The organism is Streptomyces sp. NBC_00016, from assembly GCF_045040885.1.
GTDB lineage: Bacteria > Actinomycetota > Actinomycetes > Streptomycetales > Streptomycetaceae > Streptomyces > Streptomyces coriariae.
In genome coordinates, this window is sequence record NZ_CP108304.1 from 7,610,533 (window position 1) to 7,723,554 (window position 113,022).

General features: G+C 72.0%; 103 protein-coding genes and 2 pseudogenes (2 of these 105 cut by a window edge). 60 read left to right on the forward strand and 45 right to left on the reverse strand.

Annotation, left to right across the window (positions count from 1 at the left end; genetic code table 11):
* A protein-coding gene (locus tag OG933_RS33655; RefSeq protein ID WP_405630609.1) for an FAD-binding oxidoreductase crosses the window boundary here: on the reverse strand, positions 1-62 show its beginning. 1,321 nt of this gene lie to the left of the window's left edge; only the first 62 of its 1,383 coding nucleotides appear in the window; its start codon is at positions 60-62; its stop codon lies off the left edge, out of view.
* A gap of 111 nt (positions 63-173) precedes the next feature.
* Positions 174-1,976 (reverse strand): glycoside hydrolase family 15 protein, encoded by a 1,803-nt coding sequence (locus OG933_RS33660; RefSeq protein ID WP_020128156.1) that lies wholly within the window; start codon positions 1,974-1,976, stop codon positions 174-176.
* Between the two features lie 469 nt (positions 1,977-2,445).
* Here OG933_RS33660 and OG933_RS33665 point away from each other — a divergent pair, with 469 nt between their 5' ends.
* From OG933_RS33665 to OG933_RS33715, 11 genes are all read left to right on the forward strand, one after another.
* Positions 2,446-4,110 carry a CTP synthase gene (locus tag OG933_RS33665; protein ID WP_020128157.1) on the forward strand — a complete coding sequence of 555 codons (1,665 nt, stop codon included), beginning with the start codon at positions 2,446-2,448 and terminating at the stop codon, positions 4,108-4,110.
* Between the two features lie 92 nt (positions 4,111-4,202).
* Positions 4,203-4,829, forward strand: a complete 627-nt coding sequence (locus tag OG933_RS33670; protein ID WP_142269604.1) for an NUDIX hydrolase — start codon at positions 4,203-4,205, stop codon at positions 4,827-4,829.
* Between the two features lie 310 nt (positions 4,830-5,139).
* Positions 5,140-7,344, forward strand: a complete 2,205-nt coding sequence (locus tag OG933_RS33675; protein WP_405630611.1) for a tetratricopeptide repeat protein — start codon at positions 5,140-5,142, stop codon at positions 7,342-7,344.
* A 136-nt stretch (positions 7,345-7,480) separates the two neighbouring features.
* The gene (gene ald, locus OG933_RS33680; RefSeq protein WP_020128160.1) at positions 7,481-8,605 is read left to right on the forward strand and encodes an alanine dehydrogenase; all 1,125 of its coding nucleotides are present in this window, start codon (positions 7,481-7,483) and stop codon (positions 8,603-8,605) included.
* Between the two features lie 415 nt (positions 8,606-9,020).
* Positions 9,021-10,157 (forward strand): ParA family protein, encoded by a 1,137-nt coding sequence (locus OG933_RS33685; RefSeq protein WP_028806581.1) that lies wholly within the window; start codon positions 9,021-9,023, stop codon positions 10,155-10,157.
* Positions 10,142-10,723, forward strand: coding sequence for a hypothetical protein (locus tag OG933_RS33690; RefSeq protein WP_362528238.1), 582 nt, complete (start codon positions 10,142-10,144; stop codon positions 10,721-10,723). The genes OG933_RS33685 and OG933_RS33690 overlap by 16 nt, the downstream gene beginning before the upstream one ends.
* Before the next feature lie 18 nt (positions 10,724-10,741).
* Positions 10,742-11,947: a segregation/condensation protein A gene (locus OG933_RS33695; RefSeq protein WP_405630614.1), complete on the forward strand. Its 1,206-nt coding sequence runs from the start codon at positions 10,742-10,744 to the stop codon at positions 11,945-11,947.
* Positions 11,948-12,000: 53 nt separating this feature from the next.
* Positions 12,001-12,573, forward strand: coding sequence for an SMC-Scp complex subunit ScpB (gene scpB, locus OG933_RS33700; protein ID WP_323178983.1), 573 nt, complete (start codon positions 12,001-12,003; stop codon positions 12,571-12,573).
* On the forward strand, positions 12,570-13,763 hold the full coding sequence (locus OG933_RS33705; RefSeq protein ID WP_405630616.1) for a pseudouridine synthase: 1,194 nt from the start codon (positions 12,570-12,572) through the stop codon (positions 13,761-13,763). The genes scpB and OG933_RS33705 overlap by 4 nt, the downstream gene beginning before the upstream one ends.
* 73 nt (positions 13,764-13,836) lie before the next feature.
* Positions 13,837-14,565, forward strand: coding sequence for an NUDIX hydrolase (locus OG933_RS33710; RefSeq protein WP_405630618.1), 729 nt, complete (start codon positions 13,837-13,839; stop codon positions 14,563-14,565).
* The gene (locus OG933_RS33715; protein WP_405630619.1) at positions 14,562-15,584 is read left to right on the forward strand and encodes an ADP-ribosylglycohydrolase family protein; all 1,023 of its coding nucleotides are present in this window, start codon (positions 14,562-14,564) and stop codon (positions 15,582-15,584) included. The genes OG933_RS33710 and OG933_RS33715 overlap by 4 nt, the downstream gene beginning before the upstream one ends.
* 12 nt (positions 15,585-15,596) lie before the next feature.
* Here the strand turns inward: OG933_RS33715 and OG933_RS33720 are convergent, their stop codons facing one another.
* Genes OG933_RS33720 through OG933_RS33730 form a run of 3 tightly spaced genes read right to left on the reverse strand, consistent with a single transcriptional unit; the run spans position 15,597 to position 17,279 of the window.
* Entirely contained in the window at positions 15,597-16,016 is a 420-nt protein-coding gene (locus OG933_RS33720) for a Rieske (2Fe-2S) protein (RefSeq protein WP_362272233.1), read from the reverse strand.
* Positions 16,013-16,597: a DUF6529 family protein gene (locus OG933_RS33725; protein WP_405630622.1), complete on the reverse strand. Its 585-nt coding sequence runs from the start codon at positions 16,595-16,597 to the stop codon at positions 16,013-16,015. The genes OG933_RS33720 and OG933_RS33725 overlap by 4 nt, the downstream gene beginning before the upstream one ends.
* Positions 16,598-16,619: 22 nt before the next feature.
* Positions 16,620-17,279, reverse strand: a complete 660-nt coding sequence (locus tag OG933_RS33730; protein ID WP_405630624.1) for a hypothetical protein — start codon at positions 17,277-17,279, stop codon at positions 16,620-16,622.
* 194 nt (positions 17,280-17,473) lie between these two features.
* Here OG933_RS33730 and aroH point away from each other — a divergent pair, with 194 nt between their 5' ends.
* The 5 genes from aroH to der all read left to right on the forward strand — a co-directional run bounded on the left by aroH (position 17,474) and on the right by der (position 21,954).
* Positions 17,474-17,836 (forward strand): chorismate mutase, encoded by a 363-nt coding sequence (gene aroH, locus OG933_RS33735; protein WP_362528258.1) that lies wholly within the window; start codon positions 17,474-17,476, stop codon positions 17,834-17,836.
* Complete coding sequence (locus OG933_RS33740) at positions 17,833-18,918, forward strand: prephenate dehydrogenase (protein ID WP_362528261.1); 1,086 nt, start codon at positions 17,833-17,835, stop codon at positions 18,916-18,918. The genes aroH and OG933_RS33740 overlap by 4 nt, the downstream gene beginning before the upstream one ends.
* A 130-nt stretch (positions 18,919-19,048) precedes the next feature.
* Entirely contained in the window at positions 19,049-19,735 is a 687-nt protein-coding gene (gene cmk, locus OG933_RS33745) for a (d)CMP kinase (protein WP_405630627.1), read from the forward strand.
* Positions 19,732-20,385, forward strand: coding sequence for a 1-acyl-sn-glycerol-3-phosphate acyltransferase (locus OG933_RS33750; RefSeq protein WP_267020665.1), 654 nt, complete (start codon positions 19,732-19,734; stop codon positions 20,383-20,385). Before cmk ends, OG933_RS33750 begins: the two co-directional genes overlap by 4 nt.
* 87 nt (positions 20,386-20,472) lie before the next feature.
* Positions 20,473-21,954, forward strand: a complete 1,482-nt coding sequence (gene der / locus OG933_RS33755; protein WP_362528268.1) for a ribosome biogenesis GTPase Der — start codon at positions 20,473-20,475, stop codon at positions 21,952-21,954.
* Between the two features lie 61 nt (positions 21,955-22,015).
* Here the strand turns inward: der and OG933_RS33760 are convergent, their stop codons facing one another.
* Entirely contained in the window at positions 22,016-22,417 is a 402-nt protein-coding gene (locus OG933_RS33760; protein WP_362528271.1) for a hypothetical protein, read from the reverse strand.
* Positions 22,418-22,544: 127 nt separating this feature from the next.
* The gene (locus OG933_RS33765) at positions 22,545-23,327 is read right to left on the reverse strand and encodes a hypothetical protein (RefSeq protein ID WP_020128177.1); all 783 of its coding nucleotides are present in this window, start codon (positions 23,325-23,327) and stop codon (positions 22,545-22,547) included.
* A 538-nt stretch (positions 23,328-23,865) separates the two neighbouring features.
* Between OG933_RS33765 and OG933_RS33770 the strand changes: the two genes are divergently transcribed.
* Both OG933_RS33770 and OG933_RS33775 read left to right on the forward strand, forming a co-directional pair.
* Complete coding sequence (locus tag OG933_RS33770) at positions 23,866-24,558, forward strand: transglycosylase family protein (RefSeq protein ID WP_405630630.1); 693 nt, start codon at positions 23,866-23,868, stop codon at positions 24,556-24,558.
* Positions 24,559-24,642: 84 nt separating this feature from the next.
* Positions 24,643-25,683, forward strand: a complete 1,041-nt coding sequence (locus OG933_RS33775) for a YafY family protein (protein ID WP_362528276.1) — start codon at positions 24,643-24,645, stop codon at positions 25,681-25,683.
* 40 nt (positions 25,684-25,723) lie between these two features.
* On the opposite strand, the pseudogene ctaD reads toward OG933_RS33775, so the two are convergent.
* A pseudogene (gene ctaD / locus OG933_RS33780) lies at positions 25,724-27,256 on the reverse strand (cytochrome c oxidase subunit I); the annotation flags it as partial.
* 363 nt (positions 27,257-27,619) lie between these two features.
* On the opposite strand from ctaD, the gene OG933_RS33785 reads away from it, so the two are divergent.
* The gene (locus OG933_RS33785; protein ID WP_142269589.1) at positions 27,620-27,835 is read left to right on the forward strand and encodes an I78 family peptidase inhibitor; all 216 of its coding nucleotides are present in this window, start codon (positions 27,620-27,622) and stop codon (positions 27,833-27,835) included.
* A 115-nt stretch (positions 27,836-27,950) separates the two neighbouring features.
* Here OG933_RS33785 and OG933_RS33790 read toward each other — a convergent pair whose 3' ends face one another.
* Both OG933_RS33790 and OG933_RS33795 read right to left on the reverse strand, forming a co-directional pair.
* The gene (locus OG933_RS33790; protein ID WP_362528279.1) at positions 27,951-28,997 is read right to left on the reverse strand and encodes a phosphatase PAP2 family protein; all 1,047 of its coding nucleotides are present in this window, start codon (positions 28,995-28,997) and stop codon (positions 27,951-27,953) included.
* Positions 28,998-29,202: 205 nt separating this feature from the next.
* A complete protein-coding gene (locus OG933_RS33795) occupies positions 29,203-30,399 on the reverse strand; it encodes a mannosyltransferase family protein (RefSeq protein WP_405630633.1) in 1,197 nt (398 codons plus the stop codon).
* A gap of 316 nt (positions 30,400-30,715) precedes the next feature.
* Between OG933_RS33795 and OG933_RS33800 the strand changes: the two genes are divergently transcribed.
* The gene (locus tag OG933_RS33800; protein ID WP_362528284.1) at positions 30,716-32,317 is read left to right on the forward strand and encodes an MFS transporter; all 1,602 of its coding nucleotides are present in this window, start codon (positions 30,716-30,718) and stop codon (positions 32,315-32,317) included.
* Positions 32,318-32,516: 199 nt separating this feature from the next.
* The gene (locus OG933_RS33805; protein WP_362272208.1) at positions 32,517-33,707 is read left to right on the forward strand and encodes an acyl-CoA dehydrogenase family protein; all 1,191 of its coding nucleotides are present in this window, start codon (positions 32,517-32,519) and stop codon (positions 33,705-33,707) included.
* Positions 33,708-33,749: 42 nt separating this feature from the next.
* Here OG933_RS33805 and OG933_RS33810 read toward each other — a convergent pair whose 3' ends face one another.
* Complete coding sequence (locus OG933_RS33810) at positions 33,750-34,187, reverse strand: cell division protein SepF (protein ID WP_020128186.1); 438 nt, start codon at positions 34,185-34,187, stop codon at positions 33,750-33,752.
* Between the two features lie 312 nt (positions 34,188-34,499).
* Here OG933_RS33810 and OG933_RS33815 point away from each other — a divergent pair, with 312 nt between their 5' ends.
* From OG933_RS33815 to OG933_RS33855, 9 genes are all read left to right on the forward strand, one after another.
* Positions 34,500-35,702 carry a DUF5685 family protein gene (locus OG933_RS33815; protein ID WP_362528287.1) on the forward strand — a complete coding sequence of 401 codons (1,203 nt, stop codon included), beginning with the start codon at positions 34,500-34,502 and terminating at the stop codon, positions 35,700-35,702.
* A 182-nt stretch (positions 35,703-35,884) separates the two neighbouring features.
* A complete protein-coding gene (locus OG933_RS33820) occupies positions 35,885-36,487 on the forward strand; it encodes a GTP-binding protein (RefSeq protein ID WP_405630635.1) in 603 nt (200 codons plus the stop codon).
* A gap of 427 nt (positions 36,488-36,914) precedes the next feature.
* Positions 36,915-38,699, forward strand: coding sequence for an FAD/NAD(P)-binding protein (locus OG933_RS33825; protein ID WP_405630638.1), 1,785 nt, complete (start codon positions 36,915-36,917; stop codon positions 38,697-38,699).
* 43 nt (positions 38,700-38,742) lie between these two features.
* Positions 38,743-39,816 carry an LLM class flavin-dependent oxidoreductase gene (locus tag OG933_RS33830; protein WP_362528297.1) on the forward strand — a complete coding sequence of 358 codons (1,074 nt, stop codon included), beginning with the start codon at positions 38,743-38,745 and terminating at the stop codon, positions 39,814-39,816.
* Entirely contained in the window at positions 39,813-41,171 is a 1,359-nt protein-coding gene (locus tag OG933_RS33835; protein WP_405630639.1) for an NtaA/DmoA family FMN-dependent monooxygenase, read from the forward strand. Before OG933_RS33830 ends, OG933_RS33835 begins: the two co-directional genes overlap by 4 nt.
* Positions 41,172-41,187: 16 nt before the next feature.
* Positions 41,188-41,991, forward strand: coding sequence for a DUF1684 domain-containing protein (locus OG933_RS33840; RefSeq protein WP_405633587.1), 804 nt, complete (start codon positions 41,188-41,190; stop codon positions 41,989-41,991).
* Between the two features lie 226 nt (positions 41,992-42,217).
* Complete coding sequence (locus OG933_RS33845; RefSeq protein ID WP_362528303.1) at positions 42,218-43,129, forward strand: S1 family peptidase; 912 nt, start codon at positions 42,218-42,220, stop codon at positions 43,127-43,129.
* Between the two features lie 284 nt (positions 43,130-43,413).
* Positions 43,414-44,262 carry a slipin family protein gene (locus OG933_RS33850; protein WP_362528306.1) on the forward strand — a complete coding sequence of 283 codons (849 nt, stop codon included), beginning with the start codon at positions 43,414-43,416 and terminating at the stop codon, positions 44,260-44,262.
* 246 nt (positions 44,263-44,508) lie between these two features.
* A complete protein-coding gene (locus tag OG933_RS33855; RefSeq protein WP_405630641.1) occupies positions 44,509-45,591 on the forward strand; it encodes a S1 family peptidase in 1,083 nt (360 codons plus the stop codon).
* Positions 45,592-45,705: 114 nt separating this feature from the next.
* On the opposite strand, the pseudogene OG933_RS33860 reads toward OG933_RS33855, so the two are convergent.
* A pseudogene (locus OG933_RS33860) lies at positions 45,706-46,255 on the reverse strand (DUF3533 domain-containing protein); the annotation flags it as partial.
* Positions 46,256-46,456: 201 nt separating this feature from the next.
* On the opposite strand from OG933_RS33860, the gene OG933_RS33865 reads away from it, so the two are divergent.
* Positions 46,457-50,062: a DNA polymerase III subunit alpha gene (locus tag OG933_RS33865; protein WP_405630643.1), complete on the forward strand. Its 3,606-nt coding sequence runs from the start codon at positions 46,457-46,459 to the stop codon at positions 50,060-50,062.
* Positions 50,059-51,027, forward strand: coding sequence for a DNA polymerase thumb domain-containing protein (locus OG933_RS33870; protein WP_405630646.1), 969 nt, complete (start codon positions 50,059-50,061; stop codon positions 51,025-51,027). The genes OG933_RS33865 and OG933_RS33870 overlap by 4 nt, the downstream gene beginning before the upstream one ends.
* A gap of 22 nt (positions 51,028-51,049) precedes the next feature.
* On the opposite strand, the gene OG933_RS33875 is transcribed toward OG933_RS33870, so the two are convergent.
* Positions 51,050-51,424 (reverse strand): cupin domain-containing protein, encoded by a 375-nt coding sequence (locus OG933_RS33875; RefSeq protein ID WP_020128199.1) that lies wholly within the window; start codon positions 51,422-51,424, stop codon positions 51,050-51,052.
* A 137-nt stretch (positions 51,425-51,561) separates the two neighbouring features.
* Between OG933_RS33875 and OG933_RS33880 the strand changes: the two genes are divergently transcribed.
* Positions 51,562-52,005: a MarR family winged helix-turn-helix transcriptional regulator gene (locus OG933_RS33880; RefSeq protein ID WP_362528316.1), complete on the forward strand. Its 444-nt coding sequence runs from the start codon at positions 51,562-51,564 to the stop codon at positions 52,003-52,005.
* 174 nt (positions 52,006-52,179) lie between these two features.
* Positions 52,180-53,049, forward strand: a complete 870-nt coding sequence (locus OG933_RS33885; protein ID WP_362528319.1) for an alpha/beta fold hydrolase — start codon at positions 52,180-52,182, stop codon at positions 53,047-53,049.
* Positions 53,050-53,124: 75 nt separating this feature from the next.
* Here the strand turns inward: OG933_RS33885 and OG933_RS33890 are convergent, their stop codons facing one another.
* Positions 53,125-54,183, reverse strand: a complete 1,059-nt coding sequence (locus tag OG933_RS33890; protein ID WP_405630648.1) for a lytic polysaccharide monooxygenase — start codon at positions 54,181-54,183, stop codon at positions 53,125-53,127.
* Between the two features lie 152 nt (positions 54,184-54,335).
* Between OG933_RS33890 and OG933_RS33895 the strand changes: the two genes are divergently transcribed.
* Positions 54,336-54,797 (forward strand): GNAT family N-acetyltransferase, encoded by a 462-nt coding sequence (locus OG933_RS33895; protein WP_362528323.1) that lies wholly within the window; start codon positions 54,336-54,338, stop codon positions 54,795-54,797.
* A 12-nt stretch (positions 54,798-54,809) separates the two neighbouring features.
* Here OG933_RS33895 and OG933_RS33900 read toward each other — a convergent pair whose 3' ends face one another.
* Complete coding sequence (locus OG933_RS33900) at positions 54,810-54,944, reverse strand: hypothetical protein (protein ID WP_020128204.1); 135 nt, start codon at positions 54,942-54,944, stop codon at positions 54,810-54,812.
* Between the two features lie 140 nt (positions 54,945-55,084).
* Here OG933_RS33900 and OG933_RS33905 point away from each other — a divergent pair, with 140 nt between their 5' ends.
* On the forward strand, positions 55,085-55,699 hold the full coding sequence (locus tag OG933_RS33905; RefSeq protein WP_405630652.1) for a class I SAM-dependent methyltransferase: 615 nt from the start codon (positions 55,085-55,087) through the stop codon (positions 55,697-55,699).
* Between the two features lie 82 nt (positions 55,700-55,781).
* Here the strand turns inward: OG933_RS33905 and OG933_RS33910 are convergent, their stop codons facing one another.
* Both OG933_RS33910 and OG933_RS33915 read right to left on the reverse strand, forming a co-directional pair.
* Positions 55,782-56,285 carry a DUF402 domain-containing protein gene (locus OG933_RS33910; RefSeq protein ID WP_020128206.1) on the reverse strand — a complete coding sequence of 168 codons (504 nt, stop codon included), beginning with the start codon at positions 56,283-56,285 and terminating at the stop codon, positions 55,782-55,784.
* Positions 56,266-57,192 (reverse strand): GNAT family N-acetyltransferase, encoded by a 927-nt coding sequence (locus OG933_RS33915; protein WP_405630655.1) that lies wholly within the window; start codon positions 57,190-57,192, stop codon positions 56,266-56,268. The genes OG933_RS33910 and OG933_RS33915 overlap by 20 nt, the downstream gene beginning before the upstream one ends.
* A gap of 95 nt (positions 57,193-57,287) precedes the next feature.
* Between OG933_RS33915 and OG933_RS33920 the strand changes: the two genes are divergently transcribed.
* Positions 57,288-57,656 carry a GntR family transcriptional regulator gene (locus OG933_RS33920; RefSeq protein ID WP_020128208.1) on the forward strand — a complete coding sequence of 123 codons (369 nt, stop codon included), beginning with the start codon at positions 57,288-57,290 and terminating at the stop codon, positions 57,654-57,656.
* 10 nt (positions 57,657-57,666) lie between these two features.
* On the opposite strand, the gene OG933_RS33925 is transcribed toward OG933_RS33920, so the two are convergent.
* The 6 genes from OG933_RS33925 to OG933_RS33950 all read right to left on the reverse strand — a co-directional run bounded on the left by OG933_RS33925 (position 57,667) and on the right by OG933_RS33950 (position 64,019).
* Positions 57,667-58,446: a DUF72 domain-containing protein gene (locus tag OG933_RS33925; protein ID WP_362528334.1), complete on the reverse strand. Its 780-nt coding sequence runs from the start codon at positions 58,444-58,446 to the stop codon at positions 57,667-57,669.
* A gap of 16 nt (positions 58,447-58,462) precedes the next feature.
* On the reverse strand, positions 58,463-59,557 hold the full coding sequence (locus tag OG933_RS33930; protein WP_362528337.1) for a DUF5925 domain-containing protein: 1,095 nt from the start codon (positions 59,555-59,557) through the stop codon (positions 58,463-58,465).
* Positions 59,558-59,701: 144 nt separating this feature from the next.
* Positions 59,702-60,487, reverse strand: a complete 786-nt coding sequence (locus OG933_RS33935) for a polysaccharide deacetylase family protein (RefSeq protein ID WP_362528340.1) — start codon at positions 60,485-60,487, stop codon at positions 59,702-59,704.
* A complete protein-coding gene (locus tag OG933_RS33940; RefSeq protein WP_405630659.1) occupies positions 60,484-61,482 on the reverse strand; it encodes a glycosyltransferase family 2 protein in 999 nt (332 codons plus the stop codon). The genes OG933_RS33935 and OG933_RS33940 overlap by 4 nt, the downstream gene beginning before the upstream one ends.
* Complete coding sequence (locus OG933_RS33945) at positions 61,479-62,309, reverse strand: glycosyltransferase family 2 protein (RefSeq protein WP_327182206.1); 831 nt, start codon at positions 62,307-62,309, stop codon at positions 61,479-61,481. Before OG933_RS33945 ends, OG933_RS33940 begins: the two co-directional genes overlap by 4 nt.
* 501 nt (positions 62,310-62,810) lie before the next feature.
* A complete protein-coding gene (locus OG933_RS33950; RefSeq protein ID WP_020128214.1) occupies positions 62,811-64,019 on the reverse strand; it encodes a S8 family peptidase in 1,209 nt (402 codons plus the stop codon).
* A 312-nt stretch (positions 64,020-64,331) separates the two neighbouring features.
* On the opposite strand from OG933_RS33950, the gene OG933_RS33955 reads away from it, so the two are divergent.
* Positions 64,332-65,138, forward strand: a complete 807-nt coding sequence (locus OG933_RS33955; protein ID WP_362528345.1) for an SGNH/GDSL hydrolase family protein — start codon at positions 64,332-64,334, stop codon at positions 65,136-65,138.
* Positions 65,139-65,202: 64 nt separating this feature from the next.
* Here the strand turns inward: OG933_RS33955 and OG933_RS33960 are convergent, their stop codons facing one another.
* The 4 genes from OG933_RS33960 to OG933_RS33975 form a co-directional block, all read right to left on the reverse strand.
* Complete coding sequence (locus OG933_RS33960; RefSeq protein WP_405630662.1) at positions 65,203-66,828, reverse strand: serine/threonine-protein kinase; 1,626 nt, start codon at positions 66,826-66,828, stop codon at positions 65,203-65,205.
* Positions 66,829-66,888: 60 nt separating this feature from the next.
* Positions 66,889-68,583 carry a nickel transporter gene (locus OG933_RS33965; RefSeq protein ID WP_405630665.1) on the reverse strand — a complete coding sequence of 565 codons (1,695 nt, stop codon included), beginning with the start codon at positions 68,581-68,583 and terminating at the stop codon, positions 66,889-66,891.
* Positions 68,580-70,475, reverse strand: coding sequence for a tetratricopeptide repeat protein (locus tag OG933_RS33970; protein ID WP_405630668.1), 1,896 nt, complete (start codon positions 70,473-70,475; stop codon positions 68,580-68,582). The genes OG933_RS33965 and OG933_RS33970 overlap by 4 nt, the downstream gene beginning before the upstream one ends.
* Positions 70,476-70,650: 175 nt before the next feature.
* Positions 70,651-72,159 carry a DUF4331 domain-containing protein gene (locus OG933_RS33975; RefSeq protein WP_362528355.1) on the reverse strand — a complete coding sequence of 503 codons (1,509 nt, stop codon included), beginning with the start codon at positions 72,157-72,159 and terminating at the stop codon, positions 70,651-70,653.
* Between the two features lie 210 nt (positions 72,160-72,369).
* On the opposite strand from OG933_RS33975, the gene OG933_RS33980 reads away from it, so the two are divergent.
* From OG933_RS33980 to OG933_RS33990, 3 genes are all read left to right on the forward strand, one after another.
* The gene (locus tag OG933_RS33980; RefSeq protein ID WP_054239311.1) at positions 72,370-72,912 is read left to right on the forward strand and encodes a sigma-70 family RNA polymerase sigma factor; all 543 of its coding nucleotides are present in this window, start codon (positions 72,370-72,372) and stop codon (positions 72,910-72,912) included.
* A complete protein-coding gene (locus OG933_RS33985; RefSeq protein ID WP_362528357.1) occupies positions 72,909-73,727 on the forward strand; it encodes an anti-sigma factor in 819 nt (272 codons plus the stop codon). Before OG933_RS33980 ends, OG933_RS33985 begins: the two co-directional genes overlap by 4 nt.
* A gap of 126 nt (positions 73,728-73,853) precedes the next feature.
* On the forward strand, positions 73,854-74,135 hold the full coding sequence (locus OG933_RS33990; protein ID WP_078615612.1) for a hypothetical protein: 282 nt from the start codon (positions 73,854-73,856) through the stop codon (positions 74,133-74,135).
* A gap of 35 nt (positions 74,136-74,170) precedes the next feature.
* Here the strand turns inward: OG933_RS33990 and OG933_RS33995 are convergent, their stop codons facing one another.
* The 4 genes from OG933_RS33995 to hmgA are packed head-to-tail and all read right to left on the reverse strand — an operon-like array spanning position 74,171 to position 78,689.
* On the reverse strand, positions 74,171-75,379 hold the full coding sequence (locus OG933_RS33995) for a CaiB/BaiF CoA transferase family protein (protein ID WP_405630669.1): 1,209 nt from the start codon (positions 75,377-75,379) through the stop codon (positions 74,171-74,173).
* Between the two features lie 10 nt (positions 75,380-75,389).
* Complete coding sequence (locus tag OG933_RS34000) at positions 75,390-76,535, reverse strand: type ISP restriction/modification enzyme (protein ID WP_362528363.1); 1,146 nt, start codon at positions 76,533-76,535, stop codon at positions 75,390-75,392.
* Positions 76,536-76,560: 25 nt separating this feature from the next.
* A complete protein-coding gene (locus OG933_RS34005) occupies positions 76,561-77,310 on the reverse strand; it encodes a GntR family transcriptional regulator (RefSeq protein ID WP_362528365.1) in 750 nt (249 codons plus the stop codon).
* Between the two features lie 26 nt (positions 77,311-77,336).
* Complete coding sequence (hmgA, locus tag OG933_RS34010; protein ID WP_405630672.1) at positions 77,337-78,689, reverse strand: homogentisate 1,2-dioxygenase; 1,353 nt, start codon at positions 78,687-78,689, stop codon at positions 77,337-77,339.
* Between the two features lie 176 nt (positions 78,690-78,865).
* Here hmgA and OG933_RS34015 point away from each other — a divergent pair, with 176 nt between their 5' ends.
* The 10 genes from OG933_RS34015 (at position 78,866) to OG933_RS34060 (ending at position 91,050) form a co-directional block, all read left to right on the forward strand.
* A complete protein-coding gene (locus tag OG933_RS34015) occupies positions 78,866-79,387 on the forward strand; it encodes a hypothetical protein (protein ID WP_362528370.1) in 522 nt (173 codons plus the stop codon).
* Positions 79,388-79,479: 92 nt separating this feature from the next.
* Positions 79,480-80,097: a TetR/AcrR family transcriptional regulator gene (locus OG933_RS34020; RefSeq protein ID WP_028806592.1), complete on the forward strand. Its 618-nt coding sequence runs from the start codon at positions 79,480-79,482 to the stop codon at positions 80,095-80,097.
* 82 nt (positions 80,098-80,179) lie between these two features.
* Entirely contained in the window at positions 80,180-82,417 is a 2,238-nt protein-coding gene (locus OG933_RS34025) for a molybdopterin oxidoreductase family protein (RefSeq protein WP_405630673.1), read from the forward strand.
* Between the two features lie 141 nt (positions 82,418-82,558).
* Positions 82,559-83,995, forward strand: a complete 1,437-nt coding sequence (locus OG933_RS34030; protein ID WP_405630675.1) for a CitMHS family transporter — start codon at positions 82,559-82,561, stop codon at positions 83,993-83,995.
* Positions 83,996-84,014: 19 nt separating this feature from the next.
* On the forward strand, positions 84,015-85,253 hold the full coding sequence (locus OG933_RS34035) for an MFS transporter (RefSeq protein ID WP_362528378.1): 1,239 nt from the start codon (positions 84,015-84,017) through the stop codon (positions 85,251-85,253).
* Between the two features lie 103 nt (positions 85,254-85,356).
* Positions 85,357-86,154 carry a hypothetical protein gene (locus OG933_RS34040; protein WP_362272135.1) on the forward strand — a complete coding sequence of 266 codons (798 nt, stop codon included), beginning with the start codon at positions 85,357-85,359 and terminating at the stop codon, positions 86,152-86,154.
* A complete protein-coding gene (locus OG933_RS34045) occupies positions 86,141-86,857 on the forward strand; it encodes a class F sortase (RefSeq protein ID WP_405630677.1) in 717 nt (238 codons plus the stop codon). The genes OG933_RS34040 and OG933_RS34045 overlap by 14 nt, the downstream gene beginning before the upstream one ends.
* Positions 86,858-87,093: 236 nt before the next feature.
* Positions 87,094-88,431: an ABC transporter ATP-binding protein gene (locus OG933_RS34050; protein WP_020128234.1), complete on the forward strand. Its 1,338-nt coding sequence runs from the start codon at positions 87,094-87,096 to the stop codon at positions 88,429-88,431.
* Between the two features lie 132 nt (positions 88,432-88,563).
* Entirely contained in the window at positions 88,564-89,952 is a 1,389-nt protein-coding gene (locus OG933_RS34055) for an aldehyde dehydrogenase family protein (protein WP_362272129.1), read from the forward strand.
* A gap of 15 nt (positions 89,953-89,967) precedes the next feature.
* Positions 89,968-91,050, forward strand: a complete 1,083-nt coding sequence (locus OG933_RS34060) for a Zn-dependent alcohol dehydrogenase (RefSeq protein WP_362528385.1) — start codon at positions 89,968-89,970, stop codon at positions 91,048-91,050.
* Positions 91,051-91,109: 59 nt separating this feature from the next.
* Here the strand turns inward: OG933_RS34060 and OG933_RS34065 are convergent, their stop codons facing one another.
* From OG933_RS34065 to OG933_RS34075, 3 genes are all read right to left on the reverse strand, one after another.
* Positions 91,110-92,129 (reverse strand): DMT family transporter, encoded by a 1,020-nt coding sequence (locus tag OG933_RS34065; RefSeq protein ID WP_405630680.1) that lies wholly within the window; start codon positions 92,127-92,129, stop codon positions 91,110-91,112.
* 156 nt (positions 92,130-92,285) lie between these two features.
* Complete coding sequence (locus OG933_RS34070; RefSeq protein WP_405630682.1) at positions 92,286-93,149, reverse strand: ArsR/SmtB family transcription factor; 864 nt, start codon at positions 93,147-93,149, stop codon at positions 92,286-92,288.
* Between the two features lie 34 nt (positions 93,150-93,183).
* Positions 93,184-93,825 (reverse strand): TetR/AcrR family transcriptional regulator, encoded by a 642-nt coding sequence (locus OG933_RS34075; protein ID WP_362528392.1) that lies wholly within the window; start codon positions 93,823-93,825, stop codon positions 93,184-93,186.
* A 91-nt stretch (positions 93,826-93,916) separates the two neighbouring features.
* Here OG933_RS34075 and OG933_RS34080 point away from each other — a divergent pair, with 91 nt between their 5' ends.
* The 3 genes from OG933_RS34080 (at position 93,917) to OG933_RS34090 (ending at position 96,129) form a co-directional block, all read left to right on the forward strand.
* Positions 93,917-95,068 carry an acyl-CoA dehydrogenase family protein gene (locus OG933_RS34080; protein ID WP_405633589.1) on the forward strand — a complete coding sequence of 384 codons (1,152 nt, stop codon included), beginning with the start codon at positions 93,917-93,919 and terminating at the stop codon, positions 95,066-95,068.
* A 74-nt stretch (positions 95,069-95,142) separates the two neighbouring features.
* Positions 95,143-95,430, forward strand: a complete 288-nt coding sequence (locus OG933_RS34085; RefSeq protein WP_054239329.1) for a YiaA/YiaB family inner membrane protein — start codon at positions 95,143-95,145, stop codon at positions 95,428-95,430.
* 72 nt (positions 95,431-95,502) lie between these two features.
* A complete protein-coding gene (locus tag OG933_RS34090) occupies positions 95,503-96,129 on the forward strand; it encodes a TetR/AcrR family transcriptional regulator (protein WP_362528394.1) in 627 nt (208 codons plus the stop codon).
* A 19-nt stretch (positions 96,130-96,148) separates the two neighbouring features.
* Here OG933_RS34090 and OG933_RS34095 read toward each other — a convergent pair whose 3' ends face one another.
* Entirely contained in the window at positions 96,149-96,610 is a 462-nt protein-coding gene (locus tag OG933_RS34095; RefSeq protein ID WP_362528396.1) for a MaoC family dehydratase, read from the reverse strand.
* A 130-nt stretch (positions 96,611-96,740) separates the two neighbouring features.
* On the opposite strand from OG933_RS34095, the gene soxR reads away from it, so the two are divergent.
* Entirely contained in the window at positions 96,741-97,286 is a 546-nt protein-coding gene (gene soxR, locus OG933_RS34100; RefSeq protein WP_405630685.1) for a redox-sensitive transcriptional activator SoxR, read from the forward strand.
* A gap of 111 nt (positions 97,287-97,397) precedes the next feature.
* On the opposite strand, the gene OG933_RS34105 is transcribed toward soxR, so the two are convergent.
* The 3 genes from OG933_RS34105 to OG933_RS34115 form a co-directional block, all read right to left on the reverse strand.
* Positions 97,398-98,465: an RNA ligase (ATP) gene (locus OG933_RS34105; protein WP_362528401.1), complete on the reverse strand. Its 1,068-nt coding sequence runs from the start codon at positions 98,463-98,465 to the stop codon at positions 97,398-97,400.
* A 125-nt stretch (positions 98,466-98,590) separates the two neighbouring features.
* Complete coding sequence (locus OG933_RS34110) at positions 98,591-99,301, reverse strand: 3-keto-5-aminohexanoate cleavage protein (RefSeq protein WP_362528404.1); 711 nt, start codon at positions 99,299-99,301, stop codon at positions 98,591-98,593.
* A 218-nt stretch (positions 99,302-99,519) separates the two neighbouring features.
* The gene (locus OG933_RS34115; protein ID WP_020128247.1) at positions 99,520-100,122 is read right to left on the reverse strand and encodes a hypothetical protein; all 603 of its coding nucleotides are present in this window, start codon (positions 100,120-100,122) and stop codon (positions 99,520-99,522) included.
* A gap of 210 nt (positions 100,123-100,332) precedes the next feature.
* Here OG933_RS34115 and OG933_RS34120 point away from each other — a divergent pair, with 210 nt between their 5' ends.
* A complete protein-coding gene (locus OG933_RS34120; protein WP_405630689.1) occupies positions 100,333-103,119 on the forward strand; it encodes a penicillin acylase family protein in 2,787 nt (928 codons plus the stop codon).
* Positions 103,120-103,227: 108 nt separating this feature from the next.
* Here the strand turns inward: OG933_RS34120 and OG933_RS34125 are convergent, their stop codons facing one another.
* Positions 103,228-104,508, reverse strand: coding sequence for a serine-threonine protein kinase (locus OG933_RS34125; RefSeq protein ID WP_362528409.1), 1,281 nt, complete (start codon positions 104,506-104,508; stop codon positions 103,228-103,230).
* A gap of 222 nt (positions 104,509-104,730) precedes the next feature.
* On the opposite strand from OG933_RS34125, the gene OG933_RS34130 reads away from it, so the two are divergent.
* The 3 genes from OG933_RS34130 to OG933_RS34140 all read left to right on the forward strand — a co-directional run bounded on the left by OG933_RS34130 (position 104,731) and on the right by OG933_RS34140 (position 107,834).
* On the forward strand, positions 104,731-105,495 hold the full coding sequence (locus tag OG933_RS34130) for an SDR family oxidoreductase (RefSeq protein ID WP_405630691.1): 765 nt from the start codon (positions 104,731-104,733) through the stop codon (positions 105,493-105,495).
* Positions 105,492-107,165 carry a class I adenylate-forming enzyme family protein gene (locus tag OG933_RS34135; protein ID WP_405630693.1) on the forward strand — a complete coding sequence of 558 codons (1,674 nt, stop codon included), beginning with the start codon at positions 105,492-105,494 and terminating at the stop codon, positions 107,163-107,165. Before OG933_RS34130 ends, OG933_RS34135 begins: the two co-directional genes overlap by 4 nt.
* 75 nt (positions 107,166-107,240) lie before the next feature.
* Entirely contained in the window at positions 107,241-107,834 is a 594-nt protein-coding gene (locus tag OG933_RS34140) for a TetR/AcrR family transcriptional regulator (protein ID WP_020128252.1), read from the forward strand.
* A 59-nt stretch (positions 107,835-107,893) separates the two neighbouring features.
* On the opposite strand, the gene OG933_RS34145 is transcribed toward OG933_RS34140, so the two are convergent.
* From OG933_RS34145 to OG933_RS34155, 3 genes are all read right to left on the reverse strand, one after another.
* Entirely contained in the window at positions 107,894-109,108 is a 1,215-nt protein-coding gene (locus tag OG933_RS34145) for an acyl-CoA dehydrogenase family protein (RefSeq protein WP_362528418.1), read from the reverse strand.
* 5 nt (positions 109,109-109,113) lie between these two features.
* The gene (locus tag OG933_RS34150) at positions 109,114-110,145 is read right to left on the reverse strand and encodes a phosphotransferase family protein (RefSeq protein WP_362272102.1); all 1,032 of its coding nucleotides are present in this window, start codon (positions 110,143-110,145) and stop codon (positions 109,114-109,116) included.
* 185 nt (positions 110,146-110,330) lie between these two features.
* Complete coding sequence (locus OG933_RS34155) at positions 110,331-110,627, reverse strand: hypothetical protein (protein WP_267020729.1); 297 nt, start codon at positions 110,625-110,627, stop codon at positions 110,331-110,333.
* 113 nt (positions 110,628-110,740) lie between these two features.
* Here OG933_RS34155 and OG933_RS34160 point away from each other — a divergent pair, with 113 nt between their 5' ends.
* The gene (locus OG933_RS34160) at positions 110,741-111,700 is read left to right on the forward strand and encodes an NADP-dependent oxidoreductase (protein ID WP_405630696.1); all 960 of its coding nucleotides are present in this window, start codon (positions 110,741-110,743) and stop codon (positions 111,698-111,700) included.
* Positions 111,701-111,724: 24 nt separating this feature from the next.
* Here the strand turns inward: OG933_RS34160 and OG933_RS34165 are convergent, their stop codons facing one another.
* From OG933_RS34165 to OG933_RS34175, 3 genes are all read right to left on the reverse strand, one after another.
* On the reverse strand, positions 111,725-112,051 hold the full coding sequence (locus tag OG933_RS34165; RefSeq protein WP_362528425.1) for a DUF202 domain-containing protein: 327 nt from the start codon (positions 112,049-112,051) through the stop codon (positions 111,725-111,727).
* A complete protein-coding gene (locus OG933_RS34170) occupies positions 112,048-112,440 on the reverse strand; it encodes a DUF202 domain-containing protein (RefSeq protein ID WP_362528428.1) in 393 nt (130 codons plus the stop codon). Before OG933_RS34170 ends, OG933_RS34165 begins: the two co-directional genes overlap by 4 nt.
* Before the next feature lie 70 nt (positions 112,441-112,510).
* On the reverse strand, positions 112,511-113,022 hold the 3' portion of the coding sequence (locus OG933_RS34175) for an NUDIX domain-containing protein (RefSeq protein ID WP_362528430.1). It continues 4 nt past the right edge of the window; 512 of the gene's 516 nt are visible here — the last part of the coding sequence; its start codon lies off the right edge, out of view; it ends in the stop codon at positions 112,511-112,513.

Sequence of the window (113,022 nt, forward strand, 5' to 3'; positions counted from 1 at the left end):
TCGCCGACCAGTTCCTCGCGCAGCGCGGCGAGGGCCGCGCCCGCCTTCGATGGGGAGGCCATGAGGCGCCCCCTTCCGTGCAGGGGCAGATGGCTCCAGCGTAGGCGTGCGCGGCCGCCCGGTCCTGTTCGGCGGCCGCGCGTCACCGGTCCGTAAGAGCCCGGCGCGGGCGCTCAGCCGCCGTACGCCCCCGACGCCGTCAGGCGCAGGGCCGTGTCGATCAGCGGGACGTGGCTGAAGGCCTGCGGGAAGTTGCCGACCTGGCGCTGCAGGCGCGGGTCCCACTCCTCGGCGAGCAGACCGAGGTCGTTGCGCAGCGAGAGCAGCTTCTCGAACAGCTTGCGGGCCTCGTCCACCCGGCCGATCATCGCGAGGTCGTCCGCCATCCAGAACGAGCAGGCCAGGAAGGCGCCCTCGTCACCGGGCAGGCCGTCGACGCCCTCGTCGCCGCCCGAGGTGGGGTAGCGCAGGATGAAGCCGTCCGGGGTGGACAGCTCGCGCTGGATCGCCTCGATGGTGCCGATCACGCGCTTGTCGTCCGGGGGCAGGAAGCCCATCTGCGGGATGAGCAGCAGGGACGCGTCCAGCTCCTTGGAGCCGTAGGACTGCGTGAAGGTGTTGCGTTCCTTGTCGTAGCCCTTCTCGCACACGTCCCGGTGGATGTCGTCGCGCAGCTCGCGCCACTTCTCCAGCGGGCCGTCCGCGTCGCCGGACTCGATGAGCTTGATCGTGCGGTCGACGGCGACCCAGGCCATGACCTTGGAGTGCACGAAGTGGCGGCGCGGACCGCGCACCTCCCAGATGCCCTCGTCCGGCTCGTCCCAGTGCTGCTCCAGGTAGCGGATCAGCTTGAGCTGGAGGAGGGAGGCGTAGTCGTTGCGGGCCAGGCCGGTCATGTGGCCGAGGTGCAGGGCCTCGGTGACCTCGCCGTAGACGTCCAGCTGGAGCTGGTGCGCGGCGCCGTTGCCGACCCGGACCGGGCCGGAGTTCTCGTAGCCGGGCAGCCAGTCCAGTTCGGCCTCGCCCAGCTCGCGCTCGCCCGCGATGCCGTACATGATCTGGAGGTTCTCGGGGTCGCCGGCGACGGCCCGCAGCAGCCACTCGCGCCAGGCGCGGGCCTCCTCGCGGTAGCCGGTGCGCAGCAGCGAGGACAGCGTGATGGCCGCGTCGCGCAGCCAGGTGTAGCGGTAGTCCCAGTTGCGGACGCCGCCGATGTCCTCGGGCAGGGAGGTGGTGGGCGCGGCGACGATGCCGCCGGTGGGGCCGTAGGTCAGCGCCTTGAGCGTGATCAGCGAGCGGATCACCGCCTCGCGGTAGGGGCCGTGGTACGTACAGTGCTCGACCCACTCGCGCCAGAAGTCCTCGGTCGCCTGGAGCGACTGCTCGGGCTCGGGCAGCGCGGGCGGCTCCTTGTGCGAGGGCTCCCACGAGATCGTGAACGCGATCCGGTCACCCGGCGCGACCGTGAAGTCCGCGTACGTGGTCAGCGACTTTCCGTAGGTCTCGCACTCGGTGTCGAACCACACGGAGTCCGGGCCCGCGACGGCCACGGTGCGGCCCTCGTGCTTGTGCACCCACGGCACGACCCGGCCGTAGGAGAACCGCATCCGCAGCGCGGAGCGCATCGGGACGCGGCCCGAGACGCCCTCGACGATCCGGATCAGCTGGGGCGCGCCGTCGCGAGGGGGCATGAAATCGGTCACTCGGACCGTGCCGCGCGGGGTGTCCCACTCGGACTCCAGGATGAGCGAGTCGCCCCGGTAGGTGCGCCGGGCCGCGCGCGGCGGCGGCGCGTCGGAGGCGTGCGCGGGGCCGAGGCGCCAGAAGCCGTGTTCCTCGGTGCCGAGCAGACCTGCGAAGATCGCGTGCGAGTCGAAGCGGGGCAGGCACAGCCAGTCGACTGTGCCGTCCCGGCAGACCAGTGCGGCGGTCTGCATGTCTCCGATGAGTGCGTAATCTTCGATGCGCCCGGCCACGTGCAACTCCAGTCGAACGGCCACGTCACCCCCAGATGGAACGGGGGCTGTCGCTAGTGCGGTCAAGGGGTCGTTTGTAATGCGTCGTTGAGCGCTGAAGCAAAGCAGCCGCTCAGCCATATAGGCAAAACGCCGATTCCTGCTCAACGAACTGACGAGCTCTCGTTGTTCCGGTGGGGATACGGACTGGGGTGTGCCGTCTTGCCGACCGGGCTCGGCAGCGAGTGTCCGAGCAGGATACGACGCACGTAGATGATCTGCGTGCCGCTCCGGACAACGCGGGTGGGCCGAACGGGTGAGCAACGGGTGAGAAACCGGTGCGCGGGGGCGGCCCGTGTCGAGCTGTGCGCGGAGCGTGGCCGGAAGCCATCTCCTTGAGGCGCTGATACCCTGGTAGCCCGTGGACCGGTGGTCTCGAAGCCCCCGAACCGCACCTCCGAATCGCGACCACGGGAGCCCCCTCTTGGCCATGACGCCCAAATCCACGACGACCAAGCACATCTTCGTCACCGGGGGTGTCGCCTCCTCGCTCGGCAAGGGTCTGACGGCCTCCAGCCTCGGCATGCTGCTGAAGGCGCGGGGTCTGCGCGTCGTGATGCAGAAGCTCGACCCGTACCTGAACGTCGACCCGGGCACGATGAACCCCTTCCAGCACGGTGAGGTCTTCGTCACCAATGACGGCGCCGAGACCGATCTGGACATCGGACACTACGAGCGCTTCCTCGATCGTGACTTGGACGGCTCCGCCAATGTCACTACAGGCCAGGTCTACTCGACGGTGATCGCCAAGGAGCGGCGTGGCGAGTACCTGGGCGACACCGTGCAGGTCATCCCGCACATCACCAACGAGATCAAGCACCGCATCCGCCGGATGGCCACGGACGAGGTCGACGTCGTGATCACCGAGGTCGGCGGCACGGTCGGCGACATCGAGTCGCTGCCGTTCCTGGAGACGGTCCGCCAGGTCCGTCACGAGGTGGGCCGGGACAACGTCTTCGTGGTGCACATCTCGCTCCTGCCGTACATCGGTCCCTCGGGTGAGCTGAAGACCAAGCCGACCCAGCACTCGGTCGCGGCGCTGAGGAACATCGGTATCCAGCCGGACGCGATCGTCCTGCGTTCCGACCGCGAGGTGCCGGCCGCGATCAAGCGCAAGATCTCGCTGATGTGCGACGTCGACGAGGACGCGGTCGTGGCCTGCCCCGACGCGCGCTCGATCTACGACATCCCGAAGACCGTGCACGGCGAGGGTCTGGACGCGTACGTAGTCCGCAAGCTGGACCTGCCGTTCCGCGATGTGGACTGGACGACCTGGGACGACCTGCTCGACCGCGTCCACAACCCCGACCACGAGATCACTCTCGCCCTGGTCGGCAAGTACATCGACCTGCCCGACGCCTACCTCTCGGTCACCGAGGCGCTGCGCGCCGGCGGCTTCGCCAACAAGGCCCGCGTGAAGATCAAGTGGGTCACGTCGGACGACTGCAAGACCCCGGCGGGCGCCAAGGCGCAGCTCGAGGACGTCGACGGCATCTGCATCCCGGGCGGCTTCGGCGACCGCGGTGTGCTCGGCAAGGTCGGCGCGATCCGCTACGCCCGGGAGAACCGGATCCCGCTGCTCGGCCTGTGCCTCGGCCTGCAGTGCATCGTGATCGAGGCCGCGCGCAACCTGGCCGACATCGGCGACGCCAACTCCACCGAGTTCGACCCGGCCACCGGCCACCCGGTCATCTCCACCATGGCCGAGCAGCTCGACATCGTGGCCGGCGAGGGCGACATGGGCGGAACGATGCGCCTGGGCATGTACCCGGCCAAGCTGGCCGAGGGCTCCATCGTCCGTGAGGTGTACGACGGCAAGGAGTACGTCGAGGAGCGCCACCGGCACCGCTACGAGGTGAACAACGCCTACCGCGCGGAGCTCGAGAAGAAGGCGGGCATCCTGTTCTCCGGCACCTCGCCGGACGGCAAGCTCGTCGAGTACGTCGAGTACCCGCGTGACGTCCACCCGTACCTGGTCGCCACCCAGGCCCACCCCGAGCTGCGCTCGCGGCCCACGCGTCCGCACCCGCTGTTCGCCGGCCTGGTGAAGGCCGCGGTCCAGCGGACCGTCGAGGCGGAGAAGGCTTCGAAGTAACACACCAGTTGTACGGTGGCCGGGGTGCAAACCTTCAAGGGTGGGCACCCCGGTTTTCGTTTGCGCACGTGGCACGTGGAAGGACGCACTGCATGACGATCAAGGACACCCCCGAGGCGTGGGAGATCCGGTCGAGCGAGACCCCCTTCGTCGGCAACAAGACCTCCGTCCGCACGGACGAGGTGGTCATGCCCGACGGTTCGGTGGTCCGCCGGGACTTCCAGGTCCACCCGGGTTCCGTGGCCGTCCTCGCCCTAGACGGGGAGGGCCGTGTCCTGCTCATCAAGCAGTACCGTCACCCCGTCGGGCAGAAGCTGTGGGAGATCCCGGCCGGTCTGCTCGACGTGCCCGGTGAGAACCCCCTGCACGCCGCCCAGCGCGAGCTGTACGAGGAGGCGCACGTCAAGGCCGAGGACTGGCGGGTGCTGACCGACGTCTATCCCACCGCGGGCGGCTGTGACGAGTCGGTGCGGATCTTCCTGGCCCGCGATCTGTCCGAGGCCGACGGCGAGCGCTTCGCGGTGGAGGACGAGGAGGCCGACATGGAGCACGCGCGCGTGCCGGTCGACGAGCTGGTCCGCGGGGTGCTCGCGGGCGACGTGCACAGCAACTGCCTCGTCGTGGGCGTCCTCTCCCTGGTCGCCGCGCGTACCGGCGACGGGCTCGACGCGCTGCGCCCGGCCGAGGCGCCCTGGCCGGCGCGCCCGTTCGAGGCGTGACGCCCTCCGCCGCCGTCCCGAGGCCGCTCCGCATGTGGCTGACCCGCATGTGGCCGACCCGCATGTGGCCGACCCGCATGTGGCCGACCCGCATGTGGGCGCCCGCGCGAGGCTGTCCCGCGTGAAGCTGTTCCTTCTGAGGCCGTCCCGACCCCGTCCGGTGTGACGATCGGCTGATCCGATCGAGGGACGTCTCGGCGGTGCCCGCCGTACTCCACCCGGAACGTCGCAGAGCGTGAACTAGGCTCTGGAATCGCCCGATCCGGAGTCCCGGCGGGCTTGCGCGTGCGGTGGGACGGGAGTGTGGCCCGTGACGGATCAGGCAGTGGACACAGGCGGCGTGCAGCTGTCGGGACACGCTGCGACAGAGGGCCATTTCCTGGGCAGAGTCCGGGAGTTGAAAGAACTGCGCGCCGACATCGAGCGCGCGGGGCTGGACACCATCTCCGGTAAGAAGGCGCCACGCGCGCGCGTGCTCCTCATCGCCGGGCGGCCCGGCTCCGGGCGTACGGCGCTCGCCGAGGAACTCGTCCGGCAGGTCGCCGGCAACTACCGGGACGGCGTCCTGCGCGCCCGCCTCGCCGAGCCCGACGGCACGCCCGTGCCGGTCGAGCGGGCCGCCCGTGAACTGCTCACCGCGCTGGACGTGCCGACCCCGCCGGGCGCCGACGAGGACGATCTCGCGGCCCTCCTCCGTCAGGCCCTCGCGGGGCGCCGCGTCCTGCTCCTGCTCGACGACGCGGCCGGCGCCGAACAGGTCGACGCGCTGCTCCCGGACGCCCCGCAGTGCCTCCTCGTCGCCGTCTCCGCCGGGCCGCTCACCGGCATCGCGGACGTCCGCCCCTGCACCCTGGGCGGCCTGGACACCAAGTCCGCCCTCGAACTGCTGAGCCGGCACACCGGCTCGGTCCGCATCACCGTCGACCCGCGCTCCGCCGAGGGTCTCGTGGAGGCCTGCCAGGGCCAGCCGGCCGCGCTGAACCTGGCGGGCGGCTGGCTCGCCGCCCGTCCGAAGGCGGCCGTCGCCGACCTTGCCAAGCAGCTCCACGCGGAGGGTGACGAGGGCTCCCCGCTCAGCCGGGTCTTCCGGCTCGTGCACGCCGCGCTGCCCGCCCCCGCCGCCCGGATACTGCGACTGCTCTGCCTGGCCCCGGCCGGTCTGGCGGACCCGCACACCGCCTCGGCGCTCGCCGGCTGCTCGGTGGGCGCCGCCCGCACCACCCTGGACGACCTCGCCGCCCTGGGGCTGCTGCGGCCCCTGGACTCCCCGCTGCCCCAGTACGAGGTGCCCGCCTGCCTGTACCCCCTGCTGCACGCCGCCGCCGAGAGCCACGACCGCCCGGCCGAGCTCCAGCTGGCGCGCGCCCGCATGCTGGAGCGGACGGTGCGGCTGCTCCAGTCCTGCCGGGCCATCACCGAGACCGACAACCCCCAGGCCCGCGAGAAGCTCCAGGGCATGCCCAGCGCCCTGCGCTTCCCCACCCCGCGCGCGGCCGCCGAGTGGCTGCGGGTCCGCAGGCCCGCCCTGCTCGCCTCGGCCCGCCTGGCGGTCGCCGACGGCGAGCTGGACACCCTGGCCCGCCGTCTGATGTCCCAGCTGGTCAGGGCGATGGTCGCGCACTTCGGCACCCAGGCGGCGGCGCCCGACCTGTACGGCGTCCACCAGCTCGTCCTGGACGTGGCCGAGCGGCGGAACCTGCCCCGCGAGAAGGCCGCAGCCCTGCTGAACCTCGCCGACGTCGACGCCAGGACGGGCCGCACCGCGGAGGCCCTGGTGCGTTATCGGGCCGCTCTGGACGCCGGACGCGAGGCGAACGACCCGTATGCGATCGGTCGCGCGATGGAATCCGTAGGCGGCGCGCATCTCGAGCTCGGGGACTACGACCGGGCCGCCGACTGGTTCGGACGGGCCCTCGCCCAGCGGCTGGCCCGCGACGAGCGCGCGGACGCCGCCCGGCTCTACGGCCGTATCGCCACCGCGCACACCTATGCGGGCCGCTACGGCGAGGCGCAGCGGGCCTGGCGGGCCGCGGCCGCCGGGCACCGCAAGAACGGCGACATCGGCGCGTTCGCGCGGGCGCTGAGCGAGCTGGCCCGGGTCCAGGAGTACGCGGGGCGCCCCGAGGAGTCGCTGCGCACCTGCCAGGAGGCGGTGGAGTGGGCCGGGCGCGCCGAGGACACGCGTCTGCAGGCCGCGGTGCAGCTGAGGCTGGCCGACACCCTGGAGCGCCTCGGCGACCCGGTGGCGGCCGGCCTGCACCGGGGCGCGGCCGAGCGCATCCTGGGAGAGGAGCTCCCGAACCGCGCTCCGGAGCCGGAGCCGGAGCCGGACCCGGAGCCTCGGTCGGCGGCATCGGAACCGGCATCGGAACCGGAGCCGAAGGCGGAGTCGCGGCCCGAGTCGGGGCCGGAGCCAGGGCCAGGGTCGGGGCCGGTGGCAGGGCCGGAACGGCCTGATCCACCGGAACACCGCGCTAACACCTGCGAAATCCGTAGTACACCCGCTGAAGATTGATGCAATGAAAGGCTAGACAGCGGGAACACCTTCATTAGACTGGCTCTGCCGCTCGTTCTCCTGCGGTGCATCCCGGTGTGCCCTGTATCTCCGGGTATGTCTTTGCTGTGCCCCCACATCTACTGAGCCAAGGACCGTGATCGACGTGAAGGTCGGCATCCCCCGCGAGGTCAAGAACAACGAGTTCCGGGTGGCCATCACCCCCGCCGGTGTGCATGAACTGGTGCGCCACGGCCACCAGGTCGTCGTCGAACGCAACGCCGGTGTCGGCTCGTCCATCACGGACGAGGAGTACGTGGCCGCCGGCGCGCGCATCCTCGAGACCGCCGACGAGGTGTGGGCCACCGCCGACCTGCTGCTGAAGGTCAAGGAGCCCATCGCCGAGGAGTACCACCGCCTCCGCAAGGACCAGACGCTCTTCACCTACCTGCACCTGGCCGCGTCCAAGGAGTGCACGGACGCCCTCGTGGAGTCCGGCACCACGGCGATCGCCTACGAGACCGTCGAGCTGCCGAACCGCGCGCTGCCGCTGCTCGCCCCGATGTCCGAGGTCGCGGGCCGGCTGGCGCCCCAGGTCGGCGCCTACCACCTGATGCGCGCCAACGGCGGCCGCGGTGTGCTGCCCGGCGGTGTGCCGGGCGTGCTGGCCGCCAAGGCGGTCGTCATCGGCGGCGGTGTCTCCGGCTGGAACGCGGCGCAGATCGCCATCGGCATGGGCTTCCACGTGACGCTGCTCGACCGCGACATCAACAAGCTCAAGGAGGCCGACAAGATCTTCGGTACGAAGATCCAGACGGTCGTCTCCAACGCCTTCGAACTGGAGAAGGCCTGCCTCGAGGCCGACCTCGTCATCGGCGCCGTCCTCATCCCGGGCGCCAAGGCACCCAAGCTGGTCACCAACGAGCTCGTGTCCCGGATGAAGCCCGGAAGTGTCCTTGTCGACATCGCGATCGACCAGGGCGGCTGCTTCGAGGACTCCCGTCCGACCACGCACGCCGAGCCGACCTTCCCGGTCCACGAGTCGGTCTTCTACTGCGTCGCCAACATGCCCGGCGCGGTCCCCAACACCTCCACCTACGCGCTCACCAACGCCACGCTGCCGTACATCGTCGAACTCGCCGACAAGGGCTGGGTGGAGGCGCTGCGCCGCGATGCCGCGCTGGCCAGGGGCCTCAACACCCATGACGGCAAGGTTGTTTACCGTGAGGTCGCGGAGGCGCACGGCCTGGAGCACATGGAGCTCGACCAGCTGCTCGGCTGAGCCGTCGTGCCGAGCCGATCGGCCAAGTAACCCCGGGGAAAAAGGCGATACGTCAACACAGGTCGTCAACCCCGCACACCCGGCCGGACCTTGCCCGACAAGGTCCGGCCGGATGTGTGTATGGTCACTTTGCGGCTCTCGGCCAACTCGCCTCGAACGTAACGCTTCGACCGATTCGTACACCGGCGAAACCTGCCGTGCGACGGCCGTACGCCCTTGACAGCGGGATGTTTCATTGCCGACACATCGGGCCGGGTCCGGCGGATTGTGTTGCTGCGAACACCCGACACGCCATAGAGTCGCCGACTGTCGGCATGGTGCCACGCTGACCTTGTCTAGAAGTTTCCTGGTCACCAAGGAGGTAAGACGACTTGTGAATGAGTCGACATTTGCTCCCGGGGGTGGTCAACCAGGAATGCCGACGCGGGCCCAGGTCTCCGCGGGGCTCGAGGCTGTCGGCTCCGTCGCTGTCCGAACCTTCGCAGCCCACCAGAGCCAGCGCAGCACCCATGTGGCTCTGTCAGCACACCAGAGCATGGATGGCCATCACGTGAACGCCATGGCCGGCGACGGAAGTGGCGCGCCCCGCAACCACTTCGCCGACTACGACGAACTGCCCGAAGGGCATTTCTACGATCCCGATGCCGAGTACGAGCCGGACCCGGAGTACGCGGCCACGCTCGCGCCCGACGCGGCCCGACAGCGCCGTGAGCGCGTCGGTCCGACCGGACGCCCGCTGCCGTACTTCCCGATCCCGGGCCCGCTGACCCAGCACGGCCCCGCGACGATCATCGCGATGTGCAACCAGAAGGGCGGCGTGGGCAAGACGACGTCGACCATCAACCTGGGTGCCGCACTCGCGGAGTACGGTCGGCGCGTGCTGCTCGTGGACTTCGACCCGCAGGGCGCGCTGTCGGTCGGTCTCGGTGTCAATCCGATGGAGCTCGACCTCACCGTCTACAACCTGCTCATGGAGCGGGGCATGGCGGCGGACGAGGTGCTCCTGAAGACAGCGGTCCCGAACATGGACCTGCTGCCCAGCAACATCGACCTGTCGGCCGCCGAGGTCCAGTTGGTCTCCGAGGTCGCGCGCGAGTCCACGCTCCAGCGTGCGCTCAAGCCGCTGATGGACGACTACGACTACATCGTCATCGACTGTCAGCCCTCGCTCGGCCTGCTCACCGTCAACGCCCTGACGGCCGCTCACAAGGTGATCGTGCCGCTGGAGTGCGAGTTCTTCGCCCTCCGGGGTGTGGCGCTGCTGACCGAGACCATCGAGAAGGTCCAGGAACGGCTCAACCCGGAACTGGAACTCGACGGGATCCTCGCCACGATGTACGACTCGCGCACCGTGCACAGTCGTGAGGTGCTCGCGCGGGTCGTCGAGGCCTTCGACGACCACGTCTACCACACGGTCATCGGGCGCACGGTCCGCTTCCCGGAGACCACGGTCGCCGGTGAGCCGATCACCACGTACGCCTCCAACTCCGTCGGCGCCGCCGCCTACCGCCAGCTCGCCAGGGAGGTGCTCGCCCGGTGTCACGCCGAGTGAGTCTGCCGGGGGCCGACGAACTCTTCCGTACGACAGGGGGAATGGCGCTTCAGCCGTCCGCGCCCCGGCGCCCCGCCAACGGCGAGGCCCGGGTACCGGCGCCGGCCGGCGAGAGCGACGGGGTGGCGGCCGGCGGCGCGGAGGACGCGCCGCAGGCCGTGCCCGCGCAGGGCGGTGACGGCGCGGGCGCCGAGCACGCGGCGGCCGACGCGGGCCAGGGCGACGCCGGGGAGTCCCGTACCCGGGGCGCCCCCGGGGAGCGCTCCGAGCGGCGCCAGGGCCCGCAGGAAGGTTCTGCCTCCGCCGCCGACGGCCAGTCGCGCAAACGCGGACGGCAGGCGTCCCGCAGGCCGAGCGGCCGCGAGCGGCACGACGAGAAGATCACTGTCTACGTCTCCGCCGAGGAGCTCATGGATCTGGAGCACGCCCGGCTGGTGCTCCGCGGTGAGCACGGGCTGGCCGTGGACCGGGGGCGCATCGTCCGCGAGGCGGTCGCCGTGGTCCTCGCCGACCTGGAGAGCCGCGGGGACGCCAGCATCCTCGTCCGACGACTTCGCGGGCGGTAGCGGTAGCCTGCGGGGGCCATGACCTCGAACGACGTTCCCGTCCCCGGCCCCGGCGCAGCAGCCGGCCGTCGGCGTGCGCTGGGGCGGGGGCCCGGCACGGCGCCGGTCCCTGCCGGGCCGGAGCCCGGGTCGGCCGGACCGGAACCGGCACCGGATCCCGTCGAGCCGGATGTCGTCGAACCCGAACCCGTTGAATCGGATCCTGTCGTACCGGAATCCGTAGACCCGGAACCCGCGAACCCGCGAACCCGGAGCCCGGAACCCATGGGTCCGGAGCCCGCGGACCCGGAGCCCGCGGACCCGCAACCCGTCGTATCCGAGGTGGTGCCGGAATCCGGTGCATCGGAGTTCGTGGGGCCGGAATCTGTTCCCGAGTCCCAGGAAGTTCCCCAGGAAGCTCCCCAGGAAGTTCCCGACGGTGTTTTCAAGGTCCGCCTCGCCAACTTCGAGGGGCCCTTCGATCTGCTGCTCCAGCTGATCTCCAAGCACAAGCTGGACGTCACCGAGGTCGCGCTGTCGAAGGTGACCGACGAGTTCATGGCGCACATCCGGGCGATGGGTCCCGACTGGGACCTGGACCAGACGACCGAGTTCCTGGTCGTGGCCGCCACGCTGCTCGATCTCAAGGCGGCCCGGCTGCTGCCCGCCGCGGAGGTCGAGGACGAGGCCGACCTGGCCCTGCTGGAGGCCCGTGACCTGCTGTTCGCCCGGCTGCTCCAGTACCGGGCCTACAAGCGGGTCGCCGACATCTTCACGCACCGGCTGGAGAGCGAGGCCCGGCGCTACCCGCGTACCGTCGGTCTCGAACCGCACCACGCGGAGCTGCTGCCCGAGGTCGTCATCAGCATCGGCCCGGAGGGGTTCGCGAGGCTCGCGGTCAAGGCGATGCAGCCCCGGGCGAAACCGCAGGTGTACGTCGACCACATCCACGCGCCCCTGGTGAGCGTGCAGGAGCAGGCCGGGATCGTCGTCGCACGGCTCAGGGAGCTCGGCGAGGCCAGCTTCCGCACGCTGGTGGCGGACACCGAGGACACCCTCACCGTGGTGGCCCGCTTCCTCGCGCTGCTCGAGCTGTACCGGGAGAAGGCGGTCGCGCTCGACCAGGAGACCGCCCTCGGCGAGCTGCTGGTCCGCTGGACCGGCGGGGACGGGGAGGCGCAGCCGATGGTCACGGACGAGTTCGACCGGCCGCCCGAGGAGCCCGAGAAGGAGACGAAGACGTGACCGAGGAGACCGTCGCCGCACTCGACCTCAAGCCGGCCCTGGAGGCCGTCCTGATGGTCGTCGACGAGCCCGCGACCGAGGAACACCTCGCGAAGATCCTCCAGCGGCCCCGGCGCAGGATCGCGGACGCGCTGCGCGAGCTGGCCGACGAGTACACCGTGCAGGGGCGCGGCTTCGAGCTCAGGCTCATCGCCGGCGGCTGGCGGTTCTACACCCGGCCCGAGTACGCCGCGGCCGTCGAGGGCTTCGTGCTGGACGGACAGCAGGCCCGGCTCACACAGGCGGCGCTGGAGACCCTGGCGGTCGTCGCGTACCGCCAGCCGGTCAGCCGCAGCAGGGTCTCCGCGGTGCGCGGAGTGAACTGCGACGGCGTGATGCGCACCCTGCTCCAGCGCGGTCTGGTCGAGGAGGCGGGCGCGGAACCCGAAACAGGTGCGATCCTGTACGTGACGACGAACTACTTTCTGGAGCGGATGGGCCTGCGCGGTCTGGACGAGCTCCCGGAGCTCGCGCCCTTTCTCCCCGAGGCGGAGGCGATCGAGGCCGAGATGCTGGAAGGGGTCCCGTCGTTCGATCCGGACGCACCGGATGCAGATGCAGACGACACGACGACGACGGAACTTTGATGCGAAGCAGTGGCAGCGGCAGTGGCAGGAACAACGGGCGCGGCAAGCCCCGGGGGACCGGCGGGGGCGGTTCCCAGCCGAGGGGCGGCTCGGGAGGCCGCGACGACCGGTCGAGGGGTGGTTCCGGAGGTCGTGACGACCGTTCCAGGGGCGGCTCGGGAGGTCGTGACGACAGGCCGACGGGCGCGGGGGGCCGCGACGACAGGCCGAAGCGTCCGAGCAAGCCCCGTCCCGAGGAGCGTCGCTACGACGTGGGCCCCGGCGCCACCCATGAGGGCCCGAAGGCCGGGCGCGGCGGTGCGGCCCGGGGCGGCGCCAAGGGCGGCCCCAGGCAGGGCCAGCAGCGCGGCGGACGCACGGAGCCGGCGCGCTCCCGCGAGTACGAGACGCGCGCCGAGGAGCGCAACAGGGACCGGTACGCCGACAAGAAGGAAGTGAAGCTGCCCAAGACCTTCCCGGGCGCCGAGCAGGAGGGCGAGCGGCTGCAGAAGGTCCTTGCGCGCGCGGGCTACGGCTCCCGGCGCGCCTGCGAGGAGCTGATCGAGCAGGCGCGGGTCGAGGTCAACGGCGAGATCGTCCTGGAGCAGGGCAAGCGGGTCGACCCGGAGAACGACGAGGTCAAGGTCGACGGCCTGACGGTCGCCACCCAGTCGTACCAGTTCTTCTCGCTGAACAAGCCGGCCGGTGTCGTCTCCACGATGGAGGACACCGAGGGCCGTCAGTGCCTCGGTGACTACGTGACCAACCGCGAGACGCGGCTGTTCCACGTCGGGCGGCTCGACACCGAGACCGAGGGCGTCATCCTGCTCACCAACCACGGCGAGCTGGCGCACCGGCTGACCCACCCCAAGTACGGCGTGAAGAAGGTCTACCTCGCGCACATCGTGGGTCCCATCCCGCGTGACCTGGGCAAGCGTCTGAAGGACGGCATCCAGCTGGAGGACGGGTACGCGAAGGCGGACCACTTCCGGGTCGTCGAGCAGACCGGCAAGAACTACCTGGTCGAGGTGACCCTGCACGAGGGCCGCAAGCACATCGTGCGCCGGATGCTGGCGGAGGCCGGCTTCCCGGTCGACAAGCTGGTCCGCGTCGCCTTCGGTCCGATCACCCTGGGCGACCAGAAGTCGGGCTGGCTGCGCCGGCTGTCCAACACCGAGGTCGGCATGCTGATGAAGGAAGTCGAGCTTTAAGGACTCCTGAAGCTCCCAGGGCTTGTGTGTGACCGCACCCCCTTTTTATAGTCGTGGTGACTATTAAGAGGGGGTGTTCGTCGTGCCGGGTTACGACAAGTACGCCCACGAACCCTTCGCCGTCACCGTCGACCTCGCCGTCCTCACGCTCCGCGCGGGCAGCCTGCACGTACTGCTCGTCGAACGCGGCCAGGAGCCGTACGCCGGCCGGTGGGCGCTGCCGGGGGGCTTCGTGCTGCCGGACGAGTCCGCGGAGACCGCCGCCCGGCGGGAACTCGCCGAGGAGACCGGTTTGAAGGACGTCTCCGGGCTGCACCTCGAGCAGCTGCGCACCTACAGCGAACCCGACCGCGACCCCCGGATGCGGGTCGTGTCCGTCGCCTTCGCCGCGCTGCTGCCCGACGCCCCCGAGCCGACGGGCGGCGGCGACGCGGCCCAGGCGCGCTGGCTGCCGTACGACGACGCGAAGCCGCTCGCCTTCGACCACGACCGGATCCTGGCCGACGCCCACGAACGGGTCGGCGCCAGACTCGAGTACACCTGCCTCGCCACGGCCTTCTGCCCGCCCGAGTTCACCCTCGGCGAGCTCCAGCAGGTCTACGAGACGGTGTGGGGGACCGGCCTGGACCGGCCCAACTTCCGCCGCAAGGTGCTCGCCACCCCGGGCTTCGTCGAGCCCGTGCCCGGCGGCGCGCGCCTCACCGGCGGCCGCGGCAAGCCCGCCGCCCTCTACCGGGCGGGCGCCGCCACCGCGCTCCACCCGCCCCTGCTGCGACCGCCCCGGGAAGGACGATCCGCATGACCACCTCGACCACCGTCAGGAAGCGGGCCACCGGGTCCCTGCTGGGACTCGCGCTGGGGGACGCGCTCGGGTTTCCCACCGAGTTCAACGACGTTCCGTCGATCCTCGCCAAGTGCGGGCCCTGGCGGGAGATGGAACTGCCGAAGCGCGCCTTCGTCTCCGACGACACCCAGATGACCCTGGCCCTGGGCCGGGCCCTGCGGACCGCCATGGACCGCGGGCTGCTCGTGCCGACGTCGCTCGCGCACCCGCTGCGCGCGGAGTTCGTGGACTGGTACCGGTCGCCGGACAACAACCGGGCCCCCGGGCGGACCTGCCTGACGGCGTGCAGCCTGCTCGAGGACGAGAACCGCGGCTGGCAGGACGCCAGTCAGATCGGTTCCAAGGGCTGTGGCGCCAACATGCGGGTGGCGCCCGTCGGGCTCGTCCCCGGGCTCAGCGAGGAGCAGCGAGCCGGTGCCGCCCAGCTCCAGTCCGCCCTCACCCACGGGCACCCCACCGCGCTCGCCGCCTCCGACCTCACCGCCCACGCCGTACGGCTGCTCACCCAGGGTGCCGAGCCGGCGGCCCTGGTCGGGCTCCTGAGGGCCTACGCCGTCGACAACCGTTCCCGCTACCACCACCGCTGGCTCGGCGACCTGTGGACCCGCAGCCAGGACCCCACCCCGGAGCACTTCATCGCGCGTGGCTGGGACGAGTGCCTCGGCGTGCTGGAGCGCCTCGGGGAGGCGCTGCGCGACCCCGCGCCCGAGACCGACCCGTGCCTGGCCACGGGGGCGGGGTGGATCGCCGAGGAGGCCCTGGCGACCGGTCTGCTGTGCTTCCTGCTCTTCCCGGACGAGCCGGTGACCGTGCTGCGCCGGGCCGCCTGCTCCTCCGGGGACTCCGACTCCATCGCCTGTCTGGCGGGCGCCTTCGCGGGCGCGTACGCCGGGGCCGACGCCTGGCCGACGGCGTGGGCGGACCGGATCGAGTACCAGGGGGAGCTGGTGACGCTCGGGGCGCTCTGGGACCAGTGACCCGGCAGGGGTTCAGGTCAGCTTGATCGAGCTGCCCTCGACGGTGATCTGCTCCGTGGGCAGCGGCTTGGTCGCCGGGCCGCCGGCCACCGATCCGTCGGCGATACGGAACTCGCTCTTGTGGCAGGGGCAGTGGATGATGCCGTCGGCGACGCTGCCGACGGTGCAGCCCTGATGGGTGCAGACCGCGGAGAACGCCTTGAAGTCGCCCTTCGTCGGCTGGGTGACGACGACCTTCTCCTCCGCGAAGATCTTGCCGCCGCCGACGGGGATGTCGGTGGTCTTCGCCAGCGCCTGGCCGGCGGAGGCCTTCGGGGACTGCTCGGACGAGGAGTCGTCCTCGTTGCCGTACTCGCCGCAGCCCGTGGCGAGCGCGGCTGCCGCGCCGCCCGTCGCCAGGAGAACCGTGCGCCGTGTCGCGGGGAGGGTCATGTCGTCACTCCGAACGTGCGGAAGAACCAGAGGGCCGAGGTCAGCCAGATGATCGTGAGTACGGCGAAGACGAGTCCGCCGACGACCGGCAGCAGCCATCCCGGGAGTCGCTCCGAACGGAGCAGCAGCATCTTGGCACTGAATGCGCCGAAGAAGAAGCAACCCAGGAGGGAGTGCCACATAACGCGCGTTTCGTATGTCTGATAGCCAAGCGCGTACAGGCAGTGCACCGCAACCGGGACCGCGATCAGAAAGGCCGCGCGACCCGACCAGCGGTGCAGCCTGCCGGACCAGGCGGGTCCCGGCAGCCTGCCGTACAGCATCGCGGCGGAGACGAGCTGGATCAGCGCGAAGAACATCGCGGCCGTCGCCAGCCAGGACTTGACCGCGCCCGTGCTGCTGAAGCCGGCCAGGTTGAAGGCCGTCCCGGCCGGGTCGTGGACCTTGCCGTAGACGCCCAGGGCGAGCGCCACGGCGGCGGCGACCAGCGCCGGGACCAGGTAGCGGGCGGGGTGCGGGCCGGGCCGTGCGGGACCGGGGCCGGGGAAGCCCTGGGTGGCGGCGTTCGGGTCGACGGTCATGGTGGCTCCCTGCTCGAAGGGGTCAGGGCGTGGCGGGGCGGGCCGTGAGCTGCTGTCCGTCGACCGTCACCGCGCCGGTCTCCGGGTCGATGGCCGGCGCGGGGGAGGGCTTGCCGTCGCGGGTGAGGATGCCGACCTGGGTGCCGTCCTTCAGCACGATCCAGCCGCCGTCGATCTTCGCGGAGCGCACGGTGGCCGTCGCCCGCCACAGCCCGGACGGCTTCGTCGCCCGGTCCGCCGAGAAGGCGTGCCCTCCGCCGCCCACGGTGACCGTGCCTTCGACGCGCTTGCCGTCCTGGAGCGTGCCGTCCAGTTTCGCGCCGTGCTGGCCGGTGAGCCGCAGCGTGCCGTCGTCCTCGACGTCGCCCTTGAGCCAGGACTCCTCGGTACGGCCGTCGCAGTAGTACGCGATCGCCTTGCCGTCGCGGACGGTGACGGCGATCGCCGCCGCGTCGTCGTCCGTGCGGCCGGCGTAGTCGGCGTCGGCGGCCGGGACACGTGAGGGGGAGGGGGCCGGGGTGGGCGCGGTCGACGCGGCGCTCCGGGCGGGGGTCGGACTCGGTGACGTCTCCTCGTACGAGGACGAGGCGGTCTTCGTCCCTGTCGTCGCGTTGAGCGTCAGCAGGAACAGGCCGAGCACCAGTCCCGCGAGAAGGGTGAGCAGGGGTCCTGGACGCTTCATGTCGGGCCTTCCCCGATGCGGGTGTCCTGCCGTCAGAGTGCCATGAGAGCGCAGGCCGCACCCGTCGTAAAGGGCGTACGGGGGCGTTCCCGTCTCGGCACGCGGGCGGCGCGCACCGGACCGGCTCGGGCTGACTAGGCTGGCTGCGTCAGGAGCCGTAGTCGGCAGTGGGTACGTCAGCAAGGAGCAGCGCCGTGGCGGTACGAGCGGTCCGGGGAGCCGTCCAACTCGAGCGGGACGAGGCCGGCCACATGGACGAGCAGGTCGGAGCCCTGCTCACCGCCGTCCTGGAGCGGAACTCGCTCGGCGCCGACGACCTGATCAGCATCTGGTTCACGGCCACCCCCGACCTGCACAGCGACTTCCCGGCGGCCGCGGCCCGCAAGCTCGGCATCGTCGACGTGCCGCTGATCTGCGCCCAGGAACTCGACATCGCGGGCGCCATGCCGCGGGTCGTGCGCATCCTGGCGCACGTCGAGTCCGGCAAGGCGCGCGCCGACATCAACCACGTCTACCTCGGGGCCGCGGCCGCCCTGCGCAGGGACATCGCCCAGTGAGGACCGCGCTCGTCATCGGAACCGGGCTGATCGGCACGTCCGCCGCGCTGGCCCTGGCCCAGCGGGGCGTCGTCGTCCACCTCGCCGACCACGACCCCGGGCAGGCCCGTACGGCGGCGGCGCTCGGCGCCGGCACCGACGCGGAGCCCGAGGGCCCGGTCGACCTCGCGATCGTCGCCGCGCCGCCCGCGCACGTGGCCGGTGTGCTCGCCGACGCGATGCGCCGCGGGGTGGCCCGCGGCTACCTCGACGTGGCCAGCGTGAAGGGCGGGCCGCGCCGTGAGCTGCTGGCGCTCGGCCTCGACCTGTCGTCGTACATCGGCAGCCACCCCATGTCCGGCCGGGAGAAGTCGGGCCCGCTGGCCGCGACCGGTGACCTCTTCGAGGGGCGCCCCTGGGTGCTGACGCCGACCCGGGACACCGACACCGAGGTGCTGAACCTCGCCCTGGAGCTGGTCTCGCACTGCCGTGCCGTCCCGGTGGTCATGGACGCGGACGCCCACGACCGCGCGGTGGCGCTGGTCTCGCACATGCCGCACCTGGTCTCCAGCATGGTCGCGGCGCGTCTGGAGCACGCCGAGGAGGCCGCCGTACGGCTGTGCGGACAGGGCATCCGGGACGTCACCCGGATCGCCGCCTCCGACCCCGGCATGTGGATCGACATCCTGTCCGCGAACCCGGGGCCGGTCGCCGACCTGCTCACCGACGTCGCCGCCGACCTGGAGGAGACGGTCCGGTCCCTGCGCGCCCTGCAGTCCTCCGACGACTCCAAGCGCCGCGAGGGCGCCGACGGCGTCCAGGACGTGCTGCGTCGCGGCAACGCGGGCCAGGTCCGCGTTCCCGGCAAGCACGGGGCCGCTCCGCGGGCGTACGAGGTGGTGGCGGTGCTCATCGACGACCAGCCCGGTCAGCTGGCCCGCATCTTCGCCGACGCCGGACAGGCGGGCGTCAACATCGAGGACGTACGCATCGAGCACGCGACCGGACAGCAGGCGGGTCTGGTGCAGCTGATGGTCGAGCCGAAGTCCGCGGTGGTGCTGTCCTCGGCGTTGCGCGAGAGAGGCTGGGCCATCCGGCAGTAGGCGTCCCGCGGCCCGGGCACCCGGCGCGGACCAGGTACCGGCCGGACGAGTGACGCGCGGCCGGTAACCTTGTGCGGGGCGCGGTCGCGTCCCGCACACCCACCGCCTCGCACCAGGAAGGTGTCCTCCCGTGGAAAACGGCGCCGCCCAGCCCGTGATTGTCGCCATCGACGGCCCCTCGGGCACGGGCAAGTCGAGCACGTCCAAGGCCGTGGCCGCCCAGCTGGGGCTGAGCTACCTGGACACCGGCGCCCAGTACCGGGCGATCACGTGGTGGATGGTGACCAACGGGATCGACATCGAGGACCCCACGGCGATCGCCGCCGTCGCCGGCAAGCCGGAGATCCTCTCCGGCACCGACCCGGCCGCCCCGACGATCACGGTCGACGGCATCGACGTGGCCGGCCCGATCCGCACCCAGGAGGTCACCGCCAAGGTCAGCGCGGTGAGCGCCGTACCCGAGGTGCGGGCCCGGATCACCGAGCTCCAGCGCTCGCTGGCGGCCTCCACCGAGCAGGGGATCGTCGTCGAGGGCCGGGACATCGGCACGACCGTGCTGCCCGACGCCGACCTGAAGATCTTCCTCACCGCCTCCCCGGAGGCCCGGGCCGCCCGGCGCAGCGGCGAGCTGAAGGGCGCGGACGTCCACACCACCCGGGAGGCGCTGATCAAGCGGGACGCCGCCGACTCCTCCCGCAAGACCTCCCCGCTCGCCAAGGCGGACGACGCCGTCGAGGTGGACACCACGGAGCTGACGCTGGCCCAGGTCATCGAGTGCGTCGTCACCCTCGTCGAGGAGAAGCGGGCCGCGAGGTGACCACCGGGTCCGTGCCCTCGGAGAAGGGCGCCGAGGTCGGGCGGCGCATCGGCGTCGGCCTGATGTACGGGCTGTTCAAGCCGCGGGTGCTGGGCGCCTGGAAGGTGCCGGCGAGCGGCCCGCTGATCTTCGCGATCAACCACTCGCACAACGTCGACGGTCCGATGGTGATGGGCGTTGCGCCGCGGCCGACGCACTTCCTGATCAAGAAGGAAGCGTTCATCGGCCCCCTCGACCCTTTCCTGACCGCCATCGGGCAGCTCAAGGTCGACCGCGACACCACCGACCGGACGGCGATCACCCGCGCGCTGGGCGTGCTGGAGAACGGCGGGGTCCTCGGGATCTTCCCGGAGGGCACCCGCGGCGAGGGAGACTTCGCCGCCCTGCGCGCCGGGCTCGCGTACTTCGCGGTGCGCGGCGGGGCCCCGATCGTGCCCGTCGCCGTGCTGGGAAGTTCCGAACGGCGCGGACGGTTGATAAAGGCACTGCCCCCGCTGCGCTCCCGCGTCGACGTCGTCTTCGGCGAACCGTTCGACGCGGGCGACGGTAGCGGGCTGCGCACCCGCAAGGCACTGGACGCCGCCACCGAACGCATCCAGAAGCAGTTGGCCGCACACCTGGAAAACGCCAGGCGCCTGACCGGGCGCTGAGCGACACTGAATACCGAGTAGTGGATCAACCAGAACAAAACGGCTGTTCCACCGATCACCACGAATGAACGACGAGGTACGGACTTCATGAACGACCACATCCAGCCCGACGGCTCGGAAGCCTTCGAGCACGATCACGGGGCGCTCGGCGACGCCGAGTACGCGGAGTTCATGGAGCTCGCCGCCGTCGAGGGCTTCGACGTCGAGGACGTCGAGGGGGCGATCGAGGCCGCAGGGCACGGGCCGCTGCCGGTGCTCGCCGTCATCGGCCGCCCGAACGTCGGCAAGTCGACCCTGGTGAACCGGATCATCGGCCGCCGCGAGGCCGTCGTCGAGGACAAGCCGGGCGTCACCCGCGACCGCGTCACCTACGAGGCCGAGTGGGCGGGCCGCCGCTTCAAGCTCGTCGACACCGGCGGCTGGGAGCAGGACGTCCTCGGCATCGACGCCTCCGTGGCCGCGCAGGCCGAGTACGCGATCGAGGCCGCCGACGCCGTCGTCTTCGTCGTCGACGCCAAGGTCGGCGCCACCGACACCGACGAGGCGGTCGTACGGCTGCTGCGCAAGGCCGGCAAGCCCGTCGTGCTGGCCGCCAACAAGGTCGACGGCATGAGCGGCGAGGCCGACGCGGCCGCCCTGTGGTCCCTGGGCCTCGGCGAGCCGCACCCGATCTCCGCTCTGCACGGCCGCGGCACCGGCGACATGCTGGACGCCGTCCTGGAGGCGCTGCCGGAGGCCCCCGCGCAGACCTTCGGCACCGCGGTCGGCGGCCCGCGCCGCATCGCGCTCATCGGCCGCCCGAACGTCGGCAAGTCCTCGCTGCTGAACAAGGTGGCCAACGAGGACCGTGTCGTCGTCAACGAGATCGCGGGCACCACCCGCGACCCGGTCGACGAGCTGATCGAACTCGGCGGTGTGACCTGGAAGTTCGTCGACACGGCGGGCATCCGCAAGCGCGTCCACCTCCAGCAGGGCGCCGACTACTACGCCTCGCTGCGCACCGCGGCCGCCGTCGAGAAGGCCGAGGTGGCGGTCATCCTGATCGACGCCTCCGAGTCCATCTCGGTCCAGGACCAGCGCATCGTCACCATGGCGGTCGACGCGGGCCGCGCCCTCGTCATCGCGTACAACAAGTGGGACACCCTCGACGAGGAGCGCCGCTACTACCTGGAGCGGGAGATCGAGACCGAGTTCGCCCAGGTCGCCTGGGCGCCCCGGGTGAACGTCTCGGCGCGCACCGGCCGGCACATGGAGAAGCTGGTCCCGGCGATCGAGGCCGCCCTGGCAGGCTGGGAGACCCGCGTCCCGACGGGCCGCCTCAACGCCTTCCTGGGCGAGCTGGTCGCCGCCCACCCGCACCCGGTCCGCGGCGGCAAGCAGCCGCGCATCCTCTTCGGCACCCAGGCCGGGACCAAGCCCCCGCGCTTCGTCCTCTTCGCCTCCGGCTTCATCGAGGCGGGCTACCGGCGCTTCATCGAGCGCCGTCTGCGCGAGGAGTTCGGCTTCGAGGGCACGCCGATCCACATCTCGGTGCGGGTGCGCGAGAAGCGCGGCACCAAGAAGAAGTAACGGCACCACGACCGGAGGGCGGCACCCGTGACGGGTGCCGCCCTCCGGTCGTGATCAGTGATCAGAAGGACCTGCGGGGGGCCGGCGGGAGCGCCGCCGGGACGTGGTGCATCGCGGTCGGCGCGGCCTGCTGGCCGAGCTGCCCGACCCGCTGCCACTGGGACTGCTGCCCGACCCGCGCGCTCTGCGCCCCCGCGCTGTAGGCGCTGTAGGAGCTGCTGAACGACCCCGGGCGGGGCGCCGGGTAGGAACCCGTGTGGTGCGGGATGTTCCCGAAGGCGGTGAACCCCAGTTCGTCCTCGCCGCTGCGGTCGCCGGGCAGCGAACGGAACGTCTTGACGTACTCGGCGTAGAGCGCGTCGTAGATCGGCGTGGCCGATGGGCCGCCTGACGCGTCCTGGGCCGGTCGCGCGGACGGGATCGACTGGAAGGACGGGCGGCGGGGAACGTCGTAGGTGTGCACGTATGTCCAAACGACGCGGCACGGGAAGGGATGCGGCTCGGCAGGCGGCCTCAGGGGGGCGCGGGGCCGCGTCCGTGGACGTCCTGTCGGTCGCCGTACGGCCGCGGTCCCCGCCCGGTGGGCGAACTCAGGTGCCGGCGAGCGGAAGTGCCGCCCCGACCAACTGCCCGTTGGCCGCGGCCTTGTCCAGCGCGTCCCGCAGCAGGTCCTCCCGGGGCTGACGCCCGATGGAGCCCACCGGCGCCGCGAACATCAGCACCTGCTGGTGCTTGTTGGCGGCGGCCCGCCAGCCCTCCGTCACCTGCAACGGCTGGTGCGCCTGCCACCAGGCGACCGGCTGCCCGCCGTTCACCGAGGGCTGGAGCACCGCGTGCAGCTGGCCCATCGCGAGCAGCACGGACCAGCCGTGCTGCACCGGCGGCACCTCGGTCAGCTCGGACAGCGGCATGAAGCCCTGCTCGATGAGGAGCGGCAGGAAGTCGTCGCCCGCGCCGGTCGTGCCGGGCCGCACGATGGGCGCGGTCGGCTCGACGACCAGGGCCGGGTGCAACTCCCCGGCGATCAGGACGAGTCCGCTGGTGACGCCGAGCACCGCCTGCTCGGGTGCGACCTTGTCGGGGTCCAGGTCGACGGTGTCGCCGTTGATGGAGCGGACCGCGCCCTGGAGCTGCTCCTCGGTGACCTGGACGACCTGCGAGGGCAGACAGGTGGAGTGGGCGAAGGCGAGAACGGCGGTCTCGTCCCCGATGAACAGGACGGTGCTGGTGCGCTCGTTCTCGGAGTCGCCCGGGGTGCGGCAGGACGTGCAGTCGTAACTGCCCGGGGCGTTGTCTCCGGCGAGCAGCCGGTCGGCTTCTTCGTTGCCGATCTCGGCGCGTACCTCGTCGCTGACGTCGAGCATGCGCGGCACGGGTGACTCCCTCGGATGCGGTGCGTGGGCGAGGCGGGTGGCCCCCGGCTCGTGGTCCGGGTGGGTCCCCGGCTCATGAAGAAGACAACGGGCGATCTGTGGCCAGGGTCACGCTGGACGGCGAACGGAATCGAACCAACCTGCGCGCGCGGTCACGATGCGTGCGGAATCCGCCACTCCATGCCAAGTAACGGAGAGGTCACGGAAGTTGATTCGGTGAGCTGACTCACAGTCCGCGCGGGGCCCTGGTCGACAAATCCGGAAATGAGGGAACGAAGTAGGTGGCCGAAATTCGCCGCTACCTAGGGTAACTGCGAACTGGCCTGGGACAACGGGGAGTTGGTTGATAACGAACCGTCAGCTGCCTAGATTGCTCCGCCGTGTGCAACGAGCACCGCTCGGGTACGTCCGCCGGCCGCGCAGAGCCAGACATCGCGCAGCACCACCGCCGGCGGACGGGCCGGGCGTGACGACCGCGTCCCTGCGCGGCCGGCACGCCCCGGCCAGGGGGAGCCCGGGTTCGTAGAGAGGGATCTACATGTCCGAATGTGCCGATATCCACACCCGCACCTCGTCGCGCAAGACGGCGGTCCTCGCCGGGGCGATCCTGCTCGCCCCCCTCGGACTGCTCAGCACGACCGGCAACGCCACGGCGGCCGACAGCGGGGTGTGGGACCGCATCGCCCAGTGCGAGAGCGGCGGCAACTGGTCGATCAACACCGGCAACGGCTACTACGGCGGGCTCCAGTTCTCCGCCGGTACCTGGCGCGCGTACGGCGGCACCGCCTATGCGTCGACCGCCGACAAGGCCAGCAAGGCACAGCAGATCTCCGTCGCCACCAAGGTGCAGAACGCCCAGGGGTGGGGGGCGTGGCCGACCTGCTCGGCGCGCGCCGGAGCGTCAGGCAGCGCACCGGGGGCCGGATCGTCCTCGGCCGAGTCGAGCTCCGCCAAGTCGGGCTCCTCGAAGTCGGGCTCCTCGAAGTCCGGTAGCTCCAAGTCCGGCACCTCGAACTCCTCGCAGTCGGGTTCCTCGAACGCGCCGGAGCGCTCGACGGCCCAGACCTCGCGCGGTACGGGCCGTGGTGACTACACCGTCCGCGAGGGCGACACCCTCAGCACCATCGCGACCCGCCACGGGCTGACCTGGCAGCGGGTCTACGCGGCCAACAAGGCCGTCGTCGGCGGCGACCCCGACCTGATCGTGCCCGGACAGCGCCTCACGCTCTGAGCCGTTCCCCCTCCGGGACACGGTGACCCCATCCGGCGGGACGGCCGGGTGGGGCCCACCCACCTCGTGGGACACACTGGGCGCATGCTGGAGACCTCCGCCCGACTGCTGCGCCTGCTCTCCCTGCTCCAGGCCCACCGCGAGTGGTCCGGCGCCCAACTCGCCGACCGGCTGGGAGTCACCTCGCGCACGGTGCGCCGGGACGTGGACCGGCTGCGCGAGCTGGGCTACCCGGTCAACGCCAGCCCCGGCACCGGAGGCGGCTACCAGTTGGGCGCCGGCGCCGAGTTGCCGCCGCTGCTGCTGGACGACGACGAGGCCGTCGCCGTCGCGGTGGGGCTGCGGACGGCGGCCGGGCAGGGCATCGAGGGCATCGGCGAGACCTCCGTACGGGCCCTGGCGAAGCTGGAGCAGGTGCTGCCGCACCGGCTGCGGCGCCGGGTGGGCGCCCTGAACGCCTTCACCGTGCCGATGCTGCGCGGCCCGCGGTCCTCCGCCGTGGACCCGGCCGTCCTCACCGAGCTCGCCCATCTCTGCCGGGACGCCGAACGCCTGCGCTTCGACTACCGGGGGCACGACGGCACGGCGACCCGCCGCACCGTCGAACCGCACCGCCTGGTGTGCACCGAGCGCCGCTGGTACCTGGTCGCCTGGGACCTCGACCGCGCCGACTGGCGTACGTTCCGGGTGGACCGCCTCACGCCGAGGCCGCCGCACGGGCCGCGCTTCGTACCGCGCGAGCCGCCCGCCGAGGACCTCGCCGCGTACGTCTCGCAAGGCGTCTCCACGCGCGCGTACGCCACCCGGGCCACCGTCCGGCTGTTCGTGCCGCTGGCCGAGGCCGCCGAACGGATCTCGCCCTCGGCCGGCACGCTGGAGCCCGACGGCGACCGGGCCTGTGTGCTGCGCACCGGCGCCGCGAGCCTCGACGTGATGGTGATCCACGTGATGATGGCGGGCTTCGAGTTCGAGGTGCTGGAGCCCGTGGAGCTGATCGAGGCGATCAGGACGGCTCGTGACCGGCTTGATGGCGCTTTGGCTCGGGCTGCGGGATCTCGGCCGCGTACTGCGGATGGTGCAGGTCGAACGCCGGGGACTCCGAGCGGACCTTCGGCAGCGTCGTGAAGTTGTGCCGGGGCGGCGGGCAGGACGTCGCCCACTCCAGGGAACGGCCGAAGCCCCAAGGGTCGTCGACCTCGACCTTCGTGCCGTACTTGGCGGTCTTCCAGACGTTGTAGAGGAACGGCAGGGTGGAGAGGCCGAGCAGGAACGAGCCGATCGTCGAGACGGTGTTGAGCGCGGTGAACCCGTCGGCGGCGAGATAGTCGGCGTACCGGCGCGGCATGCCCTCGGCGCCCAGCCAGTGCTGCACCAGGAACGTGGTGTGGAAGCCGACGAACAGCGTCCAGAACTGGATCTTCCCGAGCCGCTCGTCGAGCAGCTTCCCGGTGAACTTCGGCCACCAGAAGAAGAAGCCGCCGAAGATCGCGAAGACCACCGTGCCGAAGACGACGTAGTGGAAGTGGGCGACCACGAAGTACGAGTCGGAGACGTGGAAGTCCATCGGCGGCGACGCCAGGATCACTCCGGTCAGGCCTCCGAACAGGAAGGTCACCAGGAAGCCCGTAGCCCACAGCATCGGCGTCTCGAAGGAGATCGAGCCCTTGATCATGGTCCCGGTCCAGTTGAAGAACTTCACGCCCGTGGGGACGGCGATCAGGAAGCTCATGAGGGAGAAGAACGGCAGCAGCACCGCGCCCGTGACGAACATGTGGTGCGCCCACACCACGATGGACAGCCCGGTGATCGCCATCGTCGCGCCGACCAGGGTGAGGTAGCCGAAGATCGGCTTGCGGCTGAAGACCGGGATGATCTCCGTGATGATCCCGAAGAACGGCAGCGCGATGATGTAGACCTCGGGGTGCCCGAAGAACCAGAACAGGTGCTGCCACAGCAGCGCTCCGCCGTTGGCCGCCTCGAACACCTGCGAACCGAACCGCCGGTCCGCCTCCAGCACCAGCAGCGCGGCCGCCAGCACCGGGAACGCCATCAGGATCAGGATCGACGTGAAGAGCGTGTTCCAGGTGAAGATCGGCATCCGGAACATCGTCATGCCGGGCGCGCGCATCCCGATGATCGTGGTGATGAAGTTGACCGCGCCGAGGATCGTGCCGAAGCCGGCCAGCGCCAGGCCCATGATCCACAGGTCGGGGCCGATCCCCGGCGAGTACTGCCGGCTGTTCAGCGGCGCGTAGGCGAACCAGCCGAACGCCGCCGGGCCGTCCGGTGTCAGCAGCGAGCCCAGCACGGTCAGCCCGCCGAACAGGAACAGCCAGTACGAGAGCATGTTCAGCCGGGGGAAGGCCACGTCCGGGGCACCGATCTGGAGCGGCATCAGCTCGTTGGCGAAGCCCGCGAAGGACGGGGTCGCGAACAGCAGCAGCATGATCGTGCCGTGCATCGTGAACAGTTGGTTGAACTGGTTGGCGTCCACGATCTGCAGCCCGGGCCGGGCCAGTTCGGCCCGCATCAGCAGCGCCATGATCCCGCCGACGAGGAAGAAGGCGAAGGACGTGATCAGATAGAGGTGGCCGATCTTCTTGTGGTCGGTGGTGGTCAGCCAGTCGACGACCACCCGGCCGCGGCCCCGGTGACCGATGTCCCCGGTTCGTGCCGCCGTCACGGTCTGCGTCCCCATCGCTCGCTCGCCCCTTCGTTCGCCCTGTCCCGGGCCCGCCGGCGTCCCGGGTGCGTACGGAGGATGTGTGGGGGAGCCGTGTATTTCCTATGAGCAGTCAGCTCCCGCGATCCCGCACGGAATCGTAATGCGGCGGGGTCCTGGGACGGTACCCCGCGAACTTTCCGACGGGTTATTCGAGGCGGCCGGGCGACACGCGGGAATTGCGTTCGAATTCGCGCGGAAGGCGCACGAAACCGCTCGTCCGTGTGAGGGAGTTCGACCGAAACGCATGTCGTGATCCTGTGACAGAAGTGTGACCGGAGTGATCCGTATCGCCGGTCCGGGGTTCCCGGGGCGGGGCTCGCCGCCTAGCGTGGCGGTATGGCACCGAATCCCACTCCGCCAGCGGAGCCCCAGGACAATCCGGACGGATACGTCGGCCTCGAGGCCGCACGGGCCGAGCGGCTCGCGCGCGAACGGGGGTGGTCGACGGTGCGTGAACTGGCGCCCGGGACGATCATCACCATGGAGTACCGCTTCGGGCGGCTGAACTTCGAGGTGCGCGACGGGCTGGTGGCGCGCGCCTGGAAGGGCTGAGGCGCCCGAAGAGGCGGGGCGAGCACGGCGAAGGCCCCGGTTCCCGTCTTCGGGAACCGGGGCCTTCGGGCGCGGAACCGGGTTGTGCGTACCGGGGTTCCGCTGTTCGGGGAGGTCAGCCGCCTGTCAGCGGTCGGGCCGCGGAGGTCGCGGCGCCGCGCGGGAGGCGGTCGGCGTGCGGTGGCCGGCGGCTGCCGACCGGGGTGACCGGGGTGCGCTCCGAGCGGGGCGTGTGCGGGCCCGGCGCCAGATGGACCGGCGCCCGCGGCGGACGGGCCGGTTGCGCCGGCTCGCGGGCCGCGGAGGCCTCCTCCTGGGCCGGCGCACCCGAGACGAACGGCACGGGTACGGCGACGGGTGCGGCCGGAGCCGGAGCGGGGGCCGGAGCCGGGGCCGTACCGGCGCGGCGGTCGCGCCAGCGGTCGCGCAGGTCGAAGATCGCGACCTCGGCGCGCGCGATCAGCGGCTCGCACCAGGGCAGCGCCAGCAGGATCAGCAGACCCGCGGCCCAGCCGAGCACCACGTCACTGAGCCAGTGCGTGCCGAGGTAGACCGTGGCGAGGCCGACGCCGAGCGAGGTCACCGCGGAGAGCGCGGACAGCCAGCGGCGGGCCCTCGGGGTCGAGGCCAGATACGCCAGGATTCCCCAGGTCACGACCGCGTTGGCGGTGTGGCCGCTGGGAAATATATCGCCGCCCAGGCCCATCTCGTTCGAGCCGATGGTGGTCGCGTAGTGCGGTCCGAGCCGGCCCATGCCGAGCTTGGCGGCCCCGACGGTGAGGTTCAGCAGCAGCAGCGAGGCGCCGAGGGTGAGCAGCGGGCGCACGGTGTGCTGCCGCCACGATCTCCAGCCGAGCCAGGCGGCGACCATCACGGCGGTCGGACCGCGCTGGCCGAGGACCACGTAGTAGTCGACGAACCAGTGGATGCCGGACCACTGCTGGTACGGCCGGAAGAACATGACCAGCCAGTCGAGGCGGACCAGCCACGAGGTGATCACCACGAGCCACACGATCGCCAGATAGAAGGCCAGGGTCGCCAGGAACAGCGCGACCCGGTGCCTGCTCATCTTCGGCACATCGATGTGGGCCGGTCGTTCCGGCTCCCGGTCGAGCCTGGCGAACACCCGGTCCAGACGGGTGAGGTTTTGTTCGGTACGCACCTAAACGACGTTACAGCGAGTGAGCTCGAGACCCGGCCGATTCCGCTGGTTTGTGATGACGATGTGATGTGGGATTGCTCTCAGAAGGCCGCTTATTCCTGTGTAATCGCTAATGGTCGAACAGTGTTCCCTTCAATTCCTTTGATCATTCCAGGAGATAGTTTTAGGGAACGTATGAAAGGGTTCACCGAAAAGCCGGATTCTCTTACGGCGGACCGCTGCCGTTCAGCCACCACGCGCCGTACCCGGCCGAGGCCACCGCGAGGCACCCCACCACCAGCGCCGACCTGGACGTCCGCAGCCGGGCCAGGGCCAGGGCGAGCGGCAGCAGCAGTGGGAACGCGGGCAGCAGCAGGCGCGGCTTGGAGCCGAAGTAGCTCGACGCGCACAGGGCGAGGGCGAGGACCGCACCCGCGTACACCAGCAGCGGAAGGGGCTGGCGCTGCCGCACACAGACGACGTACAGCCACAGCAGCAGGGCGACGCCGACGATCAGCCCGAGGCCGGCGAGGGCGGACGGGAATGACGTGAACTTGTCGGCGACGAAGCGGGCGAAGGCGTAGCCGCCGTCGAAGCCGTTGCGCCAGCCCGCCTGGACGTCGAAGTAGCCGAGCGGGCCCCTGCCGGTGTGGTGGCCGACCCACAGGACGTATCCGGCGGCGCCGAGGGGCGCGAGGAGCATGCCGAGGGCGCGTGGCGCGACGCGGGCGGCGGTCGCCCCGGCCCCGCGCCGGGGAGCGGCCTCGGCGGTCGGCGACTCCCGGTCACGGACGAAGGACGCCACGCCCGCCGCCCACACCGCCGCGACCACCGCGAGTCCCACCGGACGGGTCAGACCGGCCAGCGACGCGAGAACTCCCGCGGTCACCCACCGGCCGGTGAGCACCGCGTACAGCGACCAGGCGGCCAGCGCGGTGAACAGTGACTCGCTGTATGCCATCGACTGCACGATCCCGACGGGCAGAACGGCCCACACCAGCACCGCGCACACCCCGGCCCGGCGGCCGTACACCTGGTCGGCGACCGCGAACACGCCCCAGGCGGCGGCGAGCGACGCGAGCAGGGACACGACGAAACCGGCGTCGGCGTACGACAGCGGGGTCACCGCGTGCAGGAGCCTTTCCAGCCAGGGCAGCAGCGGGAAGAAGGCGAGGTTGGAGTGGACGTCGCCGTTCGGCAGACGGACCTCGTAGCCGTAGCCCAGCTCGGCGACCCTGGTGTACCAGAGGGCGTCCCAGCGGGCGGTCAGCAGCGTGTACGCGCTCTTGTCGCGGGCGGCGCTCCACACGACCAGCGCGAGCAGACCGAGGGCACGCACGGCCGCGTACCCCAGGAGGGCGGGGGCCGCCCGGCGCAGGGTCGCGGAGCCGGGGGGCGTCACGCGCGTCTCAAGATCGGTCACGGGCTCGATTATCGACGGCCCGCCCGGCGACCGGATCCGCCGGGGCGGTCGGGACCCCCGGGAGGAGGTGCGCGGAGCCGCCACGGGGAGGGGCACGGGGGGTGGCCCGGACAGGGCGCGGGAGTGGCGTACGCCACATGGGTTGCCCGTGGGTGGTGAGAGGTCCGCCACGTGGCCCTGGCGCGAACTCGCGTACGCTGCGTTCCACTCGTGTTCGTTTGCGCGGGCCGGAGACACCGCTCCTCTCCGGCCGAGCCGCGGGGAGTCCCCACCCCGTGAGCCCGCCGAACCGGGGGATCACCTGGGAGGTACGTACATGTCCGGGACGACCACGGCCGCCGCTGGGCTGCGCCGTCGGGCGGCCGGGGCCGGTGCCAACCGCTGGGTCGTCCTGGTGGTGCTGTGCGTCAGCCTGCTGCTGGTCGCCGTCGACGCGACGGTGCTGCATGTGGCGGTGCCGGCGGTCACCGAGGACCTGCGGCCCGGCGCGATCGAGCTGCTCTGGATCGTCGACACCTATCCACTGGTCTGCGCCTCGCTGCTGATCCTTTTCGGCACGCTCGGCGACAAGGTGGGCCGCAGACGCATCCTGCTGCTCGGCTACGCCCTGTTCGGCGTCGCCTCCGCGCTGGCGGCGTTCGCCGGGACCGCGCAGACCCTGATCCTGGCGCGGGCGCTGCTGGGTGTCGGCGGCGCGATGATCATGCCCGCGACGCTGTCGATCCTGCGCCAGGTGTTCCCCGACCGGCGTGAGCGGGCGCTCGCGATCGGCATCTGGAGCGCGGTGGCCGCGGTCGGTGCCGCGGTCGGCCCGCTCCTGGGCGGCTTTCTGCTCGAGCACTTCTGGTGGGGCTCGGTCTTCCTCGTCAACATTCCGCTGATGCTGGTCAGCCTGCCGGTGGGACGGCTGCTGCTGCCCGAGTCACGGGGCGCGGCGGACGGCCCCTGGGACGTGGTCGGCGCGCTGATGGCGGCGGCCGGTCTCTTCGGTGTCGTGCTGGGTGTGAAGCGGCTGGGCGGTGGGGAGCTCGGGTTGTTCACCGTGGCGCCGCTGCTGGTGGGCGCGGTGCTGATCGTGCTGTTCGTCCGCCGTCAGCGACGTCGCCTGCATCCGCTGGTGGATCTGGGGATGTTCCGGCGGCCGGCCTTCAGTACGTCGGTCGGGTGCATCGTGCTGGCGATGCTGGCGCTGGTGGGTCTCGAACTGATCGCGGCACAGTACTTGCAGCTGGTGCTGGGACTGTCTCCGCTGGAGACGGGCCTGCGCCTGCTGCCCCTGACCTTCGCCGCGATGGCGGCCGGGCTGGCCGGGGCACGGCTGCTCCGGCAGTTCGGGCCGCGCCGGATGGTGTGCGGGGGGTTCGTCCTCACGGCGCTGGCGGTGCTGACACTGACCGCGATGGGCGGGTCGGACAACACGGGACTGCTGCTGCTGGGGTTCCTGCTGCTGGGCTTCGGCCTGGAGACGACCTTGTTCGCGGCGTACGAGTCGATGCTGAGCGAGGCGCCGCCGGAGCAGGCGGGCGGGGCGGCGGCGATCGGGGAGACGTCGTACCAGCTGGGGGCGGGGATCGGGATCGCGCTGCTGGGAAGCGTGATGAACGCCGCGTACGCGCCCGGACTGAAGTCCGTGCCCGGGGTGCCGGCGTCGGCGTCGGACGCGGCGGGGCATTCGCTGGGCGAGGCGTACGAGGTCGCCGGGCAGTTGGGCGGGCCGGTCGGGGTCGCACTGCGGCGGGTCGCGCGGGACAGCTTCGTGCACGGGTTGCATGTCACGCTGGTGGTGAGTGCGGGGCTGTTGCTGCTGGGGGCGCTGATGGCGTTGCGGTTGCCGCGGGTCATGCAGTGCGAGGCGCCTCCGGCGGAGGTGGAGCTTCCTGCGCCCCGCGGAGTCGTGGAGTCCCGCGTCTCCGCGTGAATCTCCCACCCACGCACCGTCCGTTTGCTGTCGGTCGAAGGGTGAGCGTTTCCTGTGGGGGCGCATCGCCGTCGGCGGCTTGAGGCTTGAGGCTTGCGGTCCATGGCTCGCGCGGCGCGTACTGGACGTGCGGGACGGCGCGTCGTAACGTCTCGGGCGATGGTGTAACTAGCGGTGCTAGTTTTTCGGAGGCTCATTCATGTCCGCGTCCTCGAAGTTGCCCCCCTTCGACCCCGCCGACCCGCTCGGGATCGACGATCTGCTGGAGCCGGAGGATCTCGCGATCCGTGACACCGTGCGGAACTGGGCCGCGGACCGGGTGCTGCCGCAGGTCGCCGAGTGGTACGAGCGCGGGGAGCTGCCGGAGATCCGGGAGCTGGCGCGCGAGCTCGGCGCCATCGGGGCGCTCGGGATGTCGCTCAGCGGATACGGGTGCGCCGGTGCCAGCGCCGTGCAGTACGGCCTCGCCTGTCTAGAACTCGAGGCCGCCGACTCCGGTATCCGGTCCCTCGTCTCCGTGCAGGGTTCCCTCGCCATGTACGCCCTGCACCGCTTCGGCAGCGAGGAGCAGAAGCAGACCTGGCTGCCGGGGATGGCCGCGGGCGAGATCATCGGGTGCTTCGGGCTCACCGAACCCGATCACGGCTCCGACCCGGCGGGCATGCGGACGTACGCCAAGCGGGACGGCTCCGACTGGGTGCTCGACGGCCGCAAGATGTGGATCACCAACGGGTCCGTCGCCGGGGTGGCCGTCGTCTGGGCGCAGAGCGACGACGGGATCCGCGGCTTCGTGGTGCCCGCCGGCACTCCGGGGTTCTCGGCGCCCGAGATCAAGCACAAGTGGTCCCTGCGGGCCAGTGTGACCAGCGAGCTGGTGCTCGACGACGTGCGGTTGCCCGCGGACGCCGTCCTGCCGGAGGTCACCGGGCTGCGCGGACCGCTCAGCTGTCTGTCCCACGCGCGCTACGGCATCGTGTGGGGCGCGATGGGAGCGGCGCGCTCCTGCTTCGAGACCGCCGTCGAGTACGCGAAGACCCGCGAGCAGTTCGGGCGGCCCATCGGGGGATTCCAGCTCACCCAGGCCAAGCTCGCCGACATGGCGGTCGAGCTGCACAAGGGGATTCTGCTCGCCCATCATCTGGGGCGACGCATGGACGCCGGCCGCCTGCGTCCCGAGCAGGTCAGCTTCGGCAAGCTCAACAACGTACGGGAGGCGATCGAGATCTGCCGGACCGCCCGTACCGTCCTCGGTGCCAACGGGATCTCGCTCGAATACCCCGTCATGCGGCACGCGACCAACCTCGAGTCGGTGCTCACCTACGAGGGCACCGTCGAGATGCACCAGCTCGTGCTGGGCAAGGCGCTCACCGGACTCGACGCCTTCCGCTGACCCGGCCCGGGGGCCGAGGCAGGGCCGGTGAGCGGCCCTGCCTCAGCTCTGGTTGAAGAAACCGTCCGTCCGGTGCGCGGACGGGTCTCCGTTCACGATCTCCGTGTTGGCGGGGGTCAGCAGGAACACCCGGGTGGACACCCGCTCGATCGAACCCCGCAGGCCGAAGATCAGCCCGGCCGCGAAGTCGACGACGCGCTTGGCGTCCCCGGCCTCCATGGCCGTGAGGTTCATGATGACCGGCACGCCCTCGCGGAACAGTTCACCGATCGCCCGCGCGTCCCGGAAGCTGTCCGGGGTGACGGTGCCGATCCGGCGGCCCTTCTCCTCGGCCGTGTCCGTCGCCACCTTCACGCGGGGGTCGGTGACCCAGGCGTCCCCGGAGTCGGTCCCCTCGGAATAGTCGTCGTCGTAGTAACGCTCGTCATCGTTGTCGTCGACGAGGCCAAGCCAGGCACTCGCCTTGCGCACCGATCCCATGGACGCCTCCTCTCACAGCGGTCTTTCTGCTTTCCGCATTCCCCATGGTCGTCCATGATGCGGATGTCGCGCCAAGTGGATAGACGCCGCGCGGGGGGTTTGTGACGGTACTGGTGCACAGCGAATACGTCGAGAGCCCGCGTCTCCCAAGGGTCGTACCGCATACGGCTGCTGACTGTGAGTGAAATATGATTCTTCGTGGCGAACGGGTGACGCACGGTGCGTCCGGGTGAACCGGGTGCCCCCGATCCGGCGTGACAATCGGTCGATAGCATGCCGCAGCTCAATGTCCCAAGGACGACGGGGGTTGTCGTGTTCGGAATCGTCAGGCCATGCAGTCACCGGCTCGGAGAGGGCCTCAAGACCCAGTGGATGGCGCACCTGTGCGGGCTGTGTCTCGCGCTGCGCGGTGACCACGGGCAGTTCGCGCGGGTCGTCACCAACTACGACGGCCTGCTCATATCGGTTCTGACGGAGGCTCAGGCCGACCGGGTGCCGGCCGACGGATGGCGGCGGACGGCGGGACCGTGCCCGTTGCGCGGGATGCGCACCGCGTCCGTCGCGCAGGGCGAGGGCGCCCGGCTCGCGGCCGCCGTCTCGCTGGTGCTCGCCTCGGCCAAGGTGCGCGACCACGTCGCCGACGGGGACGGGCTGCTGGCGCGGCGGCCCGTCGCCGTCGCCGCGCGCCGGGTCGCCGCGAGCTGGGGCCGGGCCGGGGAACGCGGCGGGGCCGCCGTCGGATTCGACACCGGCGTCCTCGTCGACGCGGTGGAACGCCAGGTGGGCATCGAGACGCTCGCCGGGCCCGGCACCCCGCTGTGCGCCGTCACCGAGCCGACCGAGACCGCGACCGCCGCCGCCTTCGCGCACACCGCGGTCCTGGCGGGCCGGCCGGGCAACGCCGCGCCGCTCGCGGAGGCCGGCCGGCTCTTCGGACGGCTGGCGCATCTGCTGGACGCGGTCGAGGACCGGGAGTCCGACGCGGCGGCCGGGGCCTGGAACCCGCTGACGGCCACCGGCACCCCGCTCACCGAGGCCCGGCGGCTCGCCGACGACGCCCTGCACGGCATCCGGCTCGCGCTGCGCGACATGGAGTTCGTGGACGGCAGGCTCGCGCACCTGCTGCTGGCGCACGAGCTGGAGCGGTCGGTCGACCGGGCGTTCGGGACGCAGTCGTGCGGGCACGCGCACGCGCCGGAGGGTGCCTTCGGGCCGCCGACCGGCCCGTACGCCCCCCAGGGGCCGGTGGACCCGAACGCGCCCGGCAACCCCTTCGGCGGCAACCCCTTCGGCGGTGAGCCGCCGCGGCCCGGGAAGCGGGGCTTCTGGGCCGGGTGCGCGGTCGCGCTCGGGCTGTGCTGCACCTGCCAGGCCTGCTGCGCCGACGAGTTCGAGGGGCCCTGGTCGCGGAAGAAGCGCGAGGGCTGGTGCCGCGACGGCTGTGACGGCTGCGATTGCTGCTGCGACGGTTGTCAGTGCTGCGAGTGCTGTGAGTGCTGCTCCTGCGACTGCTGACGCGGCGTCACTGATTCGGCCCGTGGCGCCCGTGTGGGGCGCCACGGTGAGCGACGGGCATCCCTGGAACGTATCTCTGGTCGAGGACGCGGACTTCGCAGGGCCGTCCGTCGGGACCGGCGGTCGGCCGTTCGCGTGCCGGTAACCCGCGGAGCCACCGCTCCGGATGCTCGAAAGGATCGATGATCATGCCCGGGCGCTCTGACAAAACCGTTCCGCTCGCCGTGAAGATCGTGGTGAGCGGCGGGCTCGGGGTCGGTAAGACGACCTTCATCGGGGCCGTCTCCGAGATCGACCCGCTCGACACCGAGGCGCCGATCACCCAGGTGTCGGTCGGGGTCGACTCGCTCGAGGGCGTGGAGTCCAAGACCACCACCACCGTCGCGCTCGACTTCGGACGGATCACGCTCGACCATGCGATCGCGCTGTACCTGTTCGGCACGCCCGGGCAGGACCGGTTCGCCTTCCTGTGGGACGACCTGGTGGAGGGAGCGCTCGGCACGGTGGTCCTCGCGGACACCCGGCGGATCGAGGAGTGCTTCCCGGCCGTCGACTACTTCGAGGCCCAGGGCGCGCCGTTCGTCCTCGCGGTGAATCGCTTCGACGGGGCCGAGCACTTCGAACTGGACGAGGTGCGGGCGGCGTTGGGGCTGAGCGCCGAGGTGCCCGTGCTGGAGTGCGACGCGCGCGAGCGCGGCTCCGTACGGGACGTGCTGGGGGCCTTGATGGATCGGGTGGTCGGGTTTCGCGCGGCTCCGGGGCGGAGGGCGGTCGGGGCGCGCTGATCACCGTGGAGCAGGGGTGAGGTAGGGCGAAAGCGAGGGAAAAGGCGCATATCGAGGGGAGAGCGCGGAGGTGAAGGCGGAGCTGGGTGAGGGGAGAACGCGAAGAGGGCGCCCCGGGAACGGGGGCCGCAGTGGGTCAGCTCAACAGGAACAGGACCACACGCGACCGAAGTCGATGTGGGAGCGGGTGACCAGACACTGCTGCGGATGCATGGGCCAAGTGGAACAGGTCTCCGGTTAGGCGTCAACCGACTTGAGACGTACCGCTCACAGTGTGGACGGCCTTGACAGTGAGGGGAAACGCCCACGTACTCTCGCTGCACGGCCCTGCTGAGGGGCTCGGCCGTATCTGCGCCGCGCGGCGCGCCCCATTCGGTGTGTGAAGGCACCTACCCGTGTTCGATTCCAGCTGTCACGGAGCCTTCGCATGTCTTCCGAAACCCTCGACCCCGAAGCGCCCGCCACCCTCGTGATCGTCGGGGCCGGGCCGCGGGGGACCGGCCTCATCGAGCGGATCGCCGCCAACGCCCCCGAGCTGTACGCCGGTTCGGGGCTCGACATCCATCTCGTCGACCCGCATCCGCCGGGCGCCGGACGCATCTGGCGGGCCGCCCAGTCGCCGCTGCTGTGGATGAACTCGCACGCCGAGGACGTCACCATGTTCACCGACGAGTCGGTGGAGATGGCCGGGCCGGTGCGGCCCGGCCCGACGTTGCACGAGTGGGCGGGCATCGACGGGCGTACCTTCGCCGACCGGCAGCTCCAGGGCTCCTATCTGCGCTGGGTGCACGAGCAGGCGGTCGCCGCCCTGCCCCCGGAGATCACCGTCCACCACCATCCGGGGCGCGCTCTGCGGGTGAGCGGCCCCCGTTCGGGACGCCAGCAGGTGTGGCTGGAAGGCCGGGACCAGCCCCTGCCCGCCGATCTCGTCGTCCTCGCTCACGGTCATCTCGACGCCGAACTCGACGATGAACAACGTGAGTTGGCGGCCTACGCGGCGGAGCACGGGCTCGTCCATCTGCCGCCGGACTTCACGGCCGACAGCGACCTGTCCGCGCTGCCGGCCGGCGAACCCGTGCTGGTGCGTGGTTTCGGGCTCGCCTTCGTCGACCTGATGGTGCTGCTCACCGAGGGGCGCGGCGGGCGGTACGAGGGGGACACCTATGTGCCCTCGGGGCGGGAACCGGTGCTGTACGTCGGCTCGCGGCGCGGTGTGCCGTACCACTCGAAGATCGGCTACGACTGGACCGGCGAACGGCCGCCGCTGCCCCGGTTCCTGGGGCCCGCCGAGATCGACGGGCTGCTCGCGCGGCCCGAGGGCTTCGACTTCCGGCGGGATGTCTGGCCGCTGGTGGAGAAGGAGCTGGGCTTCGCCCACTACCACCGGCTGTTCACGGTCCACGCCGAGCGGACCGCGATCGCCTGGACCGACTTCGAGGAGAAGTACGAGGCCGCGTCCGAGGGCGCCGAGCGGGAGGCCCTGGTGGCGTCCGCCGTCCCCGATCCGCGCGACCGGCTCGACCTGGCCGCCCTCGACCGGCCGTTGGACGGGGTGGCGTACGGCTCCTTCGCGGAGTTCCAGGAAGGGCTGCGCGGCTATGTGGAGGACGACCTGAGTCGCCGTCACGACGCCGCGCACAGCACCGACCTGGCCGTTTTCCTGGGACTGCTGTCCGTCTACGGACAGCTGGTCCGGCTCGGTGACATCGGCTCCTGGTGGCACGGGTTCTTCAGCTACCTCGCCTCCGGGCCGCCGGGCCCCCGGCTGAGACAGCTGCTCGCGCTGTCCCGGGCGGGGGTGCTGAAGTTCGTCGGCGCCGACATGGCCGTACACGCGCGGGACGGGGTGTTCCGGGCGTCGAGCGCCACGGTGCCCGGTTTCTCGGTCGAGGCGCGGGCGCTGGTGGAGGCCCGGCTGCCGGAGCCGACGCTCCGGCGCGCCCTCGACCCGCTGCTGCGGGAGCTGCACGCCGACGGCGCCGGCGAGACCCCGGACGGGCTGCTGCGGGTGGACCGCGCCGACGGGCGGGTCCTGGACCGGGCCGGCCTGCCGCACCCACGGCGCTTCGCGCTCGGGCCGCACACCGACGGCCGTACGCCGGGCGCGTTCACCCGGCCGCGCACCGGCGGCCCCGCGTTCCGGCAGAACGACGCCACCGCCCGGGCCGCCCTGGTGTTCCTGCGGGATCTGGGCGCCGATGCCGTCGGGTGAACCGCTCCACTTCGAAGCGTCACGGAAGAAAGGGTTCTCCCCCATGACCTCATCGCACGGCCGGGGCCCGCTGCACCTGGCGGCCGCCGTCGACCAGCCGGGGGTGTACGACGCCGGCCCCTACGTCGAACTGGCGCGGCTCGCCGAGCGGGGCGGACTCGACTTCGTGACGCTGGACGACACCTTCGCCCGGCCCGGGCCCGACGCGTCGGCCGTGCTGTCCCGGGTGGCACCCGCCACGCACCGCGTCGGACTGGTGCCCACCCTCACCACCACCCACACCGAGCCCTTCCACCTCCAGGCCACCATCGCCACGCTCGACCGGGTCAGCCGCGGCCGGGCCGGCTGGCGGATCGACGTCTCCACCACGGAGGGGGAGGCCCGGCTCTTCGGCCGCCGGCACACCGCGCCGCTGGACGCGCTGTGGCAGGAGGCCGGTGAAGTGGCCGACGTGGCGGCGAAGTTGTGGGACAGCTGGGAGGACGGCGCCGCCGTACGCGATGCACCGACCGGCCGTTTCCTCGACCGCGACAAGCTGCACCACGTCGACTTCACCGGCGAGGCCTTCTCGGTGCGGGGCCCCGCCCTGGCGCCCAGACCTCCGCAGGGACACCCGGTGCGCGTGGTCGACGCCACCGAGGGACCCGCCCGGTCCACCGCCGCCCGCCACGCCGACGTGGCCCTCGTACGCGCGGCGAGCCCCGCGCAGGCCCGCACCGTCCGCGACCGGCTGCGGGCCGACGCGGCCGCAGCGGGGCGCGACCCGAACTCCCTGCTCGTCCTGGTGAGTCTGCTGATCGACCTCGGGGACGGCGAGCACGCCGCCGAACCCGGCCACGGCGGAGGCGGCCCCCGGCAGACCGCGCAGGGCCCGCTCTACCGGGGCGGCCCCGTCGACCTCGCCGACCTGATCGCCTCCTGGTACAAGGACGGCACCGCCGACGGCTTCCACCTCACCCCCGTCGAACCGCGCCGCGATCTGGAACGGCTGGTCAACGGCACGGTCGCACTGCTCCAGCACCGTGGTCTGTTCCGCACCTTCTACCCGGGCAGCACGCTCCGCGAGCATCTGGGGCTGGCCCGGCCCGCCAACCAGTACGCGGGGGGAGCGGCATGAGCGGACACCGGCCCCGGGGCCCGAGACCGCTCGGCAGGCACTGCCACCTGGCCGCGTACTTCCCCGGCGCCGCCACCCCCACCGTCTGGACCGGCCCCGACGCGAAGTCGCCGATCGAGTTCTCCTCCTTCGAGCACCTCGCCCGGACCGCCGAACGCGGCCTGTTCGACTTCTTCCTCCTCGCCGAGGGGCCGCGGCCGCGCGCACACCAGGGCCGTATCGACGACCTGGACGTGGCCGGCCGCCCCGAACCGCTCACCGTCCTCAACGCACTCGCCGCCGTGACCGAGCGCCTGGGGCTGGCCGCCACGGCCGACGCCACCTTCAACGAGCCGTTCGAACTCGCCCGCAGACTGGCCACCCTGGACCATCTCAGCGGCGGCCGGGCGGCCTGGCACGTGGAGACCTCCTCGGACGCCCGCACCGGCGAGGACTTCCGCCGCGGGGACTACCTGGACCGCGCCGACCGGTATCCGCGGGCCGCCGAGTTCGTCGCCACCGCGAGAAGGCTGTGGGACTCCTGGACACCGGACGAGGCGCCCCGGCCGTTCGCGCACCGGGGCCGGCACTTCGACATCGCCGGGGAGTTCACCGTGCCGCGCTCACCGCAGGGACACCCGGTGGTGATCCAGGCGGGGGGCTCCGGAGAGGCCCGGGAGTTCGCGGCCGCCACCGCCGACGTCGTCCTCGCGCGGCCCGGCACGCTGGAGGCCGGGCGCGCCTTCTACGCCGACGTCAAGGGACGGCTGGCCAAGTACGGCCGTACCGCCGACGATCTGAAGATCATGCCCGGCGTCACCGTCGTCCTCGGGGACACCGCCGCCGAGGCACAGGAGCGGGCCGCCACGATCAGGCGCCGGCTGGTCTCCCCGCAGCGCGCCCTCCTCACCCTGGAGCGGCTCTGGGGCGTCGACCTGTCGGCCTACGACCCCGACGGGCCGCTGCCCGAGTTCGACCCGGTGGCCGACCCGCGGCTCACGGGGGGCCGCGCCCGGCACGGCGACGCGGTCGCGAAGGCCGGGAAGCTGCGCGCGCTGTCGAGGGAGAAGGGGCTGTCCATCCGGCAGACCGTGATCGAGACGAGCGCCCGGCAGTCCTTCATCGGCACGCCCGAGGCGGTCGCCGCCGAACTGGCGGAGTTCGTGCGCGAGGGAGCCGCCGACGGCTTCGTCCTCGTACCGCAGCTCACCCCCGGCGGGCTCGACGAGTTCGTCGACCGGGTGGTGCCGCTGCTGCAGGAGCGCGGCGCCTTCCGTACGGAATACGAGGGACGCACCTTGCGCTCCCACCTCGGACTGCCCGACCCGGTGGGGACGGGCGAACCATATGACGAGACGACAGGACACCTCGCATGACGACAAGGCCGACCTCATGACGGCGGACGCGACCGGCGCGGCGACGGACGCGGCGGACGACTGGCAGCAGTGGCACGAGCGCCGCCTGGAGACGGTCTCGGCGCCCTACGGCCCGCTCGCGCTCACCGGAACGTACTGGCTCGAGGACTTTCCGGACGGTCGACTTCCGGACACCCCGGGGACCTGGGTGGCCGATGAGGATGCCGTGGTGCTCACCGCGACCGGCTCCGACGGGCTGACCGTGGACGGGAAGCCGTTCAGCGGGGAGGTACGGCTCGGCGCCGACACCGGACCGACGGACGCGGCCCGGGTCGCGCTCGGTGACCGGCGGCTGGTCGTGCTGGTCCGTGAGGGGGTCTGGGGAGTACGCGACTTCGACCCGGACTCCGCGGCCCGGCACCGGTTCCCGGGCATCGACGCGACCCCCTACGACGCGCGCTGGGCGGTGCCCGCACGCTTCACCCCGTACGCCGAGGACCGTACCGTCCGGGTGCCGAACGCCGACGGGCGTGAGCGCGGTCTCGGGCTCGGCGGGGAGCTGGCGTTCGTCCTGGCCGGGCAACGGCTCACCCTCCAGGTGAGCGTGCAGGGCGACGGTTCGCTGTGGGCCGTGTTCGCCGACGCCACCAGCGGGGTGACCAGCCACCGGTTCCGGTTCCTGTACTCCGGCGCACCCGACGCGGACGGACGCACGACGGTCGACTTCAACCGGGCCGTACTGCCTCCGTGCGCCTTTGCGGATGCTTTCCTCTGCCCCTTCCCGCCGCCGGGGAACACATATGACGTGGCGGTCGAGGCAGGGGAGCGCAACCTGGTCTGAGCTGGGGCAAGAGGCTGCAAGAGGGCTCAACTCACGCAGTTCGTTGAAGGTCTGACGGCCGAAAGGCGCCCTTGCGCCGACCGGCCGTTCGGCCGAATACTCCCCCTCAGCGCTTGTCAGGGTCACGGCGTGTCCGAAATCCGGACGAACGTCGGTCCCTGGCTGCGCCTCACGGGCCCCGACCCCACACCACGGGCCCCCGACTTCCCCTGGGAGGGAACGAAACGTGAGGATCAAGCGCACCACCCCCACCACCCCCACGAGCGGCATCTCGAGACGGACCCGGCTGACCGCCGTGACCACCGGACTCGTGGCCGCCGCCGCCATCGCCATCCCCCACGCGAGCGCGGCCGACACCGCCACCTTCAGTACCGCCGAACTGAAGAGCGCCGGCGACTCGGTGCTCCAGGCGGACATCCCGGGCACCGCCTGGGCGGTCGACAGCAAGACCAACCGCCTCCTGGTCACCGTCGACAGCACGGTCTCGGACGCCGAGATCGCGCAGATCAAGGAGCAGGCGGGCGACAACGCCGGCGCGCTCACGATCAAGCACACCCCGGGCAAGTTCAACAAGCTGATCGGCGGCGGCGACGCCATCTACGGCGGCGGCTACCGCTGCTCGCTCGGCTTCAACGTCGTCAGCGGGAGCACCTACTACTTCCTGACCGCCGGGCACTGCGGCGAGGTCGCCTCGACCTGGTACTCCAACTCCGGACAGACCACCGTGCTGGGTACGAACTCCGGCTACAGCTTCCCGACCAACGACTACGCGCTGGTCCGCTACACCAACACCTCGGTCGCCAAGGCGGGCACCGCGGGCAACACCGACATCACCAGCTCCGGCAACGCCACCGTGGGCCAGTCGGTCATCCGGGACGGCTCCACGACCGGTATCCACACCGGCCGGGTGACCGCCCTCAACGCCACGGTCAACTACGGCAGCGGTGACGTGGTCTACCAGATGATCCAGACCAACGTCTGCGCCGAGGGCGGTGACTCCGGCGGAGCGCTCTACACCTCCGGCGGTGTCGCGCTCGGTCTGACCTCCGGTGGCAGCGGCAACTGCACCTCGGGCGGTACGACCTTCTTCCAGCCCGTGACCGAGGCCCTGAGCCGCTACGGCGTCAGCGTCTTCTAGTCCTCACGCGAGAGTCCCGACGCGGGAGCCCTGACGAGGGAGCCCTGACGCGGGAGCCCTGATGAGGGAGCCCTGACGAGGGAGCCCTGACGCGGGAGCCCTGACGAGGGAGCCCTCGCACGGGAGTCCTCGCGCGGGACCGTTTCACCCGGCCTGTGGCCGATCGCAGGCGAGCCCCCGTACGCAACCGGCGTGCGGGGGCTCGCCCTTGCCGGGGGGCGGGGTTACCGTCGGGGTACAGGCAGTGATGCGCGGGCAGTGCTGTGGACCCTTGGGGGCCGGCAATGGTCGAGGAGCTGATGGTGGCGGGCGTCGCGCTGGCGTCCGCCGGAGCGGTGTACGTGGCGGCGGCGGCGCGGGTCGTCAAGCAGTACGAGCGGGGGGTGGTCCTCCGGCTGGGGAAACTCCGGCCCGAGGTGCGCGGCCCCGGACTCACCCTGATCCTTCCGGGCATCGACCGGCTCCAAAAGGTCAACATGCAGATCGTCACGATGCCGGTGCCCGGGCAGGAGGGCATCACCCGGGACAACGTCACCGTGCGCGTGGACGCCGTCGTCTACTTCAAGGTGACCTCGCCGGCCGAGGCGGTCATGCGGGTGGAGGACTACCGGTTCGCCGTCTCGCAGATGGCGCAGACCTCGCTGCGGTCGATCATCGGCAAGAGCGATCTGGATGATCTGCTGTCCGACCGCGAAAAGCTGAACCAGGGGCTGGAGTTGATGATCGACAGCCCGGCCGTGGAGTGGGGTGTCACCATCGACCGGGTGGAGATCAAGGACGTCTCCCTGCCCGAGACGATGAAGCGGTCGATGGCCCGGCAGGCCGAGGCCGACCGTGAGCGGCGGGCCCGGATCATCAACGCCGACGCCGAGCTCCAGGCGTCGAAGAAGCTCGCCGAGGCGGCGAAGGAGATGTCCGAGCAGCCCGCCGCGCTCCAGCTGCGGCTGCTCCAGACGGTCGTGGCGGTCGCCGCCGAGAAGAACTCCACGCTGGTGCTGCCGTTCCCGGTGGAGCTGCTGAGGTTCCTGGAGCGGGCCCAGCAGCAGCAACCGCTTCCCCCGACGTCCTCCACACCCCCGACGACATCCACACCTTCGCCGCCCGAGGCGGAGTCGGGTTCCGGCCAGGACTAGACCTCACCGCCGGGTAAGTGGTTACTCACGCGTAGCGTTTGCAGTGCGAATTCTCCTGTGGTGGCCAGGGGATGTTCCGGGGTGGTGAAGGCGTGGCGGGCGCGCGGTGTCCACCCTGTGCGCGTCCTGAAGTCGACCTTGTGTGCTCCCTGTGCGGTTCGGAAGAGTGGGCGCCCGTCAACCAGCCTTCCGGCCCGGAGCTGCCCCCATGGCCGCCCGGGCCGACCCCCCACAGGAGGACGCGAGTTGAAGCACCGACGCATACCCGGGCGGCGGATGGTCATGACGGGCGCGGGCATCGCCGCGCTCGTCGCAGCCGGAGTCACCTTCCAGACTGCGAACGCCAGTGAGTCTGCGAAGACCTCGCAGCCCGCCCCCCTCTCGGCCCTCGCGGCCGGAAAGCTCGCCTCGACGCTCGGCCAGGACCTCGGCGCCGACGCGGCGGGCACGTACTACGACGCGAAGAGCAAGAGCCTCGTGGTGAACGTCCTCGACGCGGCCGCCGCGAAGACCGTCGAGGCGGCCGGCGCCAAGGCCAGAATCGTCGAGAACTCCCTCGCCGAACTGACCGGCGCCCGTACGACGCTCAAGGCGGACGCGTCCGTCCCGGGCACCGCCTGGGTCACCGACCCGACCACCAACAAGGTCGTCGTCACCGCCGACCGCACGGTCTCCGACACCGAGTGGGCCAAGCTCACCAAGGTCGTCGACGGGCTCGGCCAGGTGGCCGAACTCCAGCGCACCAAGGGGGAGTTCAAGCCCTTCATCGCCGGCGGCGACGCCATCACCGGCGGCACCGGGCGCTGCTCCCTCGGCTTCAACGTGGTCAAGGGCGGCGAGCCGTACTTCCTGACCGCCGGGCACTGCACCGACGCCATCTCCACCTGGTCGGACTCCTCCGGCACCGAGATCGGCGCCAACGAGGTGTCCAGCTTCCCGGACAACGACTACGGCCTGGTCAAGTACACCGCCGAGGTCGACCACCCGAGCGAGGTCGACCTCTACAACGGCTCGGCCCAGCAGATCACCGGCGCCGCCGAGGCCACCGTCGGCATGAAGGTCACCCGCAGTGGCTCGACCACCCAGGTGCACTCCGGCACGGTCACCGGCCTGGACGCCACGGTGAACTACGGCAACGGTGACATCGTCAACGGCCTCATCCAGACCGACGTCTGCGCCGAGCCCGGCGACAGCGGCGGCTCCCTCTTCTCGGGCAGCAGCGCCGTCGGCCTGACCTCGGGCGGCAGCGGCGACTGCACCTCCGGCGGGGAGACGTTCTTCCAGCCGGTGACGGAGGCGCTGTCGGCGACGGGGACGCAGATCGGCTGACGGTCCCGTAGCAGCCCTCGAGCAGCCGAAGTCCCGCCCCGCGCGCGAGGGGCGGGACTTCGCACGTGTCCGGCCCGGCATGTCACGGACGTGCGCGGCTCGCTGCTGCCCGGCTCACGGCGTGTTCTGCGCGCGGCGCGTCCGCGGGGCCGCCGCCGACAGGGTGACGACGGTCCCCGCGACCGCCCACGCCGACAGCACCAGCAGCGACGCGGTCATGTCGGTGCCCTTGAAGTAGGCGATCGAGCGTGCCGCCCAGGTCCCCGCGCCCGGCGGCAGCGCCGGACCGATCGCCTTCCAGGACGGCGGGAGCAGCGGAGGCGGGAGCGCGCCGCCCGCGCCGGGGTTGCCCAGGATCACCACGAGCAGGATGGCCAGTCCGATGCCGGCGAGCCGAAGGCGCCCTGGCAGGCGAGCGTGGCCGCGCCGACGGCGAAGATGATCAGTGCGCCGAGCCCCCAGTGAGCCGCGATACCGCCCGGCAGGCCCCCAGGACCGGGCCGACGATCAGAGCACCGCCGAGTCCGGCGATCAGAGCACCGCCGAGTCCGCCGACGATCCCGACGACGGCCATGGCGAGGAGCCGGATCACGGCGCGCCTCGGGGTGGAGCGGGCGGCCCCCGAGCTGATCACCATGATCGACGCGCACAGATAGCCGCCCAAGGGGTCACCGGCGGAGCCGCGGGGTGGGTCGGCGCCGGCGGTCGGTGTATGTCCCCACGGTCCGGGGCGCGGGGTGTTTCCGCAGGTGGGAGGCGTCCGAACGGCTGTCGTACAGATGTTCGGAAATTGGTCTATGGTGGGGGTGGGTCAGTTGGGAACTGATGTTCGATTCACGGATTCACGGATTCACGGGAGGTGCGGATGTCGGGGTTCACGCATCTGCACACCGTCTCCGGGTTCTCCCTGCGCTACGGCGCCTCGCACCCGGAGCGGCTGGCCGAGCGCGCCGCGGAGCGGGGGATGGATGCCCTCGCCCTCACCGACCGCGACACCCTCGCCGGCTCGGTCCGCTTCGCCAAGGCCTGCGCGAAGGCGGGTGTGCGCCCGCTGTTCGGAGTGGACCTGGCGGTGGCGCCCCCCGAGCGGCCGCAGGGCGACGCGTCCGTACGACGGGACAGGCGCCGCACTCCCGTGCGCGGCGGCGCCTTCATCGACGAGTCGACACCCCGTGTCATCTTCCTCGCCCGCGACGGCGCCCGGGGTTGGGGCGACCTGTGCCGGATCGTCACGGCCGCGCACGAGAGCGAGGGCACCCCGGTACTGCCCTGGGCCGAGAACCACGGCGCGGGCCTGACCGTCCTGCTCGGCCCCGCCTCCGACGTCGGCCGCGCGCTCGCCGCGGGCCGGCCGGACCGCGCGGCGAAGCTCCTCACCCCCTGGCGGGAGGTGTACGGCGACGCCCTGCGGCTGGAGGCCGTCTGGCACGGGCGCACCGGCACCGGACCCGGCTCCCTGCGGCTGGCCGCCCGCACCGTCGGCTTCGCCGCCGAACAGCGGATCCGGCCCGTCCTCAGCAATGCCGTCCGGTACGCCGACCCCGGCCAGGGCCCGGTCGCGGACGTGCTGGACGCCGCCCGGCGGCTGGTCCCGGTCGACCCGGCGAAAGGGCTGGACTCCGGGGAGGCCTGGCTCAAGGACGCGGGCGCGATGCTGCGCACGGCCGAGCGGATCGTCGAGGCCGCGGGCTACCGGCGCGACACCGCGCACCGCCTGCTGGAACAGACGCGGGCGACGGCCGCCGAGTGCCTGGTCGACCCCGAGGACGACCTCGGCATGGGCGCCGTCCACTTCCCCGAGCCGCACCTCGTCGGCGCGGGCCGCCGGACCGCCCAGCGGACGCTGGCCTCCCGGGCGGCGGCCGGGATGGTGCTGCGCGGCCACTCCGGCAAGCGCGTCTACTGGGAGCGGATGCACCGGGAGCTGGACATCATCGCCCACCACGGCTTCGCCTCGTACTTCCTGACGGTCGCCCAGGTCGTGGACGACGTGCGGGGGATGGGCATCCGGGTCGCGGCCCGCGGCTCCGGCGCGGGATCGCTGGTGAACCACCTGCTCGGCATCGCGAACGCCGACCCGGTCGAGCACGGGCTGCTGATGGAGCGCTTCCTGTCCAAGGAGCGGGTCGTGCTGCCCGACATCGACATCGATGTGGAGTCCGCGCGCCGGCTGGAGGTCTACCGGGCGATCATCGGCCGGTTCGGCACCGAGCGGGTCGCGACGGTCGCGATGCCGGAGACGTACCGGGTCCGCCACGCCATCCGGGACGTCGGCGCGGCCCTGTCCATGGACCCGGCCGACATCGACCGCATCGCCAAGTCCTTCCCGCACATCCGGGCGCGCGACGCCCGGGCGGCGCTGGAGGAACTGCCCGAACTCAGGGCGCTGGCGGGGGAGAAGGAGCGGTACGGGCGGCTCTGGGAGCTGGTCGAGTCTCTCGACGCCCTCCCGCGCGGAGTCGCCATGCATCCGTGCGGGGTGCTCCTCTCCGACGCCTCCCTGCTCTCCCGTACGCCGGTCATGCCGACCAGCGGCGAGGGGTTTCCCATGGCCCAGTTCGACAAGGACGACGTCGAGGACCTCGGGCTGCTCAAGCTGGACGTGCTGGGCGTGCGGATGCAGTCGGCGATGGCGCACGCGGTGGGCGAGGTGGAGCGGGCGACGGGGGAGCGGATCGACCTGGACACGCTGAAGGGCGGCGACCCGGCGACGTATCGGCTCATCCGGTCCGCCGAGACGCTGGGGTGTTTCCAGATCGAGTCGCCGGGCCAGCGGGACCTGGTGGGGCGGTTGCAGCCGGCCACCTTCCACGATCTCGTCGTCGACATCTCCCTCTTCCGGCCCGGGCCGGTCGCCGCCGACATGGTGCGGCCGTTCATCGAGGCGCGGCACGGGCGGGCGCCGGTCCGGTATCCGCACCCGGATCTGACGGAGCCGCTGCGGGACACCTACGGGGTCGTCGTCTTCCACGAGCAGATCATCGACATCGTCGCCGTCATGACCGGCTGCGGGCGCGGTGAGGCGGACCGGGTCAGGCGCGGGCTGTCGGACCCGGAGTCGCAGGGGCGGATCAAGGTGTGGTTCGCCCAGCACGCGGCGGCCGGCGGATATGACGCAGAAACGATTCAGCGGACCTGGGAGATCATCGAGGCGTTCGGCTCGTACGGCTTCTGCAAGGCGCACGCGGTCGCCTTCGCCGTGCCGACGTACCAGTCGGCGTGGCTGAAGGCGCACCACCCGGCCGCCTTCTATGCCGGGCTGCTCACCCATGACCCCGGGATGTACCCGAAGCGGCTGCTGCTCGCGGACGCGCGGCGGCGGGGGGTGCCGGTGCTGCCGTTGGACGTGAACAGGTCGGCGGTCGCCCACCGGATCGAACTGGTGTCTGATTCAGGGGCTGATTCCTCCGGTGCGGGCCCTGATCCATCCGGTTCAGGCGTCTGGGGGCTGCGGCTCGCCCTTTCCGACGTGTACGGCATCACCGAGGCCGAGGCGGCACGGATCGCGGACGGGCAGCCGTACGCCTCGCTGCTGGACTTCTGGGAACGGGCGCGGCCGAGCCGTCCGCTCGCCGCGCGGCTCGCACAGGTCGGCGCGCTGGACGCGTTCGGCGCCAACCGGCGCGATCTGCAACTGCACCTGACCGAACTGCACCGGGGGGCCCGGGGCGCGGGCGGCGGCCAACTCCCGCTGGCCGGCGGACGGAAGACCACCCCGGCCGGGCTGCCCGACCTGTCCTCCGCCGAGAAGCTCAGCGCCGAACTGGGTGTGCTGTCCATGGACGCCTCGCGCCATCTGATGGACGACCACCGGAGCTTCCTCGACGAACTGGGCGTGCTGTCGGCGCGCCGGCTGCGCGACACCCGGCACGGCGAGACGGTCCTCGTGGCGGGTGCCAAGGCGGCCACCCAGACCCCGCCGATCCGGTCCGGCAAGCGGGTCATCTTCACCACCCTGGACGACGGCACCGGTCTGGTCGACCTCGCCTTCTTCGACGACTCCCACGACGCCTGCGCGCACACCGTCTTCCACTCCTGGCTGCTGCTGGTGCGCGGGGTGGTGCAGCGGCGCGGCCCGCGCAGCCTCAGCGTGGTGGGCGCCGCCGCCTGGAACCTCGCCGAACTGCTGGAGGTGCGCCGGGACGAGGGGCTGGAAGGGGTCGCGGCCCGGCTGGCCGGCCCCGGCGGCGCCCCGGACGCGGACACCCCGAACGCGGACACCCCGAACGCGGACACCCCGGACGCGGGCGCCTCCGACGCCGGCGCCGACGGCCCGGCGCGTGGTCGGCTCGCCGGTTCGGACGGGCTGCCCGCACCGGCGGGCTCGGCCGCCCGGGACGCGGGGGAACAGCGTCGCATCCGCATGCCCACGGGGTACGAGATGCACCCCTGGGCCGATCTGCGCCCCGCGGGCGAAGGGCCCGCGGTGGGAAGGAAGTTGTGGCACCAGAGTCCGGGGAGTGCGGGATGACCATCCTCTGCGTACGTTTCCAACTGCCTTCGGCGGACGAGGCCGCCCTGCCGGCGCTGCTCGGGCTGCTGGAGGAGTTCACACCGGTCGTCGAGGCGTTGCCGCCGGACGGCGCGCTGGCCGATCTGCGTGGTGCCGAACGGTACTTCGGGCGCAGCGCGGTCGAGCTGGCGTCGGTGATCAGAGTGCGCGCGCTCGCGCTGCACGGGGTCGACTGCGTGATCGGCGCGGGCCCCGGCCCGATGTCGGCCCGCATGGCGCTGCGGGGCGCCCGGCCCGGGGTGACGTGCGCGGTTCCCGAGGGCGGGGTACGGGAGTTCCTCGCCGAGAAGCCCGTCGTGGCGCTGCCCGGTGTGGGTACGGCGACCGCCCGCACCCTGTGCGAGTACGGCCTCGACACCCTCGGCCGGGTCGCCGCCGCGCCCCTGTCCACGCTCCAGCGCCTGGTCGGCGCGAGGGCGGGCCGGGAACTGCACGAGAAGGCGAACGGCGTCGACCGCGGCCGGGTCGTCCCGAACGCCGTATCACGCTCGCTGGCCACCGAACGCCCCTTCACCCGGGACGAGTTGGACCCCGACCGGCATCGCCGCGCGCTTCTCTCGGCCGCCGGGGAACTGGGCGCCCGGCTGCGTGCCGTGGAGAAGGTCTGCCGCACCCTGACCCTCACCGTGCGCTACGCCGACCGGTCCGCCACCACGCGCAGCCGCACCCTCGGGGAGCCGACCGCGCACTCGGCGGCCCTGACGAGAACGGCGTACGGCCTGTACGAGGCGCTCGGTCTGCAACGCGCCCGGGTCCGCGCGATCGCCCTGCGCGCCGAGGCCCTCGGGCCCGCCGACCAGGCCTCCCACCAGCTCACCTTCGACCCCGTGGACGAGAAGGTCCGCCGGATCGAGGAGGTGGCCGACCGGGTGCGGGCGAAGTTCGGGCCGGAAGCGGTGAAGCCCGGGACGCTGGCGGCGTGAGGCGACGGCGTCCCGAACGCGGTCAGTTGGCCCACAGGGGAGCGATCCGGGTCCCGTCGGCCAGCTCCGCCTCCAGGCCGATGGACGTGGTGACCCAGGAGAGCGCGGTGTGATCGGTCGGGTTCTCGACGGCCAGGGTCGCCCCCGGATTGACGATCACCGTGTCGCCGGCCCTGATCCGCTCGGCGCGGCCGTCGAGCGTGAGGATCAGCTCGCCGACGAGCAGATGGAAGATCTCCTCCCGGCTGACGGTGTGCGCGGGCGCCTTCGTCCCGGCGGGGATCTCGCCCCTCCAGGCGCACAGCTCCTTGCTGCCGGTGCGGGGAGTGGCGTACGAGACGAAGCGGGCGCCGTGGATCTCGTGGGTGACGGCGTCGGACGAACGGATGACGGGCATGGGTGTCTCCTGTCGGTTTCGGCTTCCGATGGGCGTCGTCGCTGCTGGACGCAGGCGCGAAGATGGTCAAGCTGCTTGACTACTTGCTCTATGGTCAAGCCGCTTGACCAACCTGTCAAGAATGTTTCAATGCAGACGTGCAGAACTCCGAAGCCCTTGCCCTGACCGCCGTCCTGCTCGCCGCCGCGGGCGAGCTCACCCAGCGCATCAACGACGGCGTCCTCGCCCGTGGATTCGAGGCGCGGCCCGCCTACGGCTTCGCCTTCACCCGGCTTGCCCCGGACGGCGCCACGGTCACCGAGCTGGGCGCGCACCTCGGAGTCACCAAGCAGGCGGCGAGTCAGCTCGTCGAGGAGCTCGTGCGGAAGGGGTATGCCGAGCGCCGGCCGCACCCCGAGGACGCGCGGGCCCGGCTGATCGTGCTCACCGAGCGCGGCTGGGAGTGCACCAGGGCGGCGGAGGAGGCGGCCGCCGAGGCGGTGCGGGCCTGGACCGCCGTGCTCGGCGAGGGTCAAGTGCGGGTGCTGCGCGACCAGTTGTCACGCATCGCCCCCCATGGCCCCATTCGGCCCGCTTGGTGACGGCATATCAGTGATCCCCGGTCGAGGGTGGCTATAGCGGGAAGTTTTTACTGGCGCGTAACTTCACAGTTCAGCTACTCGCCCGTAACTTGACGAGTGAACAGCATCCTCGTGATCCGGGTCACAGGGCGTAAGGCCATCGCATCCTCCCTTGAGCCGCAAGGAGATCACCCGATGCTGCCCTGGAAACGCGCGCTCAGACCACTCGCCGCACTGCTGCTGGCCGCCGCGGCCGCCACCGTCCCCGCCACCGCCGCCCACGCCGACTCCACCGCCACCGCCTCGTCGAGTGGCTGGAACGACTACCGCTGCAAGCCCTCCGCCGCCCACCCCCGCCCCGTCGTCCTCGTGCACGGCACCTTCGGCAACTCGGTCGACAACTGGCTGGCCCTGGCCCCCTACCTCACGGTCCGCGGGTACTGCGTCTTCTCCGTCGACTACGGCCAACTGCCGGGCGTGCCGTTCTTCAACGGCCTCGGTCCCATCGACAAGTCGGCCGCGCAGCTCTCCACCTTCGTCGACAAGGTGCTCGCCGCGACCGGCGCCGCCGAGGCCGACCTCGTCGGCCACTCACAGGGCGGCATGATGCCGCGCTACTACCTGAAGTTCCTCGGCGGCGCCGCCAAGGTCAACGCGCTCGTCGGCATCGCCCCCGACAACCACGGCACCACACTGAGCGGACTCGCCAACCTGCTGCCCTACTTCCCGGGCGCCGAGGACCTCCTCTCGGCCGCCACCCCCGGCCTCGCCGACCAGGTCGCCGGATCGGCCTTCCTCACCAAGCTCAACGCGGGCGGCGACACCGTCGCCGGTGTCCGCTACACCGTCATCGCCACCAGGTACGACGAAGTGGTCACGCCGTGGCGCACCCAATACCTCAGCGGGTCCGACGTGCGCAACGTCCTGCTCCAGGACCTGTGCCCGGTGGACCTCTCCGAGCACCTGGCGATCGGCCTGTTCGACCGGATCGCCTTCCATGAGGTGGCCAACGCGCTCGACCCGGCCCACGCCACCGCCACCACCTGCGCGTCCGTCTTCAGCTGACGCGCAGGTGGTCCGCCGGGGCCTGTCCGACCTGAGCCGCCGGTCAGGCCCCGGAGTACCGAGGGGGGCGGCGGCTCAGCGGCCGTGCCGTCCGCCGCTCACCGCGCGCCTGCGCACCGACCCGAACAGCAGCGCCGCGCCCAGCGTCAGGACGGCCGCGCCGCCCACCGCGAGATACGGGGCGCTGCCGTCACCGCCGGTCTCCGCGAGGCTCTCGCCCGAACCCGCACCGGCACCGGCCGCGCTCGGCTCGTTGGCCGTGACGGGCGACTCGGCCGCGGTGGAGGGCTCGGTCGTGCCGGACGGCCCGGTCGTCGGGTCGGTCGTCGGGTCCGTCGTCGGGTCGGTCGTCGTGGTGGCGTCGTCGTCCCCGTGGCCGTGGTGCTCGATCGTCGACTTGTCGGCGCCGTCCTCGATCTGCTCCTCGGAGGGCGCGGAGGCGGACGGCGCGGTACCGGTCCCCGCTCCTGTGCCCGTGTTCGTGTTCGTGCCCGCGAACGTCACGTCCGAGCAGGAGTAGAACGCCTCCGGGCTGTCCGAGCGCTGCCAGACCGCGTACAGCAGCTGCCTGCCCGAACGCTCGGGGAGGGTCCCGGAGAAGGTGTAGAAGCCGCCCGACGCGACCGGGTCGGTGGCCGTCGCCACCGGGTGCTCCAGGTCGAGGTCGGACCAGGCCAGCGGCCCCGAGGGGTCGTAACCGGCCTTGGTGAGATAGACCTTGAAGGTGCCCTTGTGCGGGGCGGTCACGCGGTACTTGAAGGTGTACGAGCCGCTGCCGACGCTCGTCGCCGGCCAGTCGGCGCGGGCCAGGTCCAGGCCCTTGAACTCCTCGTTGTTCGCGCTGCACAGCCTGCCGTCCGGGATCAGCTCCTGGTGACGGCCGTTCGCGTCGCCGATGCGGATGCCGTTCCAGTCGTACAGCGCCTGCGTCCCGCCCGCCGCGACCGCGGCCCGGCACGCGTCCGACTTGGGGCTCTCCGGACCTTCCGCGTAGCACTGGGCGACCCGGCTGACCGGATCGCCCATCGACCCGTGCGCGGCCGCGGGCGCGGCGGACAGCAGGGTCAGGGCCGCCGGGATCAGCCCGACGGAGGCGACGGCGGCGACGGCGGCGGCCTTGCGGCGTGCGGGCATGGGGGAACTCCTCGGAACCGGAACAGGTGGTGGCCTGATGTGTGCCGGAACCAAGAAACCGCGAATTCGCCTGCTCGGGGCGGTCCGTGGCGATCTTTAGGGTCGCCTTAAGGAAGCGCTGAGACTGGGATCAGGTAGGTAGCGTTCACGGCATGACGAGCGAGGAGATCCGGCCCGCCACGGCGGCCGACGTGCCGGCCGTGAAGGCCGTGACGGACGCGGCGTACACGCCCTACATCGAGCGCATCGGGCAGGTGCCGCAGCCCATGGAGGCGGACCACGCGGCCGACGTGGCCGCGGGGAAGGTGTTCGTGACCGGCGACCCGCTCGGTGGCGGGGTGGTCGGCCTCGTGGTGGTCGAGGCGTTCGCCGACCACCTGTTCCTCGACAGCATCGCCGTCCGTCCCGACGCCCACGGCAAGGGCGTCGGGCGGCGGCTGCTGCACTTCGTGGACGCACACGCGCGTGCGCTGGGGCTGCCCGAGGTCAGGCTCTACACCAACGCGATGATGTGGGAGAACCAGGAGATCTACCCGAAGTACGGCTACACGCTCGTGGAGCGGCGCGTGGACGGGCCGTACGACCGCGTCCACTACCGCAAGCGGCTGGGCTGAAGGCGGCGTCGCTCAGCCGTCCGGCCACCAGGTGCGTGCGATGTCCTTGCGCACCTCGGGGCGCCCGGCGGGCCGTTCGTCGACCTCGTCACGGATCCGGCGGGAATCCGTCTTCTTCAGGGGCTTCTGCACGGTCGTACGGCGCATGGCTGCCTCCTTCAGGAGCTACCGGGTTCCGCGTTCGCACGGAGGTAGACCCTTTGGGGGAGAGTTCCTCATCGGCCCCCCTTCTGTCAGTGGCGGCTGTCACGATTCGATTGTCAGTGGTGGGTGTCACTCTTGGGCACATGAGGAAAAAGAGTGACGAAGCGACCGCGCCGGGTGTCGACTGGGACGCGGAGGCGGCCGCCTTCGACGAGGAGCCGGACCACGGCCTGCGCGACCCGACGGTGCGTGCCGCCTGGGCCCGGCGGCTGCGCGCCTGGCTGCCGGAGCGCGGCTGCGACCTCCTCGATCTCGGCTGCGGCACGGGCAGTCTGTCGCTCCTCGCGGCCGAGCAGGGACACCGGGTGACGGGGGTCGATCTCTCCCCGTCCATGATCGACCTGGCCCGCGCCAAACTCGCCGGGCGTGACGCCGTGTTCCTCCGAGGTGACGCGGCGGCGCCGCCGGTCGGTGAGCAGCGCTTCGACACCCTGCTGGTACGGCATGTGCTGTGGACCCTGCCCGACCCCGCCCGGGTCCTGCGGCACTGGCGCGGCCTGGTGCGACCCGGCGGGCGGCTCGTGCTGGTCGAGGGCGTATGGGGGACCGTCGCCCCGGTCGGCATACCGGCGGACCGGCTCACCGCCCTGCTGGCCCCGCTGACCGAGCACGCGCGCGTCGAACGGCTGTCGCAGGACGCGGGGCTGTGGGGCGGGGCCGTGACGGACGAGCGGTACGCCGTGGTGGCGACGGTGTGAGAGGGCGGCGCGGCGCTGTGCGGCGGTGCCGTGCGGCGGCGCTGCGACACGCGGCGCCGCACGGCGTCGGGCCGACGGCCCCCTACTCCAGCAGCGACTCCAGGCCGCCCTCGGCGGTGGCCAGCACCTCCAACTCGTCGAGGGCCGTCACCGCGGCGGCCGCGGCCGCCGGGTCCCGCTCCGTCAGCCCGCTCTCCTCGAACTCGTCCTCGTCCAGTCGCCGTACGTCCGTCCCGTCGGCGGAGCGCCACAGGTCCAGGTCGAGGTCCTCGACGACCAGTTCGCCGCCGGACAGCGTGGCCGGGCGGGTGATGTCGCAGTACCAGCCCTTCAGGGCGCCCGTCGCGTCGCGGACCTCCTTCACCGCGTACCAGCGGTCCCGCCAGTAGTACTCGGTGAAGACGTCACCCGCCTCGAAGCGGACGAAGCCGAAGTCGCGTACGGCGTTCCCGGCCCAGGGGGCGCGCACGGCGATCCGGGTGCCGTCGTCGGACAGCAGCTCGGCCGCGTACCGGATCTTCGTCCGGCCGCCCTTGACGAGGACGACGTCCACCGGACCCGTCGACTCAGCCGAGTTCCCGGACATGCCGCACCTCCGTCGCGCAGATCTCGTACCCGAACCACTTGTTGATCGCGAGCATCGGCCCGTTGTCCGCGTCGTTGCCCGTGTACGCCCGCGAGTACCCCGCGGCGCGGGCCCGGTGCAGCGAGTCGTTCTTGACGAGCTTGGCCAGGCCCCGGCCGCGGTGGTCGCGGGCGGTGCCGGTCATGCCCGTGGTGTACAGGCCGTCGTGGGTGTGCGCCACGCTGAAGGCGACGGGGCGGCCGTCGGCCACGGCGACCGAGGTCAGCTCCCGGTCCAGATGCGGATGCTTCCAGTGCTCGTCGACCCAGGCCGCGTAGTCCGTGAACTCGGTGGCGATGTCGCCGGGTTCGTCCGAACCCGCCTCCGCGTCCAGGGCGAACAGCGGATGCGGGTCGTCGGCGAAGTCGGCGGCCGTGCGCAGCTCGACGCCGGGCGGGGGGTCCTGGAGCGGCGGCAGCGCGGTGCCGGCCAGGTCCAGGCGGAGGAAGTGCGCGGAGCGGCTCGACCGGTAGCCGTGTCGTGCGGCGAAGGCGCGGTCGGCCGGCTCGTCCAGGACCCAGGCGAACAGTTTCGTCGCCCCGTGGGCCGCCAGATGCTCCTCGGCGGCGCGGACCAGCAGGGTGCCCGCGCCGCGCCCGGTGCGCGCGGGGTCCACGTACACGTTGAGGGACCCCTGGCCGGGCTCCGGGCTGTCCTGGGCGAGGCCCAGCTGGGCCGTGCCGATGATGTCGCCGTCCTCCACGGCGACCAGCTTGCGGGCATGGGCGTCGGGACGGGACAGCGAGAGGCCGTGCAGTACGGAGGCCGGGCTGAAGAACACATAGGGCAGGGCGCGGTGCCGGACCCGGATGAAGCCCTCGATGTCGGCGGGCGTCTCGGGGCGCAGGTCGCGCACGATGACGGTCATGTGAGCGCACGCTACGGTCGGGCGGCGCCCGTCTGCCTCCCATTTTCGGCTCCGCCCGCACTCCCGTTCCCCGGCGGGTGCGGGACAATCGGCCCGTGACCTTGAAGATCCACATCGATGAGAGCGCCGCGCCCTACGAACAGGTGCGGGCGCAGATCGCCGAGCAGGCGCGGTCGGGAGCGCTGCCGGTCGGGTACCGGCTGCCGACGGTGCGGGGGCTGGCCGAGTCGCTCGGCCTCGCCGCGAACACCGTCGCCAAGGCGTACCGGGCGCTGGAGGGGGACGGGGTGATCGAGACCCGGGGACGCAACGGCACGTTCGTCGCCGCGTCCGGACCGGCGGCGGAGCGGGAGGCGGCGGGTGCCGCGCAGGCCTACGCCGAGCGGGTGCTGCGGCTGGGACTCACCGAGGAACAGGCGTCGGCCGCCGTGCGGGACGCCCTGCGGGCGGCCTACGAGCGGTGATCAGCGGTGATCAGCGGTGTGCGGCCGGCGTGCCCGGCGTGCGGGTCACGCTCAGCCCCGCCCGCCGCGCCGTCCGCCCGAACAGTGCCGCGTTCTCCACCGCCGCGCCGCCGGGGTCGTTGTTGAAGTAGGCGTGGACGTCGTTCCCGTCCTCGACCGCCCAGGTCGTCGCGATGCGGTCCAGCCAGGTCTCCAGGGCCCGGCGGCCGTAGTGCGGCCAGGGGTGGGCGCGGCCCTGGTGGAAGCGGACGTACCCCCAGTCGGCGGTGCGCCACAGCGGGGTGACCGGGCGGGAGCCGACGTCCGCCCAGCACAGGGCCGCGCCCCGGGCCCGCAGGACCTCCCGCACGCCGGGCGTCCACCACGACTCGTGCCGTGGCTCCACCGCGACGCGCGTACCCGACGGGAAGCAGGACAGACAGGCGTCCAGGAGCCCGGTGTCGGCCCGCAGGGTCGGCGGCAGCTGGAGCAGCACCGGTCCGAGACGGTCGCCGAGGCCGGCCGCGTGGGTCATCAGGCGCCGTACCGGCTCCTCGGGGTCCTTCAGCCGCTTGATGTGGGTCAGATAGCGGCTCGCCTTCACCGCGACCACGAAGTCCGGCGGGACGCGCTCGGCCCAGGACGCGAACGTCTCCCGCGACGGCAGCCGGTAGAAGGCGTTGTTGATCTCGACGGTGGCGAAGTGCCCGGTGTACTCCTCCAGCCACCGCCGTACGGGCACGCCGGCCGGGTACAGGACGCCCTTCCAGTCCTGGTACTGCCAGCCGGACGTGCCGACGTACAGCGTCATGCCTCCATCAGAACACCTACAGGTACAGTCCCGCGTCCGACCGCCCCCGGGGTTCCGGCAGCGAGGTCGGGGAGGTGCCCCGGCGCAGGGCGTACAGCTCGGCCAGCGTCGCGCCCTCGCGGCCGACCCCCTCCTCCGTACCGAGCCAGTCCACGGCCTCCCGGCGGGTCAGCCCACCGACCTCGATGCGGGCCAGACAGCGGCCGGGACGGACGACGGCGGGGTGCAGGCGCTCCAGGTCCTCGTTGGTCGTGACCCCGACCAGGACGTTGCGGCCCTGGCCGAGCAGGCCGTCGGTGAGGTTCAGCAGCCGGGACAGGGCCTGGCCCGCGGTGTGCTTGGCCTCGCCGCGGATCAGTTCGTCGCAGTCCTCCAGGAGGAGCAGCCGCCAGCGGCCCTTGCCGGCGGCGTCCTCCTCGCCGATCGCGATGTCCATCAGATAGCCGACGTCGGAGAAGAGCCGCTCGGGGTCCAGGACGCAGTCGACCTGGCACCACTCCCGCCAGGAGCGGGCCAGCGTGCGCAGCGCCGAGGTCTTGCCGGTGCCGGGCGGGCCGTGCAGCAGGAGCAGCCGGCCGGCGATGTCCTGCGGGGTCGTCCCCATCAGGTGGTCCATCGCCTCGGCGACGGGCGCCGTGTAGTTGGGGCGCACCTCGTCCCAGGTGCCCGCGGAGATCTGCCGGGTGGTGCGGTGCGGTCCGCGCCGCGGCGAGACGTACCAGAAGCCCATGGTCACGTTCTCCGGCTGAGGCTCGGGTTCGTCCGCCGCACCGTCGGTGGCCTGGTCGAGCACCTGCGCGGCCAGTTCGGCGGTGGTCGCGGTGACCGTGACGTCGGCCCCGCGGTTCCAGCGGGAGACCAGCAGGGTCCAGCCGTCGCCCTCGGCCAGGGTGGCGCTGCGGTCCTCGTCCCGGGCGACCCGCAGCACGCGGGCGTGCGGCGGCAGCAGGGTCGCGCCGGAGCGCACGCGGTCGATGTTCACCGCGTGCGAGTACGGCTGCTCGCCCGTCGCGAAGCGGCCGAGGAACAGCGCGTCGACGACATCGGACGGGGAGTCGGAGTCGTCGACGTTGAGCCGGATCGGCAGTGCGTCGTGCGGGGGTACGGACATGCCGCCATGATCCGGCACAAGAGCGTCGTCCGCACCCGGTTTCCGCAGTGCGCGAGGTGCGCCCGGTGTGTCGGGCGGGCCGGATGCCGGGAACCGGTCCCGCCGGGTGTGCGCGGCCCCGACGGGATCGGCCGGGGCCACCCCTCAGCCCGGTCGCCGGAGCCGGCGGGTCCGCCGCACCACGGCGTACCCCTTGGTGAGCGCCCGGTCCCTCGCGAACGTCCGGCCGATGGCCCGGCCGTCGACCAGCCGTTCGAACTCCTCGGCGTCCGTGGTGCGCCGTACCGTCACCCGCCGCAGGGCGTACGGCCCCTGGGCGCGGTGGGCGAGGGAGTTGCCCACCGCGAGCGCCTGGGCGAACCCGTGTCCGCGTACCGCCGTGCGCACCCGGCGGCTGGAGTAGCCGTACGGGTAGGCGAACGACACGGGCGGGGCGCCCAGCTCACCGGCGACGATGTCCCGGCAGCGGGTCAGCTCGGCGCGCAGCCGGGCGTCGTCGAGCTGGTCGAGCTGCGGATGGGTGTGGCTGTGGCCGCCGATCTCGACGCCGCCGTCCGCCAGTGCGCGCACCTGTCGCCAGTCCAGCATGGTGTCCAGGCCGCCCCCGGTGTCGTGGGCGCCCCGGACCCAGCCGGTGGTGACGAACAGGGTGGCCGGGAAGCCGTGCTCGGCCAGTGCCGGGAGGGCGTGCCGGTGCACGCCCTCGTAGCCGTCGTCGAAGGTGATCAGGACCGGGCGGCCCGGCAGCGGCCGGCCGGACCGCCAACGGGCCGCCAGATCGGCGGTGGTGAGCGGGGTCAGACCCCGCTCCGCGAGCACCGCCATCTGTTCGGCGAACGCCTCGGGCGTGACCGAGAGGGTGCGGGTGGCGGCGTTCGGGTCGGCGGCCACCGCGTGGTACATGAGGATCGGTACGCCCGCCCCCGTCATGCGGCCCGCTCCACCTGGTCCACCGGGATCGGCACCACGGTGAACGTCGTTCCCGCCCGCCGCGCCCGCACGCTGCCGACGAGGTACCCGCCGGCCGCCGTCAGCACCCCGGCGACGATCGCGGCCGCCCGCCGGGCCCCGCCGGGCCGGGCCAGCAACTGGTCGCGCAGTCCGCGGACCACACCGGCCGGCAACACCCGGGTGGCGTACCGGCGTTCGGACTCCAGCCCCTTGTCGACGCCGACGCTGCGCGCGACGAGCGCCTTGGACAGGCCCTCGGCGTAGGTGCGCGTGCGGAAGTACCCGAAGTGCTCGCGCGCCTCGGGCACCTTGTGGTGGATCACCGCGCGGTCGTCCATCAGCAGGATCGCATCGGGTCTCGCGCGGCTGAGCCGGATGCACAGATCCGTCTCCTCGCCGCCCATCGGCCGTTTGCTGCCGTCGCGTCCGATGCCGGTGGCGAAGCCGCCCACGAAGTCGAACGCGGTACGCCGGAAGGAGGCGTTCCCGCCGAGGATGTTGCGCACCCGGACCCGGCCGGGCGGCAGGCCCCGGTAGGAGCAGCCCACCACCCAGTCGAACTCCTCGGGGAACCAGTCGGGCCGCCGGCCGGAGGACCAGACGGGCACCGCCCGGCCGCCCACGGCCAGGACCCGGGGATCGGAGTACGGGTCGGCGAACCGGCGCAGCCAGTCCCGCTCGGCGACGGCGTCGTCGTCGAGGAAGGCGACGACCTCGCCCCGGGAGACGGCGATTCCGGTGTTGCGGCCGGCCGACAGACCGCGCGGGCCCGCGTTGGGCAGCACCCGCACCCCGCCGGTCTCCTTGTACTCGCTCCTCAGCCGGTCCAGGAGCGTCGGGTTGTGGTCGACGACGACCAGGGTCTCCAGGGCCGGGTGGGTCTGCGCCCGCACCGAGGCGACCGCCGCGAGGATGTCCTCCCAGCGGTCCTCGGTGTACACACAGATGACGACCGAGACGTCGATCGTGCTCAAGACGCCTCTCCCCGGCCCGAGTCGAGCATCGGCGAGCGGCGGACCAGCCGGCGCAGCGCCCGCCGGTTGGACCGCTCCTTGAGGATCACCCGCAGCACGCGCAGACCGTCGCGGACGGCGCGCAGATTGCTGACGCCGTGGATGCGCAGGTACTCGTGGCTGGGGATCTCCTGCACCTTCAGCCCGGCCTTGACGACCCGGATGTTCATCAGGGTCTCGACCTCGAAGCCGGTGCAGTCCAGTTCGATCTTGTCCAGGCAGTGCCGCCAGAACGCGTTGTAGCCGTAGCACAGGTCGGTGTAGCGGGCGCCGAACTTGCGGTTGACGATGGCGCACAGGACCCCGTTGCCGAGCCGGCGGATGAAGGTCATGTCGTCGGTGCCGCCGCCGTTGGCGAAGCGGGAGCCCTTGGCGAAGTCGGCGCCGGAGACGAGGGCGGAGACGTACGACACGATCTCGTTGCCGTCGGCCGAGCCGTCCGCGTCGACCATCACGATGATGTCACCGCTGCACGCCTCGAAGCCGGTGATCAGGGCGTCGCCCTTGCCGCGGCCCTGTTGTCCGACGACCTTGACGCCCGGCCACAGACCCCGCGCGACCTGCACGGTGTCGTCGGTGGAGTTGCCGTCGACCAGGACCACCTCGTGGATCCAGTCCGGCAGGGTCTTGAACACGTACGGAAGGTTCTCGGCCTCGTTCATCGCGGGGATGACCACGCTCACCGGTGGCGCGATGGCCAGGTGAGAGGAGATGGGCCGGTACTTGCCGACGGTCGACGGGCTTTCGAGATCCTGGCCCGGTGTCGCCGGTTGCAGAACGGAACTCATGCGTCTGGTCCCTCTCGTCCGGTGGGCCGCCCGCCCCTGGGCGGCCCGGAATCCACGTCCGGTTCGAAAGGGGGGTTTCTCACCCACGGCGGAGTGATCTCCGCGCAGACACGGGTGAGCTGGCAGAACTGACCGGCCACCGTCGAAGGACGGCAGCCGACATCGCGCGGCACGGCCCGGTCACCAGTGCGGTCACCGAGCACGGCACCCCCCTACCGCGCTCCCGCCCCGATACCGCCGCGGTCCCTGAGCCCTCCCCTGGAGCCGTTGCCGACGGTCCGATGCGAGTGAGATGTATGACGGTATTGATGATTACGCCCGGATGGCAAGCCCTTGGCGGCTCACTTACCTTTTTGTTCGTTTGACCGTTACAGAATGATGCGTCCCCTCGAAAGGAACCGGCACAGGAACGGTCACGGGAGCGAACAAAAGTGTTCCCCGGGGGCCGCGGAGGCCTCCGGGGAACGGTGGTTCAGATCAGTGCCGCACGTACCGCAGGGGTCACGGGACGATCTTGAGGAGCTTGTTCGGTGAGCCGGTGCCCGGGCTGGTGACCACGTTCGAGGTCGCGCCGTTCACCAGGGCCGTGGCCACCTGGGCCGGGGTGGCCGAGGTGTGGCCCGCCAGGTAGACCGCGGCCGCGCCCGCGACGTGCGGGGTCGCCATCGACGTACCGGAGATGGTGTTCGTGGCGGTGTCGCTGGTGTACCAGCCGGCGGTGATGGAGGAGCCGGGGGCGAAGATGTCCAGCACCGAGCCGTAGTTGGAGTAGCTGGCCCTGGCGTCGGTGCTGGTGGTGGCGCCGACGGTGATGGCCTGGGTGACACGGGCCGGCGAGTACGAGGAGGCGTTGGCGCTGCTGTTGCCCGCCGCCACCGCGTAGGTGACACCGCTGGCGATGGAGTTGCGCACCGCGGTGTCCAGCGTGGTGGACGCGCCGCCGCCGAGCGAGAGGTTGGCGACCGAGGGGCCCGAGTGGTTGTTCGTGACCCAGTCGATGCCCGCGATGACGCCCGCCGTGGTGCCGGAACCGGCGTTGTCGAGCACCCGCACCGCCACGATCTTCGCCTTCTTGGCGACGCCGTAGGTGGAGCCCGCGATCGTCGTGGCCACGTGGGTGCCGTGACCGTTGCCGTCGGAGGCGGTGGTGTCGCCGTCGACGGCGTCGTAGCCGTAGGAGGCCCGGCCGCTGATCTGGGAGTGGGTGATGCGGACGCCGGTGTCGATGACGTACGCGGTGACGCCGCTGCCGGCGGTGTCCGGGTAGGTGTACGTGCCGGACAGCGGGAGCGAGGTCTGGTCGACGCGGTCCAGGCCCCAGGGGGCGCTCGACTGCGTCGTGTCGCTCACCCGGACGGTCTGGTTCTGCTCGACGGTGGCGACCGCCGGGTCCGCGGCGAGTCTCCTCGCCTCGGTGGCGGAGAGGGTGGCGGTGTAGCCGTTCAGCGCGGAGCCGAACGTCTTCCCGACGGTGCCGCCGTAGCCCTTGACGAGGTTCTTGCCGGTGGCCGAGGACGCCTTGAAGCCCGCCTGCGACTTCAGGGTGACGATGTAGCTGTCCTTGACGGCGGTGGGGGAGCCGGCCGCGAGGACCTTGCCCTCGGCCGGTGCGGCCTGGGCGGGGAGGGCGGTGAGCCCGCCGACGAGGGCGGCGGCCGCCACGGTGGCGGCGGCGGTGATGCGGGCCTTGTTGCTACGCAGTTGTGCCATTACGAGGGAGTCCTCCTCTAGGCAGCCCGCGCCTGGGGCGGGCGCACGGCTGTGGGGGAGTGCGCGCGGTCGCGCACACGGCCTCGAACGTCGCGTTCCGTTCGCGGCTGAGGTAAAGCTTCAGCCGTCTACGTGCGTAGAACAAGGGAGTTGAGGGGCTGTCAACAACCTTGACATGACCACGCAACATCAGCCCCACAAAGGGGTGTGAACGATCCCGTTAGGTGCCAGAAAGTCTTGGCATGGACACTTCCCGTCAACACGCGTAGTTGCTACGAACGTTGTGGCAGAGATCCTGCTAAGGGAGGTTCCATGAGACGTTCCCGACTTGTCGTATTCGTGAGCTCACTCCTCCTCGCCCTCGGCACCGCCCTCACCGGGGCGGCCTCGGCGCAGGGCGCCCAACTCGCCGCCACAGGTGGCTATGTGGCGCTGGGGGACTCCTACTCCTCCGGTGTCGGCGCGGGCAGCTACATCAGCTCCAGCGGCAACTGCAAGCGCAGCACCAAGGCGTATCCGTACCTCTGGAACGCCGCCCACGCCCCCTCGTCGTTCACCTTCGCGGCTTGTTCCGGCGCGCGAACGGATGAAGTTCTGGCGAGTCAGCTCGGCGGCCTGAACTCCTCGACCGGCCTGGTCTCCATCACCGCCGGCGGCAACGACGCGGGCTTCGCCGACGTCATGACGACCTGCGTCACCGGCTCCGACAGCACCTGTCTGTCCCGCATCAACACGGCCAGGGCCTACGTCGACTCGACGCTGCCCGGCAAGCTCGACACCGTCTACTCCTCGATCCGCGCCAAGGCACCCAACGCGCGCGTCGTCGTCATCGGCTACCCCCGCTTCTACAAGCTCGGCACGGTCTGCCTGGGCCTGTCCGAGACCAAGCGCTCCGCCATCAACAACGCGGCCGACTACCTGGACGCCGCGACCGCCAGACGCGCCGCGGCCCACGGCTTCGTCTTCGGCGACGTCCGCACCCCGTTCGCCGGCCACGAGATCTGCTCCGGCAGCTCCTGGCTGCACAGCCTCAACTGGCTGAACATCGGTGAGTCGTACCACCCGACCGCGTCCGGCCAGTCGGGTGGCTACCTGCCGGTCCTGAACAGCGCCGCCTGATCCGTCGGCTCCTCAGCTCCTCAGTTCCTCAGCTCCATCAGTTCCATCAGTTCCATCAGTTCCGTCACTCCGAGGCAGAAGGTGAGGGGGAGGCCCCGTCCGTCGGGGTCTCCGTCTCGCAGGTGACCGAGAACGGCACCGAGTTGGACGTCGTCTTCACCGGATCACGGACCTCGACGGCGATCGAGTTCTGATACGTCCCGCTCTCGGCGTACGTCGACACGATCACCTGGTCCTGCTTGGACTTCCCACCGCCGGACGCGAAGTCCAGCGTCTTCCAGGTCTGCCCGGAGAGCTCACCGTCCTTCGTCACCCAGCGGTAGGACACCGTCGCGGGCAGCCGCCCCACGGTGATCGTCGCGGTGAAGGCGGGCGCGTCCCCGTCCGGCGGCGGACAGCTGCCCGAGTAGTCCGTGTGCGCGCCGGCGACGGTGACCGAGACGGTCTGCGCCGGGGCCTCGGAACTCTCGCTCTCGCTCGGACTCGGGCTCGGCGACTCGCTGGCCTCCTCGCTCTTCTCCGGCTGCGTCGCAGGCGAACTCACCACATCCGTCGCGCTGTTGGTGACCCCGCCACCGTCGGCGTCGCCGCCGCCGTCGTCGCGGTTCAGCAGCCCGTACGTCAGCCCGGCGACGGCCAGCGCCAGCACCACCACACCGGTCACGAGGACCACACCGGCACGCCGGCTCCGGTGCGGCTGCGCCGAGTCGGCCGTCGTCGCCGGGGCGGCCGACCAGGACCGGGGCGGGGTCGGGGACGGCGGCTCCTGCCGGAACGGCTCGGCCGGGGTCGAGACCGTCGGCGGATACGGCGCGAACGGCGCCGGTGGCGTCGAACGGAGCGTGTCGCCGCCGCGAGGGGTACCGCCCGCCGCGACGAGCCGCAGGTCCTGCTCGGCCCGGTCGGCCGGCAGCCGCTCGGCCGGGTCCTTGCGCAGCAGGCCCTCGATCACGGGGGCGAGCGGCCCGGCCCGGTGCGGCGGCGGCAGCTCCTCGTCGACGATCGCGCGCAGGGTGCTCAGCGGAGTGTCGTGGCGGAAGGGCGAGTTGCCCTCCACCGCCGCGTACAGCAGCACGCCCAGCGACCACAGGTCCGACTCGGGCCCCGGGGTGCGCCCCAGCGCCCGCTCCGGCGCGAGGAACTCGGGTGAGCCGATGACCTCGCCGGTCATCGTCAGCGCGGAGGTGCCCTCGACGGTCGCGATACCGAAGTCGGTGAGCACGACCCGGCCGTCGTTCGACATCAGCACGTTCGCCGGCTTCACGTCCCGGTGCAGCACTCCGGCGTCGTGCGCGGCCCGCAGCGCGGACAGCACCTCGGCCCCGATGTGCGCGGCCCGGGCCGGTTCGAGCGGCCCTTCGGCGTCCAGCAGCTCGGCGAGGGAGATCCCGCGCACGATCTCCATGACGATCCACGGCCGCCCGTCCTGCGTGGCCACGTCGTACACCGTGACGACGTTCCGGTTCGCGACCCGGGCCGCGGCCCAGGCCTCGCGCTCCAGCCGTGCGTACATCCGCTCGACGTCCGAGGCCGCCAGTCCGTGCGGTGCACGCACCTCCTTGACGGCGACCTCGCGGTGCAGCACTTCGTCACGGGCCCGCCACACCGTGCCCATGCCGCCCTCGCCCAGCGGGGTCAGCAGGCGGTAGCGGCCCGCGATCAGACGTTCACTGCCCGGTTCTTCGGACACCGCGCCCCCATTTCGCTCTTCGTATCCGGGCGAAAACCTCCGCAACCCCACAAACGTAGCTCAGCCGAGTACGGATGCGGCCCCCCTGAACACCAGTCCGGCGCCGAGGGCGACGACGAGGAACGCGGACCACAGGGGCAGGTTGCGGCGGGCCAGCGTCACGACCGGGTGGGTCGTCCAGCGCGGCTGCCGGTCCAGCAGACGGGTCGCGCCCGCGCCCAGCCTGACGACGGCGAACCCGGCGGCGGTCAGGGTCAGCGCGAGCCCGACGCCGTACGCGACGACGAGCAGCAGCCCGAACCAGGCGTGCCCGAGCGCCGCCGCGCCGACCAGTACGACCACGGCGGACGGACTGGGGACCATGCCGCCGGCGAAGCCGAGGAGGAGCGTGCCGCGGAGCGTGGGGGCGACGGCGTGGGTGTGGGTGTGGCCGCCGTGGGTGTGCGTGTGGGGGCGACCGTGCTCGTGCTCGTGACCGTGGTCGTGGGCCTGGTCGTGTTCGTGGTGGCGGTCGCCGTCGCTGTCGTGACCGTGGTCGTGACGGTGTCCGTGATCGTGCCCGGGGTCGTGATGGGCATGGGTGTGCGGGGTGGGGGCGCCGACGAGGGCGAGTTGACGCGAGGGGGCCTTCGCGGGCTCGTGGGTGTGGGGGTCGTCGCCGTGGGGGTGGGGGTGGGGGTGTGGGTGGGTGTGTCCGTGGGGGCCGTCGGGGCCCCGGCCGCGCCAGGCCCGTCGGGCGAGGGTCGCGCCCGCGAAGAGCACCAGCGCGCCGCTGGCCAGGCCCAGCCAGGCGATCACCGAAGGCGCCGCGGCCGAACCGGCGGTGACGAGGAGGCCGAGGGCGACGACGCCCAGGGTGTGGGTGACGGTGACGGAGGCGGCCAGGGGAAGGACGTCCTTCATCCGGGCCCTGCCGCCCCGCGCGGCGGCCGTCGCGGCCATGATGGTCTTGCCGTGCCCCGGGGCGACCGCGTGCATCGCGCCGAGGCCGACGGCGATCACCAGGGCCAGCGCGGCGAAGCCGACGGTGAGGTCCTGCCGGGCGACCAGGTCGTCCAGGGCCCGCGTCCAGCGGTCGGCGCCCCGCGGCAGCACGGACGCGGCCGGCGCGTCCCGGCCCTCCTCGACCAGGGCCGCGCCACCGGGCCGCACCCGCACCGAGGCGGTCGAGGTGTCGGCGGGCGAGGAGAGCAACTCCTTCGGATAACTGGTGAGTTCCGACGACACCGACTTCTTCGCCACGTCGGAGTCGGCGAGCGTCATACGGTCGCCGCGCGCGGTGATCTCGCGCCAGCCGGGCCCGGAGGAGGCGCCCTCGCTGTGGAAGGTGAGGGTGAGGGTGTCCTCGCCGGACACGGCGGGCAGCGGAGCCGTCAGCCTGCACTCCACGCGCAGGGTGTCGAGCCCCGCCTGACCGGGCCGTACGACCGCCTTGCCGGCGCCCGCCGTGAGGGTCACGGCGCGGCCGTCCACGGTCAGCCCGCTGCCGGCCGCGGCGCTCGCACAGCGCTGCCGGGCCCACTCGGTCATCCCGAGCCGTTCGATGTCCGGCTTCGCCTGGGTCGCCGGGATCTCGGCGAGGTCCTCGACGTGGTCGACGCGGAGCTGTCCGGGGGCGGCGACGAGACCGTCGTAGCGGTTGACGGTGAAGTTGCCGAGGGGGTGCGCGCTCGCGTTGGCGGAAGGGACCAGCGCGAGCGCGCAGCCGGCCGTGAACACGGCCGCGCAGGAAGCGAGCAGACGACGGGAAATCACTTGCTCGCCTCCAGCGTCTTGAGTGCCGTACGGGCCTCGCGGGCGCCCAGCGGTGAGAAGCCGGGGTTCAGCTTCAGGGCGGCGGTGAGGTGGGTACGGGCGTCGGCGGGGTGTCCTGTGGCCTTCTCGATCACCCCGCGGTGGTAGAGGAAGGACGCGTTGCGGTAGCCGGTGGCCGCGGCCTGCCGGGCGTAGGGGAGGGCCTCGGCGTCCTTGCCGTTGACGTGCAGGGCCCAGGCGAGCGCGTCCGCCGTGTGCACGGTGTGCCGGCGGGACCAGTCGGCGCGGGCCGCGCGCAGGGCCGTCGCCCGGTCGCCGTGGTCGGCCGCGGCGAGCGCGGTGTCGAGGTCGGCGTTGACGCCGTTGGCGCGGGCGATGGCCGTCCACGCGTCGACGAGGAGGTACTGGTTCTCGGCCTTCGCCGCGTCGCCCTCGCCGCCCCGGGCCTCGTACAGCTCGCCGAGCTCCACCAGCGGTCCGGGGAGCGGATAGCGGGCGACGATGAGCTCCAGCCCCTTGACGGCCTCGGCCTGTCGGCCGCTCGCCGCCTGGGCGCGGGCACGGCCCTCCAGCGCGGGGAGGTAGTTCTCGTCGGCGGCGAGCGCGCGGGCGTAGTGGGTGAGAGCGGTGGCGTAGTCGCCCTGGTTCCAGGCGAGTTGACCGAGCTGGGCGGCCACGTAGGCGATGTCGCCGGGTGAGGTCGACGCGGCGAGCGCCCGTTCCAGGACCCGGCGGGCGGTGGTGACGTCGCCGCGCAGTTCGTGCACGTACGCGTAGCGGGTGAACACCGGTACGCCCGGCCGCCGTTCGTCGGCCGTCTTCGCGGCCTCCTCGGCGTCGTCGTAGCGGCCGAGTTCGACGAGGGCGTCGATGCGGGAGCACAGGGCGCGCTCGCTGTAGGGGTTCTGCTTCAGCGCCTGGTCGGCCAGGTCCAGGGCGTTCGCGAAGTCGTGCCGGGCGGCGGCGAGGGCGGCCCGGCCGGCGAGCGCCTGGTCGTTGTCGGAGCGCAGCGAGAGGGAGCGCTTCAGGGCCTGCTCGGCCTGCGGGTAGCGGGAGGGGTCGCCCTTGGTGCGGGCCTGCTCGACGTAGGCGAGCCCGAGGGTGGCCCAGCCGCCGAAGTCCCTTGGCTGCGAGCGGAGATGGGCCTGGAGCGCGGTGATGCTCGAGTCGAGGTCGCCACTGGCCAGCAGCCCGGGGGAGACCGCCGCGGCGGTCGACACGGGCACGTTCTGTCCGTCCCGCACCGCCCCGAGCGCGATCGCCCCGGCGGTGAGCGCCACGGCCAGCATGGCGGCACAGGCGCTGAGTTGAGCGGCCCGCCACCGACGCCCGGCGGCCCCCGCCCGCCGCACCGCGGCGACACGCTCATCGCCACCGACGGCGAGTTCGCCACCGGTGCCGGTGCCGTGATCGCCGGCGCTGTGGTCATCGGCGCTGCGGTCATCGGCGTCGCGATCACCGGCGCCGTGGTCCTGGGTGCCGTGGCCGACCTGGGCATCGGCACCCGCATCGCCGTCGGCCTGCGTCCCGGCCTCGGCATCGACACCGGCGTCGGCGTCCGTACCGGCCACGGTGTCCGTACCGGCCTCGGTGTCGGCACCGGCCTCGGCGTCAGAACCCGCCCCGGCTTCGGCATGGGTGACGGCGAGAGCTTCGGCCCGGGGGGCGGCTTCCGCCGGGTCCCCGGACTTCGCCTCTGCCGCGGTCCTCGCGTCTGAGGAGGCTTCCTCGGAGGCCGGGCCCGGGCCGGGGTACGGCGCCGGTCGGCCGGGGTTCGCGAGCGGTCCGCCGGAGGCCGGTGCGCCGGAAACCGGTGTACCGGAGGCCGGTACCGGTCGGGCGGAGGCCGGTCGGGTGGGCTCCGGTTCGCCGTCGTTCGTCCGCGGGGACATGCCCTCTCCTAGGTCGCCTGGGGTCGTTCAGCCTGCTTGCACAGGGGTGGCGCGGCCCGCGCCGTGGGGGATGAGTACGCGGGCCGCGCCAGTCTGTGAGGCGGGCCGGGGAGCGCAGGATTCTCCCCGGCCCGCTCGGGAGGAGGGCCCGGTGGGCCCTGCTCGGGAGGAGGGCCTAGTAGGCCCGCCGCCGGCCTCGCCACCACATCAGCCCGCCGCCGATGAGGAGGATGCCCGCCGCGCCGGCGCCCGCGGAGGACGCGATCAGCGTGGTGTTGCTGTCGGAGCCCGTGAGGGCGTCACCGAGCTGGCTGCGGGTGGCCGCGTCGGTCTTGGCGGTCGCGCCGCGCGAGCCCTCGGTGGGCAGGGCCACGTACGGGAAGTACTTCTCGAAGGACTTGTCGTTCTTGTCGACCGCGTCGCCCAGGTCGTTCTTGGAACCGACCAGCTCACCCTCGACGACCTGGAGCGAGGCGTCGATCACGTCGTCGGTGAGGCGACGGCCGTTCGGGAAGCCCGCGTTGTCACCGTCGAGGACACCGAGCCGCTTGGGGCTGGCGGTCGGCTTGATCGAGGTGTTGAGGCGCAGCTCCTCCGACGGCGTCACGTACGGCGGCTGGTTGAGGCCCTTGACACCCTTGAGGAACACGTCGACGAGGTCGTTGCGCGGCTCGGCCGGCGCCTTGATCTTGTAGATCGCCTCTATGAGCTTGGGCAGCTCGGGGTTGGTGACGTTCTTCAGGAACTGGCCGTCGTCCTTCGGCTCGGACGCGTTGAACTTGTCCTTGTCCTTGATCGGGTTGACGACCTCGTTGACCAGCGGCATGCCGAGCCGCGAGACCTGCGAGTAGTGGCCCTGGGCGTTCTCGCGCTGGGTCGTCGACCAGATGCCGACGATCGGCTGGTGCTCCGACTCGGCGATCATGTCGTTCGGGACCTGAAGCGCGATCGAGTTGACGTTGTAGCCCTTGAGCGTGTCGTTGCCGACCTCGGAGAGGTCACCGCCGTACAGCAGGTCGAAGACGCGCAGATCGAGGAAGAACGGGTCGTCGGCCTGGCCCGCGAAGGTCTTGGCGCCGCTGGAGAGCTTGTAGATCGCCTGGTCGCGCAGCTTCGAGTAGTGCGGCATCGAGGCCTTGCCCACGTTCGACGGTGCCACCGGCACGTCGTCCGCGATCTTCGTCTCGTGCTCGACCTTCCCCTTCTTCGACTTGATCAGTTCGAGGTCGTACGTCTGCGTGATGTTCAGGTCGGCGTCGTCCAGGCTCTCGACGACACCCGTGTTGTAGAGGAACGTCTTCTTGTTCTTCACATGCGTCTTGAAGGTGTAGCGGAAGGTCAGATCCTCCTTCGCGTCACCGTTGTTGTCGATGTGCAGGTCGTACTGGGCGTCCTCGGCGAACGGGAAGAAGTTGGGACCGCCGGCCGGCTCCTCGAAGGGGATCCAGTTCGCGACGATCGTCGTCGTGTCCGGGTGGTCCGGGCTGACGAAGGCGTACACGTCGGTGTTGTCGTACTGCGGGGTGCCCGAGATGAGGGGGGCCTCGCGGTGGCTGGAGGCGTAGGCCGCCCCCGGCACCAGCGTGGCCACGCCGGCGGCTGCGAGCCCCCCGGCGGCCAACGCACCGCAGACGAGGGTCGCGACGCTCCTGCGTCCGTTGCCGCTCCTGGAGAAAGCTGTCATGCCGTCCGTCCTCTGTGCCAAGTTGCCTGACGGACAGTGATACGGAGCGGGGGGTGGGTTCGGATTGGTCGAATCCCAAAAACTTTTTCTTTCCTGCTCACCCGCGTTTTCGGCGCTTCGATACGTACCCCCCATCCGGAGGTGTGTTCGTTGCGAATGCCTGGTGTGACGGGGCGGCCCGGGTGTGGTGGCCGCAGGGAGGGGGACCGCATGGAGGCGGACGAGCTACTGGTGCTCGTGGCTGGGGGCGACCAGCGCGCATTCGAACAGCTCTACGGACTGGTGTCGGGGCCGGTGTTCGGGCTCGTACGCCGGGTCGTCAGGGATCCCGCGCAGTCGGAGGAGGTCGCCCAGGAGGTGCTCCTGGAGGCCTGGCGCTCGGCCGGCCGGTTCGACCCGAACCGCGGCAGCGCCCTCTCCTGGATCCTCACCCTCGCGCACCGCCGCGCCGTCGACCGGGTGCGCAGCGCCCGTGCGGCCGTGGACCGTGAGCAGCGCGAGGCGTCGCGCTATCACGACCCGGCCTTCGACCAGGTGGCCGAGGAGGTCGAGGCGGGCCTGGAACGCCAGTTGGTCCGCCGCTGCCTCGACCGGCTGACGGCGCTCCAGCGTCAGTCCGTCACCCTCGCCTACTACGACGGCTACACGTACCGTGAAGTGGCCGACCGGCTGTCGCTGCCGCTGGGCACGGTGAAGACCCGGATGCGTGACGGACTCACGCGGCTGCGCGACTGCCTGGGAGGTGCCGCATGAGTGTGCTCGGCCTGTTCCGCCGCGAGGACCTGCACTCGCTGGCCGCCCCCTACGCGCTCGACGCCCTCGAACCCGACGAACGCCGCCGCTTCGAGAAGCATCTGACGGGCTGCGACCGCTGCGCCGCCGAGGTGCGGGCGCTGGCCGAGGACGCCGTCCGGCTCGCCTGGTCCCAGGCCGCGCAGCCACCGGCCCACATGCGCAGCCGGGTGCTGGCGGCCGTGCAGAGAACGCCGCAGGAGTCCTCCCGCGCCCCGGCGAGGGAGCGCGCGCCCCAACTGCCGCCGCACGTCTGGGGCACGCAGCCGCCGCCGGGACGCTCCCGTGCGCCCCGCGCGCGCCGCCCGCTGTTCGTGCCGTTCGCCACGGCCACCGCCGCGGCGGCCCTCGTCGTCGCCTCGCTCTTCGCCGTGCAGGCGGGCCGCGCCCAGGACGAACTGAACGCCGAGCGCGACCGTGCGCGTGAGATCGCCCACGTTCTCGCAGCTCCCGACGCGCGGGCGAGCACCGGGAAGGACGCGCAGGGCCGCAGTATCGGAGTGATCGCCTCCGCCGGGGAGGGGGAGGCGATCGTCACCCTGAGCGGATACGGCGAGCTGCCCACCGGACAGGTGCATCAGCTGTGGCTCATGCGCCCCGACGCGCAACCGCGCTCCCTCGGGCTCTTCGACGGCGACACGCCCTTGGTCGCCACCGGCCTCGACAAGGTCGCGACATCACTCGCTGTGACCGTCGAGCCCGACGGGGGATCACCACAGCCCACTACACAGCCAGTTGTCCAACTCACCCTGAAATCGGTTGGATTCGGAGAGTGATCGGAGAGGCGTCGTCAACCCCCTTACGGGGAAGGTGAATCCTGTGAGCTCGATACACGTGTGCCTCGACGGGGCGATAGGGTTACCCTGCCCGGGCCGGGTGGACTCGTACGGGTGGGGAGTGACATGGAACAGATAACGATGCACAGCAGGGCGCGGGTCCCTGCGATCACCTGCGGGAGCAGTGCGACCAGTTCGCGCCTCGACCGCCATCTCTCGGTGCTGGCGGGCCCCGCCATACCGCAGCGCGAGACGCTCGAGGCGACCTCGCTCATGCGGGAGCTGACCGCGCGTGAACCCGCGCGTGGCCACGGCCCCAAGACGGCGCGGGCACGGGTGAGCCGCGTCTCGCTCTTCGCGCCGCTGCGCCGACTGCGGCGGTCACTGTTCGGAGGCAACAAGCACTGACCGGCCGGCGCGTCCTCACGTACTGAGTCCCGCGCTCAGGCGGCCACACCGTCCCGGCGCAGCGCTGCGATCTCCTCGTCCGTCATCCCCACGGCACGCAGCAGCGCTTCGGTGTGCTCCCCGAGCGCGGGCACGTCTCCCATTCGTGCCTCCGCCCCGCCCGGCAGCGTGATCGGGGGCAGCAGTGCCCGCAGCGGTCCGACCGGCGTCCCCACCTCCCGCCACCGCTCACGGGCCGCCAGCTGCGGATGCTCCGCCAGCTCGTGCAGATCCCTCAGGCGTGCGCAGGCGATGCCCGCGCCCTCCAGCCGTGCGAGCGCCTCGTCGGCGTGCAGGGCGCCCAGCGCTCCGGCCACCAGCGCGTCCGTACGCTCCCGGTTCACCACCCGTGCCGCGTTCGTCGCGTACGCGGGATCCGTGGCCGCGTCGGGTCGGCCGAGGACCTGTTCGGCCAGCCGTCGCCACTCCCGGTCGTTCTGCACGGACAGCAGCACCCGCCCGCCGTCGGCGGTGGGGTAGGCGTCGTAGGGCGCGATCACCGCGTGCGCGAGTCCGGTGCGGGCCGGGGCGGCGCCGCCGTGCATCGTGTGGTGCAGCGGATGCCCCATCCACTCCGCGAGCGCCTCCAGCATCGACACCTCCACCGGACCGCCCCGCCCGGTCGTGCCGCGCCGCACCAGCGCCGCCAGCACGCCGGAGAAGGCGTACATGGCCGCGGCGATGTCCGCCGCCGGGATCCCCGCCTTCACCGGCTGCTCGGGCGTCCCGGTCACCGACACCAGCCCCGCCTCGCACTGCACGAGCATGTCGTACGCCCGCTTGTCCGCGTACGGCCCGCTCGCGCCGTATCCGGAGATGTCGACGGCGACCAGCCGCGGATGCGCCGCGCACAGGGTGGCCGCGTCCAGACCCAGCCGGGCCGCCGCCCCCTGCGCGAGGTTCTGCACGAACACGTCGGCGTCGGCGATCAGCCGCCGTACGACGTCCAGGCCGCGTGGGTCCTTGAGGTCCAGCGCGATGGACTCCTTGCCCCGGTTGCACCACACGAAGTGCGAGGCGAGGCCGGCGGCGGCCGTGTCGTAGCCGCGGGCGAAGTCACCGCCGTCGATCCGCTCGACCTTGATCACCCGGGCGCCGAGATCGGCGAGCTGGCGGGTGGCGAACGGGGCCGCGACCGCCTGCTCGACGGCGACGACGGTCAGGCCCTCCAGGGGCGGCGGCAGCGGCGGGGGGCTCTGGTCCATGGGGTGGATGCTAGATCAGGGCGAACTGGCCCTCCGGGCCCTCCTCGTGGTGGTCGAGGACCGTCGCCGGGTGCCGGACCCGGTCCGGGACCGGCAGGACGCCCGCCGCGCGCAGCTCCTTGGCGGTGATCGTGTCCGGCACCGTCAACTCCTCCTGCCGGGCGCGCGCTTCCGCGAACAGCGCCAACACCGTGATCAGTTCGAGGAGTTCGGAGGTCCAGGCCTGCGGCCAGGTCGTCGGGCGGATCGCGGCCAGGGTGCCCGGCCCGGGCTCCGCCGTCCGGGCCGCGAACCACTGCTCCAGGACGCGGACCCCGCCCGCCGTGAAGTCCCAGGCCGCGGGCGGGACCGGGGAGACACGGCCGCCGTCGAGGTGCAGGGTCTCCTCGTCGCGGTCGTAGTGCAGCGTCAGGGGCCGGCTGGGCAGCGGGGCGCGGACGTAGGGGCGGCGGCCGCCCGGGAGCCGGGGGCGGTCGCCGTCGCGGCGGAGCAGCCACAGGGCGCGGCGGCCCAGTTCCACACCCCGGGCCCAGAGCCCGGGGTCCCGGGTGAGCGGGACGGTGAGATCGGGGCGGACGGCGGTCAGGGTCCAGGCCAGGAAGTCCACCGGATCGGGGGAGTGGCCGAGGTGCTCCAGCAGGCCCGGCGCCAGGTTGGGTTCCACACCGCCGGGGCGCCGGTACAGCGGGCGGATCCGGCCGGGGCGCGCCAGCGGGATCAGGGCGGTCGCGAGCAGCGGCGGGCCCGGCGGGGACGGCGTCTCCACCACGAAGACCTGGTGCTCGTCGGCCACCCGCCACAGCTCAGGGCGGGCCGCGTCGATCAGCCGGTGGTCGGGGATGAGCCAGTGCTCGTCGAAGGGCCCGGTCAGCACCCGCACCGGCTCGGGGCAGGGGCCCGAGGCGCGGACGAGTCTCTCGGTGCCGCCGAGGTACCCGGGCAGTTGCCCGACCGCCGTGTGCAGGGTGCGTGAGCGGGTCGGCTCGAACAGGGCCTCGCGGCCCGGTCCCTCGGTCTTCACCAGGGCGTCCCAGCGGGCTTTCAGGGAAGCCGGGTCGGGGTCCGTCGGCCATCCCCGGCCGAGCCGCGGCGGTGCGACGGACCACGGCATGAGGTCCGCCAGCGGCGGAGCGTCGTCGGGCGTCACGCTGGGCATCGTACGACGGGTCGCCCGTGGCCGGTCACGTCGCGTCGAGGGTGACCGTGAAGGAGAAACGGTCGCCCCGGTAGTGGATGACGGCCACGTCGAGGACCTGTCCGCCGGTGTCGTAGATGACGCCCGTGTAGTGCAGGATCGGGCTGAGCAGCGGGACCCGGAGCAGCTGGGCGGTCTCCGGGTCCGCCAGCCGGGCCTCGACCGTGTCCGTGATCCGGCTGATGTCCACGCCCGTGAGGTCCCGCAGCACCTTCGTCATGGGCCGGCGGACCAGGTCCTCGGGGTCGATCCGGGCGGCGATCTCGGGACGGACGTAGTTGCGGGCGTGGTTGGTCGGCTCACCCGTGTTCTCGTCGCTCCTCAGCCGGTGGTAGGTCGCCACCTCGGTCAGGTCCGGGAAGTGCTCGGCGACCTCGGCGGGGACGGACGTACGGCCGTGGTCGAGGAGTTGTGTCGTCATGGCGGACTGCTGGGCCACGATCGCGTCGACCGAGCCGAGGAGCCGGACCGGAGCGCCCCGTCGGGCGCTCGGCTCGATGAACGTGCCCCGGCGGCGGTGCCGGCTGATCAGCCCCTCGTCCTCCAGCTCCTTCAGCGCCTGCCGCATGGTCAGCACGCTCACCCCGTAGTGACCCGCCAACTGCTCCTCGGTGGGCAGTCGGAGCGGGTCCTGCGGCGAGCGGCCGAGTATCGAGGCGCGCAGCGACTGCGACACCTGGTACCAGAGCGGCAGCTTTCGGGTGAGGACGATCGAGTCCGGCGCGAAGGAGGTCACGGGCTATCCGTACCGGTCGGCATCGTTCAGTGCAATGTTCCGTCGGACGTTCCGGCTGACGGACGGAAGTGGCGTTCGAGGCCCTGCCAGACGTCGTCGTAGCGCTGCTGGAGGTGGTCCGCCCGGGTCGCGTGGGGGGTGAGGGCGATCGGCCAGCGGGTCTCGAACATGAACGCCAGCCCGTCGTCGATCTTCTGCGGCCCCAGCTCGGCGACGCTCGCCCGGTCGAAGGTCTCCCGGTCCGGGCCGTGCGCCGACATCATGTTGTGCAGCGAACCGCCGCCCGGCACGAAGCCGCCCTTTCCGGCCGTCTTGGCGTCGTACGCGCCCTCGATCAGGCCCATGTACTCGCTCATCACGTTCCGGTGGAAGTACGGCGGCCGGAAGGTGTCCTCGCCGACCAGCCAGCGCGGGGCGAAGACCACGAAGTCGACGCCGGCCAGCCCGGGGGTGTCGGACGGGGCGGTCAGCACCGTGAAGATCGACGGGTCCGGGTGGTCGTAGGAGATGGTCCCGATGACGTTGAAGCGGCGCAGGTCGTAGACGTACGGCACGTGGTTGCCGTGCCAGGCGACCACGTCGAGCGGGGAGTGGTCGTACGTCGCGCTCCAGAGGTGGCCGCAGTACTTGTTGACCACCTCCACCGGGCCCTCGACGTCCTCGTACGCGGCGACGGGCGCGCGGAAGTCACGGGGGTTGGCGAGGCCGTTGGCGCCGATCGGGCCGAGGTCGGGGAGGCGGAAGGGGGCGCCGTAGTTCTCGCAGACGTAGCCGCGGGCGGAGGCGTCCAGCAGGTCGACGCGGAAGCGGACCCCGCGCGGGATCAGCGCCACCTCGCCGGGCTCGGCGTGCAGCTGCCCGAACTCCGTGCGCAGCAGCAGTCCGCCCTGCTCGGGGACGATCAGCAGCTCGCCGTCGGCGTCGCCGAACACGCGTTCCATGGAGGCGTTCGCGTGGTACAGGTGCACGGCCATGCCGGTGCGCTGGGTGACGTCGCCGTTGCCGCCGAGGGTCCACAGGCCGGCGAGCAGGTCCGTGCCGGCCGGCGACTCGGGCAGGGGGTCCCAGCGCAGCCGGTTCGGATCGGGGACGGTCTCGGTGAAGGGGCCGGTGCGCAGCGCGCCGTCGTCGACGCGGGTGAACGCCGGGTGCGCGGCCGAGGGGCGGATCCGGTAGAGCCACGAGCGGCGGTTGTGGGCGCGCGGCTCGGTGAACGCCGTACCGCTGAGCTGTTCCGCGTACAGGCCGAGAGGCGCGCGCTGCGGCGAGTTCCGGCCGTCGGGCAGGGCCCCCGGCACGGCCTCGGAGGCGTGCTCGTTGCCGAACCCGGAGAGATAGGTCAGGCCCTCGGCCGTCTTGCGTGCGTCCCCGCTGCTCATGATCGCTCCCTCCGGCGCCCCGCGGGTGCGCCTGCTGATTCCTATGCATCACCGTAGGATTGCGATTTCCCCGGCGCAAGAGGTGCGCCGGTCCTCCTCCTGGAGGACGATCAAGACGGCCGGAACCAGACTCCAGGGGGATTCGCGTGTCGGTCCGTTGTTCTACGCTCCCCCGCATGTCGTGGACGCGCGGAAGCCTCGCCGTGCCCGCGGTCTGTGTCCTGCTGCTGGCCGGATCCGCGGGCTGCGGCACCAGTGACGCCCACGAGCGGGGGGACGCGTCGACCGCGGCGTCGGTCTCCCCCTCGCCGGTGGGCAAGGTCCTGAAGGACACGGACGACGAAGGGCGGCACTACCGCGAGGTGGAGAAGAAGGGGGCACCCGAGGTCGGTGTCGAGGTGGAGCCCGAGGCCGACGGGAGCTGGGACGTCCGCCTGAAGGTGGAGAACTTCCGGTTCACGCCCACCGCGGCGAAGGCGGGGGCGGCCCACGGCCGGGGCGCCGCCCGGCTCTACGTGGACGACCAGCCGGTCGCCGACCTGCGCACCCCGTCCTACCGCATCCCGGCCGGCTACCTGCCGCACGGCACCCACCAGGTCACCGCCCGGCTGTGCGCGGACGACGGCACGGTGTGGGCGGTGGACGGCAAGCCGGTGGAGAGCACGGCGTACATCACGGCGTCGGAGCCCTCGCCCTGAGCGTCCTCCCCCGGCAGGCCCCCGTTGAGTGCATCAGGCATCTTTCTCCGTACCGAGGGGTGAGGTTCACCCCGCCGCGACGGAAAGGCATCATGAGCTCCGTGCCCCAAGCGACATCGCTCCGTCGTGCGCCCGTGCAGCGGCGCAGCGCCGAACGGCTGACCAGAATCCTCGACGCCTGCGCCGACCTGCTGGACGAGGTCGGCTACGACGGCCTGAGTACCCGGGCCGTCGCCGAGCGCGCCGGCGTCCCCATCGGCTCCGTCTACCGCTTCTTCGGCAACAAGCGGCAGATGGCCGACGCGCTGGCGCAGCGCAACCTCGAGCGCTACTCCGAGCGCGTCACCGAGCGGCTGAAGGGCGCGCGCCGGGGCGACTGGCGGGCCGCCATGGACGCCGTGCTCGACGAGTACCTGGCCATGAAGCACACCGCTCCCGGGTTCTCCCTCGTCGACTTCGGCAACCAGATCCCGGTCGGCGCCAGGCACGCGGAACCCAACCACCGGGTCGCCGACCGCCTCACCGACCTGCTCTCCGACTATCTCGTCCGCGAGCCCGACGACGACCTGCGCCGCACCTTCCTGATCGCCGTGGAGACCGCGGACACCCTCGTCCAGCTGGCCTTCCGGGTGGATCCGGAGGGCGACCCGAAGGTGATCGACGAGACGCGGGAGCTGCTGCGGGCGTATCTGGCACGGACCCTGGACTGACGGTCGTGGCCGCCCCCTCCCCATCGGCCATACCGCTCGGTATGCTCGCCGGGAGATGGCAACGCCGCCCCCAGGAGGACCCGTGTCCCGCACCGCCCTGCGAATCTGCCCGTTGTGCGAGGCCACCTGCGGGCTGACGCTCACCATCGAGGGGACGGAGGTCACCGGCGCCCGCGGCGACCGGGAGGACGTCTTCAGCAAGGGCTTCATCTGCCCCAAGGGCGCCTCCTTCGGTGCCGTCGACGGCGACCCCGACCGGCTGCGGACACCTTTGGTGCGCCGGGACGGCGAGCTGCGCGAAGCCACCTGGGAGGAGGCCTTCGACGCCGTGGCCGCCGGGATCCGGCCGGTCGTCGAGCGGTACGGGGCGAACTCCGTCGGAGTCGTCCTCGGCAACCCCAACGTGCACACCATGGCGGGCGCGCTCTACCCGGCCGTACTGATCGCCGGCCTCGGCACCCGCAGCCTCTTCACCGCCTCCACGGTCGACCAGATGCCCAAGCACGTCTCCAGCGGCCTGCTGTACGGCGACGCCAACGCGATCCCCGTGCCGGACCTGGACCACACCGACCATCTCCTGCTCATCGGCGCCAACCCGCTGGAGTCCAACGGGAGTCTGTGCACCGCCGCCGACTTCCCCGGCAAGCTCAAGGCGCTCAAGGCCCGCGGCGGCACCCTCACCGTCATCGACCCGCGCCGCACCCGCACCGCGAAGCTCGCCGACCGGCACATCCCGATCCGGCCGGGCACGGACGCGCTGCTCCTCGCCGCGATGGCCCAGGTGCTCTTCGAGGAACTCCTGGTGGATCCCGGCGAGTCGGCCCCGCACCTCGAGGGCCTCGAGGAACTCGCCGAAGCGGTGAAGGACTTCACCCCCGAAGCGGTGAGCGCCGCCTGTGACGTGGACGCCTCGCTCATCCGCACCCTGGCGCGTGAACTCGCCGCCGCGCCCACCGCCGCCGTCTACGGCCGCATCGGCAGCTGCACCGTCCCCTACGGCACCCTCGCCAGCTGGCTCGTCGACATCCTCAACATCCTCACCGGCAACCTGGACCGGCCCGGCGGCGCCCTCTTCCCGCAGGCCGCAACCGACCGCACACCCCGGCCGGCCGGCCCCGGCCACGGCTTCCGGCTCGCGCGCTGGCACTCCCGGGTGAGCCGGCACCCGGAGGCCAAGGGTGAGCTGCCGCTGTCGGCGCTCGCCGAGGAGATCGACACCGCGACGGCGGAGGGCGAGCCGATCCGCGCGCTCGTCGCCGTGGCCGCCAACCCCGTCCTGTCCGCCCCGGACGGCGACCGGCTCGACAAGGCGCTCGACGCCCTCGACTTCATGGTCAGCGTCGACCCCTACCTGAACGAGACCTCCCGCCACGCCGACGTGGTGCTGCCCCCGCCGCCGCCCTCGCAGAGCCCGCACCACGACTTCGCCTTCAACACCCTCGCCGTGCGCAACCAGGTCCGCTACAGCCGCCCGGCCGTCCCGCTCGAGCCCGGCCGGATGGCCGAGACCGAGATCCTCGCCCGGCTGACCCTGGCCGCCACCGGCATGCACGGCGCCGATCCGTCCGCCGTGGACGACCTGGTCATCGGCCAGACCCTCGGCAAGGCGGTGAAGGAGCCGCACTCGCCCGTGCACGGCCGCGACCCGCACGAGCTCGCGGCACAGCTCACCGGCGAGACCGGTCCCGAGCGACGGCTCGACATGATGCTGCGCCTCGGCCCCTACGGCGACGGCTTCGGCACCCGCCCGGACGGACTCGGCCTCGCCCGGCTGCTCGCCCATCCGCACGGCATCGACCTCGGGCCGCTGCGCCCCCGCCTGCCCCAGCCGCTGAAGACGCGCAGCGGGCGGATCGAACTGCTGCCGCAGCCGATCGTCGACGATCTCCCGCGGCTGCGGGAGGGGCTGAAGCGACGGCCCGACGAACTCGTCCTGGTCGGGCGGCGCCATCTGCGGTCCAACAACAGCTGGATGCACAACGTCCCCGCGCTCACCGGCGGCACCAACCGCTGCACCCTGCACATCCACCCCGAGGACGCCGAACGGCTCGGCGTGCGGGACGGCGCGTCGGTACGGGTGAAGGGCGCCGGGGGAGAGGTGACCGCACCGGCCGAGGTCACCGACGGCGTGCGCCGGGGCGTGGTCAGCCTGCCGCACGGCTGGGGCCACGACCGCCCCGGCACCCGTCTCAGCCATGCCGCCACCGACCCCGGCGTCAACGTCAACCAGCTCCTCGACGGCAGCCTGCTGGACCCGCTCTCGGGCAACGCCGTTCTCAACGGCATACCGGTGGAACTTGCCCCTGTGACGGCCCGCTGAGCTGAGCAAAGCTGTGACCTGGAGTTTTGCGCTTATTGCTCGCACGTCAACGTCTTGTTAACACCGTTTGAACGGACCTAACGTCAACCCACCGCCGACCCCCAGGTGGGATGTTCAAGGGCGAACGTTAGGTATCCACTCATGTTGACCATCCTCGGCTTCGCCATGATCGCGACCTTCCTGGTCCTGATCATGCTGAAGAAGATGTCGCCGATCGCGGCGCTCGTGTTGATCCCGGCACTGTTCTGCGTCTTCGTCGGGAAGGGCGCCAAGCTCGGTGACTACGTCATCGACGGCGTCACCAGCCTCGCCCCCACGGCGGCGATGCTCATGTTCGCGATCGTCTACTTCGGTGTGATGATCGACGTCGGCCTCTTCGACCCGATCGTTCGGGGCATCCTGAAGTTCTGCAAGGCCGACCCGCTCCGCATCGTCGTCGGTACGGCGCTGCTCGCCGCGATCGTCTCCCTGGACGGCGACGGCTCCACCACGTTCATGATCACCGTCTCGGCGATGTACCCGCTGTACAAGCGCCTGAAGATGAGCCTGGTCGTGATGACCGGTGTCGCGGCGATGGCCAACGGCGTGATGAACACGCTGCCCTGGGGCGGCCCGACCGCCCGCGCCGCCACCGCGCTGAAGCTCGACGCCAGCGACATCTTCGTGCCGATGATCCCGGCCCTGGCCGTGGGCCTGCTCTTCGTCATCGCCCTCTCCTACGTCCTCGGCCGCCGTGAGCGCGCCCGGCTCGGCACGCTGACGCTGGACGAGGTGCTGGTCGAGGAGAAGGAGGCCGAGACGGTCCTGGTGGGCGCCGGCGGCTCCGGCGACGGCAAGACCCCCGTCCGCAAGGGCGCTTCCGGCTCCGGCACAGGCGCCGGCACCGACGCGGCCGCCGCTGCCGCGCAGGACGACGAGGACGACGAGGACGACGACTTCCAGGGCCTCGACCCGCACCGGGCCACCCTGCGCCCCAAGCTGTACTGGTTCAACGCGCTGCTCACGGTCACGCTGCTCACCTCCATGATCATGGAGTGGCTGCCGATCCCGGTGCTGTTCCTGCTCGGCGCCGCGCTCGCCCTCAGCGTCAACTTCCCGCACATCCCGGACCAGAAGGCCCGCCTCGCCGCCCACGCCGACAACGTCCTCAACGTCTCCGGCATGGTCTTCGCCGCCGCCGTCTTCACCGGCGTCCTCCAGGGCACCGGCATGGTCGACCACATGGCCACGTGGATGGTGGACGTCATCCCCGCGGGCATGGGTCCGCACATGGCCCTCGTCACCGGCGTCCTGAGCCTGCCGCTCACGTACTTCATGTCGAACGACGGCTTCTACTTCGGCGTTCTGCCGGTCCTCGCCGAGGCCGGCGCGGCGCACGGTGTCTCGCCGCTGGAGATGGCCCGCGCCTCGCTCGTCGGCCAGCCCCTGCACATGTCGAGCCCGCTCGTCCCGGCCGTCTACGTCCTCGTCGGCATGGCGAAGGTCGAGTTCGGCGACCACACGCGGTTCGTGGTCAAGTGGGCCGCCCTGACCTGCCTGGCGATCCTCGGCGCGGGCATCCTGTTCGGGATCATCTAGGCCGACCATGGAGGAACTTGTGAGGCCCGGCAGGAACCGCGGCTGGCTGCTCCGTCTCGTCATCGCCTTCGGCTTCGCGCAGGGGGCGGTGTCGATGGCCCGGCCCGCCGTCTCCTACCGGGCCCTCGCGCTGGGCGCGGACGAGCGGGCGATCGGCGTCATCGCGGGTGTGTACGCGCTGCTGCCGCTCTTCGCCGCCGTACCGCTCGGCCGCCGCACCGACCACGGCCGCTGCGCGCCGCTGCTGCCGGTCGGAGTGGTCCTCATCTCCGGCGGCTGCGTGCTGAGCGGAGTCGCCGCCTCCCTCTGGACGATGGCCCTGTGGAGCGGGGTGATGGGCCTCGGCCATCTCTGCTTCGTCATCGGCTCCCAGTCGCTCGTCGCCCGCCAGTCCGCGCCGCACGAACAGGACCGCAACTTCGGCCACTTCACCATCGGCGCCTCCCTCGGCCAGCTGGTCGGCCCGATCGCGGCCGGAGCGCTGATCGGCGGTGGCGACATGGCGGACAGCAGCGCACTCGCCCTGCTGGTGGCGGGCGCCGGCTGCGCGGTCGCGTTCACCTCGCTGTGGCGCATCGAGCACCGCGACACCACGCCCAAGTCCCGTACGGAGCAGGGCGAACGCGTCCCCGTCGGCCGCATCCTGAACGCCCGGGGCGTCCCCGCCGGCATCCTCATCAGCCTGTCCGTGCTGTCCGCGACCGACATCCTCACCGCCTATCTGCCGGTGGTCGGCGAACACCGGGGCATCGCGCCGTCCGTCATCGGCGTCCTGCTCAGCGTCCGCGCGGCGGCCTCCATCGCCTGCCGGCTCGTCCTCACCCCCCTGTTGCGGCTGCTCGGCCGGACCCTGCTGCTCACCGTGACCTGTCTGCTGGCGGCCCTGCTGTGCGCCGGGATCGCGCTGCCGGTGCCGGTCTGGGGACTGGGTGTGATCCTCGCGTTGCTCGGCTTCTGCCTCGGCGTCGGGCAGCCGCTGTCCATGACGACCGTCGTCCAGGCGGCGCCCGACGGCGCCCGTTCCACCGCGCTCGCGCTGCGCCTCACCGGCAACCGGCTGGGCCAGGTCGCCGCGCCCGCCGCCGCGGGGCTGGTGGCCGGGGTCGCGGGGGTGGCCGCGCCGTTCGTGATGCTGGGGGTGCTGTTGCTGGTGTCGTCGGGGGTGGCGGTGCGGTCGCGCGGGGACGCGCAGGTGGAGGCGGCCGTGCCTCGACGGCGCCGGTCCGGATCGGGGTTGCGCCGGTCGAGCGATGTCTGACGGCGCGTCGGGCGGCGCTCCCACAGTCGTGGGCGCCGATGTGAAAGAGAGTCAGGTGCAAGAGCGATTTGTATGAAAATCGTCCTGACTCGGAGGAATGCGCATGTCCAGCTCGACGCTCCCGTCCGCCCTCGGCTCCCGCCTCGGCGTCACGGCCCTCACGGTGCTCGCCGCGGCGGGGTTCACCTGCCTCTCGGCACCGTCCGCCGTGGCCGTCGGGGAGGCCGGTGACATCAGGATCCACCGCGAGCAGGTCCCCCCGGGCGTCTCCAAGGACGACCCCGTGGCCTGCCGCTTCTACCTCGACGCCGCCAACTTCGGCGAGCTGCCGACCGTCGCCTACACCATCAAGGCGCGGCCCCCGGCCCCCGACACCGCCACCGTCTCCGGCAACATCACGCTGACCCAGGGCGCCGGGCACACCGACACCCTGGGGCTGGCCGAGGGGTCGTACACGCTCGAGTGGACCATCCCCGGGGATGTTCCGGTCCCCTCGCCCAGGGTGAAGGTCTTCAAGATCAACTGCCCTGAGGGCCAGCGGGAAGGGAACGGGAGCCCGAACCGGCCGATCACCGACGACGGCCGCGAAGTCGGCGGCCCGAACGGCCAGGGCGGCGGCGGTCAGAACGGTGGCGGTCAGAACGGCACCGCGCAGAGCGCCGGTGGCCAGAACGGCACCACGCAGGGCGCCGGCGGGCGGGAAGGCGGAACGCAGGGCGGCTCCGCCTGGAGCGGCGAGAAGGGTGGCCCGGAGGGCGGCGTGCACGCGGGCGGCGGCGGTCTCGCCGACACCACGCAGGCCTTCACCCCGCTGGCCGGAGCCGCGGCCGTCGGACTGGTGGCCGTCGGTGGAGTCGCCTACTTCCGTCTGATCCGCCGGCGCACCCATGGTGCCGCGTAGGCGCGTACGCAGGCCCTGGCACCGGACCCGCGCCTACCGCCTCACCAGGACGGCCGTGCTCGCGGTCGTCCTGGTGACGGTCGGAGTCCGGTGCGGGGGGCACGACGGCCCGGCCACGGCGGCCCGGGCCGGGGAGGTGGCGTCCGGCGGGGCGCAGGCCGCCCCGGCTCCCGGGGGCGACGCCGACGAGGGCCGGACGGCGGGGAAGAAGGCGTCGAAGAGCCCGGGACCCCCGCCCCGCCCGCTGCCCCGGTCCCCGGCGACCACCCTGCGCGTGCCCTCCCTGGGCATCGACGCGCCGATCGTCCCGCTCCGGCTCGGCCCGGACCGGCACCTCGGGACACCCCCGCTCGACCGGCCGAAGCTGGTGGGCTGGTACGCGGGCGGTCCCACACCCGGGGAGCGGGGCACCGCCATCGCCGTGGGCCACCGCGACACCAAGACCGGCCCGGCGGTTTTCGCGGGCCTCGCCCGCGTGGCCCGGGGCGCCCGGATCGAGGCCCGGCGCGCCGACGGCCGCACGGCCGTCTACACCGTGGACCGGGTGCGCGTCTTCGACAAGGCCACCTTCCCCGACAAGGAGGTGTACGGCCCGACCCGCCGACCCGAGCTGCGCATTCTCACCTGCGGGGGCCTCTTCCGGCACGCGACCGGATACACCAGCAACGTCGTCGTCTTCGCCCATCTGACGGCGACCCGCTGACCCCGGCCGTGGCCGCGCCGGGGTCCCCGGCCGCGGGGTCGACGCCCGCTGAACCAGGCAGTCCGGTTTCTCACCAGTCGGACGGGGGAGTCCGATCCGGGCATGTCTCTTCCCCCGGGTGCGCACGGTCCGTTAACTTCCGTGACTCACAAGCCCCGTTCGACCGCACGGGGCAGGTCGGACAACGGAGCACCGGCCGGGCCGGCCCGGCACACGAGTCCCCGGGGACACTTCTCATGACACGCGCCATCTCGTTGCACGACGTCAGCAAGGTCCACACCCGAGGCGTCCGGGTCGTGGACCGGCTGTCGCTGGACATCGCGCCCGGCGAGTTCCTGGTCCTGCTCGGCCCCTCCGGCTGCGGCAAGTCCACCGTGCTCCGCATGATCGCCGGCCTGGAGCACATCACCGAGGGCGAGTTACGGCTCGACGGCGAGTACGCCAACGATCTGGCGCCCTCGGAGCGGGACATCGCGATGGTCTTCCAGAACTTCGCGCTCTACCCGAACATGACCGGCCGCGACAACATCGGCTTCCCGCTGCGTATCGAGGCCCCCGGCGCCGACCCGGGCCCCCGCGTGGACGCCACCGCTCGGATGCTCGGCATCGAGGACCTGCTCGACCGCTTCCCCGGACAGCTCTCCGGCGGCGAACGCCAGCGCGTCGCCATGGGCCGGGCCATCGCCCGGCACCCCTCGGCCTTCCTGATGGACGAGCCGCTGTCCAACCTCGACGCCAAGCTCCGCAACCATCTGCGGGCCGAGATATCCAAGCTGACCCGGCATCTGGGCGTCACCACGGTCTACGTCACGCACGACCAGTCCGAGGCCATGTCGCTCGGTGACCGGGTCGCCGTGCTGCGCGGCGGAGTCCTCCAGCAGGTGGGCACTCCGCGGTCCGTCTATGCCCTGCCGCGCAACATCTTCGTCGCCGCGTTCATCGGCACCCCGCGCATCAACCTCCTGCGCGGTCTGGTCCGCGCCCCGCTCGACGGAGCCATGACGATCAACCTGGGCAAGCAGGCGCTGCGGCTGCCCGAACCCCACTCCCTGGACCACAAGCTGCTGCGCGTGCAGCAGGGCCGGGAGGTGATCGTCGGGCTGCGCTCGGAGGCGGTCCGTATCGCCACGCCCGCCGACGCCCGGCCCGGCGAGACCCACATCACCGGCCTGGTGGAGCACGTGGAGTTCCAGGGTCACGAGGTGCTCGTCCACTTCAACACCGGCTCCCGGCTCGCGGTCGTGCCGGAGCTGGAGGCGCCCCGCCCCGGCCGGCGGCCGCCCCGGCGGCGCCGCCGCGAGGGCGGGGTCCTGGACCGGCTGCGGAAGGGCGCGGGCGGCCTGCGGACCGGCGCGGTCGACGTACTGGACGAGCCGTCGGCGCAGGAGGGGCCGCTCGCGTCCCCGGAGGCCCGCCCCCTCGGCGACCTCGTCGTGCGCACCACCCCCGACTTCGACCTCCGGCACGGGATGCAGGTCCCGCTCCTCGTCGACATCGCCCATCTCTTCGTCTTCGACCAGCACGGCGAGCGCATCAGCCCGGCTCCGGCCCGGCTGCCGGACCTCGACGAGTGAGGGGACGTCGCGAGGCGTCCGCGGTCCGGTGCCCCGCGCGTTCCGAGTCCTTCACCCGTTGTCCTCTGGTGCCAGAAAACTAACAGCGCTAGTTTAGGTCGCGGACGACGACGCCCGCCCGAAGGGAACGCGATGAAGGCACATGACGGCATCTATCTCGACGGCGCCTGGCGCCCGGCCGCCGGCCGGGACGTGATCGAGGTCGTCGACCCGGTGGGAGAGCAGGTGATCGCCCGGGTCCCGGCGGGCGACGCCGTCGACGTCGACGCCGCCGTACGGGCGGCCCGCGCCGCCCTGCCGGGCTGGGCCGCGACCCCGCCCGCCGAGCGCGCGGCCCGGCTGACCGCGCTCCGGGACGTCCTGGCGGCCCGCAAGGACGAGATCGCCGAGACGGTCACCGCCGAACTCGGCTCGCCCCTGGCCTTCTCCCAGGCCGTCCACGCGGCGGTGCCGATCGCGGTCGCGGGCTCCTACGCCGAGCTGGCCGCGACCCACCCCTTCGAGGAGAAGGTCGGCAACTCGACCGTGTTCCAGGAGCCGATCGGCGTGGTCGGCGCCATCACCCCCTGGAACTACCCGCTGCACCAGATCGTCGCCAAGGTCGCCCCGGCCCTCGCCGCGGGCTGCACGGTGGTCCTGAAGCCCGCCGAGGACACCCCGCTGACCGCCCAGCTCTTCGCCGAGGCGGTCCACGAGGCGGGCGTCCCGGCGGGCGTCCTCAACCTCGTCACCGGACTCGGCCCGGTCGCAGGCCAGGCCCTGGTCGAGCATCCCGGCGTCGACCTGGTGTCCTTCACCGGCTCCACGGCCGTGGGCAGGCGCATCGCGGCGACGGCGGGCGCGGCCGTGAAGAAGGTCGCCCTGGAACTCGGCGGCAAGTCCGCCAACGTCATCCTGCCGAGCGCCGACCTCGCCCGGGCGGTCAACGTCGGCGTCGCCAACGTGATGTCCAACTCCGGCCAGACGTGCAGCGCCTGGACCCGGATGCTCGTCCACCGCGACCGGTACGACGAGGCGGTCGAGCTCGCCGCGGCGGCGGCCGCCAAGTACGCCGACCGCATCGGCCCCGTCGTCAACGCCGCCCAGCGGGACCGGGTGCGGGGGTACATCGAGAAGGGCGTCGCCGAGGGCGCGCGGCTGGTCGCGGGCGGCCCCGAGTCCCCGCGCGAGCAGGGCTACTTCGTCAGCCCCACGGTCTTCGCCGACGTCACCCCCGGCATGGCCATCGCCCAGGAGGAGATCTTCGGCCCCGTCCTGTCCGTCCTGCGCTACGAGGACGAGGAGGACGCCCTGCGGATCGCCAACGGCACGGTCTACGGGCTCGCGGGTGCCGTCTGGGCCGGTGACGAGGCGGAGGCGGTGGCCTTCGCCCGCCGGATGGAGACCGGCCAGGTCGACATCAACGGCGGCCGCTTCAACCCGCTCGCGCCGTTCGGCGGCTACAAGCAGTCGGGTGTCGGCCGCGAGCTCGGCGCCCACGGCCTCGCCGAGTACCTCCAGACCAAGTCCCTCCAGTTCTAAGGGAGTCAACCGAACATGGCTGTCCGCGCCGCCGTACTCCCCGCCATCGGCGCTCCGTTGGAGATCAGGGAGATCGTCCTTCCGGACCCCGGCCCCGGCCGGGTCCGCGTCCGGCTCGCCGCCGCCGGGGTCTGTCACTCCGACCTGTCCCTGTCCGACGGCACCATGCGGCTGCCGCTCCCCGCGGTCCTGGGCCACGAGGGCGCGGGCACGGTCGTCGCCGTCGGCGAAGGGGTCGAACACCTGGCGCCCGGCGCCGGTGTCATCCTCAACTGGGCCCCTTCCTGTGGAAGTTGCCACCCCTGCACGCTCGGCGAGGTGTGGCTGTGCGTCAACGCCCTCAACGGGGCCGCGGAGGTGTACGCCCGCACGACGGACGGCACGGACCTCCACCCCGGGCTGAACGTCGCCGCCTTCGCCGAGGAGACCGTCGTCCCGGCCTCCTGTGTGCTGCCCCTGCCGGACGGCATCCCGCTCACCGACGCGGCCCTCCTCGGCTGCGCCGTCCTCACCGGCTACGGCGCGATCCACCACTCCGCTCGGGTCCGCCCCGGCGAGACGGTCGCCGTCTTCGGCGTCGGCGGGGTCGGCCTCGCCACCCTCCAGGCGGCCCGGATCGCCGGCGCCTCGACGATCGTCGCCGTCGACGTCTCCCCGGAGAAGGAGGCGCTGGCCCGGGCGGCGGGCGCCACGGAGTACGTGGTCGCCTCCGAGCGGACCGCCCGCGAGATCCGCGCCCTCACCGGCAAGCAGGGGGTCGACGTGGCCGTCGAGTGCGTGGGCCGCGCGGTCACCATCCGGACGGCCTGGGAGTCGACCCGGCGCGGCGGCCGCACCACGGTCGTCGGCATCGGCGGCAAGGACCAGCAGGTCACCTTCAACGCCCTGGAGATCTTCCACTGGGGCCGCACCCTCGCCGGCTGCGTCTACGGCAACTGCGACCCGGCGAAGGACCTCCCGGTCCTCGCCGACCACGTCCGGGCGGGCCGTCTCGACCTGAGCGCCCTGGTGACGGAGCGCATCGCCCTGGAGGACATCCCGGGGGCCTTCGACAACATGCTGGCGGGCAAGGGAGGGCGGGCGCTGGTGATGTTCTGACGGGCCCCGCTCCGGCGCCCTCGGCTCGCTCAGAGCGCCGTCGGCTCGCTCCGGCGCTCTCAGCCCGTCCGGGGGCCGATCTCCCGGTCGGGCCCCGGCGCCGGAACGTCCTGCCCCGCCTCCGCCCCCTGCGCCGCTTCCGCCCCCCGCGTCACCTCCGGCTCCCGCGCCGACGGGGTGCGCGGCGCGTGCGGCCTCGACCGCGACACGGCCACACCCGCCAGGCACAGCAGCCCACCGGCCAGGGTGAGCAGCCCCGGCACCTCGCCCAGCGCCAGCCACGACATCAGGACGACCAGTGCGGGCACGGCGTACGTGGTCGCGCCCATGCGGCTCGCGGTCGTCCGGGCCAGCGCGTACGCCCACGTGGTGAAGGCGAGCGCGGTCGGGAAGACGCCCAGGTAGACCATGTTGAGCGTCGCGGAGACCGGGGCGTCGGCCGCCTCGTGGACCAGCTGCCCCGCGAACGGCAGACACACCACCGTCCCGATGACACATCCGAACGTCGTCACCTGGAGCGCGGTCGCCCGGCCCAGGGCGGGCTTCTGCGCGACGACCCCGCCCGCGTAACCGAAGGCGGCGAGCAGGCACAGCACCACCCCGAGCACCGACGATCCGCCCTCGCCCGACATCGACAGCCCCACCGCGACCGCGCCCGCGAACGACACGGCCATCCCCGCCAGCAGCCGCGGCGGCATCACGTCCCCGAGCAGCCGTGCGCCGAGCAGGGCGATGAGGATCGGCCCGATGTTCACCACCAGCGCCGCAGTCCCCGCGTCCACCTGCTGCTCACCCCAGTTGAGCACCACCATGTAGAAGCCGAACCACAGCACGCCCGACACGGCGATCCCGCGCCAGGCGGCCCTCGGCGGCCACCCCGCCCGCCGTACGGCGCAGATGACCCCCAGCACCAGCGCCCCGGAGACGAGCCGCCCGAGTGCCAGCGCCCCCGGCGAGTACGCGTCGCCCGCACTGCGGATCGACACGAAGGCCGAGGCCCACAGCACGACGGTCACGGCGGCCGCACCGGCGGCGAGCAACTCGGTACGACGTTCGGTACGCCGGGGGCTGTTCATCATGCTCCTCAGGCTAGGAAGAAACGCGGGCCGAAAGCTCGCGGATTTCGGACGAGAGATCGAGAGACCGAGAGGCCGGGGGCCCAGGGGCTGCGAGTCCGGGTCAGCGAGTCCGGGTCGCCGAGTCCGGGTCGTCGAGTTCGGGTCACCGCGTGCGGGTCAGCGCAGTGTCCCCGCCTCGATGCCCAGCAGCTCGGCCAGCGCCCGTTCGCCCGCCGCCGTCACCTTCACGGCCCGCTCGGAGCCGATCCGCACGCACCATCCCGCGTCGAGGGCGTGCCGGCACAGGGCCGCGCCCGCCGCGCCCGCCAGATGCGGGCGGCGCTCGGTCCAGTCGAGGCAGGCGCGGCCGAGCGGCCTGCGGGTCGCGCGGTCGAGCGCGATGCCACTGCCCTCGAACCACCGCAGCCCGGCCTCGGTCAGCAGGAACCCGGTGGCCCGCTCCCTGGACGCCGATGACGCCGCTGCAGCAGACGACCCCGCCGATGACGTCGGTGCAGCCGGTCCGCTCGCCGCCGGTCCCGCCTCCGCCCCGTCGGTCCGTCCCCCCGGCTCGCTCACCGTGCTCAGCAGTCCGTGGGCGGTGAGGGCGTCGGTGACGGCGATGCCGAGCCGGCCGGCGAGGTGGTCGTAGCACGTCCGGCCCCGGGCCATCGCCGATCCGGCGCTCGCGGCCCGCAGGGTGCGCGGCCGGTGGGCGGGGTGCGGGGCGACCTGGACGGCCAGGTCCTCCACGAGCTGGGCGACCCGGGTGTCGGCGAGCCGTACGTACCGGTGCCGCCCCTGCCGTTCCTCGGCCAGCAGCCCGCCCGCGACCAGCTTGCCCAGGTGCTCGCTCAGCGTCGACGGGGCCACGCCCGCGTGCCGGGCCAGCTCACCGGCGGTCCACGCCCGCCCGTCGAGCAGTGCCAGCAGGCAGACGGCCCGCGTCTCGTCGGCGAGGAGCCCGGCCAGGGCGGCCAGCCCCGGCGCCCGTGCGTCCCTGTCGTTCCCGGTGTCCGTGATGCTCACGTCTCCCAGCATGCGCGACGGACACTTCGGCGACCGCCGAACCGTGCTAGCGCAGCTGCTCGAACTGCTGGGAGAGCCCGTCGAGCAGTGCCGTCAGCCCGGTCTCGAACGCCCGGTCGTCGATCTTCTCCTGCTGATCGGCGAGGAGGTGGGCCTGTCCGAGGTGCGGGTAGTCGGCGGGGTCGTAGGCGCTCACGTCGTCGACGAAGCCGCCGGCGAACGAGCCGAGCGCGGAGCCCATGACGAAGTACCGCATCAGCGCGCCGATGGAGGTGGCCTGCGCGGGCGGCCATCCGGCGCGGACCATCGCGCCGTACACCGCGTCGGCGAGCCGCAGCCCGGCCGGCCGGCGGCCGGGGCCCTGGGCGAGCACCGGGACGATGTTCGGGTGGTCGCGCAGGGCGGCGCGGTAGGAGAGGGCCCAGTCGCGCAGCGCGGTCCGCCACTCCCGGCCGTCCTCGAACATCGACAGGTCGACCTGTGCGCTCACCGAGTCGGCGACGGCCTCCAGGATCTCGTCCTTCGTGCGGAAGTGGTTGTACAGCGAGGGTCCGCTCACCCCCAGCTCGGCGGCGAGCCGCCGCGTGGAGACGGCCGGCAGGCCCTCCGCGTCCACGAGCGTCCGTGCGGTCTCGACGATCCGGTCGGTGCTGAGAAGGGGCTTGCGCGGTCGGGCCATGGCGCACATAGTAGGGCTGCGGAACGAAAACTAGCACTGCTAATTTAAGCGGCAATCGTGAAGCGGTCCTGAAGGCCTTCCTCTGTGAGGTGATCTCGTGGTGAATCTGGCGCTCAGCGAGGAGCAGGAGGCCGTCCGGCGGCTCGCCAAGGACTTCGTGGATCGCGAGGTCGCCCCGCATGTCGTCGCCTGGGACCGCGCCGAGGACATCGACCGGTCCCTGGTCAAGAAGCTCGGCGAGGTCGGCTTCCTCGGCCTGACGATCGACGAGGAGTACGGCGGCTCGGGCGGCGACCACCTCGCGTACTGCCTGGTCACGGAGGAGCTGGGCCGCGGGGACTCGTCCGTGCGCGGGATCGTGTCCGTCTCCCTCGGGCTGGTCGCGAAGACCGTCGCGGCCTGGGGGAGCGAGGAGCAGAAGCGGCGCTGGCTGCCGGGACTGACGTCCGGCGAGTACGTCGGCTGCTTCGGCCTCACCGAGCCCGGCACCGGCTCGGACGCCGGCAACCTCGGCACCCGCGCGGTCCGCGACGGCGACTCCTACGTCATCAACGGCACCAAGATGTTCATCACGAACGGCTCCTGGGCCGACGTGGTCCTGCTCTTCGCCCGGTCCACGGACGTGCCCGGCCACAAGGGCGTCTCCGCGTTCCTCGTCCCCACCGACACCCCGGGCCTGAGCCGCCGCGCGATCCACGGCAAGCTCGGCCTGCGCGGCCAGGCGACCGCCGAACTCGTCCTGGACGACGTCCGGGTCCCCGCCTCCGCGATGCTGGCGCCCGAGGGCAAGGGTTTCTCCGTAGCGATGTCGGCGCTGGCCAAGGGCCGCATGTCGGTCGCGGCCGGCTGTGTCGGCATCGCGCAGGCCGCCCTGGACGCGGCGGTGCGGTACGCGGGCGAGCGCGAGCAGTTCGGCAAACCCATCGCCCACCACCAGCTGGTCCAGGAACTGATCAGCGACATCGCGGTCGACGTGGACGCGGCCCGGTTGCTGACCTGGCGGGTCGCCGACCTGATCGACCGGGGCCTGCCGTTCGCCACCGAGTCCTCCAAGGCCAAGCTCTTCGCCTCGGAGGCCGCCGTCCGCGCCGCCAACAACGCCCTCCAGGTCTTCGGCGGCTACGGCTACATCGACGAGTATCCGGTGGGCAAGCTCCTGCGCGACGCCCGCGTGATGACCCTCTACGAGGGCACCAGCCAGATCCAGAAACTGCTCATCGGGCGGGCGCTGACAGGGGTTTCGGCGTTCTGATCCGGAGCACCTGAGTACGTGTCTGAGTAGGTGCGCGGATGTGGCGCGGCCCCCCTGCGCCGAAGCTTGTCCCCATGAGTGACACACCGGTCAAGCAGCAGAGCACGGCGGCGTTCTACGGTCAGGCCGTCGCTTCCTTCGGCATCGCCATCGCGGCCACCGCCATCGGCATCTACAACCTCCAGACCGACGCCTGGGTGCGCGGCTTCCTGGCGATCGCCGTCCTGTACCTGGTGACCTCCGCCTTCACGCTGGCGAAGGTGATCCGGGACCGCCAGGAGGCCGGGCAGATCGTGAGCCGGGTGGACCAGGCCCGTCTGGAGAAGCTCCTCGCCGACCACGACCCCTTCGAGAAGATCTGAGCAGGCACGCTAAGCGGCCGCTCACCTTCGGCGGTATGGTGTAGCTCCTGTACCGAGAGGGGCGAACGAGCGATGAGTACGGCGGAGGAGACGGCCGGCGGCGAGATCGAGCCGTGGGAAGAGGTCACCCCTGACGCGGCCCGGCGACTGCTGGTCGCGGCCGTGGAGGCCTTCGCCGAGCGCGGCTACCACGCGACGACGACCCGCGACATCGCGGGCCGCGCGGGTATGAGCCCGGCCGCCCTGTACATCCACTACAAGACCAAGGAAGAGCTGCTGCACCGCATCAGCCGGATCGGCCACGACCGCGCGCTGGGCATTCTGCGCACGGCGGCCGCCGGCGGGGGCGACGCCACCGGGCGCCTCGCGGACGCCGTGAGCTCCTTCGTCCGCTGGCACGCCGGGCGGCGCACCACGGCACGGGTCGTCCAGTACGAACTGGACGCACTCGGTCCCGACGCCCGCGCCGAGATTCTCGACCTGCGCCGGCAGGTCGACGCCGAGGTGCGCGGGATCATCGAGGACGGCGTGGCGAGCGGCGAGTTCGCCGTGCTGGACGTGCACGGTACGACCCTCGCCGTGCTGTCCCTCTGCATCGACGTGGCCCGCTGGTTCAACGTGGACGGCCCCCGCACACCCGACGAGGTCGGCGCGCTGTACGCCGACCTCGTGCTGCGGATGGTGGGCGCGGCGAAGTAGCGCCCGGCGGGGGCGGCGCCTAGAGGTAGTAGCGGGACACCGACTCCGCCACGCACACGGGCTTGTCCCCGCCCTCGCGCTCCACGGTGAAGGCGACGGCAACCTGGACGCCGCCGGTGACGTCCTCGACGGCGGTGATCGTCGCGGTGGCGCGCACGCGCGAGCCGACGGGTACCGGGGCGGGGAAGCGGACCTTGTTCGTCCCGTAGTTGACGCCCATCTTCACGTTCTCGACCTTGATCAGCTGCGGGCCGAAGAGCGGCAGCAGGGAGAGCGTGAGATAGCCGTGCGCGATGGTGGTGCCGAAGGGGCCCGCGGCGGCCTTCTCGGGGTCGACATGGATCCACTGGTGGTCTCCGGTGGCCTCCGCGAAGAGGTCGATCCGCTTCTGGTCGACGTCCAGCCAGTCGGTGTACCCCAACTGCTCGCCCACCGCCGCCTTCAGGTCGTCGGCGGACGTGAAGATCTTCGGCTCTGCCATGTCTGCGGCCCTCTCGCGTCACTAGCTGCCCATGTCACCGTGCCATAGGTCTAAGCGACTGCTTAGCATGGTCGGGTACCGGGCCGATGTCAACGGACCCGCGGACGAGGCGATCGGTAGGCTTCCAGGGGTGCCCCAGATTCCGGAGAAGATCCACGAGCTCACGGTCGGCCAGCTCGCCGCGCGCAGCGGCGCCGCCGTCTCCGCCCTGCACTTCTACGAGACGAAGGGGCTGATCAGCAGCCGTCGTACGACGGGCAACCAGCGCCGCTACCACCGCGACACGCTGCGCCGCGTCGCTTTCGTCCGCGCGGCGCAACGCGTCGGCATCCCGCTGGCCACCATCCGCGAGGCCCTCGCCGAACTCCCCGAGGAACGCACCCCGACCCGTGAGGACTGGGCCCGTCTCTCGGCGGCGTGGCGCGCGGAGCTGGACGAACGCATCAAGCAGCTCAACCGACTCCGCGACCACCTCACCGACTGCATCGGCTGCGGCTGCCTGTCCCTCGCCACCTGCGTCCTGTCCAACCCGAACGACGCCTTCGGCGAACGGGGTTCCGGCTCACGACTGCTGGTGGAGAAGAGGGCGGGCGAGAAACGGGCCGGGGAGCAGCGGGCGGGGAAGCAGCGGGAGGAAGAGCAGCGGGAGGAGGAGAAGGCGGCCGGCTGCTGCTGAGCGGAGCCGCGCGGCCGCCCCGGCACCTCCCGTGCGTCCGGTGCGTCAGGAGCACCCCCCACCCCCGCCTGCCCGCGCGCCGTCACCCCTCTCGCGCCCCCACCCGGTTCCTCACTCGTACTCGGTTCCGCCCTTGCGGGTCAGATACGCGCCGCTCACCGCCTTGGCGATCGTCCGTCCCCCCGTCACCGGGCTGTACCGCTCGACGGCCGGCCGGATCACCACGCCCTCGCGCAGGTGCAGCCCGCGTCCGGACACCGTCTCGCGGCCGGTCGCGATCTCCAGGACCCGCTCACTGTCGTACGGGCCCTCGAACAGGCGTGGCACGAGGGGCAGTTCGCCGTCCAGCAGCTCCGCCGCGTCCAGCCAGCGCACCTCGCCGTCGATCTCGGCGGACACGTCGAACACCGCGTATCCGAGAGTGTCGCGCCGGCCGTCCGCGCCGTACGTCAGGTCCTGCACGCCCGCTCCGTACACCTCGGCGAAGACACCGATCCGGCGCGCGCCCAGCCGCTCGGCGAGACGGGCCGCCGCCTCGGGGACGCCATGGCCGCGAACGGCCCGCCAGTACAGGTTCCTCGGATCCTCCGTCAGGGCGAGGGACTTCGAGCCGAAGCCCTTCGAGGAGACGTACACCCGCTCCTCGTCGGCGACATACGTCAGCAGGCATGCCGAGCCGTGCAGTTTCTCGGTCAGGACCACCGGCTCGCCGGGCTCGAAGATGCCGGGGTAGCGCTGGATGTTCTCGATGTCGACCCAGGGCAGCAGATCCGGCGCCGCCTCGACGTCGCCGCTCATGGTCGGCGGGATGGGCGGCACCCACTTGACGATGCCCAGCCGCTCCGCGAAGTCCGTGCCCTCCGCGGCGGCCAGCGCCAGGTCGACGTCCGCCAGCGCCTCGGGCCGGCACACGATCCCCTGAGACAGCTCGCCCCGCAGCCGCACCGCCTTCACCCGGTCCGACCTGCTGCCCGCCAGCCGCCCGGTCAGCCCGAGTTCCTCGACGAGCCCGGTGGGGAGCACCGACTGCTCCGGGATGTACAGGGCGGCGTCGCCGGTGCGGTACGAGCCCTTGGCGACGACGGCTCGGTACAGGCCGACCTGCGCCAGTTCGAGGGCGTCGGCGTTGGGGTGTTCGTGGACGGTCAGCACTTCGGCGGTGACGCGCAGCGTCGACATGAGGGCTCCTTCAAGTCCTGCGGGGCGTGGCTCGGTCGGGTTTCATCACCGCAACTCTCCCCGCCCGGAAAGGAATGGAGCGACCTGATTATCGGCTGGTAGCGTCCCTCCTCCGATCGGTGGACTCACCCGTGCCGGGCCAGCGCCTCCGTCACCAACTGGGCGTTGGACAGGGCCCGTTCGCCGTTCGGAAGGGTCAGGGTGTCCTCCAGGCCCACTCGGGTCGGCAGGCCCAGCCGCGCCGCCAGCCGCAGTACCGGCCACGCGCCGCCGTCCTCCCCGTGCAGCAGAATCGGACGGCCGAACGCGGTGCCGAGCCCGGTCAGGAGAGCGTGCGCGGTCGCCTCGGCCGTGTCCGGGGCGGTGTCCGTCACCTCCGCGAGCACCCGCAGCACCTTCGGGCCGAGGGGTGAGCGGGCGAACCGTGCCGCGCCGTCCGTACCGGACCAGATGCCGGCCTCCACGCCCACGCCTCTCCCGAGAAGGACGGTGGCCAGCTCCTCCGCGCCCGGCTCGTGCCAGTTGACGGAGGCGTGGTCGGGAAGCACCGTCCAGTCGCGCACCCGGGTGAGCCGGGCCGCCGGGTCCGGGTGCGCCCAGGCACCGGTCGTCACGCCGACCGGCACGGCCACCCGCGCCCGGATCGCGTCGAGGGTCGCCGCGACCACCCGCGGCGACATCGTGTCCCGGCCGCACGGCGTCTTGGGATGGACATGGACATCCGTGGCCCCCGCCGCGACGGCCTCGGCCGCGGCGTCCGCCATCGCCTCGGGCGTCAGCGGCACGATCGCACCGTCCGCGGCGCCGCGCGCTCCGTTGAGACAGACCTGCACCATGCCCCGATGGTGACACCCGCCACTGACAACGGCGTCGGTCAAGGGCATTGGCCAACGGCGTCGGTCAACGGCGTCGGTCAACGACGTCGGTCCACGGTGGTGACCGACGGCCTCGGTCGGCTGCACCGGCAAAAACCGGGGGTGCGGCATCCCCGGCGCACCCCCGCCGTGCTCTCAGGCCGGCCGGGGGCCGACCTTGGGCAGAGCTCGGGCCGGTGTCAGGCCGACACCAGCAGTCGTCCGCTCCTGGCGTACGCCAGGGCCTCGGGCGTGAGCACCGGGCGCGGTACGAGAATTCCGCAGTCCGCGCAGACCGGGCCGGCCGACGGTTCGTGATCCAGGTCGTACTTCCACGGCAGCCGCTCGCCGCCGCACACCGGGCAGCCGGAACCCGGTGCGCGCTCCAGCGCGGCGATCAGCTTGCGCAGCACGTCGGCCAGCGGCTCACGGGGGTGGAGCCGCGGGTCGTCGCACCAGGCGACGCCGAATCCGCCCCAGGTCAGCCGGTGCCAGTCGTCCACGGTGCCGGGCCTGCGCAGCCCGTCGTGCTTCTCCTTCTTGCGGCGCTCGGCGAACTCGACCTCGTAGGCCAGCCACACCGCCCGCGCCTCCTCCAGCTCGTCCAACGCGGCCACGAGCCGCGCCGGATCGGGAGAGCGGTCCTCCGGACCGAACCCGGCCCGGGAGCACAGGTGGTCCCAGGTCGCGCGGTGTCCGTAGGGGGCGAACCGTTCAAGGCACTTGCGCAGGGAGTACCGCCGCAGTGCCAGATCGCACCGGGGGTCTCGCACCTGTCTCGCCAGACTCCGGAAACCGGCCATCGCCTTGCACCTCCGTCACATCTGCATCTGCACTTCGGTCACTTCGGCGTCGTCGTACGGACGTCGTCGAATAGACGTATCGACATGCGATTCGGCTCCATCCGATTTCCGAGGACCTCCACCTGTCGAAAACTTGACGCATGTTCATCTTCAATCCCGGGGATACCGGCGGTAACCTTCCGCCGACCCCCCCGTCGCTAGGAGCAGCCGATGCCACGGCGAACCCCCCGCTTCACTCTCGACAGACTGAGAACTCCCGGCAGATTCCCCGGGTTCCTGAAGACAGCCTCCGTATGCGCGCTGATTGCCGGTCTTTTGTCGCCGCTTTCCCAAGTGGCGGCAGCCGCCGAGGTCACGGCGGCGAACGACTACTGCGGCGGCCAGTGTTCCGACATCCTGCCGCCCGGCGAGAACGGCAACGCCACCCTGGCGCAGATCCTCCTCAACCAGGCCTTCGGCACCCAGCCCGACCACGCCGAGGACCAGCTCGGCCCCTACGCCAACCTGGCCAAGGGCTACCCCACGCTCACCAACGCCACGATCAACACGTTCTTCAACGACGCGTCGTTCGGTGTCGCTTCCGATCAAGTCGCCTCCACCCTGAGTCCCGCGGGCCGCGGCGACGTGACGATCGTCCGCGACAAGAAGACGGGTGTGCCGCACATCACCGGTACCACCAGATACGGCACCGAGTTCGGCGCCGGGTATGCGGCGGCCCAGGACCGGCTGTGGCTCATGGACGTCTTCCGGCACGTCGGCCGTGGCCAGCTCACCGCCTTCGCGGGCGGTGACCCCTCCAACCAGGGTCTTGAACAGCAGTTCTGGCGCAACGCTCCGTACACCGAGGCAGACCTCCAGGCCCAGATCGACAACGCGGTGGCCGACAACGGCACCCGCGGCCAGCAGGCACTCGCCGACGCCAACGCCTACCTGGCCGGCATCAACGCCTACATCGACGCCTCCGACAGCGGCCGCTACTTCCCCGGTGAATACGTCTTGACCGGCCACAAGGACTCAATCACCAACGCGGGCACCATCGACCACTTCAAGATCACCGACCTGGTGGCGCTGGCCTCGGTCATCGGCGCGCTCTTCGGCTCGGGCGGCGGCGGCGAGGTCAACAACGCGGTGTCGCTGCTCGCCGCGCAGGAGAAGTACGGGGTGGAGCAGGGCACCCAGGTCTGGGAGGCGTTCCGCGAGCGCAACGACCCCGAGGCCGTGCTCACCGTCCACAACGGCCAGAGCTTCCCCTACGCCACGAAGCCCGCGAGCCCGCAGGGCGCGGCACTGCCCGACACCGGCTCGGTGACCTCGCAGCCGCTGGTCTACGACGCCACGGGCACCGGGGGCGACGCCACGGCGACCGCCACCTCCGCCACGGCGACCGCGACCGCCCTCAGCTCGGCCAGGCGCGGCATGTCCAACGCCCTCGTCGTCAGCGGCCAGGCCACCGCGAGCGGCCACCCGATCGCCGTCTTCGGCCCGCAGACCGGCTACTTCGCCCCGCAGCTGCTCATGCTCCAGGAGATCCAGGGCCCGGGCATCAGCGCCCGCGGTGCCTCCTTCGCGGGTCTGAGCATGTACGTCGAGCTGGGCCGCGGCCAGGACTACGCGTGGAGCGCCACGACCTCCGGCCAGGACATCATCGACACCTACGCGGTCGAACTCTGCCAGGACGACTACCACTACCTCTTCCGCGGCACCTGCACGGCCATGGACGTGGTGGAGCAGAAGAACGCCTGGAAGCCCACCACCGCCGACGGGACGGCCGCCGGTTCGTACACGATGCGCGTGTACCGCACCAAGTACGGTCCCGTGGAGTACCGGGCGACCGTGGGCGGCAAGAAGGTCGCCTACACGACCCTGCGCTCGTCCTTCATGCACGAGGCCGACTCGATCATCGGCTTCCAGATGCTGAACGACCCCGACTACGTGAAGAGCCCGCAGACCTTCCAGAGCGCGGTGCAGCACATCAACTACACCTTCAACTGGTTCTACGCCGACTCCACGCACACCGCGTACTACAACAGCGGCGACAACCCGGTGAGGGCGAGCGGCGTCGACGCCGAGTTCCCGGTGTGGGCGCAGTCGGCGTACGAGTGGAAGAGCTGGGTGCCGGCCACCAACACGGCCGAGTACACCCCGGCTTCGGCGCACCCCAACTCCATCGACCAGGACTACTACATCTCCTGGAACAACAAGCAGGCCAAGGACTACTCGACGGCGTCCTGGGGCGACGGTTCCGTGCACCGCGGCAACCTGCTGGAGGACCGGGTGAAGAAGCTGGTCGCGGCCGGCGGCGTCACGCGCGCGTCCCTGACGAAGGCGATGGCGGACGCGGCCCTCGCCGACCTGCGCGCCGAGGACGTCCTGCCCGATCTGCTGAAGGTGATCAACAGCTCCACGGTCACCGACTCCACGGCCGCGGCCGCGGTGACCAAGCTCCAGACGTGGCTGACGGCGGGCGGCAGGCGGACGGAGACGGCGGCCGGTTCCAAGACGTACGCCGACGCCGACGCGATCCGCATCCTGGACGCCTGGTGGCCGCTGCTGGTGAAGGCCGAGTTCGAACCCGGCCTCGGCACCGGCCTGTACACGGCGTTCACCGCGAACCTCCCGATCGACGAGGCTCCGTCGGCCGCCCACGGCCCGACCGGGGCGCACGCCGGAAGCTCCTTCCAGTACGGCTGGTGGAGCTATGTCGACAAGGACATCCGGGCCGTGCTCGGCGAGTCGGTGCAGGGCGCGCTGCCCCAGAAGTACTGCGGCAGCGGCACCGTCAGCAGTTGCCGGGACATCCTCATCAGCACTCTGAAGACGGCGGCCGGCAAGACCGCGGCCCAGGTCTACCCCGGCGACACCCTGTGTGCGGCGGGCAACCAGTGGTGCGCCGACTCCATCGTCCAGCGCACCCTGGGCGGCATCAAGCACGGCAACATCAGCTGGCAGAACCGGCCCACCTTCCAGCAGGTGGTGGAGTTCACGTCACACCGGTAGCCACGTCACACCGGTAGCCACGTCACACCGGTAGCCACGTCACACCGGTTGCCAGGTGCCACCGGTAGTCACGTCGCACCGTCGGTGCCTGCGGCGGCGGGTCGCGTCCTAGCGGATCCGGCCCGCCGCCAGCACCAGCCGCGCCAGCTCGGGGTGCACGATGTCACTGTGCGCCCCGGCCGGCGCCCCACCACGCCGGACCACCGCAGCCGCGTCGACGTTCACGCACCCCGACGTCGGCAGTGGCCGGGACAGCGCGTCGGCCAGCACGCGCGCGTGCGTGCCCGGCACGGCCTGCACCCCGTCGTGCCCCAGGGCGCCCCACTTGGCTCCCAGCACCTCCCCGACGAGCCCCTGGGCGTCGCCCGCCATCCGCGAGGCCAGTGGGTACATCGTGCTCAGCGCCTGGTCGAACCGTGAATAACAGCACACCAGGGGGCCGTCGATCCGGTTCTGCTGGCCCTGGAGCACCCCTCGCGGGGCGAACGCGTAGTGCGAGAAGGCCCCTTGGAGCAGCGTCACGGACTTCACCGTGCGCACGCCGTCCGGCAGCCCCCGCAGCGCGAACGACACCAGCCGCCCGCCGAAGCTGTGCCCCACCAGATGCACCCGCAGGGCCGGTGCCGTCGTCGCCAACCGCCCGACGAGCGGCCCGAGTCCCCGCTCGCCGACCGTCCCGGCGCGCCGCTTCATCGCGTAGTACGTCGCCTGCCGCAGCAGCTCGTGCGCCCCGTCCCACGGGTTGGGCAGCGCGAACTCCCCGGCCCCCGGTGCGGAGTCGAGGCCGGACAGGGCCCGCGCGAACTGCTCGCAGGCCACCGCCGTCGGGCAGGCGAACATCTCCGGCTCGTCCTGTGGCACACCCTCCGCCAGCGTGTCCGCCCCGAACAGGGCCTGCGGTCCCGGCGGCACCACGTCCACCAGCAGCCGCACCAGCCGGCCGAACTCCTCCAGCTCGGCCTCCTCGGGCGGCCGCTGCTCCAGCAGCCGTGCGATCCGGTCGACCACCGTGGCCCGGCCGGGGAACGTCTCGAGGAGCGCGTGCCGGGTGTCCGCGTCCAGGGCCGGGCGCCGGGTCTCCTCGGCCGCCGCCGAGCGCGGCAGGTCGGGGATCGGCTCGTCCGAGAACCGCATCGACGGCCACACCACGCCCACGTAGCCGATGCGCGCCGCCGGGGCCAGCGCGGGGATCGGGGCGAAGAAGCGGCTGTAGAGGCGGGTCGCGCCGGAGCGGTCGCTGTTCCAGCCGTGCGCGAAGACGATCAGGTCGCGGACACCGCTCCGCTTCACCCCGGTCAGCAGCCGGTCCCGCCGACCGCCGTCGGCGTCCCCGTCGGCGTCGAAGGTCAGCTCCCAGTAGGGAGCCACGCTCATCGCCGGATCCGCCATGACAGGCCCCCTCGTCCCCCGAGCGATGCGCCAAGTGCGCGTATCGTCCTGCGAACACGGGCAATTGGCCATACGTCACGGCTCATCCGTACAAGCGCCGATCCGGCCCTGTCCGCCGGAACGGGTCCGAGCCGATCCGGGGCAGCCCTTCCGTCACAACATACCGACTGGTTAGTCTGGCGGTAGAGCCGATTCGTGCCGCAGTCGCGTCGAAGGAGACCGATGGTGGAAGCCGTGCAGGATGCCGGAGTGGTCGTGACCGGAGCGGGAGGCGGTATCGGGGCCGCGCTGGCCCGCCGCTTCGCCGCCGAGGGAGCCCGGGTCGTCGTCAACGACCTGGACGCGGACCGGGCGCACGCCGTCGCCGACGAGATCGGCGGGATCGCGGTCCCCGGCGACGCTTCCGAGATCATCGACCGGGCTCGGGAGGCGCTCGGCGGCACCGTCGACGTGTACTGCGCCAACGCCGGAGTCGCCTCGGGCGGCTCGGAGTCGGCAGGGGAGGCCGTCTGGGCGCTCGCCTGGGACGTCAACGTCATGGCCCATGTCCGCGCGGCCCAAGCGCTGCTCCCGGACTGGCTGGAGCGCGGCCGGGGCCGGTTCGTGTCGACCGTATCCGCCGCCGGGCTGCTCACGATGATCGGCGCCGCCCCGTACAGCGTGACCAAGCACGGCGCGTACGCCTTCGCCGAGTGGCTGTCGCTGACCTACCGCCACCGCGGGATCAAGGTCCACGCGATCTGTCCCCAGGGCGTGCGCACCGACATGCTGGACGCCACCGGCAGCGCGGGCGACCTGGTGCTCAAGCCGACCGCGATCGAGCCGCAGGACGTGGCGGACGCCCTGTTCAAGGGCATCGCGGAGGACCGCTTCCTGATCCTGCCGCACCCCGAGGTCGCCGGGTACTACCAGGTGCGGGCCCAGGACCCCGACCGCTGGCTGACCAACATGAACCACCTCCAGCAGAAGTGGGAGACCGCCGAATGACCGTGTCCGCCTCCCGTTACGCGGCCAAGCCCTGGGTGGCCCTCCTCGACGAGGCCCAGCGCGCCCCGATCGACCCGGCCGACTCCCTCGTGCACGCCTTCCGCAGGTCCGTCGCCGAGGCCCCCGACCGCCCCTGTCTCGCCTACTTCGACGGGCGGCTCAGCTACCGCGAGGTGGACGAGCTCAGCGACTCCGTGGCCGGTCACCTCGCCGCCCGTGGCCTGGAGCCCGGTGACCGGGTCGCCGTGCTGCTGCAGAACTCCCCGCTCTTCGTCCTCGCCCTGCTCGGCGCCTGGAAGGCGGGCGCGACCGTCGTCCCCGTCAACCCGATGTACAAGTCGGGCGAGGTCGCCCACGTCCTGCGGGACGGCGAGGTGGCGGCGCTGATCTGCTCCGACCGGGCCTGGGAGTCGTATCTGCGGGAGACGGTCGCCGACTCGCCGGTGCGGATCGTGCTCACCGGCTGCGAGCTGGACTTCCAGACCCGCGGCGACGCGCGCGTGCTGACCTTCGAGCGGCTCCCGCAGGCACCGGACGCCGACGATCTCACCGCCGTCGCCCGCGCCGGCCACAAGGCCCCCGAGGGCCGCGAGGCCGCCCCCGCCGACATCGCCCTGATCAGCTACACCTCGGGCACGAGCGGCGCCCCCAAGGGCGCCACCAACACCCACCGCAACATCATGGTCAACGCCGAGCGGCAGCGCACCGGGCTGTGCCTGCCCGAGGCGCCCGTCTACTACGCCCTCGCGCCGCTGTTCCACATCACCGGCATGGTCTGTCAGCTCGGCGCCTGTCTGAACAGCGCGGGGACCCTCGTCCTCACGTACCGCTTCGAGGCGGGCGTGGTGCTGGAGGCGTTCGCCGAGCACAAGCCGCACTACACGGTGGGCCCGTCCACCGCCTTCATGGCGCTGGCGGCCCACCCCGACGTCACCCGCGACCACTTCGCGTCCTTCGTGAACATCTCCTCCGGCGGCGCGCCGGTGCCGCCCGCCCTGGTGGAGAAGTTCCGGGCGGGCTTCGGGCCGTACATCCGCAACGGCTACGGACTCACCGAGTGCACCGCGCCCTGCGCCTCCGTGCCGCCCCAGCTCGAGGCGCCGGTCGACCCGGCCTCCGGGACCCTCGCCGTCGGCGTGCCCGGGCCCGACACGGTCGTCCGCATCGTCGACGAGCAGGGCGCGGAGGTGCCCTTCGGCGAGCAGGGCGAGATCGTCGTGCGGGGTCCGCAGGTGGTCCCCGGGTACTGGCGCCGCCCCGAGGCCACCGCCGAGACCTTCCCCGACGGCGAGCTGCGCACCGGCGACATCGGCTTCATGGACGAACAGGGCTGGCTGTACGTCGTGGACCGCAAGAAGGACATGATCAACGCGTCCGGCTTCAAGGTGTGGCCGCGCGAGGTCGAGGACGTGCTGTACACGCACCCGGCGGTGCGCGAGGCGGCCGTCGTCGGGGTGCCGGACGGCTATCGCGGCGAGACCGTCAAGGCGTACATCAGCCTGCGTCCCGGCGCCGACACGGATGCCGATACGCTCGCGGCCTACTGCAAGGACAGGCTGGCGGCGTACAAGTATCCGCGCCAGGTGGAGATCCTGCCCGACCTGCCCAAGACGGCGAGTGGCAAGATCCTCCGTCGGGAGCTGCGCTCCCGTCCACAGGACAGTCAGTGACAATCAGCGTCAGGTCAGCAGCACGACAGCCGGTACGGCTCGCCGATGCGGCATAGAGGAAGGCAGGTGGCGGCAGTGCCCAGGACGACGGACGGTGCAGAGGCCCCTGTTCCGCAACGGCTGCTTGCCGCCGCCACCCGGCTCTTCGCCGAGCAGGGCTACGACCGGACCTCGGTGCAGGAGATCGTCGAGGCGGCAGGCGTCACCAAAGGTGCGCTTTACCACTACTTCGGCTCCAAGGACGATCTCCTGCACGAGGTGTACGCGCGCGTGCTGCGCGTGCAGCAGGAGCGGCTGGACGCCTTCGCGAACGCCGACGAGCCGATCGAGAAGCGGCTGCGGGGCGCCGCGGCGGACGTCGTCGTCACGACGATCGAGAACCTCGACGACGCGTCGATCTTCTTCCGCTCGATGCACCACCTGAGCCCCGAGAAGAACAAGCAGGTGCGGGCCGAGCGCCGGCGCTACCACGAACGCTTCCGCGCCCTCGTCGAGGAGGGCCAGGAGGCCGGCGTCTTCTCCACGGCGACCCCGGCCGACCTGGTCGTGGACTACCACTTCGGCTCCGTCCACCACCTGTCGACCTGGTACCGCCCGGACGGTTCCATGGGGCCGCAGGAGGTCGCCGACCATCTGGCGGATCTGCTGCTGCGGGCGCTGCGCCCCTGAGCGGACAAGCACACGGGTAAGGGGCGGGCGCCATGGCGCCCGCCCCTTACCCGTGTGTCCTACAGGTACTTCTTCAGCTCCCGCCGCGCCAGCGACCGCTGGTGGACCTCGTCCGGGCCGTCGGCGAGCATCAGGGTGCGGGCGCTCGCGTACAGCTCGGCCAGCGGGAAGTCCTGGCTCACACCGCCCGCGCCGTGCAGCTGGATCGCACGGTCGAGGATGTCGACCACCGCGCGGGGCGTCGCGATCTTGATGGCCTGGATCTCCGTGTGGGCGCCCCGGTTGCCGACGGTGTCCATCATCCAGGCCGTCTTCAGGACCAGCAGCCGTAGTTGCTCGACGGCGACCCGCGCGTCCGCGATCCAGTTCTGCACCACGCCCTGCTGGGCCAGCGCCTTGCCGAAGGCGTCGCGGGAGACCGCCCGGCGGCACATCAGCTCGATCGCCCGCTCCGCCATGCCGATCAGCCGCATGCAGTGGTGGATGCGGCCGGGGCCGAGCCGGGCCTGGGCGATGGCGAAGCCGCCGCCCTCCTCGCCGATCAGGTTCGTCACCGGCACCCGCGCCTGGTCGAAGACCACCTCGGCGTGGCCGCCGTGGGAGTGGTCCTCGTAGCCGAACACCTTCATGGCGCGCTTGACGGTGACGCCGGGTGTGTCGCGCGGCACCAGCACCATGGACTGCTGACGGCGGATGTCGGCGCCGTCCGGGTCCGTCTTGCCCATGACGATGAAGATCTTGCAGTCCGGGTTCATCGCCCCGGAGATGTACCACTTGCGCCCGGTGACGACGTACTCGTCGCCGTCCCGCTGGATGAGCGTGGTGATGTTGGTGGCGTCGGAGGAGGCCACCTCCGGCTCGGTCATCGCGAACGCCGAGCGGATCTCCCCGGCCAGCAGCGGCTCCAGCCACTGCTTCTGCTGCCGCTCGTCACCGAACTGGGCGAGCACCTCCATGTTCCCGGTGTCCGGGGCGGCGCAGTTCAGGGCCGTCGGCGCCAACTGCGGGGAACGGCCGGTGATCTCGGCCAGCGGCGCGTACTGGAGGTTCGTCAGACCGGCGCCGTGCTCGGCGTCGGGGAGGAACAGGTTCCACAGGCCCTGGCTGCGGGCCTGCTCCTTCAGCTCCTCGACCACGGCCGGGGTGTCCCACGGCGAGGCGAGCAGCGCGCGCTGTTCCTCGGCGACGGGCTCGGCCGGGTACACGTACTCGTCCATGAAGGCGAGCAGCCTGGCGCGGAGCTCCTCGGTGCGTGCGTCGAACGCGAAGTCCATGCCGGTCAGCCTTCCTGGAGAGTGGTCAGTCCGTGCTCGATGAAGACGGGGACGAGCTCCCCGATGCGGTCGAAGCCGCGCCCGACCGTCTGGCCCAGCGTGTACCGGTAGTGGATGCCCTCCAGGATCACGGCGAGCTTGAACCAGGCGAACGCCGTGTACCAGGAGACGGCCGAGACGTCCCGCCCCGAGCGGGTCGCGTACCGCTCGATCAGCTCGGCGGGCGACGGGTGCCCGGGTGCCGAGGCGGTCGTGGAGATCGGCGAGTTGGGGAGTTCCAGCGGCACGCTGTACATCACCAGCAGGCCCAGGTCGGTCAGCGGGTCGCCGAGCGTCGACATCTCCCAGTCGAGGATCGCCCGGATCGTGTCGTCGGTCCCGATCAGGACGTTGTCGAGCCGGTAGTCGCCGTGCACGACCGCCGGGGCGGGGGAGTGCGGCAGCCCGCGGCCGAGCGCCGCGTGCAGCTCGTCGATCCCGGGCAGGTCGCGGCTGCGCGAGGCGTCCAGCTGCTTGCCCCAGCGGCGCAGCTGCCGGTCGAGGAAGCCCTCGGGGCGGCCGAAGTCGGCCAGGCCCACCGCGGCGGGGTCGACCGCGTGCAGTTCCACCAGTGTGTCCGCCAGCGAGAGGATCGCGTCCCGGGTGCGCCGCTCGCCGAGCGGGGCGAGCTCGTCGGCGGTGCGGTAGGGGGTGCCCTCGACGAACTCCATGACGTAGAAGGGCGCTCCGGGCGCCGCTTCGTTGTCGGGGTCCTCGCACAGCAGCACCGGGCGCGGCACCGGCACGCTCGTCGGGTGCAGGGCGCTGATCACCCGGTGCTCGCGCCGCATGTCGTGCGCGGTGGCCAGGACGTGCCCGAGCGGAGGGCGCCGCACGACCCACTTCGCGGTGCCGTCGGAGACCGCGTAGGTGAGGTTCGACCGTCCGCCCTCGATCAGCCGGCCGGTGAGGGGGCCGTCGACCAGGCCGGGACGTTCGCGCTCCAGCAGGGCGCGCAGCCGGTCGAGATCGAGTCCGGGCGGGTGGTCGGGGCTCATGCGCGGCTCCTGCGGACGGGACGGGTAATCAGCATGCGCACTATGATGCCGACCGGTCGGTATGCCGTCCAGTGGTCACGCCCAACGTGATCGGGGCCACGATAGGACGACGGCTCCCCGGGCAGTACCCGGGGAGCCGTCGTCGGGGCGGTTCCCGGCCGCCCGGCCGTCGTCCTTCGGAGGCGTCAGTGGTCGTCCCAGTGGCCCTCGTGCTCGGCGTGCCGGTGCCCGTCGTGCAGGTAGTCCACGTGGTCGCCGTGCCGTACGCGCGCGTGCCCGCAGTCCTCGCCGTGCCGGTGCTCGTGCCCGTCGTGGGTCACGTGCCCGCCCGGCTCGCACTCGTCCCAGTGGCCGCCGTGCTCACGGTGCAGATGCCCGTCGTGGACGTAGTCGACGTGGTCGCCGTGCCGCACCTCGGTGTGCCCGCAGTCCGGGCCGTGCGTGTGGGTGTGGGCGGAGTGCTCGAGATGGAGGGTGGTCATGCTGCTCACCTTCGAAGCTGCGGGGTGATGACGTCGGACAGGCTGCCACGCGAACTCCGCATATCGGGTCATTCGGCTTGCGTGGCGTCCGGGTACCCCGGAGGGTCGGACCCATGAAGGCCATCAGCTACTCACGCTACGGCGGCCCCGAGACGCTCGTGTACGGGGACGTCCGCGAGCCCAAGATCGGCCCCGACTCGGTGCTGGTGAAGGTCCGGGCGGCGGCCGTGAACCCTGTCGACTGGAAGGCCCGCGAGGGCTACCTGGACCCGATGCTCGACGCCGTCTTCCCGGTGATCCCCGGGTGGGACGTCTCGGGGGTCGTCGTGCAGCTCGGGGTGTCCGTCGCCGAGTACGCGGTCGGCGACGAGGTGATCGGCTACGTCCGCGAGGACTTCCTCTCCCGCGGCACCTTCGCCGAGTACGTCGGCGCCCCGGTGCGCACCCTCGCCCGCAAGCCGCGCAACCTCACCTGGGAGGAGGCCGCGGGCCTGCCGCTGACCGGGCTCACCGCCTACCAGGTGCTGACCGAGGCCCTGCAGGTGAAGCGGGGCGAGACCGTTCTCGTCCACGCGGCCGCGGGCGGCGTCGGCTCCATCACCGTGCAGCTCGCCCGCCATCTGGGCGCCCGGGTGATCGGCACCGCGAGCGAGGCCAACCACGACTTCGTCCGCTCGCTGGGCGGCGAGCCCGTGACCTACGGCGAGGGGCTGTCCGAGCGGGTGCGCGGGCTGGCCCCCGAGGGTGTGGACGCGGTCTTCGACACGGTCGGCGGCGACACGCTGAGGGTCTCCGCCAACCTGCTGGCCCCGGAAGGACGCCTGGCGTCGATCGCCGACAGGGACGTCGTCGGGTACGGCGGCCGGTACTTCTGGGTCCGGCCCGACGCCGACGATCTCACCCGGTTGTCGGAACTGGCCGAACAGGGTGTGGTGTCCGTGCACGTCTCCGACACCTTCCCGCTGGAGCGTGCCGCGGACGCCTACCGGCTCAACGAACAGGGCCGCACCCGGGGCAAGATCGTGGTGACGGTGGACTGGGCGGACGAGGCCACCGAGAACGCGCAGCAGTGAGGCCGGCGAGTCCCGGACGAGGTCCTAGACCACCACCAGCGCCGCGGCGCACACCGCAGTCGCCACCGCGCACAGCACCGCCGCCGTGGCGTGCCGCGGGCTGAGGGCCGCCGGGATCGCGGCGGCGGACAGGGCGTGGATCCGGCGGTGCGCGAGCAGCAGGAAGGCCAGCCACAGGCCGCAGCACAGCGCGCAGGCGACGATCCCGGACACCGACACCCCGCCGTGCAGCGCCGCCTTCACGGCGAGCACGGCGGCCACGGTGCTCGCCAGCGTCGTACGCCGCCAGGCGAGCCGGGTCCGCTCGGGCTGAAGGCCGGGGTCACGCACCGGCCGGGCCGCCTCGCTCACCCCTCCCACCCCACCAGCACCGCGACGGCCATCGCCAGGGCCACCACCGCGACCAGCACGCCCAGCAACGCCGGAAAGCGGGACGCCGGCAGGTCCTCGCCCCGGCGCATCGCCCGCTCGCAGCGCATCCAGTGATTGACCGCGCGCAGGGAGCACAACACCCCCGCGGCCAGCAGCGCGAGCGCCAGCCCGACCCGCCAGCCCCAGCGCAGATCCGGCAGGAACTGGTCCACCGCGAAGCCCCCGCCGATCAGCGCGAGCGCGGTGCGCAGCCAGGCGAGGAACGTGCGCTCGTTCGCCAGCGAGAACCGGTAGTCGGGGGTGCGGCCCTCCTCCCGGACCTGCTCGGGAGCGAACCACAACCGGACGTTCCGTACGAACTCGATCACCCGCAGGACCCTACCCGCCGACCGTCGTCCGCCCCGCTCCTGCTGCCCGCCGCAGCGGTTCCCGCCCTGCTCAGCCGGTCGCCCGGTGCGCCTTCAGCCGCTCGTACGCCGCCAGCCCGTCCGGCACCCACTCCCACCCGGACAGCCGCCGTTCGACCTCCTCCTCGGGGAGGAACTCGTGCCAGGCCACCTCCTCCGCCTGGGGGTGCACCGGCAGCTCGCAGCGGACCTCGTAGACGGCCGACCACCAGCTCCCGGCGGCGCCGCCGTCGTACAGGAACTTGAAGAGGAACTCAGGGCGGGGCAGGCCGCTCACGCCCAGCTCCTCCTCGGCCTCACGCAGCGCGGCGGCGTCGTAGGACTCGCCCGCGCCGACCACCCCGCCGACGAACATGTCGTACAGCGAGGGGAAGACCAGCTTGGTCGGGGTGCGGCGGTGGACGAAGATCCGGCCCTCGGCGTCCCTGGCCCGGACGAAGACGCAGCGGTGCCGCAGACCCTCGGCGTACGCCTGCCCGCGGGGGGACTGTCCGACCACCCGGTCGTTCTCGTCGACGATGTCGAGGATCTCGTCTGCAGCGC

What these genes read in the sequence shown, in the direction of transcription:
- OG933_RS33975 (WP_362528355.1), bottom strand. Translation starts at nt 72,159, where the DNA reads ATGACAGCTTTCTCCAGGAGCGGCAACGGACGCAGGAGCGTCGCGACC.
- OG933_RS34085 (WP_054239329.1), top strand. Translation starts at nt 95,143, where the DNA reads ATGAGTGACACACCGGTCAAGCAGCAGAGCACGGCGGCGTTCTACGGT.
- OG933_RS33885 (WP_362528319.1), top strand. Translation starts at nt 52,180, where the DNA reads ATGCTGCCCTGGAAACGCGCGCTCAGACCACTCGCCGCACTGCTGCTG.
- OG933_RS34040 (WP_362272135.1), top strand. Translation starts at nt 85,357, where the DNA reads ATGTCCAGCTCGACGCTCCCGTCCGCCCTCGGCTCCCGCCTCGGCGTC.
- OG933_RS33895 (WP_362528323.1), top strand. Translation starts at nt 54,336, where the DNA reads ATGACGAGCGAGGAGATCCGGCCCGCCACGGCGGCCGACGTGCCGGCC.
- OG933_RS33905 (WP_405630652.1), top strand. Translation starts at nt 55,085, where the DNA reads ATGAGGAAAAAGAGTGACGAAGCGACCGCGCCGGGTGTCGACTGGGAC.
- OG933_RS33970 (WP_405630668.1), bottom strand. Translation starts at nt 70,475, where the DNA reads ATGTCCCCGCGGACGAACGACGGCGAACCGGAGCCCACCCGACCGGCC.
- OG933_RS33945 (WP_327182206.1), bottom strand. Translation starts at nt 62,309, where the DNA reads ATGAGTTCCGTTCTGCAACCGGCGACACCGGGCCAGGATCTCGAAAGC.
- OG933_RS34125 (WP_362528409.1), bottom strand. Translation starts at nt 104,508, where the DNA reads ATGGCGGATCCGGCGATGAGCGTGGCTCCCTACTGGGAGCTGACCTTC.
- OG933_RS33870 (WP_405630646.1), top strand. Translation starts at nt 50,059, where the DNA reads ATGACCATCCTCTGCGTACGTTTCCAACTGCCTTCGGCGGACGAGGCC.
- OG933_RS34120 (WP_405630689.1), top strand. Translation starts at nt 100,333, where the DNA reads ATGCCACGGCGAACCCCCCGCTTCACTCTCGACAGACTGAGAACTCCC.
- OG933_RS33980 (WP_054239311.1), top strand. Translation starts at nt 72,370, where the DNA reads ATGGAGGCGGACGAGCTACTGGTGCTCGTGGCTGGGGGCGACCAGCGC.
- der (WP_362528268.1), top strand. Translation starts at nt 20,473, where the DNA reads ATGAACGACCACATCCAGCCCGACGGCTCGGAAGCCTTCGAGCACGAT.
- OG933_RS33770 (WP_405630630.1), top strand. Translation starts at nt 23,866, where the DNA reads ATGTCCGAATGTGCCGATATCCACACCCGCACCTCGTCGCGCAAGACG.
- OG933_RS34115 (WP_020128247.1), bottom strand. Translation starts at nt 100,122, where the DNA reads ATGGCCGGTTTCCGGAGTCTGGCGAGACAGGTGCGAGACCCCCGGTGC.
- OG933_RS33670 (WP_142269604.1), top strand. Translation starts at nt 4,203, where the DNA reads ATGACGATCAAGGACACCCCCGAGGCGTGGGAGATCCGGTCGAGCGAG.
- OG933_RS34095 (WP_362528396.1), bottom strand. Translation starts at nt 96,610, where the DNA reads ATGGCAGAGCCGAAGATCTTCACGTCCGCCGACGACCTGAAGGCGGCG.
- OG933_RS33900 (WP_020128204.1), bottom strand. Translation starts at nt 54,944, where the DNA reads ATGCGCCGTACGACCGTGCAGAAGCCCCTGAAGAAGACGGATTCCCGC.
- OG933_RS34060 (WP_362528385.1), top strand. Translation starts at nt 89,968, where the DNA reads ATGGCTGTCCGCGCCGCCGTACTCCCCGCCATCGGCGCTCCGTTGGAG.
- OG933_RS33665 (WP_020128157.1), top strand. Translation starts at nt 2,446, where the DNA reads ATGACGCCCAAATCCACGACGACCAAGCACATCTTCGTCACCGGGGGT.
- OG933_RS33865 (WP_405630643.1), top strand. Translation starts at nt 46,457, where the DNA reads ATGTCGGGGTTCACGCATCTGCACACCGTCTCCGGGTTCTCCCTGCGC.
- OG933_RS34090 (WP_362528394.1), top strand. Translation starts at nt 95,503, where the DNA reads ATGAGTACGGCGGAGGAGACGGCCGGCGGCGAGATCGAGCCGTGGGAA.
- OG933_RS33715 (WP_405630619.1), top strand. Translation starts at nt 14,562, where the DNA reads ATGACCACCTCGACCACCGTCAGGAAGCGGGCCACCGGGTCCCTGCTG.
- OG933_RS34110 (WP_362528404.1), bottom strand. Translation starts at nt 99,301, where the DNA reads ATGGTGCAGGTCTGTCTCAACGGAGCGCGCGGCGCCGCGGACGGTGCG.
- hmgA (WP_405630672.1), bottom strand. Translation starts at nt 78,689, where the DNA reads ATGAGCAGCGGGGACGCACGCAAGACGGCCGAGGGCCTGACCTATCTC.
- OG933_RS33730 (WP_405630624.1), bottom strand. Translation starts at nt 17,279, where the DNA reads ATGAAGCGTCCAGGACCCCTGCTCACCCTTCTCGCGGGACTGGTGCTC.
- OG933_RS34135 (WP_405630693.1), top strand. Translation starts at nt 105,492, where the DNA reads ATGACCGTGTCCGCCTCCCGTTACGCGGCCAAGCCCTGGGTGGCCCTC.
- OG933_RS34000 (WP_362528363.1), bottom strand. Translation starts at nt 76,535, where the DNA reads ATGCCCAGCGTGACGCCCGACGACGCTCCGCCGCTGGCGGACCTCATG.
- OG933_RS34015 (WP_362528370.1), top strand. Translation starts at nt 78,866, where the DNA reads ATGTCGTGGACGCGCGGAAGCCTCGCCGTGCCCGCGGTCTGTGTCCTG.
- OG933_RS33725 (WP_405630622.1), bottom strand. Translation starts at nt 16,597, where the DNA reads ATGACCGTCGACCCGAACGCCGCCACCCAGGGCTTCCCCGGCCCCGGT.
- OG933_RS34145 (WP_362528418.1), bottom strand. Translation starts at nt 109,108, where the DNA reads ATGGACTTCGCGTTCGACGCACGCACCGAGGAGCTCCGCGCCAGGCTG.
- OG933_RS33820 (WP_405630635.1), top strand. Translation starts at nt 35,885, where the DNA reads ATGATCATGCCCGGGCGCTCTGACAAAACCGTTCCGCTCGCCGTGAAG.
- OG933_RS33915 (WP_405630655.1), bottom strand. Translation starts at nt 57,192, where the DNA reads ATGACCGTCATCGTGCGCGACCTGCGCCCCGAGACGCCCGCCGACATC.
- OG933_RS33875 (WP_020128199.1), bottom strand. Translation starts at nt 51,424, where the DNA reads ATGCCCGTCATCCGTTCGTCCGACGCCGTCACCCACGAGATCCACGGC.
- OG933_RS33825 (WP_405630638.1), top strand. Translation starts at nt 36,915, where the DNA reads ATGTCTTCCGAAACCCTCGACCCCGAAGCGCCCGCCACCCTCGTGATC.
- OG933_RS33985 (WP_362528357.1), top strand. Translation starts at nt 72,909, where the DNA reads ATGAGTGTGCTCGGCCTGTTCCGCCGCGAGGACCTGCACTCGCTGGCC.
- OG933_RS34030 (WP_405630675.1), top strand. Translation starts at nt 82,559, where the DNA reads ATGTTGACCATCCTCGGCTTCGCCATGATCGCGACCTTCCTGGTCCTG.
- OG933_RS33935 (WP_362528340.1), bottom strand. Translation starts at nt 60,487, where the DNA reads ATGACGGGGGCGGGCGTACCGATCCTCATGTACCACGCGGTGGCCGCC.
- OG933_RS33695 (WP_405630614.1), top strand. Translation starts at nt 10,742, where the DNA reads ATGACCTCGAACGACGTTCCCGTCCCCGGCCCCGGCGCAGCAGCCGGC.
- OG933_RS33810 (WP_020128186.1), bottom strand. Translation starts at nt 34,187, where the DNA reads ATGGGATCGGTGCGCAAGGCGAGTGCCTGGCTTGGCCTCGTCGACGAC.
- OG933_RS34050 (WP_020128234.1), top strand. Translation starts at nt 87,094, where the DNA reads ATGACACGCGCCATCTCGTTGCACGACGTCAGCAAGGTCCACACCCGA.
- OG933_RS33720 (WP_362272233.1), bottom strand. Translation starts at nt 16,016, where the DNA reads ATGACCCTCCCCGCGACACGGCGCACGGTTCTCCTGGCGACGGGCGGC.
- OG933_RS33990 (WP_078615612.1), top strand. Translation starts at nt 73,854, where the DNA reads ATGGAACAGATAACGATGCACAGCAGGGCGCGGGTCCCTGCGATCACC.
- OG933_RS34070 (WP_405630682.1), bottom strand. Translation starts at nt 93,149, where the DNA reads ATGCTGGGAGACGTGAGCATCACGGACACCGGGAACGACAGGGACGCA.
- scpB (WP_323178983.1), top strand. Translation starts at nt 12,001, where the DNA reads ATGGTCGTCGACGAGCCCGCGACCGAGGAACACCTCGCGAAGATCCTC.
- OG933_RS33955 (WP_362528345.1), top strand. Translation starts at nt 64,332, where the DNA reads ATGAGACGTTCCCGACTTGTCGTATTCGTGAGCTCACTCCTCCTCGCC.
- OG933_RS33840 (WP_405633587.1), top strand. Translation starts at nt 41,188, where the DNA reads ATGACGGCGGACGCGACCGGCGCGGCGACGGACGCGGCGGACGACTGG.
- OG933_RS34045 (WP_405630677.1), top strand. Translation starts at nt 86,141, where the DNA reads ATGGTGCCGCGTAGGCGCGTACGCAGGCCCTGGCACCGGACCCGCGCC.
- OG933_RS33930 (WP_362528337.1), bottom strand. Translation starts at nt 59,557, where the DNA reads ATGTCCGTACCCCCGCACGACGCACTGCCGATCCGGCTCAACGTCGAC.
- OG933_RS34150 (WP_362272102.1), bottom strand. Translation starts at nt 110,145, where the DNA reads ATGAGCCCCGACCACCCGCCCGGACTCGATCTCGACCGGCTGCGCGCC.
- OG933_RS33950 (WP_020128214.1), bottom strand. Translation starts at nt 64,019, where the DNA reads ATGGCACAACTGCGTAGCAACAAGGCCCGCATCACCGCCGCCGCCACC.
- OG933_RS33805 (WP_362272208.1), top strand. Translation starts at nt 32,517, where the DNA reads ATGTCCGCGTCCTCGAAGTTGCCCCCCTTCGACCCCGCCGACCCGCTC.
- OG933_RS33910 (WP_020128206.1), bottom strand. Translation starts at nt 56,285, where the DNA reads ATGTCCGGGAACTCGGCTGAGTCGACGGGTCCGGTGGACGTCGTCCTC.
- OG933_RS34160 (WP_405630696.1), top strand. Translation starts at nt 110,741, where the DNA reads ATGAAGGCCATCAGCTACTCACGCTACGGCGGCCCCGAGACGCTCGTG.
- OG933_RS33835 (WP_405630639.1), top strand. Translation starts at nt 39,813, where the DNA reads ATGAGCGGACACCGGCCCCGGGGCCCGAGACCGCTCGGCAGGCACTGC.
- OG933_RS33995 (WP_405630669.1), bottom strand. Translation starts at nt 75,379, where the DNA reads ATGGACCAGAGCCCCCCGCCGCTGCCGCCGCCCCTGGAGGGCCTGACC.
- OG933_RS33925 (WP_362528334.1), bottom strand. Translation starts at nt 58,446, where the DNA reads ATGACGCTGTACGTCGGCACGTCCGGCTGGCAGTACCAGGACTGGAAG.
- OG933_RS34055 (WP_362272129.1), top strand. Translation starts at nt 88,564, where the DNA reads ATGAAGGCACATGACGGCATCTATCTCGACGGCGCCTGGCGCCCGGCC.
- OG933_RS33890 (WP_405630648.1), bottom strand. Translation starts at nt 54,183, where the DNA reads ATGCCCGCACGCCGCAAGGCCGCCGCCGTCGCCGCCGTCGCCTCCGTC.
- OG933_RS34105 (WP_362528401.1), bottom strand. Translation starts at nt 98,465, where the DNA reads ATGTCGACGCTGCGCGTCACCGCCGAAGTGCTGACCGTCCACGAACAC.
- OG933_RS34155 (WP_267020729.1), bottom strand. Translation starts at nt 110,627, where the DNA reads ATGACCACCCTCCATCTCGAGCACTCCGCCCACACCCACACGCACGGC.
- OG933_RS34075 (WP_362528392.1), bottom strand. Translation starts at nt 93,825, where the DNA reads ATGTGCGCCATGGCCCGACCGCGCAAGCCCCTTCTCAGCACCGACCGG.
- OG933_RS33830 (WP_362528297.1), top strand. Translation starts at nt 38,743, where the DNA reads ATGACCTCATCGCACGGCCGGGGCCCGCTGCACCTGGCGGCCGCCGTC.
- OG933_RS33850 (WP_362528306.1), top strand. Translation starts at nt 43,414, where the DNA reads ATGGTCGAGGAGCTGATGGTGGCGGGCGTCGCGCTGGCGTCCGCCGGA.
- OG933_RS34020 (WP_028806592.1), top strand. Translation starts at nt 79,480, where the DNA reads ATGAGCTCCGTGCCCCAAGCGACATCGCTCCGTCGTGCGCCCGTGCAG.
- OG933_RS34130 (WP_405630691.1), top strand. Translation starts at nt 104,731, where the DNA reads ATGGTGGAAGCCGTGCAGGATGCCGGAGTGGTCGTGACCGGAGCGGGA.
- OG933_RS33775 (WP_362528276.1), top strand. Translation starts at nt 24,643, where the DNA reads ATGCTGGAGACCTCCGCCCGACTGCTGCGCCTGCTCTCCCTGCTCCAG.
- OG933_RS33785 (WP_142269589.1), top strand. Translation starts at nt 27,620, where the DNA reads ATGGCACCGAATCCCACTCCGCCAGCGGAGCCCCAGGACAATCCGGAC.
- OG933_RS33800 (WP_362528284.1), top strand. Translation starts at nt 30,716, where the DNA reads ATGTCCGGGACGACCACGGCCGCCGCTGGGCTGCGCCGTCGGGCGGCC.
- OG933_RS33685 (WP_028806581.1), top strand. Translation starts at nt 9,021, where the DNA reads ATGCCGACGCGGGCCCAGGTCTCCGCGGGGCTCGAGGCTGTCGGCTCC.
- OG933_RS34065 (WP_405630680.1), bottom strand. Translation starts at nt 92,129, where the DNA reads ATGATGAACAGCCCCCGGCGTACCGAACGTCGTACCGAGTTGCTCGCC.